The sequence below is a fragment of the Pseudovibrio japonicus genome, assembly GCF_014651595.1.
Taxonomy (GTDB): Bacteria; Pseudomonadota; Alphaproteobacteria; order Rhizobiales; family Stappiaceae; genus Pseudovibrio; species Pseudovibrio japonicus.
Genome location: NZ_BMXE01000011.1, coordinates 1 through 110,618, shown reverse-complemented (window position 1 = coordinate 110,618; position 110,618 = coordinate 1). Strand labels below are relative to the sequence as shown.

General features: G+C 52.9%; 120 protein-coding genes, 1 tRNA gene, 1 pseudogene and 1 riboswitch (1 of these 123 running past the window's edge). Of the genes and pseudogenes, 80 read left to right on the top strand and 42 right to left on the bottom strand.

What is annotated here, in order from left to right; translation table 11 throughout:
* From rpsC to IE076_RS21370, 31 genes are all read left to right on the top strand, one after another.
* Positions 1 to 163, top strand: the 3' portion of a protein-coding gene (rpsC, locus tag IE076_RS21520) for a 30S ribosomal protein S3 (RefSeq protein ID WP_189438854.1). Its footprint begins 554 nt before the window's first position; 163 of the gene's 717 nt are visible here — the last part of the coding sequence; its start codon lies beyond the left edge, outside the window; the stop codon is at positions 161 to 163.
* Positions 164 to 207: 44 nt separating this feature from the next.
* Positions 208 to 621: a 50S ribosomal protein L16 gene (gene rplP, locus IE076_RS21515; RefSeq protein ID WP_008547866.1), complete on the top strand. Its 414-nt coding sequence runs from the start codon at positions 208 to 210 to the stop codon at positions 619 to 621.
* 23 nt (positions 622 to 644) lie between these two features.
* Positions 645 to 845 (top strand): 50S ribosomal protein L29, encoded by a 201-nt coding sequence (gene rpmC / locus IE076_RS21510; RefSeq protein ID WP_063289479.1) that lies wholly within the window; start codon positions 645 to 647, stop codon positions 843 to 845.
* 10 nt (positions 846 to 855) lie between these two features.
* Complete coding sequence (gene rpsQ / locus IE076_RS21505; RefSeq protein WP_054665001.1) at positions 856 to 1,098, top strand: 30S ribosomal protein S17; 243 nt, start codon at positions 856 to 858, stop codon at positions 1,096 to 1,098.
* A gap of 57 nt (positions 1,099 to 1,155) precedes the next feature.
* Positions 1,156 to 1,524: a 50S ribosomal protein L14 gene (gene rplN / locus IE076_RS21500; protein ID WP_008547447.1), complete on the top strand. Its 369-nt coding sequence runs from the start codon at positions 1,156 to 1,158 to the stop codon at positions 1,522 to 1,524.
* Positions 1,524 to 1,841, top strand: a complete 318-nt coding sequence (gene rplX, locus IE076_RS21495; RefSeq protein WP_189438853.1) for a 50S ribosomal protein L24 — start codon at positions 1,524 to 1,526, stop codon at positions 1,839 to 1,841. The genes rplN and rplX overlap by 1 nt, the downstream gene beginning before the upstream one ends.
* Positions 1,834 to 2,391, top strand: coding sequence for a 50S ribosomal protein L5 (rplE, locus tag IE076_RS21490; RefSeq protein ID WP_054664974.1), 558 nt, complete (start codon positions 1,834 to 1,836; stop codon positions 2,389 to 2,391). The genes rplX and rplE overlap by 8 nt, the downstream gene beginning before the upstream one ends.
* A gap of 33 nt (positions 2,392 to 2,424) precedes the next feature.
* Positions 2,425 to 2,730: a 30S ribosomal protein S14 gene (rpsN, locus tag IE076_RS21485; RefSeq protein ID WP_054664969.1), complete on the top strand. Its 306-nt coding sequence runs from the start codon at positions 2,425 to 2,427 to the stop codon at positions 2,728 to 2,730.
* 12 nt (positions 2,731 to 2,742) lie between these two features.
* Positions 2,743 to 3,141 (top strand): 30S ribosomal protein S8, encoded by a 399-nt coding sequence (rpsH, locus tag IE076_RS21480; protein ID WP_189438852.1) that lies wholly within the window; start codon positions 2,743 to 2,745, stop codon positions 3,139 to 3,141.
* A 44-nt stretch (positions 3,142 to 3,185) separates the two neighbouring features.
* Positions 3,186 to 3,719, top strand: coding sequence for a 50S ribosomal protein L6 (gene rplF / locus IE076_RS21475; protein ID WP_189438851.1), 534 nt, complete (start codon positions 3,186 to 3,188; stop codon positions 3,717 to 3,719).
* Between the two features lie 11 nt (positions 3,720 to 3,730).
* Positions 3,731 to 4,084 (top strand): 50S ribosomal protein L18, encoded by a 354-nt coding sequence (rplR, locus tag IE076_RS21470; protein ID WP_189438850.1) that lies wholly within the window; start codon positions 3,731 to 3,733, stop codon positions 4,082 to 4,084.
* A 41-nt stretch (positions 4,085 to 4,125) separates the two neighbouring features.
* On the top strand, positions 4,126 to 4,689 hold the full coding sequence (gene rpsE, locus IE076_RS21465; RefSeq protein WP_063292674.1) for a 30S ribosomal protein S5: 564 nt from the start codon (positions 4,126 to 4,128) through the stop codon (positions 4,687 to 4,689).
* Between the two features lie 38 nt (positions 4,690 to 4,727).
* The gene (rpmD, locus tag IE076_RS21460) at positions 4,728 to 4,922 is read left to right on the top strand and encodes a 50S ribosomal protein L30 (RefSeq protein WP_008548093.1); all 195 of its coding nucleotides are present in this window, start codon (positions 4,728 to 4,730) and stop codon (positions 4,920 to 4,922) included.
* A 19-nt stretch (positions 4,923 to 4,941) separates the two neighbouring features.
* Positions 4,942 to 5,409: a 50S ribosomal protein L15 gene (gene rplO / locus IE076_RS21455; RefSeq protein ID WP_189438849.1), complete on the top strand. Its 468-nt coding sequence runs from the start codon at positions 4,942 to 4,944 to the stop codon at positions 5,407 to 5,409.
* 49 nt (positions 5,410 to 5,458) lie between these two features.
* A complete protein-coding gene (gene secY / locus IE076_RS21450; protein ID WP_189438848.1) occupies positions 5,459 to 6,799 on the top strand; it encodes a preprotein translocase subunit SecY in 1,341 nt (446 codons plus the stop codon).
* A complete protein-coding gene (locus IE076_RS21445) occupies positions 6,796 to 7,368 on the top strand; it encodes an adenylate kinase (protein WP_189438847.1) in 573 nt (190 codons plus the stop codon). Before secY ends, IE076_RS21445 begins: the two co-directional genes overlap by 4 nt.
* A gap of 224 nt (positions 7,369 to 7,592) precedes the next feature.
* On the top strand, positions 7,593 to 7,961 hold the full coding sequence (gene rpsM, locus IE076_RS21440; protein ID WP_189438846.1) for a 30S ribosomal protein S13: 369 nt from the start codon (positions 7,593 to 7,595) through the stop codon (positions 7,959 to 7,961).
* A gap of 69 nt (positions 7,962 to 8,030) precedes the next feature.
* Positions 8,031 to 8,420, top strand: coding sequence for a 30S ribosomal protein S11 (gene rpsK, locus IE076_RS21435; protein ID WP_054664941.1), 390 nt, complete (start codon positions 8,031 to 8,033; stop codon positions 8,418 to 8,420).
* A 74-nt stretch (positions 8,421 to 8,494) separates the two neighbouring features.
* The gene (locus tag IE076_RS21430; protein WP_189438845.1) at positions 8,495 to 9,523 is read left to right on the top strand and encodes a DNA-directed RNA polymerase subunit alpha; all 1,029 of its coding nucleotides are present in this window, start codon (positions 8,495 to 8,497) and stop codon (positions 9,521 to 9,523) included.
* 79 nt (positions 9,524 to 9,602) lie between these two features.
* Positions 9,603 to 10,034, top strand: a complete 432-nt coding sequence (rplQ, locus tag IE076_RS21425) for a 50S ribosomal protein L17 (RefSeq protein ID WP_189438844.1) — start codon at positions 9,603 to 9,605, stop codon at positions 10,032 to 10,034.
* Positions 10,035 to 10,380: 346 nt separating this feature from the next.
* Complete coding sequence (locus IE076_RS21420) at positions 10,381 to 12,579, top strand: methyl-accepting chemotaxis protein (protein WP_189438843.1); 2,199 nt, start codon at positions 10,381 to 10,383, stop codon at positions 12,577 to 12,579.
* A gap of 264 nt (positions 12,580 to 12,843) precedes the next feature.
* Complete coding sequence (locus IE076_RS21415) at positions 12,844 to 14,289, top strand: DegQ family serine endoprotease (protein ID WP_189438842.1); 1,446 nt, start codon at positions 12,844 to 12,846, stop codon at positions 14,287 to 14,289.
* A gap of 54 nt (positions 14,290 to 14,343) precedes the next feature.
* A complete protein-coding gene (locus tag IE076_RS21410; protein ID WP_189438841.1) occupies positions 14,344 to 15,654 on the top strand; it encodes a replication-associated recombination protein A in 1,311 nt (436 codons plus the stop codon).
* A 179-nt stretch (positions 15,655 to 15,833) separates the two neighbouring features.
* Complete coding sequence (locus tag IE076_RS21405; RefSeq protein ID WP_189438840.1) at positions 15,834 to 18,215, top strand: patatin-like protein; 2,382 nt, start codon at positions 15,834 to 15,836, stop codon at positions 18,213 to 18,215.
* A gap of 53 nt (positions 18,216 to 18,268) precedes the next feature.
* On the top strand, positions 18,269 to 18,649 hold the full coding sequence (gene crcB / locus IE076_RS21400) for a fluoride efflux transporter CrcB (protein ID WP_189438839.1): 381 nt from the start codon (positions 18,269 to 18,271) through the stop codon (positions 18,647 to 18,649).
* 181 nt (positions 18,650 to 18,830) lie between these two features.
* Positions 18,831 to 19,880 carry an RluA family pseudouridine synthase gene (locus tag IE076_RS21395; RefSeq protein WP_189438838.1) on the top strand — a complete coding sequence of 350 codons (1,050 nt, stop codon included), beginning with the start codon at positions 18,831 to 18,833 and terminating at the stop codon, positions 19,878 to 19,880.
* A 25-nt stretch (positions 19,881 to 19,905) separates the two neighbouring features.
* Complete coding sequence (locus tag IE076_RS21390) at positions 19,906 to 20,586, top strand: HAD-IA family hydrolase (protein ID WP_189438837.1); 681 nt, start codon at positions 19,906 to 19,908, stop codon at positions 20,584 to 20,586.
* Positions 20,586 to 21,380: an ATP12 family chaperone protein gene (locus tag IE076_RS21385; protein ID WP_189438836.1), complete on the top strand. Its 795-nt coding sequence runs from the start codon at positions 20,586 to 20,588 to the stop codon at positions 21,378 to 21,380. The genes IE076_RS21390 and IE076_RS21385 overlap by 1 nt, the downstream gene beginning before the upstream one ends.
* 253 nt (positions 21,381 to 21,633) lie before the next feature.
* A complete protein-coding gene (gene bfr, locus IE076_RS21380; protein ID WP_189438835.1) occupies positions 21,634 to 22,119 on the top strand; it encodes a bacterioferritin in 486 nt (161 codons plus the stop codon).
* Between the two features lie 233 nt (positions 22,120 to 22,352).
* Entirely contained in the window at positions 22,353 to 22,838 is a 486-nt protein-coding gene (gene bfr, locus IE076_RS21375) for a bacterioferritin (protein WP_189438834.1), read from the top strand.
* A 172-nt stretch (positions 22,839 to 23,010) separates the two neighbouring features.
* Complete coding sequence (locus IE076_RS21370; RefSeq protein WP_189438833.1) at positions 23,011 to 24,543, top strand: acyl-CoA carboxylase subunit beta; 1,533 nt, start codon at positions 23,011 to 23,013, stop codon at positions 24,541 to 24,543.
* A gap of 201 nt (positions 24,544 to 24,744) precedes the next feature.
* Here IE076_RS21370 and IE076_RS21365 read toward each other — a convergent pair whose 3' ends face one another.
* The 3 genes from IE076_RS21365 to IE076_RS21355 form a co-directional block, all read right to left on the bottom strand.
* Positions 24,745 to 25,044 carry a hypothetical protein gene (locus IE076_RS21365; RefSeq protein ID WP_189438832.1) on the bottom strand — a complete coding sequence of 100 codons (300 nt, stop codon included), beginning with the start codon at positions 25,042 to 25,044 and terminating at the stop codon, positions 24,745 to 24,747.
* Positions 25,045 to 25,162: 118 nt separating this feature from the next.
* Positions 25,163 to 25,453, bottom strand: a complete 291-nt coding sequence (locus IE076_RS21360) for a hypothetical protein (RefSeq protein ID WP_189438831.1) — start codon at positions 25,451 to 25,453, stop codon at positions 25,163 to 25,165.
* Between the two features lie 122 nt (positions 25,454 to 25,575).
* The gene (locus IE076_RS21355; RefSeq protein WP_189438830.1) at positions 25,576 to 25,866 is read right to left on the bottom strand and encodes a hypothetical protein; all 291 of its coding nucleotides are present in this window, start codon (positions 25,864 to 25,866) and stop codon (positions 25,576 to 25,578) included.
* A 362-nt stretch (positions 25,867 to 26,228) separates the two neighbouring features.
* Between IE076_RS21355 and IE076_RS22560 the strand changes: the two genes are divergently transcribed.
* Positions 26,229 to 26,381: a hypothetical protein gene (locus tag IE076_RS22560; RefSeq protein ID WP_194539869.1), complete on the top strand. Its 153-nt coding sequence runs from the start codon at positions 26,229 to 26,231 to the stop codon at positions 26,379 to 26,381.
* Here IE076_RS22560 and IE076_RS21350 read toward each other — a convergent pair.
* The 3 genes from IE076_RS21350 to folB all read right to left on the bottom strand — a co-directional run bounded on the left by IE076_RS21350 (position 26,378) and on the right by folB (position 27,521).
* Complete coding sequence (locus IE076_RS21350; RefSeq protein WP_189438829.1) at positions 26,378 to 26,686, bottom strand: hypothetical protein; 309 nt, start codon at positions 26,684 to 26,686, stop codon at positions 26,378 to 26,380. The two genes, IE076_RS22560 and IE076_RS21350, sit on opposite strands and share 4 nt — an antisense overlap.
* Before the next feature lie 17 nt (positions 26,687 to 26,703).
* A complete protein-coding gene (locus tag IE076_RS21345; RefSeq protein ID WP_189438828.1) occupies positions 26,704 to 27,003 on the bottom strand; it encodes a hypothetical protein in 300 nt (99 codons plus the stop codon).
* 137 nt (positions 27,004 to 27,140) lie between these two features.
* Entirely contained in the window at positions 27,141 to 27,521 is a 381-nt protein-coding gene (gene folB, locus IE076_RS21340) for a dihydroneopterin aldolase (RefSeq protein ID WP_189438827.1), read from the bottom strand.
* A 249-nt stretch (positions 27,522 to 27,770) separates the two neighbouring features.
* On the opposite strand from folB, the gene accC reads away from it, so the two are divergent.
* The 4 genes from accC to IE076_RS21320 all read left to right on the top strand — a co-directional run bounded on the left by accC (position 27,771) and on the right by IE076_RS21320 (position 32,266).
* Positions 27,771 to 29,783 (top strand): acetyl-CoA carboxylase biotin carboxylase subunit, encoded by a 2,013-nt coding sequence (gene accC / locus IE076_RS21335; RefSeq protein ID WP_189438826.1) that lies wholly within the window; start codon positions 27,771 to 27,773, stop codon positions 29,781 to 29,783.
* 41 nt (positions 29,784 to 29,824) lie between these two features.
* Positions 29,825 to 30,481, top strand: a complete 657-nt coding sequence (locus IE076_RS21330) for an HAD hydrolase-like protein (protein WP_189438825.1) — start codon at positions 29,825 to 29,827, stop codon at positions 30,479 to 30,481.
* A gap of 24 nt (positions 30,482 to 30,505) precedes the next feature.
* The gene (locus tag IE076_RS21325; RefSeq protein WP_189438824.1) at positions 30,506 to 30,928 is read left to right on the top strand and encodes a gamma-glutamylcyclotransferase family protein; all 423 of its coding nucleotides are present in this window, start codon (positions 30,506 to 30,508) and stop codon (positions 30,926 to 30,928) included.
* Positions 30,929 to 31,084: 156 nt separating this feature from the next.
* Positions 31,085 to 31,234: riboswitch (FMN riboswitch) on the top strand.
* A 132-nt stretch (positions 31,235 to 31,366) separates the two neighbouring features.
* Positions 31,367 to 32,266: a DMT family transporter gene (locus tag IE076_RS21320; protein ID WP_189438823.1), complete on the top strand. Its 900-nt coding sequence runs from the start codon at positions 31,367 to 31,369 to the stop codon at positions 32,264 to 32,266.
* Here IE076_RS21320 and IE076_RS21315 read toward each other — a convergent pair whose 3' ends face one another.
* Positions 32,267 to 32,464, bottom strand: a complete 198-nt coding sequence (locus IE076_RS21315) for a hypothetical protein (RefSeq protein ID WP_189438822.1) — start codon at positions 32,462 to 32,464, stop codon at positions 32,267 to 32,269. It abuts the gene before it with no gap.
* Positions 32,465 to 32,620: 156 nt separating this feature from the next.
* Between IE076_RS21315 and IE076_RS21310 the strand changes: the two genes are divergently transcribed.
* Positions 32,621 to 32,890 carry an acylphosphatase gene (locus tag IE076_RS21310; protein ID WP_189438821.1) on the top strand — a complete coding sequence of 90 codons (270 nt, stop codon included), beginning with the start codon at positions 32,621 to 32,623 and terminating at the stop codon, positions 32,888 to 32,890.
* On the opposite strand, the gene lipB is transcribed toward IE076_RS21310, so the two are convergent.
* On the bottom strand, positions 32,891 to 33,628 hold the full coding sequence (lipB, locus tag IE076_RS21305) for a lipoyl(octanoyl) transferase LipB (RefSeq protein WP_189438820.1): 738 nt from the start codon (positions 33,626 to 33,628) through the stop codon (positions 32,891 to 32,893).
* A 143-nt stretch (positions 33,629 to 33,771) separates the two neighbouring features.
* On the opposite strand from lipB, the gene IE076_RS21300 reads away from it, so the two are divergent.
* The 7 genes from IE076_RS21300 to IE076_RS21270 all read left to right on the top strand — a co-directional run bounded on the left by IE076_RS21300 (position 33,772) and on the right by IE076_RS21270 (position 38,941).
* Positions 33,772 to 34,038, top strand: a complete 267-nt coding sequence (locus IE076_RS21300; RefSeq protein ID WP_189438819.1) for a FliM/FliN family flagellar motor switch protein — start codon at positions 33,772 to 33,774, stop codon at positions 34,036 to 34,038.
* A 179-nt stretch (positions 34,039 to 34,217) separates the two neighbouring features.
* Positions 34,218 to 34,304: transfer RNA gene (locus IE076_RS21295), tRNA-Leu, on the top strand.
* A 329-nt stretch (positions 34,305 to 34,633) separates the two neighbouring features.
* A complete protein-coding gene (gene mgtE, locus IE076_RS21290) occupies positions 34,634 to 36,049 on the top strand; it encodes a magnesium transporter (protein WP_189438818.1) in 1,416 nt (471 codons plus the stop codon).
* An 18-nt stretch (positions 36,050 to 36,067) separates the two neighbouring features.
* The gene (locus IE076_RS21285; protein WP_189438817.1) at positions 36,068 to 36,493 is read left to right on the top strand and encodes a VOC family protein; all 426 of its coding nucleotides are present in this window, start codon (positions 36,068 to 36,070) and stop codon (positions 36,491 to 36,493) included.
* Between the two features lie 120 nt (positions 36,494 to 36,613).
* Positions 36,614 to 37,249, top strand: a complete 636-nt coding sequence (locus IE076_RS21280) for a LysE family translocator (protein WP_189438816.1) — start codon at positions 36,614 to 36,616, stop codon at positions 37,247 to 37,249.
* A gap of 303 nt (positions 37,250 to 37,552) precedes the next feature.
* Positions 37,553 to 38,164 (top strand): lysophospholipid acyltransferase family protein, encoded by a 612-nt coding sequence (locus tag IE076_RS21275; protein ID WP_189438815.1) that lies wholly within the window; start codon positions 37,553 to 37,555, stop codon positions 38,162 to 38,164.
* Between the two features lie 351 nt (positions 38,165 to 38,515).
* The gene (locus IE076_RS21270; RefSeq protein WP_189438814.1) at positions 38,516 to 38,941 is read left to right on the top strand and encodes an ACT domain-containing protein; all 426 of its coding nucleotides are present in this window, start codon (positions 38,516 to 38,518) and stop codon (positions 38,939 to 38,941) included.
* Here IE076_RS21270 and IE076_RS21265 read toward each other — a convergent pair.
* On the bottom strand, positions 38,933 to 41,029 hold the full coding sequence (locus IE076_RS21265; protein WP_209009373.1) for a putative bifunctional diguanylate cyclase/phosphodiesterase: 2,097 nt from the start codon (positions 41,027 to 41,029) through the stop codon (positions 38,933 to 38,935). The two genes, IE076_RS21270 and IE076_RS21265, sit on opposite strands and share 9 nt — an antisense overlap.
* A 363-nt stretch (positions 41,030 to 41,392) precedes the next feature.
* Here IE076_RS21265 and IE076_RS21260 point away from each other — a divergent pair, with 363 nt between their 5' ends.
* Positions 41,393 to 42,007 (top strand): ATP-dependent Clp protease proteolytic subunit, encoded by a 615-nt coding sequence (locus IE076_RS21260; RefSeq protein WP_189438813.1) that lies wholly within the window; start codon positions 41,393 to 41,395, stop codon positions 42,005 to 42,007.
* 69 nt (positions 42,008 to 42,076) lie between these two features.
* Here the strand turns inward: IE076_RS21260 and IE076_RS21255 are convergent, their stop codons facing one another.
* Entirely contained in the window at positions 42,077 to 42,673 is a 597-nt protein-coding gene (locus IE076_RS21255; RefSeq protein ID WP_189438812.1) for a thiamine phosphate synthase, read from the bottom strand.
* Positions 42,674 to 42,987: 314 nt separating this feature from the next.
* Here IE076_RS21255 and IE076_RS21250 point away from each other — a divergent pair, with 314 nt between their 5' ends.
* Entirely contained in the window at positions 42,988 to 44,229 is a 1,242-nt protein-coding gene (locus IE076_RS21250; protein ID WP_189438811.1) for an adenylate/guanylate cyclase domain-containing protein, read from the top strand.
* 102 nt (positions 44,230 to 44,331) lie between these two features.
* Here IE076_RS21250 and IE076_RS21245 read toward each other — a convergent pair.
* Positions 44,332 to 44,502 (bottom strand): annotated as a pseudogene (locus tag IE076_RS21245) (thiamine phosphate synthase); the annotation flags it as partial.
* 220 nt (positions 44,503 to 44,722) lie between these two features.
* Between IE076_RS21245 and IE076_RS21240 the strand changes: the two are divergent.
* On the top strand, positions 44,723 to 45,964 hold the full coding sequence (locus IE076_RS21240) for an adenylate/guanylate cyclase domain-containing protein (RefSeq protein ID WP_189438810.1): 1,242 nt from the start codon (positions 44,723 to 44,725) through the stop codon (positions 45,962 to 45,964).
* Here the strand turns inward: IE076_RS21240 and IE076_RS21235 are convergent.
* Positions 45,889 to 46,605 (bottom strand): DUF599 domain-containing protein, encoded by a 717-nt coding sequence (locus IE076_RS21235; RefSeq protein WP_189438809.1) that lies wholly within the window; start codon positions 46,603 to 46,605, stop codon positions 45,889 to 45,891. The genes IE076_RS21240 and IE076_RS21235 overlap by 76 nt on opposite strands.
* Positions 46,606 to 47,582: 977 nt before the next feature.
* Between IE076_RS21235 and IE076_RS21230 the strand changes: the two genes are divergently transcribed.
* A complete protein-coding gene (locus tag IE076_RS21230) occupies positions 47,583 to 48,029 on the top strand; it encodes a DUF1489 family protein (protein WP_189438808.1) in 447 nt (148 codons plus the stop codon).
* A gap of 111 nt (positions 48,030 to 48,140) precedes the next feature.
* Here the strand turns inward: IE076_RS21230 and panC are convergent, their stop codons facing one another.
* Positions 48,141 to 48,983 (bottom strand): pantoate--beta-alanine ligase, encoded by an 843-nt coding sequence (panC, locus tag IE076_RS21225; protein WP_189438807.1) that lies wholly within the window; start codon positions 48,981 to 48,983, stop codon positions 48,141 to 48,143.
* A 273-nt stretch (positions 48,984 to 49,256) separates the two neighbouring features.
* Here panC and IE076_RS21220 point away from each other — a divergent pair, with 273 nt between their 5' ends.
* Together IE076_RS21220 and IE076_RS23015 are read left to right on the top strand one after the other, a co-directional pair.
* Complete coding sequence (locus IE076_RS21220) at positions 49,257 to 49,979, top strand: vWA domain-containing protein (protein WP_189438806.1); 723 nt, start codon at positions 49,257 to 49,259, stop codon at positions 49,977 to 49,979.
* Between the two features lie 17 nt (positions 49,980 to 49,996).
* Positions 49,997 to 50,728, top strand: coding sequence for a J domain-containing protein (locus IE076_RS23015; protein WP_189438805.1), 732 nt, complete (start codon positions 49,997 to 49,999; stop codon positions 50,726 to 50,728).
* Positions 50,729 to 50,749: 21 nt separating this feature from the next.
* Here IE076_RS23015 and IE076_RS21210 read toward each other — a convergent pair whose 3' ends face one another.
* A complete protein-coding gene (locus IE076_RS21210; RefSeq protein WP_189438804.1) occupies positions 50,750 to 52,180 on the bottom strand; it encodes a D-alanyl-D-alanine carboxypeptidase in 1,431 nt (476 codons plus the stop codon).
* Positions 52,181 to 52,569: 389 nt separating this feature from the next.
* Between IE076_RS21210 and IE076_RS21205 the strand changes: the two genes are divergently transcribed.
* The 6 genes from IE076_RS21205 (at position 52,570) to IE076_RS21180 (ending at position 58,540) form a co-directional block, all read left to right on the top strand.
* Positions 52,570 to 52,902, top strand: a complete 333-nt coding sequence (locus IE076_RS21205) for a phasin family protein (RefSeq protein ID WP_189438803.1) — start codon at positions 52,570 to 52,572, stop codon at positions 52,900 to 52,902.
* Positions 52,903 to 53,606: 704 nt separating this feature from the next.
* The gene (gene clpS, locus IE076_RS21200) at positions 53,607 to 53,936 is read left to right on the top strand and encodes an ATP-dependent Clp protease adapter ClpS (RefSeq protein WP_054666257.1); all 330 of its coding nucleotides are present in this window, start codon (positions 53,607 to 53,609) and stop codon (positions 53,934 to 53,936) included.
* A 12-nt stretch (positions 53,937 to 53,948) separates the two neighbouring features.
* On the top strand, positions 53,949 to 56,399 hold the full coding sequence (clpA, locus tag IE076_RS21195) for an ATP-dependent Clp protease ATP-binding subunit ClpA (RefSeq protein WP_189438802.1): 2,451 nt from the start codon (positions 53,949 to 53,951) through the stop codon (positions 56,397 to 56,399).
* A 155-nt stretch (positions 56,400 to 56,554) separates the two neighbouring features.
* Positions 56,555 to 57,319 (top strand): AzlC family ABC transporter permease, encoded by a 765-nt coding sequence (locus IE076_RS21190; protein ID WP_189438801.1) that lies wholly within the window; start codon positions 56,555 to 56,557, stop codon positions 57,317 to 57,319.
* A complete protein-coding gene (locus tag IE076_RS21185) occupies positions 57,316 to 57,663 on the top strand; it encodes an AzlD domain-containing protein (RefSeq protein ID WP_189438800.1) in 348 nt (115 codons plus the stop codon). Before IE076_RS21190 ends, IE076_RS21185 begins: the two co-directional genes overlap by 4 nt.
* A gap of 82 nt (positions 57,664 to 57,745) precedes the next feature.
* Positions 57,746 to 58,540: an N-acetyltransferase gene (locus tag IE076_RS21180; protein ID WP_209009371.1), complete on the top strand. Its 795-nt coding sequence runs from the start codon at positions 57,746 to 57,748 to the stop codon at positions 58,538 to 58,540.
* A gap of 180 nt (positions 58,541 to 58,720) precedes the next feature.
* Here IE076_RS21180 and IE076_RS21175 read toward each other — a convergent pair whose 3' ends face one another.
* From IE076_RS21175 to IE076_RS21160, 4 genes are all read right to left on the bottom strand, one after another.
* Complete coding sequence (locus IE076_RS21175; protein ID WP_189438798.1) at positions 58,721 to 59,152, bottom strand: HIT family protein; 432 nt, start codon at positions 59,150 to 59,152, stop codon at positions 58,721 to 58,723.
* A 228-nt stretch (positions 59,153 to 59,380) separates the two neighbouring features.
* Positions 59,381 to 60,643: a GNAT family N-acetyltransferase gene (locus tag IE076_RS21170; RefSeq protein WP_371871524.1), complete on the bottom strand. Its 1,263-nt coding sequence runs from the start codon at positions 60,641 to 60,643 to the stop codon at positions 59,381 to 59,383.
* An 11-nt stretch (positions 60,644 to 60,654) separates the two neighbouring features.
* Entirely contained in the window at positions 60,655 to 61,422 is a 768-nt protein-coding gene (locus tag IE076_RS21165; RefSeq protein WP_189438797.1) for a glycerophosphodiester phosphodiesterase family protein, read from the bottom strand.
* Between the two features lie 59 nt (positions 61,423 to 61,481).
* Positions 61,482 to 61,949, bottom strand: coding sequence for a RidA family protein (locus IE076_RS21160; RefSeq protein ID WP_189438796.1), 468 nt, complete (start codon positions 61,947 to 61,949; stop codon positions 61,482 to 61,484).
* Between the two features lie 304 nt (positions 61,950 to 62,253).
* Between IE076_RS21160 and IE076_RS21155 the strand changes: the two genes are divergently transcribed.
* The gene (locus IE076_RS21155) at positions 62,254 to 63,201 is read left to right on the top strand and encodes an EipB family protein (RefSeq protein ID WP_189438795.1); all 948 of its coding nucleotides are present in this window, start codon (positions 62,254 to 62,256) and stop codon (positions 63,199 to 63,201) included.
* Positions 63,202 to 63,204: 3 nt separating this feature from the next.
* Here IE076_RS21155 and IE076_RS21150 read toward each other — a convergent pair whose 3' ends face one another.
* From IE076_RS21150 to IE076_RS21140, 3 genes are all read right to left on the bottom strand, one after another.
* The gene (locus IE076_RS21150; RefSeq protein WP_189438794.1) at positions 63,205 to 64,503 is read right to left on the bottom strand and encodes a DNA polymerase IV; all 1,299 of its coding nucleotides are present in this window, start codon (positions 64,501 to 64,503) and stop codon (positions 63,205 to 63,207) included.
* Between the two features lie 186 nt (positions 64,504 to 64,689).
* On the bottom strand, positions 64,690 to 65,370 hold the full coding sequence (locus IE076_RS21145; protein ID WP_189438793.1) for a hypothetical protein: 681 nt from the start codon (positions 65,368 to 65,370) through the stop codon (positions 64,690 to 64,692).
* Positions 65,357 to 65,662 (bottom strand): DUF3572 domain-containing protein, encoded by a 306-nt coding sequence (locus IE076_RS21140; protein ID WP_189438792.1) that lies wholly within the window; start codon positions 65,660 to 65,662, stop codon positions 65,357 to 65,359. The genes IE076_RS21145 and IE076_RS21140 overlap by 14 nt, the downstream gene beginning before the upstream one ends.
* 153 nt (positions 65,663 to 65,815) lie before the next feature.
* Here IE076_RS21140 and IE076_RS21135 point away from each other — a divergent pair, with 153 nt between their 5' ends.
* The gene (locus IE076_RS21135) at positions 65,816 to 66,187 is read left to right on the top strand and encodes a response regulator (protein WP_189438791.1); all 372 of its coding nucleotides are present in this window, start codon (positions 65,816 to 65,818) and stop codon (positions 66,185 to 66,187) included.
* Positions 66,188 to 67,127: 940 nt separating this feature from the next.
* Here IE076_RS21135 and rpmG read toward each other — a convergent pair.
* The 6 genes from rpmG to topA all read right to left on the bottom strand — a co-directional run bounded on the left by rpmG (position 67,128) and on the right by topA (position 75,198).
* Positions 67,128 to 67,295 (bottom strand): 50S ribosomal protein L33, encoded by a 168-nt coding sequence (gene rpmG / locus IE076_RS21130; protein ID WP_189438790.1) that lies wholly within the window; start codon positions 67,293 to 67,295, stop codon positions 67,128 to 67,130.
* Positions 67,296 to 67,456: 161 nt separating this feature from the next.
* Entirely contained in the window at positions 67,457 to 68,638 is a 1,182-nt protein-coding gene (locus IE076_RS21125; RefSeq protein WP_189438789.1) for an MFS transporter, read from the bottom strand.
* Positions 68,639 to 68,763: 125 nt separating this feature from the next.
* Complete coding sequence (locus tag IE076_RS21120; protein ID WP_189438788.1) at positions 68,764 to 69,525, bottom strand: NUDIX hydrolase; 762 nt, start codon at positions 69,523 to 69,525, stop codon at positions 68,764 to 68,766.
* 3 nt (positions 69,526 to 69,528) lie between these two features.
* The gene (locus IE076_RS21115) at positions 69,529 to 69,945 is read right to left on the bottom strand and encodes a DUF983 domain-containing protein (RefSeq protein WP_189438787.1); all 417 of its coding nucleotides are present in this window, start codon (positions 69,943 to 69,945) and stop codon (positions 69,529 to 69,531) included.
* Positions 69,946 to 69,992: 47 nt separating this feature from the next.
* Positions 69,993 to 72,260, bottom strand: a complete 2,268-nt coding sequence (rnr, locus tag IE076_RS21110; RefSeq protein ID WP_189438859.1) for a ribonuclease R — start codon at positions 72,258 to 72,260, stop codon at positions 69,993 to 69,995.
* 142 nt (positions 72,261 to 72,402) lie between these two features.
* A complete protein-coding gene (gene topA, locus IE076_RS21105; RefSeq protein WP_189438786.1) occupies positions 72,403 to 75,198 on the bottom strand; it encodes a type I DNA topoisomerase in 2,796 nt (931 codons plus the stop codon).
* A gap of 384 nt (positions 75,199 to 75,582) precedes the next feature.
* Between topA and IE076_RS21100 the strand changes: the two genes are divergently transcribed.
* Entirely contained in the window at positions 75,583 to 75,720 is a 138-nt protein-coding gene (locus IE076_RS21100) for a hypothetical protein (RefSeq protein WP_189438785.1), read from the top strand.
* A gap of 12 nt (positions 75,721 to 75,732) precedes the next feature.
* On the opposite strand, the gene dprA is transcribed toward IE076_RS21100, so the two are convergent.
* From dprA to IE076_RS21080, 4 genes are all read right to left on the bottom strand, one after another.
* The gene (gene dprA / locus IE076_RS21095) at positions 75,733 to 76,926 is read right to left on the bottom strand and encodes a DNA-processing protein DprA (RefSeq protein WP_189438784.1); all 1,194 of its coding nucleotides are present in this window, start codon (positions 76,924 to 76,926) and stop codon (positions 75,733 to 75,735) included.
* Between the two features lie 4 nt (positions 76,927 to 76,930).
* Positions 76,931 to 77,548 (bottom strand): glycerol-3-phosphate 1-O-acyltransferase PlsY, encoded by a 618-nt coding sequence (plsY, locus tag IE076_RS21090; protein WP_189438783.1) that lies wholly within the window; start codon positions 77,546 to 77,548, stop codon positions 76,931 to 76,933.
* Between the two features lie 126 nt (positions 77,549 to 77,674).
* The gene (locus IE076_RS21085) at positions 77,675 to 78,979 is read right to left on the bottom strand and encodes a dihydroorotase (RefSeq protein WP_189438782.1); all 1,305 of its coding nucleotides are present in this window, start codon (positions 78,977 to 78,979) and stop codon (positions 77,675 to 77,677) included.
* Positions 78,980 to 78,990: 11 nt separating this feature from the next.
* A complete protein-coding gene (locus IE076_RS21080; protein WP_189438781.1) occupies positions 78,991 to 79,950 on the bottom strand; it encodes an aspartate carbamoyltransferase catalytic subunit in 960 nt (319 codons plus the stop codon).
* 133 nt (positions 79,951 to 80,083) lie between these two features.
* On the opposite strand from IE076_RS21080, the gene IE076_RS21075 reads away from it, so the two are divergent.
* On the top strand, positions 80,084 to 81,739 hold the full coding sequence (locus tag IE076_RS21075) for an acyl-CoA dehydrogenase family protein (RefSeq protein ID WP_189438780.1): 1,656 nt from the start codon (positions 80,084 to 80,086) through the stop codon (positions 81,737 to 81,739).
* On the opposite strand, the gene IE076_RS21070 is transcribed toward IE076_RS21075, so the two are convergent.
* Both IE076_RS21070 and ruvX read right to left on the bottom strand, forming a co-directional pair.
* Complete coding sequence (locus tag IE076_RS21070) at positions 81,724 to 82,662, bottom strand: AEC family transporter (RefSeq protein ID WP_189438779.1); 939 nt, start codon at positions 82,660 to 82,662, stop codon at positions 81,724 to 81,726. The two genes, IE076_RS21075 and IE076_RS21070, sit on opposite strands and share 16 nt — an antisense overlap.
* A gap of 219 nt (positions 82,663 to 82,881) precedes the next feature.
* Entirely contained in the window at positions 82,882 to 83,379 is a 498-nt protein-coding gene (gene ruvX, locus IE076_RS21065; RefSeq protein ID WP_189438778.1) for a Holliday junction resolvase RuvX, read from the bottom strand.
* A gap of 142 nt (positions 83,380 to 83,521) precedes the next feature.
* Here ruvX and ung point away from each other — a divergent pair, with 142 nt between their 5' ends.
* Entirely contained in the window at positions 83,522 to 84,199 is a 678-nt protein-coding gene (ung, locus tag IE076_RS21060) for a uracil-DNA glycosylase (RefSeq protein ID WP_189438777.1), read from the top strand.
* Positions 84,200 to 84,333: 134 nt separating this feature from the next.
* Positions 84,334 to 85,062, top strand: coding sequence for a metal-dependent hydrolase (locus IE076_RS21055; RefSeq protein ID WP_189438776.1), 729 nt, complete (start codon positions 84,334 to 84,336; stop codon positions 85,060 to 85,062).
* A 169-nt stretch (positions 85,063 to 85,231) separates the two neighbouring features.
* Here IE076_RS21055 and IE076_RS21050 read toward each other — a convergent pair whose 3' ends face one another.
* From IE076_RS21050 to IE076_RS21035, 4 genes are all read right to left on the bottom strand, one after another.
* Positions 85,232 to 85,705 carry a YHS domain-containing (seleno)protein gene (locus tag IE076_RS21050; protein ID WP_189438775.1) on the bottom strand — a complete coding sequence of 158 codons (474 nt, stop codon included), beginning with the start codon at positions 85,703 to 85,705 and terminating at the stop codon, positions 85,232 to 85,234.
* Between the two features lie 356 nt (positions 85,706 to 86,061).
* On the bottom strand, positions 86,062 to 86,535 hold the full coding sequence (locus tag IE076_RS21045; protein ID WP_189438774.1) for a YHS domain-containing (seleno)protein: 474 nt from the start codon (positions 86,533 to 86,535) through the stop codon (positions 86,062 to 86,064).
* Between the two features lie 190 nt (positions 86,536 to 86,725).
* Positions 86,726 to 87,277, bottom strand: a complete 552-nt coding sequence (locus IE076_RS21040; RefSeq protein ID WP_189438773.1) for a TetR/AcrR family transcriptional regulator — start codon at positions 87,275 to 87,277, stop codon at positions 86,726 to 86,728.
* Complete coding sequence (locus IE076_RS21035; protein WP_189438772.1) at positions 87,277 to 88,242, bottom strand: GlxA family transcriptional regulator; 966 nt, start codon at positions 88,240 to 88,242, stop codon at positions 87,277 to 87,279. Before IE076_RS21035 ends, IE076_RS21040 begins: the two co-directional genes overlap by 1 nt.
* A gap of 81 nt (positions 88,243 to 88,323) precedes the next feature.
* On the opposite strand from IE076_RS21035, the gene IE076_RS21030 reads away from it, so the two are divergent.
* From IE076_RS21030 to gatA, 4 genes are all read left to right on the top strand, one after another.
* Positions 88,324 to 89,538, top strand: a complete 1,215-nt coding sequence (locus tag IE076_RS21030) for an MFS transporter (RefSeq protein ID WP_189438771.1) — start codon at positions 88,324 to 88,326, stop codon at positions 89,536 to 89,538.
* A gap of 150 nt (positions 89,539 to 89,688) precedes the next feature.
* Positions 89,689 to 89,976 (top strand): Asp-tRNA(Asn)/Glu-tRNA(Gln) amidotransferase subunit GatC, encoded by a 288-nt coding sequence (gatC, locus tag IE076_RS21025; RefSeq protein WP_189438770.1) that lies wholly within the window; start codon positions 89,689 to 89,691, stop codon positions 89,974 to 89,976.
* Between the two features lie 11 nt (positions 89,977 to 89,987).
* The gene (locus tag IE076_RS21020; RefSeq protein WP_189438769.1) at positions 89,988 to 90,461 is read left to right on the top strand and encodes a GNAT family N-acetyltransferase; all 474 of its coding nucleotides are present in this window, start codon (positions 89,988 to 89,990) and stop codon (positions 90,459 to 90,461) included.
* Between the two features lie 5 nt (positions 90,462 to 90,466).
* On the top strand, positions 90,467 to 91,948 hold the full coding sequence (gene gatA / locus IE076_RS21015) for an Asp-tRNA(Asn)/Glu-tRNA(Gln) amidotransferase subunit GatA (RefSeq protein WP_189438768.1): 1,482 nt from the start codon (positions 90,467 to 90,469) through the stop codon (positions 91,946 to 91,948).
* 69 nt (positions 91,949 to 92,017) lie between these two features.
* Here the strand turns inward: gatA and IE076_RS21010 are convergent, their stop codons facing one another.
* Both IE076_RS21010 and IE076_RS21005 read right to left on the bottom strand, forming a co-directional pair.
* The gene (locus IE076_RS21010; protein ID WP_189438767.1) at positions 92,018 to 92,494 is read right to left on the bottom strand and encodes a DUF2269 family protein; all 477 of its coding nucleotides are present in this window, start codon (positions 92,492 to 92,494) and stop codon (positions 92,018 to 92,020) included.
* Positions 92,491 to 93,795, bottom strand: coding sequence for an SDR family oxidoreductase (locus IE076_RS21005; RefSeq protein ID WP_189438766.1), 1,305 nt, complete (start codon positions 93,793 to 93,795; stop codon positions 92,491 to 92,493). The genes IE076_RS21010 and IE076_RS21005 overlap by 4 nt, the downstream gene beginning before the upstream one ends.
* A 132-nt stretch (positions 93,796 to 93,927) precedes the next feature.
* Between IE076_RS21005 and IE076_RS21000 the strand changes: the two genes are divergently transcribed.
* From IE076_RS21000 to IE076_RS20985, 4 genes are all read left to right on the top strand, one after another.
* Positions 93,928 to 94,401 carry a MarR family winged helix-turn-helix transcriptional regulator gene (locus IE076_RS21000; RefSeq protein WP_189438765.1) on the top strand — a complete coding sequence of 158 codons (474 nt, stop codon included), beginning with the start codon at positions 93,928 to 93,930 and terminating at the stop codon, positions 94,399 to 94,401.
* Positions 94,402 to 94,414: 13 nt separating this feature from the next.
* Positions 94,415 to 95,092, top strand: a complete 678-nt coding sequence (locus IE076_RS20995; RefSeq protein WP_189438764.1) for a cysteine hydrolase family protein — start codon at positions 94,415 to 94,417, stop codon at positions 95,090 to 95,092.
* Between the two features lie 324 nt (positions 95,093 to 95,416).
* On the top strand, positions 95,417 to 96,631 hold the full coding sequence (locus IE076_RS20990; RefSeq protein WP_189438763.1) for an NAD(P)/FAD-dependent oxidoreductase: 1,215 nt from the start codon (positions 95,417 to 95,419) through the stop codon (positions 96,629 to 96,631).
* 92 nt (positions 96,632 to 96,723) lie between these two features.
* Positions 96,724 to 98,253 carry a multicopper oxidase domain-containing protein gene (locus IE076_RS20985; protein ID WP_189438762.1) on the top strand — a complete coding sequence of 510 codons (1,530 nt, stop codon included), beginning with the start codon at positions 96,724 to 96,726 and terminating at the stop codon, positions 98,251 to 98,253.
* 91 nt (positions 98,254 to 98,344) lie between these two features.
* Here IE076_RS20985 and IE076_RS20980 read toward each other — a convergent pair whose 3' ends face one another.
* Complete coding sequence (locus tag IE076_RS20980; RefSeq protein ID WP_189438761.1) at positions 98,345 to 98,602, bottom strand: YjhX family toxin; 258 nt, start codon at positions 98,600 to 98,602, stop codon at positions 98,345 to 98,347.
* Between the two features lie 385 nt (positions 98,603 to 98,987).
* On the opposite strand from IE076_RS20980, the gene IE076_RS20975 reads away from it, so the two are divergent.
* From IE076_RS20975 to IE076_RS20940, 8 genes are all read left to right on the top strand, one after another.
* A complete protein-coding gene (locus IE076_RS20975) occupies positions 98,988 to 99,284 on the top strand; it encodes a phosphatidylglycerophosphatase (RefSeq protein WP_189438760.1) in 297 nt (98 codons plus the stop codon).
* A gap of 234 nt (positions 99,285 to 99,518) precedes the next feature.
* Positions 99,519 to 101,006 carry an Asp-tRNA(Asn)/Glu-tRNA(Gln) amidotransferase subunit GatB gene (gatB, locus tag IE076_RS20970; RefSeq protein WP_189438759.1) on the top strand — a complete coding sequence of 496 codons (1,488 nt, stop codon included), beginning with the start codon at positions 99,519 to 99,521 and terminating at the stop codon, positions 101,004 to 101,006.
* A gap of 588 nt (positions 101,007 to 101,594) precedes the next feature.
* A complete protein-coding gene (locus IE076_RS20965; protein WP_189438758.1) occupies positions 101,595 to 103,205 on the top strand; it encodes an OpgD/OpgG family glucan biosynthesis protein in 1,611 nt (536 codons plus the stop codon).
* On the top strand, positions 103,202 to 103,417 hold the full coding sequence (locus tag IE076_RS20960; protein ID WP_209009367.1) for a hypothetical protein: 216 nt from the start codon (positions 103,202 to 103,204) through the stop codon (positions 103,415 to 103,417). Before IE076_RS20965 ends, IE076_RS20960 begins: the two co-directional genes overlap by 4 nt.
* A gap of 3 nt (positions 103,418 to 103,420) precedes the next feature.
* Entirely contained in the window at positions 103,421 to 105,172 is a 1,752-nt protein-coding gene (mdoH, locus tag IE076_RS20955) for a glucans biosynthesis glucosyltransferase MdoH (protein WP_189438757.1), read from the top strand.
* Between the two features lie 124 nt (positions 105,173 to 105,296).
* A complete protein-coding gene (locus IE076_RS20950; protein WP_189438756.1) occupies positions 105,297 to 106,856 on the top strand; it encodes a glycosyltransferase family 39 protein in 1,560 nt (519 codons plus the stop codon).
* Positions 106,857 to 106,874: 18 nt separating this feature from the next.
* Entirely contained in the window at positions 106,875 to 107,327 is a 453-nt protein-coding gene (locus tag IE076_RS20945; protein ID WP_189438755.1) for a GNAT family N-acetyltransferase, read from the top strand.
* A 116-nt stretch (positions 107,328 to 107,443) separates the two neighbouring features.
* On the top strand, positions 107,444 to 108,154 hold the full coding sequence (locus IE076_RS20940) for a glutathione S-transferase family protein (RefSeq protein WP_189438754.1): 711 nt from the start codon (positions 107,444 to 107,446) through the stop codon (positions 108,152 to 108,154).
* A 190-nt stretch (positions 108,155 to 108,344) separates the two neighbouring features.
* Here IE076_RS20940 and IE076_RS20935 read toward each other — a convergent pair whose 3' ends face one another.
* Both IE076_RS20935 and IE076_RS20930 read right to left on the bottom strand, forming a co-directional pair.
* Positions 108,345 to 108,776: a DUF2147 domain-containing protein gene (locus tag IE076_RS20935; protein WP_189438753.1), complete on the bottom strand. Its 432-nt coding sequence runs from the start codon at positions 108,774 to 108,776 to the stop codon at positions 108,345 to 108,347.
* Positions 108,777 to 108,878: 102 nt separating this feature from the next.
* On the bottom strand, positions 108,879 to 109,289 hold the full coding sequence (locus tag IE076_RS20930; RefSeq protein WP_189438752.1) for a DUF2147 domain-containing protein: 411 nt from the start codon (positions 109,287 to 109,289) through the stop codon (positions 108,879 to 108,881).
* Positions 109,290 to 109,645: 356 nt separating this feature from the next.
* On the opposite strand from IE076_RS20930, the gene IE076_RS20925 reads away from it, so the two are divergent.
* The gene (locus tag IE076_RS20925) at positions 109,646 to 109,915 is read left to right on the top strand and encodes a hypothetical protein (RefSeq protein WP_189438751.1); all 270 of its coding nucleotides are present in this window, start codon (positions 109,646 to 109,648) and stop codon (positions 109,913 to 109,915) included.
* Positions 109,916 to 110,396: 481 nt separating this feature from the next.
* Entirely contained in the window at positions 110,397 to 110,540 is a 144-nt protein-coding gene (locus tag IE076_RS20920) for a hypothetical protein (protein ID WP_189438750.1), read from the top strand.
* The last annotated feature ends 78 nt before the right edge of the window (positions 110,541 to 110,618 follow it).

Below are 110,618 nucleotides of genomic sequence, written 5' to 3'. Positions count from 1 at the left end.
TACTGCGACAGCACACACCGCTTACGGCGCGTGTGGCGTTAAAGTCTGGATCTTCAAGGGCGAAATCCTTGAGCATGATCCAATGGCTTCTGAACGTCGTGCGACCGAAGGTGGTGGCAAGAGCGAACGCCAAGGTGGCGGTCGGCGTGAGCGCGCTGCGTAAGCAGCGCCTTCACACGGCTTAACTATTAAAGCGAGAGAAAAGCGATGCTGCAACCAAAGCGTACTAAGTTCCGCAAGCAGCACAAGGGCCGCATCCATGGCAACGCCAAGGGTGGTACGGACCTCAATTTCGGTGCCTATGGCCTTAAGGCTATGGAACCAGAGCGGATCACCGCTCGTCAGATTGAGGCTGCCCGTCGTGCAATGACCCGTTACATGAAGCGTGCGGGTCGCGTGTGGATCAGAATCTTCCCGGACGTTCCTGTGTCCTCCAAGCCGGCTGAAGTCCGCATGGGTAAGGGTAAGGGTTCTCCTGAGTACTGGGCGTGCCGGGTAAAACCTGGTCGCATTATGTTCGAAATGGACGGTGTGTCTGAAGAAATTGCTCGTGAAGCAATGCGTCTGGCCGCTGCTAAACTCCCAATCAAGTGCCGGTTCGTCCAGCGCATTGGTGAGTAATCGGACATCGAAAGGAAAAGGCCATGAAGGCTAGCGACGTAAGAGCTAAGACCTCTGATGAGCTCAAGGCAAACCTGGAAGAACTGAAGAAAGAACAGTTCAACCTGCGTTTCCAGCGAGCTACAGGTCAGCTCGAAAACACCGCTCGTGTCCGTCAGGTTCGCCGGGACATTGCGCGGATCCAGACAGTACTGCGCGACAAGCGCGTGTCTGACAACGCATAAGGAGCTAATGATGCCAAAGCGTATTTTGCAGGGTGTCGTTGTTAGCGATGCGAACGAAAAGACAGTAACGGTGAAGGTAGAGCGTCGCTTTACCCACCCTTTGCTGAAAAAAGTTGTGCGCCGTACGAAGAAGTATCGTGCACATGACGAAAATAATTCTTACAAGGTTGGCGACACAGTTCAAATCGAAGAGTGTGCTCCAATCTCTAAGAATAAGAAGTGGACCGTTGTTTCTGCTGAAGCAGCGAGCTAGTGAACGCATCCAGCATTTCTGATTTTAGAATGCTGAGAAAGAACAAGGCGACGAGTCATGATTCAGATGCAAACAAACCTCGACGTAGCCGATAATTCCGGCGCACGTCGTGTCATGTGCATCAAAGTGCTCGGCGGCTCCAAACGGAAGTATGCTGGCGTTGGCGACATCATTGTTGTCTCCGTCAAAGAAGCAATTCCGCGGGGCCGTGTTAAAAAGGGCGACGTGATGAAAGCGGTCGTCGTTCGCACGGCTAAGGACATCCGTCGTGCAGACGGCAGTGTGATCCGTTTCGACCGCAATGCGGCCGTACTGATCAACAACAACAAAGAACCGATCGGAACACGTATTTTTGGCCCAGTTCCTCGTGAACTGCGTGGCAAGAATCACATGAAGATCATTTCGCTTGCGCCGGAGGTGCTCTGATGCCCGCGAAGATCAAAAAGGGCGACAAGGTCGTCGTAATTGCCGGTCGTGACAAAGGAAAGACTGGGGAAGTTCTCCAGATGATCCCATCCGACAACCGCGCTGTCGTGCGTGGCGTAAACATGGTGAAACGTCACCAGCGCCAGACCCAGCAGAGCGAGGGTGGAATCATCGCAAAGGAAGCTCCAATCCAGCTTTCCAATATTGCCATTGCTGATCCTAAGGATGGCAAGCCGACCCGCGTCGGTTTCACGACTAATGATGCAGGCAACACTGTTCGTGTTGCTAAGCGTTCAGGAGACGTGATTGATGGCTGACGCTACCTACACTCCACGGCTCAAAGCGCACTACAAAGATGTAGTGCGTGGTGAGCTTCAGGAGAAGTTTAACTACACCAACCCAATGATGATTCCATCGGTCGAAAAGATCGTATTGAACATGGGTGTTGGTGAAGCTGTTGGTGACAGCAAGAAGGCTCGTATCGCTGCTGAAGATCTGAGCTTGATTGCTGGTCAAAAGGCGGTTATTACCCGTGCTAGAAAATCTATCGCGACCTTTAAGGTTCGTGAAGATATGCCGCTGGGTACTAAAGTTACACTTCGTCGTAACCAGATGTTCGAATTCATGGATCGTTTGATCACAATCGCGCTTCCGCGTGTACGTGACTTTCGTGGCTTGAATCCGAAGAGCTTCGATGGACGTGGCAACTACGCTATGGGCCTTAAAGAACACATTGTTTTCCCTGAAATTGACTACGATAAAGTAGATCAAATGTGGGGTATGGACATTGTTGTTTGTACCACAGCGAAATCCGATGACGAAGCGCGTGAACTTCTGCGCGCGTTCAACTTCCCGTTCCGCAAATAAAAGCGGTATACGGGAAAGGAACGAGGACAGACGATGGCGAAGAAAAGCGCGGTCGAGAAAAATAAGCGGCGCGTAGCTCTTGTCAGCAAGTTTGCTGACAAGCGTGCTGCCCTGAAGGCGATGGCCAAGGACGAGAGCCTGTCCCTGGAGGAGCGATTTACTGCACGGCTTAAGCTTGCAAAGCTGCCGCGCAATTCCGCGCCTACACGGGTACGTAACCGGTGTGAAGTCACAGGTCGCCCACGCGGTTATTACCGCAAGCTCAAGATGTCTCGTATTGCACTTCGTGAGCTGGGTTCCCTGGGCAAGATCCCGGGTCTCGTGAAGTCGAGCTGGTAAGGAGTTACTGCTATGTCGATTTCCGATCCAGTCGGGGATATGATTACGCGCATTCGTAATGCGCAGATGCGTCGCAAATCCAAAGTAAGCACACCTGCTTCTAAGTTGCGCGCTCGCATTTTGGACGTTCTTATTTCTGAAGGCTACATCCGCGGTTATACCGCTGTAGACTTCGGTGGCGGAAAGTCCGAACTTGAAATTGAACTGAAGTACTTTGACGGTGCACCAGTGATTCGCACGATTGAGCGCGTATCTAAGCCTGGTCGTCGTGTGTATTCTTCAGTCAAGAACATCCCACACGTTGCAAACGGCTTGGGTGTATCTATTTTGTCCACACCTCAGGGTGTGATGGCAGACCACGATGCACGTGAGAAAAATGTGGGTGGTGAAGTGCTCTGCCGCGTCTTCTGACGCGGCTTAGCCCGATTAACTGAAATAACAGACAGGTTGATCTTATGTCTCGAATTGGCAAGAAGCCAGTCCCCGTGCCAAGCGGGGTAACGGCAACGATCAACGGCCAAGAAGTTATCGTAAAAGGCCCGAAGGGGGAACTCTCCTTCGTGGTCAACGATCTCGTCTCGGTCGAGATGGCGGATGATGGTATCCGTCTTGATCCGCGCAACCAGTCCAAGACTGCGCGTTCTTTGTGGGGTATGTCCCGCACCATGGTCGCTAACCTCATCCAGGGTGTGACCACCGGCTTCGAAAAGCAGCTGGCGATTACCGGTGTTGGTTACCGTGCGCAGGTTCAAGGCAAAACACTTAATCTTGCTCTTGGTTTCTCTCATGATGTCAAATTCGACATTCCTGAGGGTGTAGAAATCAAATGCCCGAAGCCGACAGAAATTGTCATCAACGGCATTAACAAGCAGCAGATTGGGCAAGTAGCCGCGAACATTCGTGAATATCGCCCGCCTGAGCCATATAAAGGCAAGGGTATTCGTTATGCGGACGAGTTCATCGTTCGTAAAGAAGGCAAGAAGAAGTAACGGTACGGACCATGGCGAATGGAAATTCTTTCGAACGTCGTCGCGCCCGTGTGCGCCGTTCGATCAAAAAGGTAGCGAATGGTCGTCCTCGGCTGTCCGTTTTCCGCTCATCCAAGCAGATTTACGCTCAGATCATCGACGATACCAAGGGTGTGACCCTTGCTTCTGCGTCTACCATTGAGAAAGACGTAAAAGTAAACTACGGCGGCAATAAAGATGCTGCTGCAGTTGTTGGCAAGTTGATTGCTGAACGCGCTATTGCTGCTGGCATTAAAGAAGTCGTGTTTGATCGTGGTGGTTACATCTATCATGGCCGTGTTCAGGCCCTGGCAGATGCAGCACGTGAGAGCGGTCTGAGCTTCTGATCAGCGCCTTTTGGTGCTCCTAGAGAACGGGAAACATTATTATGGCGAGACAGGATAACCGGGATCGTGATGAGCGCGACAGCGAATTTGTCGATAAGCTCGTTCACATCAACCGCGTCGCTAAAGTTGTTAAGGGTGGTCGTCGTTTCGGCTTCGCCGCTCTTGTAGTAGTTGGTGACCAGAAGGGCCGTGTAGGCTTTGGTCACGGTAAGGCTCGTGAAGTGCCAGAGGCCATCCGCAAAGCAACTGAAGCTGCTAAGCGTACTATGGTTCGTGTGCCACTTCGTGAAGGTCGTACTCTCCACCACGATGTTGAAGGCCGTCACGGCGCAGGTAAAGTTGTACTTCGTGCAGCACCTGCCGGTACCGGTATCATCGCTGGTGGTCCAATGCGTGCTGTGTTTGAAACACTTGGTGTTCAGGACGTTGTTGCGAAGTCCCTTGGTACTTCCAACCCGTACAACATGGTTCGTGCGACTTTCGATGCACTGAAAAAAGAAGACAGCCCGCGTTCTGTTGCAGCACGTCGTGGTCTCAAGGTATCTTCCTTGCAGGCTCGTCGTCGTGACAACGATGATGCGGCGCCAGTAAAGGCTGAGGCATAAGCCTCGCTTTTGCTGACTGAGGAACAAGGGTTAGTGTCATGGCTAATACTGAAAAGACCGTAACGGTCGAACAGATCGGTAGCCCGCTTCGCCGTCCTGCTGATCAGCGTGCTACGCTGGTTGGTCTGGGTCTGAACAAGATGCACCGTCGTCGTACTCTGAAGGATACTCCAGAAGTACGCGGCATGATCCGTAAGGTTCAGCATCTGGTTCGCGTTGTAGACGAAGCATAAGCGGACCGGGAGAACTATCATGAAGCTCAACGAACTCCGGGATAACCCGGGTGCAGTTACGGATCGTACCCGCGTAGGACGCGGTATCGGTTCCGGCAAGGGCAAGACCGGTGGCCGTGGTGTCAAAGGTCAGAAGTCCCGTTCGGGTGTTGCTATTAAGGGCTTTGAAGGCGGCCAGATGCCATTGCATCGTCGTCTTCCAAAGCGCGGCTTCACCAACATCTTTGCTAAGGACCTGAATATTGTGTCCTTGGGTCGTGTTCAGACTGCAATCGATGCAGGCAAGCTTGATGCTTCCGCACCGGTTACTGTTGAAGCACTTGTTGCAGCTGGCGTTGTTCGCCGCGTTCTGGACGGCGTTCGTTTGCTGTCTGACGGTGAACTTAAGACTGCTGTAACTTTCGAAATTGCTGGTGCTTCCAAAACTGCTGTTGCAGCAGTTGAGAAAGCTGGCGGCAAGGTCGTAATCAAGGAAGGCAAGGCTTAACAGCCTTGTCTTTTTTTCGGGGTGTATCCAAAACAGACCGGAGCGCGGAATGGCTTCTGCAGCCGAGCAACTTGCTTCAAACCTTAACTTTTCTGCCTTTGCTAAAGCCGAGGAACTGAAGAAGCGAATCTGGTTCACGCTAGGCGCGCTTCTGGTTTATCGATTCGGAACCTATATCCCTCTGCCTGGAATTAATCCTGACGCGCTCGCACAGGCCTTCGGAAACGTACAAACTGGCATTGTTGGCCTGTTTAATATGTTCTCCGGTGGTGCTGTCGAGCGTATGGCTATTTTTGCCCTCGGCATCATGCCTTACATTTCTGCGTCGATTATTATCCAGCTTATGACTTCTGTTGTTCCTACACTGGAACAGTTGAAGAAAGAGGGTGAGCAAGGCCGGAAAAAAATAAACCAGTACACACGTTTCGGGACAGTGATTCTGGCAACCTTCCAAGCCTACGGTATTTCCGTTGGTCTTGAGGCTGGCGCGAATATTGTGATCGATCCGGGCTGGTTCTTCCGTATTGCAACAGTTATTACTCTTGTTGGTGGTACAATGTTCCTGATGTGGCTGGGTGAGCAAATCACCTCTCGCGGCATCGGTAACGGCATTTCCTTGATTATTTTCGCCGGTATTGTTGCCGGGCTTCCTTCTGCGATTGCTTCCACTTTGGAACTTGGTCGTCAGGGCGCCCTTGCAACTCCGATCATCCTGCTGGTCATTGTACTGTCTGTGGTGGTTATCGGTATTATTGTCTTTATGGAACGTGCGCAGCGGCGGTTACTTATTCAGTACCCACGTCGCCAGCAGGGCAATAAGATGTTTGAGGGGAACACTTCGTTCCTGCCGCTCAAACTCAATACGGCGGGTGTTATTCCACCGATTTTTGCGAGCTCCTTGTTGCTGGTTCCAGCGACTGTTGCCAGTTTCCAGGCCGGTGATACTACCGGTTCGTCGGGGTGGTTGACTACAATCACAACGCTTCTGGGGCATGGACAGCCAGCATATATGGCTCTTTATGCAGCATTAATCATCTTTTTCTGCTTCTTCTACACCGCGATTGTTTTCAATCCGAGTGAGACAGCAGACAACCTCAAGAAGCATGGTGGCTTCATTCCAGGCATTCGTCCCGGCGAACGTACTGCGCAGTACATTGACCATGTGCTAACTCGCATTACTGTCGTAGGTGCAATATACATAACTCTCATTTGTTTGTTGCCAGAGTTCCTGATCTCAGCAACGGGTGTGCCGTTCTACTTCGGTGGTACGTCTCTTCTCATTGTTGTTAGCGTCACCATGGATACCGTTTCACAGATCCAGGGGCACCTTCTTGCTCATCAGTACGAGGGCTTGGTGAAGAAAACGAAGTTGAGGGGGAAACGTAGATGAGATTGATTCTTCTTGGCCCTCCTGGTGCTGGAAAAGGCACTCAGGCAGGTCGACTTGTTGCGGCGCATGGTATTGTCCAGCTTTCGACTGGTGACATGCTTCGTGCAGCTGTTGCAGCTGAAACAGAAGTCGGCCTGAAGGTTAAAGACGTTCTGGCACGTGGCGACCTTGTTTCTGATGACCTGATTTGCTCCATCATTTCTGATCGTATTGATCAGGCTGATTGTGCAAAGGGTTTCATTCTTGACGGTTTCCCACGCACCATTGCTCAGGCTGATGCTCTTGATGAGCTGCTTGAGAAGAAGGACCAGAGACTTGATGCTGTTGTTCAGCTGAAAGTTGACGAAGGTATCCTTCTTGAGCGGATCGAAACCCGTGCTCGCGAGAGTTCGGAAGTGCGCTCCGATGACAATGCAGAGTCTTTGAAGAAGCGTCTGGCAGTTTACAACGAGCAGACAGCGCCGCTCATCAAATACTACGGTGAGCGCAATATGCTGATGACTGTTGACGGCATGAAGTCTGTTGACGAGGTTGCTGCAGAGATCGATACGATTTTGAGCACGGTTTAATCCGTGCTTTTTGAAGGCAGGCGCTTGCGCTTGCCTTTATAATAAAGTATAGCCGGCGCACATCGACACCATAATCGATTGGCGCCGGTTTTCCTTGGGAAACCGAGGCTGATCTTTTTGCTGTGTGATGGTGCGCCTTCAACCTGCCTGGTTGTTGGCGTGTTATCGGCAAAAGAATGTGGGAGAGGGTGCAAATTGCTCCCTCGCAATTGGAGAAACTTAACGTGGCACGTATTGCTGGCGTCAACCTTCCGACGAATAAGCGCGTAGTTATCGCGCTGCAGTACATTCATGGCATTGGTGCGAAGTTCGCGCAGGAAATCACCGACAAAACCGGTATTGCTGCAGAACGTCGTATCAACGAACTTTCTGACGCAGAAGTTCTGAAGATCCGTGAAGCAATCGACGCTGATTACATCGTAGAAGGTGATCTTCGTCGTGAAACTGCAATGAACATCAAGCGCCTCATGGACCTGGGTTGCTACCGTGGCCTGCGCCACCGTCGTGGTCTTCCTGTTCGTGGTCAGCGCACTCATACCAACGCTCGCACCCGTAAGGGTCCTGCAAAAGCGATCGCTGGTAAGAAGAAATAACTAGCTAGCCGGTTATCCGGTGGAGCCGCCGGCCATACGGCGGTGTAGATATCGAAGTTAGGAAATACAATGGCTAAAGAATCGACGCGCGTGCGTCGTCGCGAACGGAAGAACATTTCTTCTGGTGTCGCGCATGTGAACTCTACGTTCAACAACACCATGATCACCATCACCGATGCTCAGGGCAATGCGATCTCTTGGTCGTCTGCCGGCGCGCTCGGCTTTAAGGGTTCTCGTAAGTCTACCCCTTATGCTGCACAGGTCGCTGCCGAAGACGCTGGTCGTAAGGCTGCTGAACACGGCATGCGTACTCTCGAAGTAGAAGTACGTGGTCCAGGTTCTGGACGTGAATCCGCTCTGCGTGCGCTTCAGGCTGCAGGTTTCGTTATTACATCTATCCGTGATGTAACTCCGATCCCGCACAATGGTTGTCGCCCACGTAAGCGTCGCCGCGTCTAACAGTTCGTTAGGCTAGTTTTCCACCCAGGCAAGGAATAGTTGGTCTTCAGACCAACGGGATAGCCAGAGGGTTTATGAACGTGACTATTCAGAAAAATTGGCAAGAGCTTATCAAGCCAACCAAACTCGACATTCGTGCAGGTGAAGATGCGCGCTTTAAGGCTTCTGTTGTTGCAGAGCCGCTTGAGCGTGGCTACGGCCTGACTCTTGGTAACGCACTGCGCCGTGTGCTGCTCAGTTCCCTTCAGGGTTCTGCAGTGACAGCGGTTCAGATTGATGGCGTTCTCCATGAGTTCTCATCTATTCCTGGCGTTCGCGAAGATGTGACTGACATCATCCTGAACATCAAGGAAATCGCACTTCGCATGGAAGGCGAGGGACCAAAGCGTATGGTTCTGCGTAAGCAGGGTCCAGGTGCGGTCTACGCTGGCGATATTGAAACTGTAGGCGACATTGAGGTGCTTAACCCAGGTCTGCTGTTGTGTAACCTTGATGAAGGTGCGGAAGTTCGCATCGAATTCACTGTTAACACCGGCAAGGGTTATGTTGCTGCCGCTGCTAACCGTCCTGAAGACGCTCCAATCGGCTTGATTCCGGTTGACAGCCTGTATTCTCCGGTTAAGAAGGTTTCTTATAAGGTTGAGAACACCCGTGAGGGACAGGTTCTTGACTACGATAAGCTGACTATGACTGTAGAAACTGACGGATCTTTGATCCCTGAAGATGCGATCGCATTTGCGGCTCGTATCCTGCAGGATCAGCTGTCAATCTTCGTGAACTTCGAAGAGCCACAGCGTGAAGTTCCTGAAGACTCAGTTGCAGAGCTTGCGTTCAACCCAGCGCTGCTGAAGAAGGTTGATGAGCTTGAGTTGTCTGTACGTTCGGCAAACTGCCTGAAGAACGACAATATCGTCTATATTGGCGATCTCATTCAGAAGACAGAAGCAGAAATGCTTCGTACACCGAACTTCGGTCGTAAGTCTCTCAATGAGATCAAAGAAGTTCTGGCGCAGATGGGCCTGCATCTCGGTATGGAAGTGGCAAACTGGCCGCCTGAAAATATCGACGATCTCGCCAAGCGCTACGAAGACCACCAATATTAAAGGAACAGGAACCGAGCGTACTGCGTGAGGTTCCGGCGGTCTTAAGCAGATCGCAATTGACTTAACAAAGGAGAGGGCCATGCGCCACGGTAAATCCGGCCGCAAGCTCAATCGGACGTCAAGCCACCGTAAAGCGATGTTCGCTAACATGGCAGCTTCGCTCATCCAGCATGAGCAGATTGTAACGACGCTTCCGAAAGCAAAAGAGATGCGTCCAATCATCGAGAAGCTCATCACTTTGGGTAAACGCGGCGACCTGCATGCACGTCGTCAGGCGATTTCCCAGATCCGTGACACTGCAATGGTATCCAAACTGTTTGATACCCTCGCAGAGCGTTATGCGGACCGTCAGGGTGGTTACGCTCGTGTGCTGAAAGCTGGTTTCCGTCATGGTGACAATGCACCAATGGCTGTTATCGAGCTGGTTGATCGCGACGTTGAAGCAAAAGGCGCTGCAGACCGTGCACGCGCTGAAGCTGAAGAAGCTGCAGAAGCGGAAGTTGCTGCATAAGCTTATCGCGTAAGCGAATTGAAAAAGGGTGCCTTCGGGCGCCCTTTTTTGTTTTCTGGGACACTTCGGCTGAACCGTCACCTACTTTGTCGGGAGGAGTAGGGTTGATCGTCTTACTTTGCGTTAGTTTTGGTGGGTGGAACTACTCTTTTGCACGGTGTTGCTTGGGTTCCGCTGGCGTCACCATGAGACGGTCACTGGAATATCAGGTTTTCAGAATAACCGAGCAAAATCATACTAGTATTTCGATATTTATTGGAATTGTTCGGTGTTTTAAATCTTTGTTTTAAGCTGTGATTAACACTATGGTCTGACTATGCTCCCAACGTATTACTCGGGGGCTAATATGCGTTCTAAAATTGATAAGAGCGGCTCTGCATCCTCGCCAAGAGTCAAAAATTATTTTAACCGTATTGCTGTTCGTCTTCCATTCATCATGGTTGGGCTTGCAATTATTGCGAGTGCCGTTGTTGCATTCCTTGGTTACACACGTGCTGAAAGTGCGTTGACCGAGGCGAGCAAGACGCAGCTCGTGCTCGTGGCTCAGGCGCGTCGGGATACTCTCGATGAGAAGCTGGAGCGCGTTGACACTGATATCAAACGTTTGGTCCAGAGCAACGCCATGCGCGTTACCATGACGGACCTGCTGGCCTCCATGGATTCTCTGAGTGCGGACAAGGACGACATCCTTGCCTACTTCCAGAAGAGCGGGTCTACGGCCGCTGAGCGGTTGCAGCTGACCGGTGATGGCAACAAGACGCTTTACTCCTGGCGCCATGCGGTGGTTCATCCTGACTTTCTTGCCAGCGTAACCGGCGGCGGATATGCGGACATCCTGATTATGGATGAAAACGGGATGGTCGTTTACACTGCGAGCAAATCCTCAGAATTTCTGGAAAATGTTCGTAACGGTAAGCTCTCCGGTAGTTTGCTGAGCAAAGAATTTGAGAAAGCTGCCCAGGCCAGTGAAGGCGATGTGATTTATTCCGATATTGCCGAATATGCGCCTGACGGAAATTCTCCGTCCCTTCTGATTTCCGCGCCAGTGTTCATCGAGGACTTCAATACGGTGGATTTCAAGGGCGTGATCACCATTCGTCTGGGTTCCTCCTTCTTCGATAATGTTCTGCAAAATCGTGAGAATATGGGCGAGACCGGTCAGACGTATCTGGGGCGTCTGGATGGTACGATCCTTTCCAACCAGGTGTTGTCTGATGTTCCAACAGCTCTGGTAAAGAAAGATGATCCTGAGGTTGTTGAGAAGGTTGTTGCAGACCTGAATGCCAACCCGGAGACCAATGTGGGCTTTGCTGAGGTTAAGGGTCAGTTTGTTTTGGCCTTGCCGCTTGGGTTTGAGAAGCTTCCGGCAGTGATCGTTGCTAAAACGGATGTGAATGAGGCGCTTGGGGTCGTTCATACGCTTGCAAAAGAGATCATCATTAGCGGTCTGATCGTTCTGGCGATTGTTGCTGCGATTGGTATCTTCATGGCGCGTAGCCTTTCTACGCCGCTCAATCGTCTTTCCGCGAACCTTGGGCAGATTGCGAGTGGTAATTTGGATGTGGAGATTATTTCGGCACGGCGCAGAGACGAGATCGGTGATATTGGCCGTGCGGTGCAGTCGTTCCAGGCTGGCCTGATTCGTGCCAAAGAGCTGGATGCGAAGCAGGAGCGTGAGCAGAAAGCACAGGAAGAGCGCGTGAAGCGTGTGGATGCGCTGAACGAGAACTTCGACGTTGGCGTTCGCGATATTCTGACCACTGTAACGGATGCGGGCGGCAATCTGGAAACCACTGCAAAAAGCATGGCGAGCATTTCCGAGCAGACCAACTCTGAAGCTCAGACTGTATCTTCTGCCTCTGAGCAGTCCCTGATGAACCTTCAGGCTGTTGCTGGTGCTGCTGAGGAGCTTTCTGCGACCGTTGGCGAGATTGACCGTGAGGTTCGCCGTTCTGCTGACGTTTCCAAGCAGGCGGCTGAGAAGGCTGCGGCGGCGGAAGTGTCCGTAAACGGGCTTATGGAAGCGGCGCAACGCATTGGAGAGGTTGTTTCTCTGATTAATGACATTGCTGACCAGACCAACCTGCTGGCTCTGAACGCAACCATTGAGGCGGCTCGTGCCGGTGAGGCTGGTAAGGGCTTTGCAGTTGTTGCTTCCGAGGTCAAAGGGCTGGCGAACCAAACTGGTCAGGCTACTGGCGAGATCAGCGTTCAGATCCAGTCTGTTCAGGCTGAGACTGAAAAGGCTGTTGCAGCCATCAAAGAAATCAGCACGGTTATTGCGGATGTGAATGAGGCGGCGACTGCAATTGCAGGGGCCGTTCAGGAACAGGCGGTGACGGCGACGGACATCTCCAGCAATATTCAGCAGGTGACTTCAGGAAGTTCCGAGGTCGCTCAGGCAATTACACGTGTGAGCATGATTGCGAGTGATGCCGGTCATGAAGCTGAAAATGTTCTTGGTGCTGCTAATCAGCTGACCCATCAGTCTGAAGAGCTGAAAAGTATGGTTGAAGAATACCTTGAAAACATTCGGGCAGCCTGATTTCTGCCAGATTGCAACGGGATGAGTAAGGCGCCGGGGAGACCCGGCGTTTTGCGTTTACACACGATGTGATCTGCTCAGGCCACTCAAACTGTTGCCAGTTCTTAATCCACATAGAATTTTGTGGGATGCGTGCGCGCTTCTCAAATCCTGCTGATTGGCCTTTTCATTTCCATATTGCAGACTTATCTGTAATCTGCTGCTCCCAAATTTTCAGAAAAATGATCATATTGAGGTGGGGGCTCTTGCCGAAGGGATTTAAGAATGGGTCAAATCAGGAAGTCTACTGCTCGCTTGCTTTTTTGTGCGGTTCTTGGTGCTACCGGTTTGGTAGTGGTGCTGGGGGCCAATGTGGTTGCCAGCGAGAAGAGCGTTCCGACGTCTAAAGCCGAAATTGCACTCTCTTTTGCACCTGTGGTGAAGAAGGTGGCTCCTGCGGTGGTCAATGTGTATGCCAGCCGCACAGTACAAGAGCGCCGCAGAGTTTCGCCGTTTTTCAATGACCCGTTCTTTCGTCGGTTCTTTGGTGATCAGGCCGACCAGTTTGCGCCGCGCTCACGCAGCCGCGTGCAAAGCTCTCTGGGATCCGGTGTGATTGTTTCTGCTGATGGTACGATCATCACCAACCACCATGTGATCGCGGGCGCAGATGAGGTGCGTGTCGCCCTTGCTGACCGGCGAGAATATGATGCTGACATTATTTTGAAGGACGAGCGGACTGACCTTGCGGTGCTCAAGGTGCGTGATCCTGACGGTGATTTTCCTGTTGTGCCGTTTGCCAATTCTGATGAATTGGAGGTCGGAGATCTGGTGCTTGCGATCGGCAACCCGTTTGGCGTTGGCCAGACTGTGACACAGGGTATTGTTTCTGCTGTGGCCCGAAATCAGGTTGGTGTCTCGGACTATCAGTTCTTCATTCAGACCGATGCAGCCATTAATCCGGGGAACTCGGGCGGTGCGCTGGTTGATTTGAATGGGCGTCTTGTTGGTGTGAATACTGCCATCTTCTCCCGCTCTGGCGGCTCTAACGGTATCGGCTTTGCGATCCCTGCCAATATGGTGGAAGTGGTTGCCTCCGCAGCTGATGATGGCGGTATCGTACGGCGGCCATGGATTGGCACCAGTGTGCAGCCTGTCAGCTCGGATATCGCGGCGAGTTTGGGTCTGGAACGTCCGAACGGCGTGCTTGTGACACGCATTCAGGATGGCAGCCCGGCGGAGCGTGCAGGTATTCGTGTCGGTGATTTGATTCTGTCAGTTGGCGGTTCTGAAGTGGATGATCCGGATGCCTATGGATATCGCCTTGCGACCAAAAAGGTTGGCGGTGAGACCAGTTTTGAGGTGCTGCGGGATGGTGAAGCCTTCACGGTGGACATCAGCCTTGAACGTGCGCCGGAAACTGTGGCAAGAGATACAAGAGAGATCAAAGGGAACTCGCCATTTACCGGTGTACAGGTTATGAACCTGTCTCCTGCGGTTGCAGAAGAGCTGCGTATGTACAACGAGTTCTCCGGAGTCGTGATTGCTGATATTCAGGCGCGCAGTACAGCGGCCTATGTTGGCTTTAAACCCGGTGATATTGTCGTTGAGGTCAATGGTGTGGAAGTCGAAGACACCAAAGACCTTGCCAAGCTGACGCGAAAAAGGCAGCGTGTCTGGAACATCACCTTTAAGCGTGATGGCCAGCTGCGGCAGGTGAGTTTGCGGTAATGCGCTTGTGAAGCCTCTGATGCTTCACAGGTGCCAGAGGAATGATGAGAGACCATGAGTGATCTGTTTTCCGTCAATGGGATGGATCAACTGGAAGACAGGCCGCTTGCTGATCGCATGCGGCCTCGTGTTCTGGAGGATGTTGTCGGACAAGGCCACCTTTTAGGTGAGAGTGGCATTTTAAGTCGTATGCTGCGATCCGGCTCTCTGGGGTCTCTCATTTTCTGGGGCCCTCCGGGGACCGGCAAGACGACTGTTGCGCGGTTGCTTGCAGATGCAACGGATCTGGAGTTTGAGCAGATCTCTGCGATCTTCTCCGGGGTTGCCGATTTGAAGAAATGTTTTGAACGTGCGAAGGGACGAAAGATTTCGGGTAAGCGAACCTTGCTGTTCGTTGACGAGATCCATCGCTTCAACCGGGCACAGCTGGATAGTTTTTTGCCGGTGATGGAAGATGGCACCATCACACTGGTCGGGGCAACCACGGAGAACCCGAGTTTTGAGCTGAATGCAGCGTTGCTGTCCCGCTCCCATGTCCTGACCTTCCATTCCCTTGATGAAGATGCGCTGATTGATTTGCTCAAGCGTGCGGAAGAGGTGATGGGCCGTGCTTTGCCTCTGGATGAGGACGCGCGGCTTTCGCTCGTGCGCATGGCAGATGGGGATGGTCGTTCTGCGCTGACCCTTGCAGAAGATGTGTGGCGGACTGCGGGGGACGATGAGGTTTTTGACACTGAGCGGCTTGCAGAGGTGGTGCAGCGCCGTGCGCCGATCTATGACAAGACCAAGGATGGTCACTACAACCTGATCTCCGCGCTGCATAAGTCCATTCGTGGCTCAGATCCGGATGCAGCGCTTTATTGGATGTGCCGTATGCTGGAGGGCGGAGAAGATCCGCTTTACATCCTGCGCCGACTTACGGTGATGGCCTCTGAAGATATCGGCATGGCTGACCCCAATGCTTTGGTGCTGGTGAATGCGGCGCGTCATGCCTTTCAGCTGGTTGGTTCTCCGGAAGGGGAGTATGCGCTTGCACAGGCTGCGGTTTATCTGGCGACAGCTCCGAAATCCAACGCGTCTTATCTTGCTTATAAGGCGGCGCGCATGGATGCGCGGGAGCATGGATCTCTTGTGCCGCCCAAGCACATCCTGAATGCACCTACCACGCTGATGAAGAAGATGGGCTATGGTGAGAGCTACCGGTATGATCATGATGAACCGGATGCATTCTCTGGTCAGGATTACTTCCCTGAAAAGATGGGGCGGCAGAGCTATTATGAGCCAAACGCGCGGGGGTTTGAGCGGGATATTCAAAAGCGTCTGAGCTATTGGGACCGTTTGAGAAAAGAGCGCGGTGGTCACTAAAGCGGCTTGGCTGACGTTTTGCTCGCACACTGTGCTTAGGTTTCTTGTGACACTGTTTTGAGAGCCTGCCTCCATTTTCGCGTCCAGATACAAACTCTGTGTAACTTTGTTTGGGTTTGCTGGTTGCAATCAGGCAGCCTTGTTCGCACACTGGCAACAGATAAAGCTAGGTGTGTGAAATGAGGCAGCTAGAACTGAGATTGGGACTGGTGCTGTATGGCGGCGTTTCGCTTGCTATTTACATGCACGGCGTTACTCGCGAACTGCTCAATCTTCAGCGTGCCTCCCATGTTCTCTATCAAATTCGCCAAAATGGTGAGAGTGATATTACGCTTGAAGGCTCTGCCAAATCCTACTTTGAACTTCTTGAAAGCTTTGGTCCGGAACTGGACCTGCGTGTTGTGATCGATGCGATCTCCGGTGCCTCTGCCGGAGGCGTGAATGCGATTATGCTGGCGCGGGCGCTGGCCCATGATTTGCCGCTCAAGCATCATAGTGATTTGTGGTTGTCGCTTGCCGATGTTGAAGAGCTGGCCAACGAAAACTCAGGCGTCAGCAAACAGGCCAAGCGGGTGCTTGCGCCTGTTTTGGATAAAATGCTTGGGTACCTGGGGGCGGAAGTTCCTCATAATCAGGAGACGCGCACCAAGCTGCGAGATTTCATCAGCTCACGGTGGTTTACGCCGCCTTTTTCTGGAGAGCGGTATTCAGGCTGGCTGATTGATGCTTGCCGGGCGATGGATGAATATGATCGCGGTGAAACGTTGCTCCCCGTTGGACAGGAGCTGGAGCTCTTCGTGACGCTTACGGACTTTCACGGTGTGCTACGCCGTATTGCTCTGCATGATCCGGAGTTCATCGAAGAGCTGGATCACCGGCGTATTGTGAAGTTTGATGCAGTCAATGATCTATCCAGCGGTCTGCAAAGTCAGATGAGTGCTGAATTCATTCCGGATCTTGTGTTTGCTGCCAGAGCTACGTCGAGCTTTCCTGGCGCCTTTCCGCCTATGAGTGCGGCGGAGATGGATGGGGTTCTTGAGCAGCAAGGGCTGGCGTGGAATGGGCGCGAGGCGTTCTTGACCAATGTTTTGCATACAAACTGTGAGGCGGAAGGGGAACGCATCTTTATTGATGGCTCGTTGGTGATGAATAAGCCTTTTCAGCCACTCATAGGTTCCATCTCACAGCGGCCTGCCTCTCAGGAGGTGGTGAGGCGCTTATTGTATCTGGATCCACTTCCGTTTTCGCATGGGGATGTGCCCGCAGAGCGGGAACCGCCGGGCTTCTTCAAGAGCATTTTTGCCTCCCTTGCCCATATTCCGCGCAATGAGCCCATCGGGGATGAATTGCAGGAGATCGAGCGGATTAATATGAAGGTGCGGCGCATTCAGGAGGTTGCGGAGGCAGCTCTGCCCATGGTGCAGCGGGAGGTGCAGGTGCTCCTGAAAAAGCATCGCAAACTGCCGCAAACCGAGGGTGACTTCTTCAGTGTCCGTCAGGGTGCAGAGCTTTCTGCGATGGAGCAATGTGGGTTTGCTAATGCAGGCTATCTGCAGCTGCGTTTAGGGCATCTTGCACATCGCGTGGTTTCATTGACTTCTCGTCTTTATGAAAAGCAGAATGTGGGCTGCGTGGAAAAGGGAGAGGAGATTGCACTTTCGTCTTGGGCGAACGTGGAAGAGTTGGTGGTGAAGGCATTGACCTTCGCGAGAGAAGAGGAGGGGGGAGCTCAGAGGGATCAAACGCAGATTCTTCATGAGCTGAAGGCATTGGACGTAGACTATCGCATTCGCCAGTTGCGTTTCCTGATTGAGCAGATCAACAAGTTCTATCATCACGATGAAATTGCAGACGCAGTTGAGTTTGCCCGGCATCTGGATGTGTTTAAACGTGAGCTTTATGCGCAGATCACCAATCTACAGAACCGATGGGCGCAAGAGTTTTATGGTAGCGAAACCATGCAGTTTGCCTCACTCTTAAGAGAGGCGCCGCCACATCGGGAAGCAGTATGCAATATCCTTGGTCTGCTCCGCTATCGGATGGGGCTTTCTGACCTTGATAAACTGACAGATTCGCTTGTGCTTGACGGCGTTGGGAAACTGGGGGATCTGGAGGCCGCTCAAGGTATCTTGGAAGCGTATATAGGGTTTCCGTTTTTTGATACGAGCATGTTCCCGGTTCAGCAGGCGCTTGACGCATTTGAGCTTCGCAAGATTGAGGTAGGCCGGATCAGTCCGAAAGATGCCCAACTGCTTTGTCCGGGCGGGGTCGACCTGAAAGGTGCCCAACTGCAGATGTTCGGTGCGTTCTTTAACCGTGGGTGGCGCGAGCATGATTATTTGTGGGGGCGCCTGAACGCAGCGGAGCGGCTGGTGCGGTTGCTTCGGGATGTATATCAGGAATGTTACGATGCAGAACGACCTGTTTTACCTGAGAAGGATCGGAAGCTTCGGGATATCTTCCTTGATATTTTGGATGAAGAGGAGGCACATCTTGAAGATCAGGAGTTGGTGCGGGCCTGCCGTGAGTCAGTCCATAAAGTGTTCTCTAAGGGATCTTAGCTAGAGCGCACTTTCTACGAGACATGCTATTTAAAATCCGATAGGGAGAGAGCATGAAACATCTCATCCTAATTGCACTTGGCGGTGGGGCCGGAGCAATTTGCCGGCATCTGGTTTCACTGGCCGGACTTCGTCTTCTGGGCCCTTCTTTTCCGTGGGGCACTGTCACCGTAAATGTTCTGGGTTCCTTGCTGATGGGGGTCTTTGTTGAAGTCCTCTCGCAGCGCCTGAATGCCTCTTCTGAACTGCGATACCTGATTGCGACTGGTTTCCTTGGCGGCTTTACCACGTTCTCGACGTTCTCGCTGGATGTTGCCGTTTTGTGGGAGCGCGGTGAGCCGATTGCGACCGCAGCTTATGTGCTGGTGTCGCTCGTACTTTCAGTCTCGGCGCTCTTTGCAGGCCTTTACATCACACGACAGGTGCTCGCCTGATCTTGCGGGATGCTCGCAAAAACGCGAGGAAACTTGGTGCTTTTGCGTTTTTACCTGCGGAATCTGTGTGAAAGGCTTGCATGTTGTGGCTCCAGCTGCCAAATGAGCGCCAACGGATTTAATAGGAACGGCTGGCGCACCCTTCGTGCTGCCGCCGCGTTAAAAGTCAGGACCTTCACCCATGAGTGGCTCCCAGAAAAAAGCAGCCCCGCAAAACAATGGTGGCAGCCCCGTCAAGATCGAGATGCGCCGCGTTGATGCAGATGATGCAGGCATGCGTCTTGACCGCTGGTTTAAAGAAAACTTCCCTGAACTTGGCTTTGGCCGCTTGCAGAAATTGCTGCGTACAAAACAGGTTCGTGTGAACGGAAAACGTGCTGAAAGCTCGACCCGGCTGGAAGCAGGGCAAGAGATCCGCATTCCTCCTCTTGGCGTCGAACTTGCAGCTGATGACCGCAAGAACGCCAAGCCTCGTCCGCGCAAGCTTGTTGACAGCGACCGGGAAGCCATCGAGCAGATGATGCTGTTTGAAGATGCGCATGTGATGGTGCTGAACAAGCCAGCCGGCCTTGCCGTGCAGGGCGGTTCTGGCTTGAAGCGTCACGTGGATGGCATGCTCGATGCCTTCACCAACCAGAAGGGTGACAAGCCGCGTCTGGTGCACCGTCTGGACCGCGAGACCTCCGGTATTTTGCTGGTTGCGAAAACCCGCCGGGCAGCTCAGGAGCTGACCAAGGCGTTTCGTCATCGCAACACGCGCAAGATCTATTGGGCGATGGTTGCAGGTGTGCCGAAGCCGCGTCAGGGTCGCATCTCCACCTATCTGGCACGGGACGAAGGCGAAGAGCGTATGCGCGTTGCCCGTCACGGGGATGATGAGGCGCAGCACGCAGTCAGCCTTTACAATGTGGTTGAGCAATCCGGCCAGAAGCTGGCATGGGTATCGCTGAAGCCGGTGACAGGTCGTACGCATCAGCTTCGTGCGCATTCCGCACACATTGGGCATCCGATTATTGGTGATCCAAAATATTTCAATATCCAGAACTGGGAATTGCCAGGCGGTATCCAGAACAAGCTGCACTTGCTGGCGCGCCGGATTGTTATTCCGCACCCATCAGGCAACGGTGTGATTGACGTTTCCGCGCCATTGCCACCGCACATGCAGCAGACATGGAACCTGCTCGGAATGGATGTTAAGGAATATGATCCGGACATAAATGAACCCGAATAAAAACTAGAAAAATGGGCTGACTTCTATGTATCTCATTGTGTTTGACTGCGACGGTACGCTCGCGGATAGCCAAGACAATATTATGATCGGTTTTACGGCGGCTTATCGCTCTGTCGGTCTGCCTGTGCCATCGCGCGATGAGGTTCTTTCTACAGTTGGCCTGACCTTGCATGTGGCCTTTGAGCATTTGTTGGGTCGCAACGACCCTGAGCTGATCGGGAATATGATCAAGGGGTACCAGCAGGTTATCTGGGAAATGCGTGCAAAGGGGCGTGAGTACGATCCGCTCTATGAAGGGGCTTTGGAGGCTCTGCGGGAGCTGTCTGCCCGTGATGATGTGCTGCTTGGTATTGCGACGGGCAAGCATTCCCGTGGTATGAAGCATCTGATTGGTTTGCACGAGCTGGAAGGTGTTTTTACCACCATGCAGACTGCGGATGTGGCGCCTTCCAAGCCCAACCCTGGCATGATTTTCCAGGCGATGAGCGAGACCGGCGCGCACTTAGAAAATACAATTATGATTGGTGATACGACCTTCGATATGCAGATGGCTGCGAATGCAGGCGTAAAATCTGTCGGGGTCACATGGGGTTATCACAGCGCCGAGGACGTGAAGACCGCTGGGGCTACCTATGTTATCGATCAGTTTCATGAACTCATTCCAGTGCTGAGCGAGCACTTCAATTGGAATAAGGAAGTCGCATAATGCGTGACATTTTTGAGCAGATTGCAGATGACATTGCAAAGGGGCCTGTTGATGCTGTTCAGGCTGCACGTGAACATACCAAAGTGAACCTGCCGAAACGCTTCTATGAACGTGTCAGTGTTGAATTGAAGGATGGTGCTTACGCTGTTCTGTTGGATGGTCGCTCTATCAAAACGCCTGCGCGAAACTCATTGGTGTTTAAGGGTGAAGTGATTGCGGAAGCTGTGGCTGCCGAGTGGGAGCTGCAGGAAGAAGAGATTAATCCGGGCACCATGCCACTGACGCGTATTGCCCATTCTGCAATTGATGCAGTTGAAGAGAAGTTCGCGGATGTTGCGGACGAGATCACCCGATATGCAGGGAATGATCACCTTTGTTACCGTGCCGATTCTCCCGCAGAGCTGGTGATGCGACAGAAACAGCAGTGGGATCCGGTTCTGGACTGGGCGGAAGAACTGCTTGGCGGTCGCTTCAAGCTGGTTGAGGGCATCATGCATGTTGCTCAGGATGAGGCAGTGACGTCGGCCTACAGGGCACAGCTGGACAAGTATGATGCGCTGGAGCTTGCTGCGATCCATACGGTGACCTCTGTCTGCGGTTCTGCAGTGCTTGCGTTGGCGTTGGCTGAAAAGGCCTTTGATGCAGAGACGGTCTGGTCTGCGGCTCATGTTGATGAAGACTGGAACATTGAGCAGTGGGGACAGGATGAAGAAGCTGCCCGTATTCGTCGTTTCAAGAATGACGAGTTCAACGCAGCAGCTCTTATTCTGATAGGAGCGCCAGAAGAAACCTAAGAGCACTCACTCTTTTGGGATTATCTGAGAAGCGTGGCCGATGGCTGCGCTTTTTCTTTTTGAGAGCTTCTGAGGATATCATAGAAAGAAATCAAAGGTTTGTAGTATGTGTGCAAGTTGAATTTATTTGCCGTGGTACTATCGAATCTGTTCAACTGTGGATGCTGCAGCGCGGTTGATATCAATCATTCCGTTTAAAACGAATATATCGCCAGATGCGGCCACAATCATAAAAACTAGGGAATTTCCGCTGATGAAACACAATGAAAAAGTAATTGAGCGGCTTAATGAGGCTCTGAAACTGGAGCTTGGAGCTGTCAACCAGTACTGGCTGCACTACCGCCTGCTGGATGACTGGGGTTTTGGCAAACTGGCGCAAAAAGAGCGTGAGGAATCCATTGAAGAGATGGGACATGCTGACAAGCTGATCGAGCGTATTCTCTTCCTCGGCGGCCACCCGAACCTGCAGACGGTTGCACCCCTGAAGATTGGCACCAACCTGCAAGAGGTTCTGGAAGCGGATCTGGCTGGTGAGCGTGAAGCACGTGCGGCTTATGCAAAAAGCCGTGAGATCTGTAATGATGAAGGTGACTACGTCACGATGAAGCTTTTTGATGATCTGCTGGCGGATGAAGAGGGTCACATTGACTTCCTTGAAACCCAGCTTGAGCTTCTTGCTAAAATTGGCGAGCAGAACTATGGCGCGCTCAATGCCAACCCGGCCAACACCGGCGAATAAAGCTGCCAATTTTCTATTTTTGATTTGAGAGAGCCGCCCTTCAGAGGCGGCTCTTTTTTTGCGCTAAAGTTGTTTGTTTCAGGCTAGCAATTCATTAGGAACAATCAAGGAATTGGGTTGGCGGCGAGGGCGGGTGAACTATGTATATATGGTAGCCCCTCGTATGCGTTTTGGTCGTAACGAGTTGTATTTTAACATCGTTCCCAAAGGAGCAGTGCTCGCACTGAAGTCTTATGAAAGCAAAAGATGGTATCATTGAGCGTTTGAACAAAGCCATTTCTATGGAACTCGGAGCAGTCAATCAGTACTGGGTGCATTTCCGGCTTCTTGAGGATTGGGGGTATACCAAACTTGCTAAGAAGGAGCGGGCTGAATCCATTGAGGAAATGCACCATGCGGACCGGTTGGTCGAGAGGGTTGTGTTTCTTGAAGGGCATCCCAATCTGCAACAGATCGCGCCGCTACGTGTTGGCTCCACAGTGAAGGAAGTACTGGAGGCGGATCTGGCTGGAGAGCGTGAAGCCATTGAGTATTACAGCGAATCTCGTGTGTTCTGTGAGCAGAAAGGGGATTTCGTAACAATGGCTCTGTTTGATGCCCTGCTGGCTGATGAAGAGGGGCACTGTGATTACCTCGAGACTCAACTGGAGCTTCTTGAGAGCATTGGTGAAGAAAAGTATGGATTGCTGAATGCCGGCAGTGCGGATGAGGCAGACTGAGTTTGATAGCAGCTGCACCCCGGAATGCTTGATTTTCAAGGGTTATGGGGTGCCGGGGGGATGTGGATTTTCGTTGCACTGCAAGAAACTTCTCAATCCAACGGCTTACTAGTTTTTTTGCGTAGGGGCGTGCTAGGAGATAACTCAGATAGATTGGGAGCTGAGATATCTTATGAAGGAAGTTCTAGCTGAATTAGAAAAAAGACGTGATGAAGCGCAGCTTGGTGGGGGACAGCGCCGCATTGATGCGCAGCACAAACGTGGGAAACTCACAGCACGAGAGCGCATCGAAATTCTGCTAGACGAAGGATCCTTCGAAGAATTCGATATGTTTAAGCAGCATCGCTGTACTGAGTTCGGCATGGAGAAGACCCACTTTCCAGGAGACGGCGTGGTCGCTGGCTGGGGTACGATCAACGGTCGTACGGTTTATCTGTTCTCAAAAGACTTTACCGTGTTTGGTGGCTCGCTGTCTGAGACCCACGCAGAGAAGATTATGAAGATCCAGGATATGGCGCTGCAGAACCGTGCGCCGATCATTGGTATTTTCGATGCGGGTGGTGCCCGTATTCAAGAGGGTGTGGCAGCGCTTGGTGGGTATGGCGAGGTTTTCTGGCGCAATATTCAGGCGTCCGGCGTTATCCCGCAGATCTCCGTGATTATGGGGCCATGTGCTGGTGGTGACGTTTATTCGCCAGCCATGACAGATTTCATCTTCATGGTGCGTGATACCTCCTACATGTTCGTGACTGGTCCTGATGTTGTGAAGACCGTGACCAACGAGACCGTGACGGCTGAAGAGCTGGGCGGCGCGAGCATTCACACCACGAAATCATCTATCGCAGACGGTGCGTTTGACAACGATGTGGAAGCACTGTTGCAGATCCGCCGTTTGGTGGATTATTTGCCGATGAACAATCAGGCGCCTTTGCCAGAGTTGTCGGTCTATGATGATCCGTCCCGTTTGGATGAAAGTCTGGATAGCCTTATCCCGGATAATCCCAATAAGCCTTACGACATGCGTGAACTCATTTTAAAGACCGTTGATGAGCGGGACTTCTTTGAGATTCAGGAGAGCTTTGCCGGAAACATTATTACCGGCTTTGGCCGCATTGAAGGACGTACGGTTGGTATTGTTGGGAACCAGCCAATGGTGCTGGCTGGTGTGCTGGACAGTGATGCGAGCCGCAAAGCAGCGAGGTTCGTTCGTTTCTGTGACTGCTTCAACATTCCGCTGGTTACTTTCGTGGATGTTCCGGGCTTCTTGCCGGGGACTGCGCAGGAATATGGCGGGTTGATCAAACATGGTGCCAAGCTGCTGTTCGCTTATGGGGAGGCGACTGTTCCCAAAATCACTGTGATCACCCGCAAAGCCTATGGCGGTGCATATGACGTGATGAGCTCCAAGCACATTCGTGGTGATGTGAACTATGCATGGCCATCGGCTGAGATTGCTGTGATGGGTGCAAAAGGGGCGGTTGAAATCCTCTATCGCAATGAACTGGACGACCCTGAAAAGATCGCGGAGCGGACCACTGATTATGAAGATCGGTTTGCAAACCCGTTCGTGGCTGCGGAGCGGGGCTATATTGATGAGGTGATCATGCCTCAGTCCACGCGTATGCGTATTTCGCGGGCTCTTGCCATGCTGCGGACTAAGAACCAGCAGATGCCTTGGCGCAAGCACGATAACATTCCGCTCTAATAACAGACGCTTATCTACGCTAAACAAAAAGAAACCCCGGCCTTGCACACAAGGTCGGGGTTTTGTCTATGGGAGTGTTTTCGAGTTTGCTGCGTTCAAATGCTGTCACGCAGCATACTCGCACTTCTTGTTTTTGTAGGTGTGCTGGTCCGGAAGCTGGGCAGCTTGTCTGGGCTACGCAGCTGTTTCGCGCGTTAGATCTTAGTTTTCGTCATCATGCACCACGCAGGTGTAGCCGATGAGGGAGTGGTTGGAGTCCTTGGTTACGACGTAGGCGCGCTGGGTTCTTTCCTGCGGGCCACAGAAAGATGCGTTTGCAACGTAGCGGTCATACAGACCTGAACCTGTTTGCAGAACAACAGCACCTTTGTTCTGTACCAGCGTTTTGACCTGAGAGCCGGAGAGGTCTGCAGTGCTGATGAGAGGAACGTTTGCGGCCTGAGCAACAGAAGCTGCGGATACTAGGCCGAGAACGGATAGGGTCAGAGCGATCTTTTTCATTGTTTTAGCTTTCGATTTTGTATTCTTTATGAGTTTTTGCGGGAAAGGCTGGGGGTAACAGCCTTTCTCTTTTTAAGTGTAGTGATGGGGTTGGTTCTAACCTGGGGTGCCTTAGATATTAGCGTTCGTCGTTGTCTACTACGCAGGTGTAACCGATGAGGGAGCTGTTGGAATCCTTGGTCACGACGTAGGCGCGCTGTGTGTCTTCATGCGGGGCACAGAAAGATGCGTTTGCAACATAGCGATCATAAATGCCTGGGGCGGTGGACAGTACGATTGCGCCTTTGTCCTGCACGAGCGCCTTTGCCTGGGAGGTGGTCAGGTCGCCAGTGTTCACCAGAGCGGCCTGAGCCATGGAAGCAGCGGATACGAGGCCGAGGACGGATAGGGTCAGAGCGATCTTCTTCATTGGTCTTGCTTTCAAATTTTGTAGAGTATGTGTCAGTTTTTTCGGGAAGGGACTGGAGTAAGCCAGTCCCTCCAATACTGTTGATGATGGGGGAGTGCTTCTAACTTGGGGCGGGTTAGGTATTAGCGCTCGTTGTTGTCTACGACACAGGTGTAGCCGATGAGGGAATGGTTGGAGTCCTTGGTCACCACATAAGCGCGTTGTGTATCTTCGTCCGGGGCACAGAAGGAGGCGTTTGCTACATAGCGATCATAGAGGCCTGGGGCGGTAGACAGTACGATTGCACCTTTGTCCTGCACGAGTGCTTTGGCTTGGGAGGAGGTCAGGTCAGCGGTGTTTACCAGTGCGGCCTGAGCCATGGAAGCAGCGGATACGAGGCCGAGGACGGATAGGGTCAGAGCGATCTTTTTCATTGGTTTTACTTTCAGTGTTCGTCGTTTTTCAGAGCGGAAGACCAGATGGAGTAGTCTTCCTGATGGGGTATTGCCGGTCATCGTTATTTTTTACGGCATGTCTTTGCAATTTAGACTGATACAAGGCAGCTCCCTGCCGTCTTATATCTTTTGTTCTCGTAGTTATTGTTTTGTTATAGCAAGTTAATCTGTGTCTTATTATTTTGTTTCTACGATTTATGTGTGTTGTTGTTCGTTGATGATTGTATGTTTACTGGAAAAAATTGAGTAAGATGTGTTTTGGAGCACAAAATTATCTTTTCACAACCTGAAAGTTTAGGTGGTAACGGTTTCGTGTCTTGTTGCTCTTGGGGATTACTTGCATGTCTGTGACAGAGCGCACAATTTTGCATGATGGTGGTGCAAAATGGTGTGTGCAACCATGCTCTGGTAGAGCTGGTGTGAACGAGCTTGTTCTGGAGGCGCGCAGGATGGCCTGCACAAACATGCCCATGCAGGCCCAACAAGGTCCCTAGTCGAAGAAGAACCTATCCCCGCTGTTGCGAGGGGCCGCGCAGGAGTAGCCTATGAAACACTGCGGCACATCGCTGGTCGGAACCCACCGGCTCCTCAGGCGCTCAAAGGAAGCGCAGTACCGGAGCCCGCTCACAAAGCGATCGTAGGTGCGTGGGCCGGTGCTTAAGACAATGCCGCCAGCACGCTGAACGGTTAAGCGGGCTTGGTCGCATGTCATTTGTCGGGTGTCTGGACGGCCCTGCGCGGCAGCTGGTGTTGCAAAGGCCAGCGTGCTGGCAATAATGAGTAAGGTTGAAATCCGCATGGTCGCCTCTGTGTCTGCTAGTTCCGCTGTGTGTGAGGTGCGCAGCGGTATCCGACTTGGCAGGCACGGTCGTCCAGGGTTTGTGTCCACTCGCGGCGGAGAACCTCGCTGCGCTCGCAATACCTTCTATCTTTAACAAAACGCTGATAGGTGCGCTGACCAGTGGTAATCACAACACCACCAAGGTCGGCGACGAGCTGTTTGGCCTGTTCGCAGGTCATGGTTCTGGCATCGGGGCGCCCCTGCGCGTTGGCCGAGGCTACCCACAGGAGTGAAATGAGGCTGCCAACAATTATCGTGGTAGGAGCATTCCGCATCGGGTCCGTTGCCTTACAAAGCAGATGAAAGTTTTGGCCTTAAAGCCGCTGTTTCATAAGTTTAGAAGGCGATCGCGGATCAGGGCGAGTAACATGAAAAGCTTTGGTTAGCTGGTTCTAAATTATATTCGGGTGAATTAACGGGTGTTGGTAGGTCTTGCACGTGTCACTTCCACACCAAAACCACCAGTATGTACCGGCACTGGCGCAGATGGCTTATTAACTTTCACGTTGATTTTGGAGATTCGCTGGTCCATGGCAAAGACCGCCTCGCAGATGGCACCGGCCAGACGCTCCAAAAGGTTGAAACGCGAGTTTGTCACAACATCCTCTACAGTTTTTGCCAGTGTGCCGTAGCAGATGGTGTCTTCGTAGTTGTCAGAGGTGGTTGCCTTTTCAAAATCTGCCCAGCAGGTCAGGTCGATGATAAAGCGTTGACCCAATTTGGCTTCTTCTTCATGCAGGCCGTGGAATGCAAAGAATGATAAGCCTTCCAAAAATATCTTGTTTTCATTCATTGTTTCGCTCCTGAGGAATTCTTTGATGGTTTAAACTGTGTTGCCAGAGGTCGCGGCGAAACACAATGCACTTGATTGGAAAATGCCCTGCGTGCGCGTGATAAAGAGACCTTATTCCAGAATTGGATGATATCTGTTACGTTGAGGAAAGTGCATGTTTCTTCGCCCTATTGTGAGGTTGCGGAAGCGCGGCCAGGTGCCTACAACCCTGCACTGTAAATAAAGAAGGTGTGTATGTGGGATGGGCGCATGTTTTCAAAGATTCTGATCGCAAACCGTGGTGAAATCGCTTGCCGTGTAATAAAAACGGCGAGATCGATGGGGATCAAAACGGTTGCTGTTTACTCCGATGCGGACCTCGATGCGCTTCATGTGGAGATGGCTGATGAGGCCGTTCACATTGGGGAGCCGGCTGCAGCAAAATCATACCTTGTGATCGACAAGATTATCGAAGCGTGCAAGCAGACTGGTGCAGAAGCTGTGCATCCGGGCTATGGGTTCCTTTCCGAGCGCGCAGAGTTCTGTGAGCGCCTGAAGCAGGAAGGCATTGTCTTTATCGGCCCTAATCCAAAAGCGATCGAGGTGATGGGAGACAAGATCACCTCCAAACGCTTTGCATCTGAAGCCGAAGTTTCTACGGTTCCAGGCTATATGGGGCTGATTGAGAGCCCTGAGGATGCCAAGCGCATCGCTTCCCAGATTGGTTATCCGGTGATGATCAAGGCCTCCGCTGGCGGTGGCGGTAAAGGTATGCGCATCGCTTGGAACGACGAAGAAGCCATGGATGGCTTTGAACGTGCAAAATCCGAAGCAATCAGCTCTTTCGGTGATGACCGCATCTTCATCGAGAAGTTTATTGAGAACCCGCGCCATATCGAAATTCAGGTGATGGGTGATAAACACGGTAATGCAATCTATCTGGGCGAGCGCGAGTGTTCTATTCAGCGCCGTAACCAGAAGGTGATTGAAGAAGCTCCATCCCCATTGCTGGATGAGGAAACGCGGCGCAAGATGGGAGAGCAGGCTGTAGCTCTTGCCAAGGCAGTGGATTACGACAGTGCTGGTACAGTTGAGTTTGTGGCGGGGCAGGACAAGAGTTTCTACTTCCTTGAAATGAACACCCGCCTGCAGGTGGAGCATCCGGTTACAGAGCTGATCACCGGTGTTGATCTTGTTGAGCAGATGATCCGTGTTGCTGCGGGGGAAGAGCTTTCCATCAAGCAGGATGAGGTCAAGCTGAATGGATGGTCTGTTGAGAGCCGCATTTACGCAGAAGATCCATACCGCAACTTCCTGCCATCCATTGGTCGTCTGACACGCTACCGCCCGCCTGTTGAAGGTGATCACGGTGGTTTCGTTGTGCGTAACGACACTGGCGTGGTGGAAGGTTCCGAGATCTCCATGTTCTACGACCCGATGATCGCCAAGCTGGTGACTTATGCGCCGACCCGTGCAGAAGCGATTGAAGGCATGAGCACAGCACTGGATGAATTTCAGGTGGATGGCATCCAGCACAACGTGCCGTTCCTTGCCTCGCTGATGAAGCACCCGCGCTGGCGGTCCGGCCAATTGTCGACCAGCTTTATTGACGACGAATATCCTGACGGTTTTGAGCCAGCTACTCCAGATGAAGAAGCGCGTAATGTGCTGGCGTCGGTTGCGCTTTCCATGCATCTGATTGAGCGTGAGCGTCTTGACCATTTGCCGGGTCGTCTGCGTCCGCATCATGGTGGTGTGCGCCGTGAATGGGGTGTTCTGATCAATGGTGAGAAACTGGATGCGGAACTAATTGAGGGCATGGCAGTTACTCCGCTTGATATTGATGTTTGCGTTGACGGTGGCCTGCACGCTCGGATTGCCTCTGACTGGGTTCCCGGTGACATGCTGTGGAAAGGTCATGTGGCAGAGAGGCCTGTGAGTGTGCAGGTGCGTCCTATCGAGAATGGCTACCAACTGGACTGGCAGGGGTATTCGGTCGTTGCCAAGGTGATGACGCCGCGCAATGCTGAACTTGCTGCGTTGATGCCTGAGAAGGTTGCTCCAGATACATCCAGCTTGTTGCTTTGCCCGATGCCGGGTCTTGTTGTTTCTCTTAATGTGGAAGAGGGGCAGGAAGTGAAGGCTGGGGAGCAGCTGGCGGTTGTTGAAGCCATGAAAATGGAAAATGTGCTTCGGGCCGAGCGCGATTGTGTGATAAGCGCTATCAAGGCTGCTCCGGGTGACAGTCTGGCCGTTGATGCCATTATCATGGAATTTGAATAAGGAGTTGGCGCGAAGCCAATTCCTGAGGTGAGGATTTGGCTTTGCGCACTCTGCTTTTTGATCTTGATGGAACGCTGACTGACCCTTTTGTCGGCATTGTAACAAGTGTTCAGCATGCACTTGAAAAGCTTGGCCGCGATGTTCCTCCGGCTGAAGAACTCGCCTTTGTTATCGGGCCTCCACTCACAGAAACGTATCGCCAGCTTCTGAACACAGAAGATGAAGCGCTGATTTATGAGGGAATCCGCCTTTATCGTGAGCGCTTTACCACTGTAGGACTTTATGAGAACGAGCGCTATGACGGGATCATTGAGGTCTTGCAGGCGGCAAAGGATCGTGGGGACCGCTTGTTTGTGTGCACCTCGAAGGCATGGGTGTATGCGGAGAAGATCGTTGCCCATTTTGAGATGGATGACTTCTTCGAGAAAACCTATGGCTGCGAGCTCGATATGACCCGTAGCAATAAAGTGGACCTACTGGCTTATCTGCTTGAACAGGAAAAGCTGGATGCCTCGCAGTGCATCATGATCGGGGATCGCAAGCACGACATTATTGCTGCGAAGAAAAACGGTGTCCGGTCGATCGGTGTGCTTTGGGGCTATGGCTCTGAAGAAGAGTTTGCCGAATGTGGCACTGATACCGTGGTTGGCTCGCGTGAAGAGCTTGGTGAACACCTTGCTGACAGTCTGGTTGCCTGATTTTCCTTGTAGTGAGTTGAACTGATGCCAATTTACTTTTCTTATGGCCGCTTGATGAACCCAACAATCATGACAAGCCGGTGTCCAAGCGCCAAAGCGCTTGGGCCGGCCTCTATGGATGGATACCGATTTATCGTGACCTCTGAGGGTGTGCCTTCCATGGTGAAAGCGCCAGGGAAGCGTGTGCATGGTGTGCTGTGGGATTGTCGGATCGGCGAGGTTGCTGTGGTTGACGGGGCTGAGGCGCTGTTTCGCAAAGGGGTGGATAAGGTCTTTCTTCCGGTTCGCAGTGGCAGGCAGAATAAGTCTGCCATTATCTATGTGAGCCGGACTGCCCGCATAGGCAAACCCCATGCAAAAGCGTGGGAGGGTGTGCTGGCGGCGGCGGAGCACTGGGACTTTCCTGAGACCTACCGCGACGAATTACGTCAATGGGACTTGCGGTAGGGCTATAAGATCTGAAGCGCTGGGCGGTGATCTACTCCATAGTTTCGTGGCAACGCCCAGCTGGCACCCTGTTGATAAGTGGGTTTTCAGTTAGACTGAAAGACAGCTCGCAATTTTCTGAGAATCTGTTAGAAAACAAGTCTCCCGATTGTGGGAGCTAATTCTCAGGGCGGGGTGAAATTCCCTACCGGTGGTGATGGGCCTTAGAGCCACAAGTCCGCGAGCGCCTTCTTTGCAAGGGAAGGGTCAGCAGATCCGGTGTGATCCCGGAACCGACGGTTATAGTCCGGATGAAAGAGAATGTGGGTGGGGAGTGTTCTGCGGAGCCTTTTTTGCCTGCGCGTCCTGATTCAATGAAACTTGGCGGTTTTCCGTCCTTTGGATCAGAAAGAATTTTATGAATAATCTGTTTTTGAATAATGACTTAGAGGTGCGTGCATGAGTGTATCACGTAGCTCTACCCGCGCGTCTGCAGCCGTAATTGGTGCAAGCTGGATGGTGTTTGCCGGTGCAGCGTTTGCTGTGACCAACTCTGCCATGCAGTATCTGACAATGGTGCAGGGGCTTAGCTCCACGAGCGCGACCTTCTGGCAATATCTCATCTCGTTGATTGCCATGCTGCCGGTAATCTGGCGGATTGGCGTTGGCGGTTTACGTACAGAGCAGCTGGCACTGCATGTGTTCCGCGTCTTTTTGGCTGCGCTGGGCGTTCAGTTCTGGGTGGCGGGTCTCGCGAATGGTGTGCCGATCTGGCAGGCGATTGCGCTGTTGATGACTTCGCCGTTCTTCGTAACCATTGGTGCGGCGTTCTTTCTGGGTGAAAAGGCGAGTAGCCAGCGCTGGATGGCGACAGCTGTCGGCTTTGTTGGTGGCATGATTATCCTGAGCCCATGGGACGATGCTTTCCAGCTGGTTGCCTTCCTGCCAATTATCGCGGCCCTGTTGTGGGGTAGCTCCATTTTGTGCATGAAGAAGCTGGAAGAAACGGAGAGTCCACAGTCGGTTACGCTTTATCTGCTTCTGCTACTGACGCCTGTTAATCTGGTGCTCGCTTTGTTGGCACCGGGTGGCCTTGTTATGCCTGTGGGCATGAACATGTGGTGGCTGCTTATTCTTGCGGGGCTTTTGGGCGCCATTGCGCAGGGCTCGCTGGCGATGGCCTATGAGAAGGTCGATGCGGCTTACCTTCAGCCGTTTGATCACCTCAAGCTGCCGCTCAATGTGTTGTGCGGGTTTCTTGTCTTTGCCTGGGTGCCTCCGGGCAACTTGTGGCTTGGGGCTGCGCTGATTATAGGCGCCTCACTTTACAGTGTGCATGTAGAGCGCAAGCAGAGCTAATTACAAAGCCCGGCCAAAGATGCCGGGCTTTTTCATTGCGTTGTGCCAGAAATAAGTGGTGCCTTTTTCATAGTTAGCTGTTTCGGTTACCTCCTTGAACTGGCTTCCAAATTTGCATTTTGAAATGGCCCGAGCTGGTGGAGATGCGGTGATTGCCGAGAAAGAAAGAGCAGTCAGGCGGGATTTGAGAAAATTCATAAAGTCTCTTCTAAAGGTCTACCTATTAGATATGGGAATTGATGTTTCTTAGTAGGCTTGCAATCTAAGGCTGCAGCTGGACCTGGGCGTATGCAAAGGTCATCGGCTGAGATAAAGAGCTTTGTTTGCGGGGCCAAAATGCACCGGGAGAGACCGATGAAAACCACACACTTTTCCATCACCGGATTGGTGCAGGGTGTTGGCTATCGTGCGTGGCTTTATAAGAAGGCCGGAATGCTGGGTGTTTCCGGTTGGTGTAAGAACAATGCCGACGGGTCTGTGGAAGCGGTTGTTACCGGTGAACCGGAAAAGGTCGATGCATTGTTGATGGCGGCCCAACAAGGGCCAGCCTGTGCAGAAGTTGACTCGATCAGACTGTTGGAAGACGTCCCCGAGGAGAAGGGGGCGTTCCGCATCGAGTACTAGTTATTCGCTGTGGCCTGTTTGCGCCAACGTGGACGAGTCCACGGAAACTGTGGCGCCGAAGATCTCTTCGAACTGCTGACGCAAAATGATATCAACCTCAGGCATGGTCAGTGGCAGGCCCAGATCAACGAAGCTGGTGACGCCATGCTTTTGCACGCCGCAGGGGACAATTCCAGTGAAGTGCTCAAGGTCCGGGTCCACGTTCAATGAGATGCCGTGGAAGGTTACCCACTTGCGCAGGCGGATTCCGATGGCTGCGATCTTGTCTTCTACACCTTCGCCTTTTTCCGGACGCTGAACCCAAACACCGACACGATCTTCCCGTCGTTCACCGCGTACGTGGTGTTGCCATAGGGTGTCGATGAGCCACTGTTCAAGGGCTGCTACAAACGCACGGACGTCTTGCTGGCGCCGCTTCAAATCGAGCATAACATAAGCAACACGTTGTCCCGGACCGTGATATGTATACTGCCCTCCGCGGCCTGTTTCATACACGGGGAACCGATCTTTCGCGATCAGGTCAGCGGGATCTGCACTTGTGCCTGCTGTATAAAGTGGGGGATGCTCTAAAAGCCAGACGCGTTCGGCAGCTTCGCCAGTAGCGATGGCGGCGACGCGCTCTTCCATTTCCTTTTGCGCAACCTCATAGGGGATGGGTTCGTCGTCTATGACCCACTCAACAGGCGGAGAACCTTCCAAGGGTAAGAAGTCTGTTTTGAGGGTTTGACGATCTGCCATGTTGTTATCCCAAAATGATCTGCGGATTTCGGTTAGTTGGTTTGCCCTAATGAGATGTAAGCGTCTACACTAAAAATAACAGGGCACCAACTCACAGAGTAGGGGGAGGTGCAATTTATTCCCGCGAAGAGAGGAGGGCAGAGATGAACAGGTTTGATGATATCTCCGTCGATATTTCGGTGGTGCTGGGAAAATCTGAAATGCCGGTGCATCAATTGTTGCGCATGGGGCGTGGGGCGGTGATTGAGCTGGACACCCACGAAGCTGATGATGTGAAGATTATGGCAAACAATACACCGGTGGCTGAAGGGCAGGTGACGGTGGTTGGCGATAAAGTTGGTATTGTCATCACAAAGGTTTTGCAGCGTGCTGTGGATATGCGGCCTGTAAACATGGAAGATCGCATCTGAAATATCGCGTGCAGTGGATAAGTGCCCGTTCAAAAGAGGTTTTTTCGATTTTTTTGTTCTGCGCTGTGAATTTTCGAAAAAGGCACTTGCGCAGGTTCGAGGGGTTGGCTATATCACCGCTCACCGGCCGACGGGGCGAGGCAAACAAGCCAGACACTCCGGAGGCAAGCCAAGGTTTTGCGGCCGTGGCGGAATTGGTAGACGCGCAGCGTTGAGGTCGCTGTGGGGTAACACCCGTGGAAGTTCGAGTCTTCTCGGCCGCACCAAAAGCCCCGAGCTCTTTATTGAGCCGGGGTTTTTTGCTTTCTAACCCTCTGTTTTTCTTCGAGTAAAAAACCCACAGCCTTGCTGCTCGCATGAGAATTGTTGGTTTTGCGTTGAAATGTAATTCTTTGCGCTGAATTGCGTTTTTTCCGGGTTTTATGCGTTCAAATGGAAATCGTGAATTCTCCGTAAAAGGATTGCACGGTCTGCGAAGCTCGCTATAAACACAAACCTGTGTACAGGGACCCTGGTACCTTGGGCCTGTCAATTTTCAGCAATCTCGAAGGACGATGCTCACGTCAAGCATTTGACTCAGCCTAGTGGAGGTCTCGTGACCCAATCGGAAAATCCCGGTGCGCTTCACACTGCGCCCCCTCCACCGAATGTTCGAGATGCAAGCGGACACCTTGATGCCGATTTTGTTGCGCGTGTTGAAACTGCGGTTGAAGTGCGCGACGGGGCTGCTGCGTGTGGGCTGGCGGGCAATCTGCATGAAGCGGACATGGGTGACCTGTTGGAGATGCTGCGCGAGGATGATCGTGTCGTTCTGATCCAGCTTCTTGGTGAAGAGTTTGATTTTGCCGCTTTGACCGAAACCGAAGAAACTGTGCGTGCGCAGGTTCTGGATGCATTGCCGGATGGGGATGTTGCGGAGGGGATTGGCGAGCTTGAATCCGATGATGCGGTTTATCTGCTTGAGGACATGGAGCAGGAAGAGCAGGAGAAGATCCTTGCTCAGCTGCCCAATGTGGATCAGGTCAATATTAAGCGCGCACTTGAGTTCCCCGAAGATTCTGCCGGGCGTCTTGTTCAGACCGATTTCATTGCTGTGCCGCCGTTCTGGACGGTAGGGCAGGTGATTGACCATTTGCGCAGCTCCGAGGATCTTCCCGACAGCTTCTACGAGATTTACGTGGTCGATCCGAGCTTTCGTTTGCAGGGTGCTGTGGCGCTGGATCGGTTGCTGCGAGCGAAGCGTTCCCAAAAAATCTCCAAGATCATGGAGGAGAGCCGGCATTCTGTTGTTGTGACGGATGACAAGGAAGACGTGGCGCGCCTGTTTGAACGTTACAATCTGGTTTCGGTTGCTGTGACTGACGCGTCTGAGCGCTTGGTCGGTATTGTGACCGTTGATGATATTGTTGACGTCATTCAGGAAGAGGCTGAAGAAGACATGCTGGCAATGGCTGGTGTGGGTGATGAGGAAATCTCTGACAGTGTGCTGGAGATTGCCAAGTCGCGTATGTCCTGGCTATCGGTGAATGTGTTTACCGCCATTTTTTCTGCCTTCGTGATTTCGCTATTTTCCAGCACCATTGAGCGCATGGTGGCTCTGGCTGTGTTGATGCCGATTGTGGCGTCCATGGGCGGGAACTCCGGGACGCAGACGATGGCTGTCACGGTGCGCGCGATTGCTACTCAGGAACTGAACAGACGTAATATTTTGCGGGTTCTGCGACGTGAGTTGCTGGTGGGAATGATCAATGGTGTGGGGCTTGGAATTCTGATTGGCGCGATCGCAGGGGGATGGTTCCTTAACCCAGAACTTGGGGTGGTTATCGGCAGCGCAGTTCTGATTAACTCGATCTGCGCCGGTCTGTTTGGTTTGCTGGTTCCCATGGGCTTAGAGAAAATTGGAGCGGATCCCGCTATCGCTTCTTCAGTCTTTGTAACCACCATTACGGACGTTGTTGGCTTCTTTACATTTTTGTTCCTGGCTGCGTGGTGGTTCGGTTTGCCATACTAGCCTGAAGGGAGGTTAGGAATGGGTGCTCCGCTTATCAATGGAATTGTGGAAACGGCTGTTTACGTTGATGATTTTGATGTGGCACATCACTTTTACGGCGATATCTTAGGGCTGGAAAGGGTTGTGGAAGGCGAGCGCATGCATGGGTACATTGCAGGCCCGCGCCAGATGTTGCTTGTGTTTAAACGGGGGGCGTGCCGGGATGATGTGCACAGCCCGTATGGATTGGTGCCGGGGCACAGTACAGAAGGACCTTCTCACTTTGCGTTCGCTATTTCCAGAAGTGCACTCATTGATTGGCGGGAGTACTTTGAGGACAAAAATGTGCCGGTAACTAGTGAGGTGTGCTGGCCGCAAGGGGGCGTGAGCCTGTTCTTCAATGACCCGTTTGGCAATGTGCTTGAACTGGCGACGCCCGGTTTGTGGCCGAACTATCAGGACTAGACATATCTTGGTCCCTATTTTTTAGAAACCGAGCTCCCTGGATTGGTCCTTTCAATTAAGTAGTTCCTACTAAATAATGCCACTTTACGGGGGTGATTCCGAAGATATTGGGGGCGAGACATGACATTTGAAACTTGGGCACTATTTGCTTTGACCATAACCGTGGCGTCAATATCTCCAGGTCCAAATGTCCTAATTGTCATAGTGAACACATTAAAGTTCGGAGCTAAAGGCGCTCTTTTTACGATCGTCGGTAATCTGGTATGCCTTTTTTGTGTGGCGCTTCTCGCTGCTATCGGGGTAGGCACAATGATACAAATGACCCCGATCGCTTTCACGATTATGAAGCTGGTTGGAGGCAGTTATCTCGCTTGGATGGGGTTTAAAATAATACGCTCATCCTTTTCACAGCAGACTGCTTTATCCATTGAACACTTTACCTGTGAGAACTCTGTTCCAGCTTCATATGTGCTGGCTTTTCAGGCATTTCTGGTTTCCGCTAGTAATCCAAAATCTATTCTATTTTTGACAGCGGTATTTCCGCAATTTTTGGATCTAAATGCGCCAATTACATCCCAATTTTCCATTATGTTTGCGACGATAATTGGCCTAGTTTTAATCATTCATGGAGCTTATGCCGTTTTGGCTACCAATTTGCGCAACCGCCCGATGAGCAAAAAACTAAGAAACTGGATGGCCCGTTTCACAGGGACCACGTTTATTGGGTTGGGCGCAAGTGTCGCACTTTCGAAGTAACCATCTTAAGTAGCAGATATCTTAAATTGTTACTTATAGTTGAGTATAGCCCGTTCTCCTTAGAATTTTTGTATTGATGATTTGCGACAGTCCAACAAAGGGGGATTGAGAATGAGTACCTGCAAGGCCGAAATACCGAATGCGGCAACAGTGCCCCCCAAAAGCCTTGTAATTTTTTTTCTTAAACGCGTTGCTCTTGTTTTATATGGCCCACTGCTCTTCCTATTCGTTGCACTTGCCCCTCAGATCTGTGGCCACAGAAAGGGATTTCGAGGTTGGTATTGGCGGATGATGTGTCGATTGATGAGACTTGCTCTGTGGAGTTTGGACATTAGGGTCGATATCGATGAAACCAGCCTCGGGCGACTGGCCACGGACGAGGGGAGCCTTATCGTTATGAACCATAAGAGTCATCTTGATGTCCCTGCTCTCATGTCTGTTCTGCCACCTCAGAAGTGGATTACATTTGGTGCAAAAGTCGAGCTGTCGCGATTGCCATTCTTTAAACGGGCATTTCAGTGTGCGGGCATTCTTTTGATTGATCGATCAAAAGGAAGCCGCACGCTGTCCCATCTTATCGACGCCTATCGTTCCTCGGACCCACGACTGTCGCTCGCCCTCTTCGCCGAAGGCACCCGTGTGCCAGGTGCGAACCTCGGCCCTTTCAAGCCTGGAGCTGTGGCCATTGCCCGTCGCTTGGAGCGGTCTATTCTGCCGATCTGCATTTTCGGTAGCGGTGCGCTGTTGCCAAAACACAGTGGCGTTCCAAAGCCAGGTGTTATTCACATTCGAGTGCTGGAAAAATATGAATGCGTTCCAGACCTTCCGGTCGGAGCTCAACTGGAGAAGTTGCAGCATTATATGGCACATTACTATCTTGAAAGTACTTCTGAGGACGAACACAGAGCTCGTTGATGTCAACTGGACTGTGAAGCCTATTGCCCAAGCGAACCGCTAGCAGAACCAGCTACAAGAACCGCTGGCGCAATCGCAGTCATGCAGACGATAATGGAAGTTCATTAGAGCCTACACACCAAGTCCATAAATGGAGGGGTTGTGGATCTGCCCGATCAGGTTTGTCGCGCTAGCTGGCAGGTCGGGAGTTGCGCTTGAAACTTATTTCTTTTCCGGGCAAGGCCGCTTAGTTTATGAGTGAATGTTGCCTGCAGTTTTGTGGGTTATTCGCACGATATTTCAACAGGATATACCAACCCTTTCGACATCTGAGAAGTGCAGTAGGGGGTTATAAATGGGGAGCCTTTGGCTATGACATCGCACGGCGGAACGGATTTGCAAGTGCTGCGTGCCTCCATGGAGGCGTCTCTTTCCGAAGAGAGCTTTGTATTCTCCACCTTTCCAACTGGGGGAATGGATGAGGTGACCGAGTTCTCACCTCTTGGATTGTTTTGGGAGAATGAAGGGCTGACGGCCATTCTTTCCGTTGAAAATGCAGGGAAGGCGGGTGTTGAGACGCAGCCGTGTTTCCGGCGTATCTCGCTTGCGGTTCACAGCTCGCTTGAGGCGGTTGGGCTGACGGCTGCGCTCTCCAAGGCGCTGGCGGAGGCAGGAATCTCCGCCAATGTTGTGGCCGCGTACTATCACGACCACATTTTTGTGCCGGAGGACAAAGCCGAGGCTGCTCTGGATGCGTTGATCGAGCTTAGCCGCTCTGCGCAGGCTAGCCTAGACTAACGCGCCAAGCTGCGGGGCTGGTTTTGGTGGAGGGGCAGCCAATATGTGCTGGCCTTTGAGCAGACACTCGAATGCATCGGAGGAGACGGCAGGGGAATACAGGTACCCCTGATATTCGTGGCACTGTAGCTTCTGGATCTGTCGGAGCTGCTCTTTTGTCTCGATGCCTTCTGCCACCAGTGTCAGGTTCAGGAGGCGCCCCATCTGTACAATCATTTGCACGATTGGCCAGCGCTTGGTGTCTGCGATGAAGGAGCGGTCGATTTTGAGTGCGGTGACCGGATAGCGTTGCAGGTAGCCCAGATTTGAGTATCCGGTGCCGAAGTCATCAATCTCCAGCGTAAAGCCCAGATCGCGCAGGACGTTGAGTTCTTTCAGCGTTTCATTAGCGTCGCTGAGAAGTGCGCTTTCGGTAATCTCCAAGCGGATTGAGCTGGCGGAGGCACCGGTTTCCAGCAGGATGCGGTGTAAGCGCTGGGATATGCGTCCGTGGCGGAACTGGGCTGGGGACAGGTTGATGGAAATGGCGATGTCGTAGCCGGCATTTGCCCATTTCTTTTGTTGCAGCATGGCTTCGCGGGCGACCCAGTTACCAATCTCATCAATCATGCCGGCTTCTTCGGCAATTTCGATAAAGCTGCCAGCGGATACTAGGCCGCGGGTGGGGTGGTGCCAGCGCAACAGGCCTTCGGCGCCAATGATGCGATTGCTTGCTGCGGAAATGCGCGGCTGGTAGTGGACGGCCAGTTCCTTATTGCGCAGGGCCTGGCGCAATGCGTTTTCCAGACTGAGGCGCTCTTCTGCTTCTCGTGACATGGAAATATTGAAGAAGCAGATGCGGTTGCGGCCCAGTTCTTTGGCCTTATACATGGCAAGGTCAGCCTTGCGCATGAGCGTATCCATATCAACGCCGTGTTCGGGGTAAGTGCAAACGCCAATGGATGGGGTGACCTGCAGCATGTGTCCGCGCACTTTGCACGGTTGGGACAGGGCTGTTCTGATCTCGCGGCTGATATCGTCGAGCAGGTCGAAATCCGCGAAGTTGGTGATGAGCACAACGAATTCGTCACCGCCGAGACGGGCGACAAAGCCGAGACCGTCGACGACCTCTTTGAGGCGCTTGGCGATGATGACGAGAAGATCGTCGCCAACAAGATGGCCAAGGGTGTCGTTGATTGTTTTAAAGCGGTCAAGATCGATGAAAATGAGGGCGCCGGGATTGCCTGTGAGGCGGGTTTCGTCCAGATGGCGCTCTGCTTCGATCTCAAGGAATGTTCTGTTGGCAAGACCGGTCAGCGTGTCATGGTGTGCCAGATAGCGTACTTCGTGTTCAGCCTTGAGGCATTGTGTAACGTCTGAGGCGGAAAGTAGAATTGCCGGGTTGCCGGAAAAGGGATCATGCCCGCTGCGGGCGTTGAGGTTGAACCACCGTTCTCCTTGCGTCGTTTTCATGAGCGCGACGATATTCGCCTCTCCTGATACGCGCAGTTCCTCCATCAAGCTGTTAAAGTCGCGGGGATTGCACATGCGCTTGATCAGGTCATCGGTGCCATCAGGGCGGTTTGTGCGGCTTGCGGGGTTTTCGAAGATGAGTTTTCCGTTCTCATCAAACATGGCGATTATGGAGGTGGTGTAGAGTAAGACCTGTGCGCTGCGCACCTGTTCAGGCTTGCTGCGAACCTCCGGAATCATCTGGACCAGAAGCGCTGGATTACCTGTATTCAGGGACTGGGGGGAGACGGAGCAGAAGACTGTGACCGGTTGCTTATCTGCAATGACCGTGATGCATTTGGTGATTGGGCCTTCTTCTTTTGCCTGCTGCAGGTATGTCCGCAGTTTGTCACCAACGGCTGGATCATCAAAGGGGGCAGGGAGGGTGGTCTGGAAGCCTCCGGTGGGGTCAATGCACTGTTGCAGAGTGAGCCCCAGAAAGGAAAGACCTGCAGGATTTGCCCAGACAAGCTTGGTCTGGCTGATGTCAACAACGTACATGGGCGTGTCAACGCGCGCGAACGCACTCTGGTCCCCTTCCGGGACAGGCGAGTTGTAATGGACGTTGGCATCCAGCGTTTCAGTAAAACCAGTCAAACCCGAAAATCCCTTTGTGCTGTGTTCAGGACTAGACACCATCCCCTTCGTGTCTATATCAGCTATAAGTGGATCGTTATTTTTACGGAGTATGAGAGTTGCAAGGTTATTAAAACGTTATTCCTTTGCTTTTAGTTTGGAATAATGGTTCTGAGACCGGGCGAACGACTTAATTTCGCGTGGAGAAACGGCGGCATTTGAATTGCCTATCAAAAGTGTAGGGAGAACACCCTCTTTTTCCTAGGGAATTTCTGTTAGGCTATCACTTTGTGTGTTTGCGGTCTGCCGCAGTATCTTTTAGTTATGTTTGATCAGAGTCTGCCGCGTTGGGCGGTAGCTAATATAAGGGAGCATGTCATTCGCATGACGGACTATTGTGCTTCGACGTCAGGTCGCCTTGAAGGTGATGAAGACGCGCCAAAGAATCCTGAAAAGTCCATCCCGGTGGACAAGCATCTTTTTGATGCGCGTACAGTGCTGATTACAGGACCTGTGACACAAGAGATGGCTCAGGATGTCTGTTCCCGTCTGCTTGCACTTGCACAAGTCAGCAACGACCCGATTACCGTTATTGTTTCATCTCCGGGCGGACACGTTGAGTCCGGCGATATGATCCATGACATGATCAAGTTCATTAAGCCGGAAGTTCGTATTCTGGGTATGGGCTGGGTGGCAAGTGCCGGCGCGCTGATTTACGTGTCTGTGCCGCGTGAGCGTCGCTTCTGCACGAAAAACACCCGCTTCCTGCTACACCAACCATCCGGTGGTGCTGGCGGTATGGCAACTGATATCGAAATTCAGGCCAAAGAAATTCTCAAGATGCGTGATCGTCTGAACCAGCTCTTTGCAGATGCAACTGGTCAGCCGCTTGAGCGCATTGAAAAAGACACAGACCGTGATTACTGGATGAGCCCTGAAGAGGGTATCGAGTACGGTCTTGTTGGCTCAGTGGTCAACAACGCTTCCGAGCTTTCCTGATAGCTTCTTACTGGCAGGAATGGAAAAAAGGCAGCCCGGTGGCTGCCTTTTTTGCTGCCCGGTTCAGCGCTACCAGGATTTGGAGGTTTCAAGCCACTGGGTGATGCGTTGCTCAGGATCTTGTGCGGCGGTGACGTCTGAGATGATGGCAACGCTGTCTGCGCCGCTTGCGTATACATCGCTTGCGCGCTCAAGCGTGATGCCGCCGATGGCCACAAGATGCTTGTCGGTACGTGCTCTCCATCTCTTCAGAGTTTCGAGGCCCTGGGGCTGCCAGGTCAATTCTTTGCTGGTGCTCTTGTAAATCGGACCGAGCGCCACATATTCTGGATCGAGCGCCAGAGCTGTGTCTAGCTCGGCTTCATCATGGGTGGAAACACCGTAGTAGATCCCCGCTGAACGGAGTGCGTGGAAATCTGCGGTTTTCAAGTCCTCTTGTCCTAAGTGCACGTAGCCTACATTCGCGTCGTAGGCTGCTTGCCAGTGATCATTGACCACGAGAACGGCACCGGCCTTGTTGCAAAGCTGTTTTGCCTGACGGACCTGAGTGCGGATCTCGTCCTCTGACTTATCTTTAATGCGGAGCTGGATAAATTTGACGCCAAGGGGAAGAATGCGGGGCAGCCATTCCGCGCTGTCGATGATCAGGTAAAAGCGATGTAACATTGCTGGATTTCTCGATTAGGACGCAGTGATGTGCCGGGCAATCACGAAATGCGTGCAGCGTTCATATGTCGAGTGAAAATAGAAGTTGGGATAGTTTTTGGCTACAAATTTTTAGAAATTTGAAGCATTTACACGTTGGGCGTGTGTTGAATTGTGGAGAAAATATAGCAATAAATGCGATGGTTTCTTGAAGGTGTTCCTGTAAATGTCTGAGTTGGATAGTAAATAATGAAGAATATTGGAGTGCCTGCCACATTTGTTTGTGTGCATAGTAGTTTTACGTGGTCTTCTCTTCGTTCGTCTCTGGGGTGTAAATGTCTGTAATTGAGTCGTCGTCTCGCTACGATCTGCTGGAGTGGTTGTCCCAGGATGCAAAAATGCTGGGGCGTCCGTGCCGTATCTTTGCGGTTTTAGGGGAGCGACTGCATAAAATGGGTGTTGCGGTGGACCGGATCTCGACCGGTATCTCTATTCTGGACCCCAATTATCACGGTGAAGGGCTTATCTGGGAGCGAGGTGTGGGGCCGCGCATCCGATACTTCCAACAGACCCCGGAATCGAGCGAGTCTTATAATCAAAGCCTGTGGAAGCGCTCCATCGAAAGCGGCAAGATCATCCGTCATAGATTTGGGCAGCACGATGAGTATGACCAGCTCAAAGTCTCTCAGGAGCTCCAGGAGCAGGGGTATACGGACTATGTTTCTGTGCCTATCAAGTTCTCCGACGGCGAGCTGCATGGATTGGCGTTTGCGACCCGTTCCGGCGACGGGTTTCGCGACGAAGATGTCGATCTGTTTGAGCAGATCTCAGCGCCGTTGTCGTTGATTTGCGAGTTGTTCAACTCCAGGCAGGCCTCTGAAAGCATCCTGAATACCTATCTTGGTACACGCGCCGGACGGCGGGTGATGGAGGGGGAGATCCAGCGTGGGGATGGCGAGCATATCAACGCGATTGTGGCGTTTTCTGATATCCGCAACTTCACCGGATTTTCCAATTATCTGCCTGATAAAGCCCTCCTGCATCTGCTCAATGAGTATTTCGGCATTATCACCTCCCGTGTTGAACAGCATGGCGGTGAGATCCTGAAGTTCATTGGGGATGAGGTGCTGGCGGTGTTTCCTTACACCGATGCACAGAGTGCCAGAATAGCGGCATTCGAGGCGCTGGAAGCGCTACGGGAAAGCCTTGCGGATCTGGCGGTCGAGAATGCTCGCGGGTTCCCGGATCTGCCTGCCATCCATGTTGGCATGGGCGTGCATTCCGGGCGTGTGTTCTTTGGGAATGTGGGCGGTCAGCGGCGACTGGACTTTACGGTTGTTGGGCCGGTGGTGAACGAGGCTGCACGGATTGCTGATCTTTCCAAACGGCTTAATCAGGAAATGCTGATTTCGCAGGCTGTAGCGAACATCCTTGACTGCGGTGAAGGGACTTATGTGGGGACTTACCCGCTCAAGGGCTTCCCCTCACCGGTGAATGTCTATCAGGCACCGGAGCTGACCAGATCCTGCGCGTTTGGACCGGGTAATACTGCTTTTCTTGCTTTGGAGAAGAGCTAACCGATGTTAGCTCATTTCTTTTGATGGGCCTTGTATTTCGTGTCTGGGATTACATATTTGAAATCCAGTAGCAGTGCTTTGCCAGCTTACCTTCATCATGAGTTACAATGCGTAATAGATACCAGCGGAACGGAGTGCGCGGTATTCGGTGATTTTCAGGTCTTCTTGCCCTAAGTGCACGCATTTTGCGTTTGCCGCATAGGCAGCTTCCCGATGAATGATTACGACAAGCAAAGCTCCTGCTTTGTTGCAGGGTCGTATTGCGTGCCGGGCTGGAGCGTGTGTCTCGTCTGTGACTTATCTTTGCCGTCGAGTTGATGAACTGCGCCTTGTGATTGTTGCTGAGTGGGGAAGCCAGGTAGAAAGCTGCGAATTTCATGAGGGTATTGAGCTAAGCGTCTGGGGTGGAAGAAAATGACGAAACGTATTGGAGAAACTGCTGAATTTGCTCACGAAAGGCAGCTTCTATGTGGTTTCCTTTCCCGGGGTGTAAATGACTGTAATTGAAAGATCGTCACTCAGCGAATTATTGGAATGGCTGTCCAAGGATGCCAAGATGTTGGGGCATCCCAACGGTATCTTTGCGGTCTTAGGCGAGCGTTTGCTTAAGATGGGCATTGAAGTTGACCGGATCTCGGCTGGCATTTCTATTCTGGACCCGAATTATCATGGTGAAGGCCTTATCTGGGAGCGTGGTGTCGGACCTCGTATCCGGTACTGCCAGGGGGCGGCTGAAGGCAATGAGTCATACAATCAAAGTCTCTGGAAGCGCTCTGTCGAGAGTGGCAAGGTTATCAGGCACAAGTTTGGGCACCATGATGAGTATGACAAGCTTGGAATTTCTCAGGAGCTGAAGGCGCAGGGCTATACGGAGTATGTGTCTGTTCCCATGACATTTTCCGATGGTGATCTGCATGGGCTGGGATTTGCCTCGCGCACGGCAGATGGGTTCCGCGATGGCGATGTTGCTTTGTTTGAACGGATCGCAGTGCCGCTCTCGATGATTTGCGAATTGTTCAACTCCCGGCGAGTTTCTGAAAGCATCCTTGATACTTACCTTGGCGCGCGCGCCGGGCAGCGAGTGATGAATGGGGAGATTCAGCGGGGAGATGGCGAGCATATCAACGCGATTGTGGCGTTCTCTGATATTCGCAACTTCACCAGATTTTCCAATTACCTGCCTGATAAGGCGCTGTTGCGCCTGCTGAACGAGTATTTCGGCATCATCACATCGCGTGTTGAGCAGCATGGTGGCGAGATACTGAAGTTTATCGGAGATGAGGTTTTAGCGGTGTTTCCTTATACGGATGCACAAAGTGCCAGAATTGCTGCGTGTGAGGCGATGGCCGCGCTTCGGGAAAGCCTTGCGGAACTGGCTGCGACCAATGCGGATGGTTTTGCCGACTTGCCTGCTATACACGTGGGAATGGGCGTGCATGCCGGGCGTGTGTTCTTTGGCAATGTGGGTGGTCAGCGGCGACTGGACTTTACAGTTGTTGGGCCGGTGGTGAACGAGGCTGCCCGGATTGCTGAACTTTCCAAGCGTCTTAATCAGGAGATGCTGATTTCGCAGGCTGTAGCGAACATCCTTGACTGCGGTGAAGGGACTTATGTGGGGACTTACCCGCTCAAGGGTTTCCCCTCACCGGTGAATGTCTATCAGGCGCCGGAGCTGACCAGATCCTGCGCGTTTGGACCAGGTAATACGGCTTTTCTTGCTTTGGAGAAGAACTGACGGCGTAGCAGCACCAGCGTTACCATCAGGGTCGTACCCATGAAGATGTAGGGGCCTGCATACCATCCCAGATAACCGACAGCGAAGAACAATGCTTGTTGGCCGTTGCTAAAGTGACGGCCTGCGAGGGTTGCCAGCCGCGCTGCACGCAGTGAGGCTTCTACAGCTTCATCGTTCTCGTCGTGTGCATCATCGGGAATCGAGCCCATGACGATAGTGGTGTAATTGAATAGCCGGTAAGCCCAACCGAACTTGAAGAAAGCATAGGCCAGAATAACCATGAGGCCGAATGTCTTAGCTTCGTTCTGCAGCGGGTCATCGAGAAACGGCAGCTCGAGCAGCTTTGCCATGTTTGCGACTTCATCCATAGCGCTAAGCAGGGTGACCGTCCCACCAATGGCGATAAGAGAGGCCGAAGCAAAAAAGGCCGTTCCCTGTTGCAAGCCGGAGGCGATGTTCGTGTCTGCAATGCGTACTTCGCGCTTCAGCATGGCGCGCATCCATCGGTATCGGTGCGCGTCCATAGCGTAGGAAAGTGTGTGTTTTGACCATGGGCTGCGGTAGGCCAGCCAACTGTACAAGCCCCATGCGAAGATGAAAAAGAAGATGGCTATGATGTTGGAAAGCTGGATCTGTAGCATTGATCTTTCTGTTTTCTAAGCCGGTGTCGGGAATTCAGCCTGCGTTCATACAGTGCTTGATATCTGTTTGGCATGATTTAGAGGAAGGGGCTAGGGCCGGGGGCTATTTGAGACTCAGTGAACCCAGCTAATTTGCAGTTCAAGCGGCTCTGATATGTCAAAAAACGGGCTTCAGGTTGTCGTGATTTGAAGTTACAACCCCAAAAAAGTCGGGTTTCCGACGAATTTTCCTAAAAAAAATGCATGGTCATTTTTTAGTAATTGTCGAGATTTTTAGTAATTTCAATTTGACGTAAGCTGTTGGCAATACAAGATTTTATCGATCGTGTATATCTAAGCGTGAGAAATGTGGTTGCGAAGTTAGACAGGACTGCGGCGATCTGATGGGTCAAATCTGCCGTTTTGCTGTTGCGCTTTGGGCACGAGAGGGATATTTCCTGCGGCCTGTGCTGACGGGGTCTCCTCGGCGCACTCATATCAACCATTAAATGGTGTTTTATGGACCACGAAATTCAAAAGTCTTGCTGGGGGTTCACTGTTTGGACCGTAGCTACCCTTGGCGGCGTTTTGGCACTGCTTTACGTATTTGCAGGTGCCGGCAGCTAATCGCATAATTGCTGCCCAGACGTAGATTTTAAATGGGGATGCGGACGTTTTGTCTGCATCCCTTTTTCATTGGGTGGTTCTATCCGTAAATGAAAATCGATAATGTGCTGCTGATCACGCTCTGTGCGTTCACACAGCGCTTCTTCCCTTCCTCTTCGAGCTTGTGCTCGTTCCCTTCAAAATACTCTTCTGCAGCTCTTACAGCTTGATGGCCGGAAACGATTTGCGCATGTGTGGTGTAGCAGGTGGATTATCTGGCTGCGCTGGGCTTTGCGACGAGCCTGAGTGATCACCAATATGTTTGTGTAAGGCGTTAGCTATGGGGGTTGCTTTGGCTGGCAAAAAAACGTTCTTCCTGCTATTTCAGCCCTATGACGTTACATCTGGTGAAACTCTGTGTTGGCGTGGAAAGCGTTGACCAGCTGCGGAATTATATCGAACAGCGGCAGATTCATGCGCTGGCCCAAGGTTTGAGCGATGAACAGATCCATACCACGCGTATGGTGCCAACGCGCATTGACGAACTGCTTGATGGTGGCTCGCTCTATTGGGTGATCAAGGGCAATGTTCAGGTTCGACAGAAACTGATTGATATCCGCGTTCACAAAGATGATGCTGGCAAGAAGCGGTGTGAGCTTGTGATGGAGCCTTACCTTCATCAGACCCAGCTCCAGCCACGCAGAGCCTTTCAGGGCTGGCGCTACCTAAAACCATCAGATGCACCGCCGGATGTGACCGGACCTTTGCTGGATCAGGATCAACTTGCGGATATGCCGGAGGCTATGCGCCGGGAGCTGCAGGAGCTCTGTCTGATTTAGAACTGGCGCTATGGGGAGTGCTCCGGGCAATTGCGTTTAATTGCCCGAAGATTGCTTTTTGTTGTTACTTCTTTTCTCTGAAAATCAGTGCACCCTTGTTAGGGCAACGCCTTACACTTCGATGTTGTCGATCAGTCGGGTAGTGCCGACTTTCGCTGCGACGAGAATGCGGGCGCCGCTGGTTTCAATGGGCGTGCCCAGGTGCTTGGCATGGCGCAGCTCGAAGTAGTCAGTTGCAAAGCCGGAGAGTTTCAGAGCGGCCAGAGCTTTCTTACGAACATCAATCCAGCTTTCGCCGTTGCGCAGTGCGTTTCGCGCTGTGGTCAGCGTTTGCGAGATGGCGATTGCTGTCTGGCGTTCCTTGGCATCGAGATACTCATTGCGGGATGACATGGCGAGACCATCGTGTTCGCGCACGATCGGGGCGCCGACGATTTTGGTTGGCAGATGCAGGTCTTTGGCCATGCGCTCAATCACACGCAGCTGCTGGTAATCCTTTTCGCCAAACACAGCGATGTCTGGCAGTACGGCCAGAAGCAGCTTTGCTACCACTGTTGCAACGCCGTTGAAGAAATGCGGTCTGTGGTCGGTTTCCAATCCAAGCGCCGGACCCTCGATCTGGATGGAGGTGGCGAAACCATTGGGATACATTTCTTTCGCATTTGGAGCGAAGACGCCAAACACATTGTGGTCCGCCAGCTTTTGCAGGTCGGACTCTTCGGTTCTTGGATAGCTTTCGAAATCCTCGCCCGGAGCGAACTGTTTTGGGTTCACAAAGATCGAAGCAATCACGATGTCGGCGTGTTCGCGGGCCTTCTCGACCAGCGACAGGTGACCGGCGTGCAGAGCGCCCATGGTCGGAACAAGCGCGATTGTTTTGCCTTCTTGCCTCAGAGGTGCAAGTGCAGCCCGAAGTGCGTCTACGCCGCGGTATACGTCCGGGAGATTTCTCATTGATGTCTCCATGTGGGAACACATCCCTATATTTCTTTGCTGTGCAGCTTTTTTTATCTGTTGTTGGTAATGGGATCGTGCAGTCACTGTTGAGCCCATTTGCAAGCAGAAACTGATATACTCGGACATAGCAGATTTTGTAGGCATTCTCACTGCGCCAATAGTGGGTATTGGTCTTTAGGCAGCAAAATGAACAAACTGTCCCAAGAATTGTTCAAGCTCTTGAAATAAAACGCCTTCATAATCGGACATGACGTGAATACAGGTGTGCCAATGTCAGACAAGCTCTCCAAAAGAACCGGTTTCGTGAATAATCCTGCAGCGGGCAAGGGCGATCTTGCCAATTTTCTGGAGGCTGCGAAGGGGGCTGTTGCAGCGCCGGAGGGTGATGAACGTGGCCGTTTGATCTTTGCACTGGATGCGACGATGAGCCGTCAGCCCACGTGGGATCAGGCCTGTCATTTGCAGGAGGAGATGTTCATTGAGGCGGGCCGCGTTGGCTCGCTGGATGTGCAGCTGGTGTTCTTCCGTGGTTATGGTGAGTGTAAGTCCTCGCGCTGGGTCAGCAATTCCAAGGAACTGGGGCGCATGATGCGCAAGATCCGTGTGCAGGCCGGACGAACGCAGATTCGCAAAGTGCTGGACCATGCTTTGGCGGAGACCCGGAAGAAACGGGTGCAGGCGGTGGTTTATATCGGCGACTGCATGGAGGAGAATCCCGACCTTGTTTGTGACAAGGCAGGGGAGCTTGGCTTGCTGGGCGTTCCGGTTTTTGTCTTTCAGGAAGGCAAGGACATTGTGGCAGAGCGGGCATACCGGGAGATTGCGCGGTTGAGCAACGGGGTCTATCTGAATTTTGATCAGGGATCTGCTGCCAGCTTGCGCGGACTGCTTGCTGCGATTGCCACATATTCAGCGGGGGGCAGACAGGCCCTTGAGCAACTTGAGCAATCGGGGCATAAAGGTGCGCAATTCTTGATAGAACACCTTAAGTAATGCATGTCAGGTAATATATGGGCTATTTGGTCTTTGGAGGACTGGTTCTTGCCGTCCTCTATCTTTTCGCTAAGTGGATGACGCAGTCCAATCCGGCAAAACTTGCAGAAGTTTTGAAGATGCTGATCGGCGGATTATTGCTGGTCTTTTGCGCTTTTCTAGCGGTCACAGGCAGGTATGTCATTGCGCTGCCGCTCGCTGCGTTTGCGCTTTCCCTTCTGGGGTGGGGATCTGCGCAGAATTTCCGGTTTCCCGGCGGGTTCTCCCTTGGCGGACTGGGAGGGGCTTCAAAGAGCGCCGGTCAGACTTCCAACATCTCCTCTGCTTTTCTCCATATGGAACTGGAGCATGATAGCAAGAAGCTTGAGGGCAAGGTGCTTGCCGGTACATTTGCGGGCCGTGCCTTGAGTTCATTGCAGGTTGCAGAGCTCAAACAGCTTTGGCGCGAAGTGCAGCGGGATGGGGACAGTGTTGCCCTACTCGAAGCTTACCTCGATAGCAGGCTCTCCAACTGGCGTGTAAACTTCCAGGCGGATTCCACAGCGGGGCAGCGAGACACGGCGGGCTCTAGCGCTCTGACTGAGAAGGAGGCCTACGAGGTTCTTGGACTTGCGCCGGGAGCCTCTGTGGACGAGATCCGAGCTGCTCATCGCAGACTGATTAAGCGATTGCACCCCGATAGTGGGGGGTCGGCTTTCCTGGCTTCCAAACTCAACGAGGCGAAGGATCGGCTTCTCAACAGACATTAGACTCACCGTGATTGATACGAGTTACTGATAGACGGCATAGCAGGAGTACTTGGCTTTCTTGAGCTCGGCACAAGCATCCCAGGCGGCTGTTTTGGTTTCAAACCCGATGAACCGCGCGCGGTACAGAGTTTGTTTCTTGGATTTGACCGGTTCAGTGTAAATGCGTTTGTTGCGCAGGGTTGATGCTGCTGCAGCGCGCGCGTTTTTCAGGAGCTTGATGGCTTTATCCTGACTGTCGGTCGCAGAAATCTGAATATGCCAGCCAGATGTGTTGATGTCCTCTGGCTTCAGGCTCGCAATCTGTCTCTCGACGGGTGCGGCCGAAGGTGCCGGACTTGCTGCTGGCGCGGAGGCTTCAGGCGCTGCCAGTGAATTGGCAACCAGTTCCTTACGCGGTGCAGGAACAGCGGCTTGTTGCTCCAGCATTCTTGCGATTGGGTCGTTTGGCTTTGAGTTCGGAGTTGCTCCGTTCGCGTTGGCATAGGCCATGAGTGTTGGCTCATCCGCCTGCTGCGTGGTCGCTTTTGCTACCGGAATTGCCGGTGCGACTTTCGGGAACTTGTAGTCTTTCACGCCGGCATAAAGCATTGGTGCAGTACGGCTACCACGGGATGCTTTTGGCAGGTACTGATTGATCAGCTTGACCATCTGCGCATCACGGGTTCTGGCGGTTCTGCCACCCAATACCACAGCAACGATATGGCGCTTGTCGCGTTTCACGTTGGTGACAATGTTAAAACCGGAGGCATTAATGTAGCCGGTTTTGATGCCATCGACACCCTGCACACGGCCCAGCAAGTTGTTGTGGTTGCCCATGCGGCGACCATGAAACGTATAGGACCGGGTATTGAAGAACTCGTAGTATTTCGGAAAACGCTCCTGAACCGCGCGGCCCAGCAGCGCAAGGTCAGCGGCGGTGGTGACCTGCTTGGAATTTGGCAGGCCGTGCGGATTCTTGAATGTGGTGTTGCGCATGCCGATGGCGCGGGCAGTCCGCGTCATGCGGCGGGCAAAGGCTTGCTCGGAGCCAGAGATGTGTTCTGCAATCACAGTCGACGCATCGTTTGCGGACTTCGTGACGAGCCCATATATGGCATCTTTTACAAGTAAAGAGCTGCCAACTTTCAGGCCAAGCTTTGTTGGTGGGCGACCAGCCGCGTAGCGGGAGACCTTCATCTTGCTGTTGAGCGAAAGACGGCCAGCTTCAAGTTCCTCAAATAGAACATAAAGCGTCATTATCTTTGTGGTGGAGGCTGGGAAGCGCGGTTCATTGGCGCTATTGGAATACAAAACCTTTCCGGTTTTGGCATCAACCACAATTCCGGCATATTTGGAATTTGCTTCCGCTATGGAAGGAAGTGTAGCGAGTGCTACTGTCACGGCAATAATGCCAAGAACTTGTCCAAATGTCTTCTTCAGGCGCCAAATTGGCCCAAAATTACGCAGACCCATGTTTTTTTCGCCCCGTGAGCAAGGTTGGCGGCTTACGCGCTCTCTACAAAAATTCGGTGTGATGTTGTGAGGTGTGTTCTAAAAACCTCAGCCGCACTCAATACAGCATTTGGCGCTCCTCCCAACCACTTCATACCCAGAATGATGTGATTACGGTTACAATTCGGTAAATGCGTAGAGGCAGTTTGCAAAAATCTTATCTTTTCTTTTTACGGTCTCCTGCCAAGTCCCTGTCTTTTTGAGATGTTGCAGTGCAAAATAAATATTGACAAAATTTGTGCGTCGCATACTATCCCAGCGTAAGTTTAGAGATGTGGCGTTTGCTCCCCAAGAGAGAAACAACCTAATCATCGAAATACCGGCACCGCCCAATTGATGAGGGAATTTTTATGGTTACAGGATTTGAAAATATGCAGAAGCTTGGCAAAGATAACATGGATGTGGCTATGCAAAGCTTCGGTGCCTTTTCCAAGGGCATTCAGGCAATCTCTGCTGAAGTTGCGGACTATTCCAAGAAATCTATCGAGGAAAGCAGTGCAGCAATCGAGAAGGTTGTAGCAGCTAAGTCTCTCGACAAGGCTATGGAAGCTCAGGCCGATTTTGCAAAAGTGAGCTACGAGAACATGGTAGGTCAGGCCGCCAAGATTGGTGAAATGTATGCTGAAGTCGCAAAAGACGCATACAAGCCATATGAAAATATGCTGGCTAAAGCTACTAAGTGATCATCTGATCCAATTGAGATTGAAAGCCCGAAGCCGGTTACGGCTTCGGGCTTTTTGCGTTGTGGTGTTTAAAATCGTCCGCCCGTCGCTTGTTTCTGTTTTCTTTGATCCTATCTGTCCTCTTCTGGGACCTGTCAAAATATTGTGACTTGGTCGTTCGAATTTGGGCGTGTTTCTGAATTCTTATGGGTTTCTGACTTCTGGTGGGTGCGTTTGTGCTGCAGGGTGGCAGAATAAACGTAGTTCCGTTAGGGGCCGGGGTTACCCCCTTCGGATAGGCGGAGCGTTTTCTCTGCTTATTGGTTTGCATTTTCCGGTTTGCTCGGAGAATAATCAGTACTAACATCGGGGTGTGATCCGCGTGTTTCCTGAGTGCCTACAATTAATTGATAGGGTGAGTACATTTAGGAAACTGCCAGTGCTATGGGTGCCGGGGGTACCAGCAGGCCCGAGATCTGGAGCGAGTAGGCAGCTTAGAGGCTGCAATGAGAGTTTGAATGAAGGACCATCGACAGGCAATGAGTGTTCTCAGCAGAGATAAACTTATGCTTTCGGCACATGATAAAACAGAAGATGAAATGCTGTTTGATTTTTCTGGAGTTGTTGGTGTGCCCTATGAAAATACATATCCCTTGAATTCGCAGGGGGTACGTTTAAATACTATAAAGTCCTCTGCGTTATACATGGAGGGGCAAAGAGAACTAATGAGTAGCGATTTCGACCTGGATAATGACGATGATGGCGGGACGATTACCGTTACCAAACCTAAGCCGAAGACGAAGCGGCCAAGTTTGTATCGTGTATTGTTGCTCAACGATGATTATACGCCGATGGAGTTCGTAATCCACGTTGTGGAGCGGTTCTTTCATAAGGATCGTGAGGATGCGACACAGATTATGCTCCATGTCCATCATCATGGCGTAGGTGAATGTGGAGTCTTCACCTATGAAGTGGCTGAGACAAAGGTCACGCAAGTTATGGATTTCGCCCGAAAACACCAACATCCGTTGCAGTGTGTAATGGAGAAAAAGTAATAGGGGGCGCCTGTGCCGTCATTTTCTCGCAGTCTGGAGAAAGCTCTCCATCAAGCTTTGGCTTTTGCTAACGAGCGCCATCAGGAATACGCGACCCTGGAGCATCTGCTGCTTTCATTGATCGATGATCAGGATGCAGCTGCAGTCATGCGTGCCTGTAATGTGGATCTCGATCAACTGCGAAAAAGCATTGTTGAATATATTGATACTGAACTAGAGAACCTCGTTGTTGACGGGGATGATGATTCCAAACCAACCGCCGGGTTCCAGCGTGTGATTCAACGCGCTGTGATTCACGTCCAGTCTTCGGGACGTGAAGAGGTGACCGGTGCGAACGTTCTTGTTGCCATCTTTGCTGAACGGGAGAGTCATGCTGCGTACTTTTTGCAAGAGCAGGAAATGACTCGGTACGACGCTGTAAACTATATTTCTCATGGGATTGCCAAGCGGGCTGGCCTGTCTGAACCGCGCCGGGTGCGCGGTGTTGAAGAAGATGCAGAGGATGGTTCCGATTCGCCTGTGGGTATGCCTCAACCACCATCCGGTGGTACGTCTGAGCAGACCAAACGGAAGACAGAGGCTCTTGAAGCCTATTGTCAGAACCTGAATGAGAAGGCGTTTTCCGGCAAGATTGATCCGCTCATCGGTCGCGAGAAAGAGATTTCGCGCACCATTCAGATTTTGTGCCGCCGCGCTAAGAACAATCCGCTCTACGTGGGTGATCCGGGCGTTGGTAAAACGGCCATCGCTGAAGGGCTTGCTCGTCGTATCGTTGTAGGTGACGTACCTGAGGTGCTCACGACTGCAACGATCTTCTCGCTGGATATGGGCTCACTGCTGGCAGGTACCCGGTATCGTGGTGATTTTGAGGAACGTCTGAAGCAGGTCGTCAAGGAAATCGAAGATTATCCGGGTGCGATCATGTTCATCGACGAGATCCATACCGTGATTGGTGCTGGTGCGACCTCTGGTGGGGCGATGGATGCGTCCAACCTGTTGAAGCCTGCGCTGGCTTCCGGTTCGATCCGCTGTATCGGTTCCACCACTTATAAAGAGTATCGCCAGTTCTTTGAAAAGGACCGTGCGCTTGTACGCCGCTTCCAGAAAGTGGATGTGAACGAGCCAACCATTCCGGATGCAATTGAGATTCTTCAAGGTCTGAAGCCATACTTTGAGGACTTCCATAACATCAAATACACCAATGATGCGATCAAGGCGGCTGTGGAGCTGTCCTCCCGCTACCTTGCTGACAGGAAACTGCCGGATAAAGCCATTGATGTGATTGATGAGTCTGGTGCCTCACAGATGCTGCTGCCTGAGGGTAAGCGCCGGAAGACCATTGGTCTGAAGGAAATTGAAGCAACCATTGCGACCATGGCACGTATTCCGCCTAAGTCGGTTTCCAAGGATGATGCGACAGTTCTGTCCAATCTGCGGGATAGTCTGAAGCGCGTTGTTTACGGTCAGGACCCTGCGATCGAGGCGCTGTCTGCCTCCATCAAACTGGCCCGTGCTGGTCTGCGTGAGCCAGATAAGCCAATTGGCTCCTATCTGTTCTCCGGTCCAACCGGTGTTGGTAAGACGGAAGTTGCGCGTCAACTTGCTTCTACGCTGGGTGTTGAGCTGGTGCGCTTTGATATGTCCGAGTACATGGAGCGTCATACGGTCTCTCGTTTGATCGGTGCACCTCCGGGTTACGTGGGCTTTGATCAGGGCGGTCTGTTGACAGACGCTGTTGATCAACATCCACACTGCGTGTTGTTGCTGGATGAGATTGAGAAAGCTCACCCTGATCTGTTCAACATTCTGTTGCAGGTGATGGACCACGGTAAGCTTACGGACCACAACGGCAAGTCTGTGGACTTCCGCAATGTGATCCTGATCATGACCACCAACGCTGGTGCGGCAGATCTGGCAAAAGCTCCGATGGGCTTCAGCCGCATGACCCGTGAGGGTGATGATGCGGAAGCGATCAACAAGATGTTTACTCCGGAGTTCCGGAACCGTCTTGATGCGATCATTCCGTTCGCGAATCTGGATAACGACGTTATCCATCGTGTGGTTGAGAAGTTCGTTATGCAGCTGGAAGCTCAGCTTGCAGAGCGTAACGTGACCTTTGAGCTGACGCCTGAAGCTGTCGCATGGCTCTCCGAGAAGGGGTATGACCGGATGATGGGTGCCCGTCCGCTGGGCCGTGTCATTCAGGAGCACATCAAAAAGCCGCTGGCTGATGAGGTGTTGTTCGGCAAGCTTCAGAAGGGCGGTACTGTTAAAGTCTCCGTTTCTGAGGATCTTGAAGGTCTGCTTCTTGAAAGTGTTGAGGACCGTCCTGCCTCAAAGGCGAAGGGCAGCCGGAAGAAGCCAGCTGCTCGAGGAAAGGGTAAGTCTGGTGTTCCCAAAACGGGTCGGGGTGCGGATGCCACCAAGCGTGGTGATGTTCCGAGCATACCGATTGCGGACTAAAGCTAAAGAACTACTGAGAAAAAGCCGGAGCATTTGCTCTGGCTTTTTTGTATGGTGGGGTTACGTAGTCCTGTGTAGTCAGTTTTTATATAATTGCGGGTCGCGTTTTCTCTTCCCAAGGGTCGCAGTGTATCGGCCTTTTTCCGAGTTTTTAAATGACCAGTTCCGACATGAATGTTGAAGAAGGGGATGAACCTTCTGAATTTGAGGGAGGTGCCTATTGGTTCCGCCAAGGGGTCAAGGGTGCGGTATGTCTTCCGACACTTATTTTGATGATGGCCTTTGTGGGGTTCACCTCGCTGGCCAGTGAAGTTGGGTTGACGCTGATTGAAGTGCTGATGATGAGCTTCTTCATGTGGGCGCTGCCAAGCATTGTTGTGTTGACGGGTGCCATGAGCGTTGGGACAGGGTTGATCCCTGCTGCGATTGCTGTGGCGCTCTCAGCCGTGCGGTTGATGCCGATGACGGTTGCGCTGATTCCTGTCTTGCGGGATGGGAAGCGCACCAAGACCTGGCATATGTTGATCGTCTCTCATTTTGTGGCGGTGACAGCGTGGGTGTTTGCCATGCGGAACTTGCCATCGCTTCCACGGGCTGCACGCTTGCCGTACTTTGCGGGGTTTGGGGGAACGGTGCATTTGGTGGTGCTGTGTTCTACTGCCGTGTCTTATGTGTTGCTGCCAGTGGTTGATGGGCCGATTGCCGCTGGTCTGGTGATGTTGACGCCGGTCTACTTCATGTTTTCCATGTATCAGGCAGCGCGGACCGGTGGAGATCAGGCAGCGCTTTTGCTGGGGCTTATTCTCGGGCCGGTGTTTTACTACCTCTTTCCGGGAGCTGATTTGTTGCTCACTGGATTTGTTGGCGGCACGGTTGCCTTTACCGGGTGGCTGTTTGCAACGCGAAGGGGTGAGCTGTGAGTGAGATTTATGGCAGCGTGTGGTGGCCTTATGTGATGATCCTCGTTGCGGGCTTTCTGGCGACGGAATGCTGGCGATGGATTGGTGTGTTTGCTGCTGGCAGACTGCGTGATGACAGTCTGGTTTTTGCGTGGGTGCGGGCGGTGGCGACGGCGCTCGTGGCCGGGATTATCGCACGGTTGATCCTGTTTCCTGATGGGGTTCTGGGCGATGTGCCTATGTGGCTGCGTCTTGTGGCGGTGGCTGGCGGCGTGATTGGGTACAAGCTCTCCAAAGACCGGTTGATCCTTGGAATTCTTACTGCCGAGGTTGTGTTGATTGGTGGGTGGGCGGTTATGTCCTAGCCGATCTTTTCGGGGCTTGATTGCGCGCAATGTTGATGGTGATCTCCGGCCTTACCTTAGGGTAGTGAGTTGGGAGATGAGCATGACCTATATTGGGCTGAGCGAGCGCACCCTTTGTGATGAGCATATCTGCTGTGCGATCTCGGACAAGAAATGCGCGCAAGGCTACCAGTTGAAGAAAGACTGGCTACGGTCGCAGTTTGCAGCGGACTATCAGTTCGTCCGGTTGGATGAGCGGGCCAAGGTCTTTATGGAGTTTGGTCCGGCGGAAGCGGGCTGGGCGCCTGTGGTTGCGCCGGGACATCTACTGATCAATTGCTTTTGGGTCTCTGGAAAATACAAGGGGCAGGGCCATGGCAAGGCGCTGCTGGCCAAAGCTGTCGAAGCGGCTCGGCAGGCAGGGGCAGTGGGGCTGGTGACAATCGCCGGTGCAAAGAAGATGCACTTCCTCTCAGATGGAAAATGGTTCAAGCGGCAAGGTTTTGAGGTCTGCGATACATCGCCGGATGGCTTTGAGCTGCTTCGGCTTGGTGTGGGTGAGGCAGGTGGTTCGGCTTCGTTTGCGGAGGCGGTTCAAAATGGATTGAGGCCGACGGAGGAGGGGCTGGTTGCGTACTACTCCCATCGGTGTCCGTTTACCGACCATCATGTGACGCAGAACCTGAAAGAGACCGCGAGTAAGCGTGGGTTGCCGCTCAAGATTGTTCTTCTGGATACGCTGGAGAAAGCTCAGGCCGCGCCGACGCCGGCGACTATCTTTTCTTTGTATTGGAGCGGGAAGTTTGTGACCACGGACCTGAGCGTGTGTATGGACACCCGCTTTGACCGGATCATGCAGAAGGCGCTGAATGAGAGTGTAGTTGCAGAGTCAGTCTGATTGTTTCAGGTGAATCAAATTTCTGATGGTGCTGAGGGGTTGATTCAACTGCGCTGGCTAGTTGCTTGATATCAGGGACGAAACTGTAGATCGGCAGAGGCGGTCGTTTCGGGTGAATCGAATTTGTCTCGCGCACTCTGGTGTGGGTGCGCGAGGTTGTTTCTGTTGAAATGATCTGGATTAGGCTTCGAGTGCCGCGCGGATTTTATTTGCGTTTGCCTTGAGCTTGTCGCTGTCTTCCATCTCGCCGGTGTGTGGGCGCAGGGTGATGCCTTGTGTGCGTGGAATGACGTGGAAGTGGGTGTGGAACACCATTTGCCCGCCAGCTGTTTCGTTGAACTGGTGGATGGTGATGCCATCTGCGTTGAAGGCCTTTTTGAGCACTCGTGCCATTTTCTGGGTGGTCTTGATAGCAGCGGTCAGGTCAGCTTCTTCAATATCCATGATGTTGCGGGACCCGTTTTTGGGCAGGACGAGGACGTGACCGTCAGCGCGTGGCATGATGTCCATGATAACAATGGTGTTTTCGTCTTCGTAGACTTTCTCTGACGGCAGTTCGCCGCGCAGGATTTTAGCGAAGATGTTCTGGTCATCGTAGGACGGGCTGGTCATCTTGATTTCCTCTTGAAACTTTCAGTTTATCCGGGCATCGCCTGCGCGTGGTTTTGCTCGCAGGTCGTTATCGGTAGTTAATCCGATTCATTGACCAAGATCACTGGAGAATCAACGTGTGGTTTTGGCGGAGTTGTTGAGAACCTGATTGTACTTAAGAAACTGATTCAAGTCCGGCGGGATTTGTGAGTCCTTTCAGCGTTTTGAATCGATATTTTGAAGTGATTTCTAGGTGCCGTTTTGCCTAAACGGACCGTTCTCAGAGAGGAACTGCTGTTCCTGCAGAACGGCCTGACGTTCCTGTTCCAGATAATGTGCGACGGCATTCCTTAACGAAGGGTGTGCAATCCAGTGGGCGGAGTAGGTGAGATTGGGCATGTAGCCGCGTGCCAGTTTGTGACTGCCCTGTGCTCCCGCTTCCACCCGTTTCAGGCCACGGGACAGGGCGAACTCGATGGCCTGATAATAGCAGATTTCGAAGTGCAGGCAGGGGTGGTTTTCGATGCAGCCCCAGTTGCGGCCATAAAGGGTGTTGCTGCCGATCATATTAAGGGCGCCAGCGATGTAACGGCCATTTCGCTTTGCCATGATCAGCAGGGTGTGGTCCGCCAGCCGTTCGCCGAGCAGGGAGAAGAACTCACGGTTGAGATAGGGGTAGCCCCATTTGCGGCTGCCGGTGTCCATGTAGAACTCGTAGAACGCATCCCAGTGGCTTTCTGTCAGATCGGAGCCCGTGACCCACTCCACCTCTATATCGTTCTCCAGCGCGGTCTTACGCTCTTTGCGGATGCTTTTGCGTTTGCGGGAAGAGAGGTGCGCCAGAAAGTCAGCAAAAGTAGCGTAGCCGTTGTTCTCCCAGTGGAACTGCTGGTCCGTGCGCAGGAGGAAGCCCTGATCGCCCAGTTCCTTCCATTCCTGTTCGGTGAGGAAGGTCAGGTGGGCGGAGGAGCCTTCTATGCGGGTTGCCAGTTCCTTTAGGCCGGTAGTGAGGATCTTGATTGTCTCACGCCGGTTCGCCTGCGGAGAGATCAGGAGGCGTCGGCCCGGGGCTGGTGTGAAGGGAATGGAGCATTGCAGTTTAGGATAGTAGTTCCCGCCAGCGCGCTCGAAGGCATCAGCCCAGGCATGGTCGAAGACGTATTCGCCCTGACTGTGGCTTTTGGCGTAGGTGGGGATCGCCGCGATGGGCTTGCCGTCCTGTTCCCACCAGATGTGTTGGGGAATCCAGCCTGCTTCCCAGCCCACGCATCCGCTTTCTTCAAGTGCCTGCAAAAATGCGTGTGAAAGCAGTGGGTTAAATCCGGAAACTTGAGAGTTTGATTCAGTTTCCGGATTTGTTTTCTGTTGGATCGTTTCAGGTGAATCGAACCAGTCCTGTTGATCATAAAGGATCGGCGGTGTGCCGGGATTTGCCAGTGCATCCCAATCTGTACTGGGGATGTCATCCAGAGAGGAGAGGACTTTCAGAACGGGTGATGGAGGTACTGGCAAATCAATAGGTCCTAGAGTGGATCTTTATCCGGATTAAAGCCTTCAAAGACAATCTGGTCTGCATATTTGGCAGCGGTGAGACGGTCTTCTTTGGTTTTGACGGTCCATGTCATGATCGGCAGGCCGTAGAATTCACGCAGGAAACTTGGGCCATCTGCGGGCAGGTCCTTTACATAGAACGAGACGAAGTGTGGGTCGGTGCCAGCCATGTGCACCATCCATGAGATTTTCTCGATCTCGTGCGCTGTCAGGTGCTGGCGCATATTCTCATCCAGTGTGGTCATGGATATACAGCCACGCGGGATCTGAGGTGCCACTTGCTTCATGGTTCGAAGCATCTTCTGGTCGAAGGATTTTATTGCCGCAGGACCTTTATAATCGCTGAGAATTTTGGCGATGGTTTTAATGAAGTCATCCTGCCCGGCTTCAAGCCCCAAGGTTTTGATCTCGATGATCAGGGGAATCTTGCTGCCGACCAGCTCCAACAGTTCTTCCAGCGTCCAGATCGGGTCAGAAGAACCGCGCATCGACAGCTTGCGCAGCTCTGCCAGATCGTGGTTGACCACATTGCCCTCGCCGTATGTGAGGCGTTCTAGGTGGGCGTCATGGAAGACGAGGACCTGACCATCCCGGGTCTGCTGCACGTCAACTTCAATGGCGAAGTTGTTTTCTATGGCAGCTTCGACCGCAGAGGGCGTGTTCTCCAGGATGCCTGCGTCCTTGTTATGATAGCCGCGATGAGCGATCGGCCGGGCGGTGAGCCAAGAAAGGTCTTGCATGGATTATTCGAAGTCGCTTCTTCTCAACGGGGATTAGGTTCTGGATGACCGGACCGGGATCACTCGGCAATTTCAAAGATCGCTTCGATCTCGACTGCCGCGTTGAACGGCAGTGAGCCAGCGCTGACAGCTGAACGTGCGTGACGGCCTGCTTCGCCCATCGCTGCCACCATAAAGTCGGAGGCGCCGTTAATGACTTTTGGCTGGTCGCCAAAGTCGCCTGTTGAGTTTACGAAGCCAACAATCTTAACAAGACGCACCACTTTGGACAGATCGCCCGTTGCCGCTTTTGCCTGTGCCAGCAGGTTGATTGCGCATAGGCGGGCTGCTTCCACACCATCTTCGGTGCCCAAATCAGCGCCGATTTTACCGGTTTTTGCGATTTTTCCGTCCTGCATTGGCAGCTGACCGGAGATGAAGAGCTGATTTCCGGTTCTCACAAAAGGCACGTAATTGGCGGCAGGAGCTGCAGCTTCCGGCAGTGTGACACCAAGCTTTTCAAGATTTTTCTGGATTGTGTCGGACATTCTTCTTCCCTCTGATTTGGAATGTTCTGTTGCAATAAGTGATACAGTTCCACGAAAACTCAAGAGTTTTTTCTTCACTAAGCCGTGCACTGCAAAGTTGGGGCACACTCACACCAGAATCATCGGGGTTGCAAGGGTGTATAAAGCGTTGTCTACGTGGGATACGTGTATCTAATTTGAAAGATTTACCTTAGCAGTGATTTCCCTAGCGTAATGCGCGCGTTGGTGGCAACCTATATGCACTCTACAATGATGGAAGAGAGGTATGTTCCGTGCCTTTTGTTTCGGCAGGATCGGAGGTTTTATGGTGAAGCTGTGCTTGGGAAACGGGTTGGGAGGACATGGTCTTTCCAGCATTGCAGGATCGTCACTTGCTCTCTGCTTTCTTCTGCTTCCGTCCATGGGAACTGCTGCTACTCTTCAACCACACAAAGCGGTTTATGATATGAAGCTTGCCGGTTCGCAAAGCGGCGCTGATGTTGCGGATGTGAGCGGACGTATGGTCTATGAGCTCTCCGGTTCTGTCTGTGATGGCTTTGCGGTTGCATTACGCTTTGTGGTCAGGAGCACTGATGAGGAGGGGGAGCAGACGATCACCGACCTTCGCGGCTCCTATTCTGAAGCGCCGGATAATTCCGAGCTTGCCTTTGCCTATGAGACCTTCATCGGTGACATGCTGGCCGAGCAAACGCTTGGCACTGCGGAGCACCAGACGACCAAGCTGGATGTGGATCTGGATGGGCCGGATGGGAAGACGCTGAGCTTTGATGGGGCCATCATGTTCCCCTTACAGCATCTTCATAGTGTGATTGACGGGGCTGCCAGTGGGCAGCACTTCATGGTCTCCAAGCTTTATGATGGCAGTGTGACCGGGGAGCAGCTGTTTGAGGCAACCACTGTCGTGGGCCGCAAACTGGCTGATCCACTTGATCTGCGCTCCGACCGGCTTTCCTTGCCGCAATCAATGGCATCCATGGATGCATGGCCGGTTTCCATTGCGTACTTCAACCTGAGTGATGAGACACGCGGTGAGCGTACGCCGGATTATCAGTTGCGGTCGGTTCTGCACGAAAACGGTGTTTCCAGAAGCATGAACCTGAACTACGGGGTGTTTGAGCTGGAAGGCGCACTGGTCCAGCTGGATCTGAAGCCGGTAACGCCCGTCACTACATGCGGAACCTCTGTTAGTCTGGATGAAGATGTGAGCGTTCCGGCTGGTGATACCATCAAGAACGAGACGCTAGGTCGGTAAGCCCTAGGTTTTATCCGGTGTCTTGAGGGAGCGGCCAAGCGAGACGACTGAGCTGTCGTTGAATTTTCCGCGCAGGACGTCCATAGCCCGTTCGACTTTGGCGCGTTTTTCTGCCTGTTCATCCAAAAGGTCTTCCGGGTCTGCCTGATCTGCTGGCCCCAGATCGCCGAGGCCTACGCCAATCAGGCGGAAACGCATTTTTCCATCAGCAACGTTCTTGAGTAGTTCATCTGCAGTGCGGAAAATCTTGTCCGCCAACTGGGTGGGGTCGTGCAGCATGCGCGAGCGTGTGATGGTTTTGAAGTCTGCTGTTTTAAGCTTCAGCGTTACAGATCTGCCGGACTTTTCCGCCTTCTTGGTGCGGTAGGCGACTTTTTCGGTGAGCTTCCACAGGCTCTTTGAGAGCTGGGTGACATCGGAGATATCCGAGTTGAATGTGGTTTCGCCGCTGATGCTTTTTGCGCCGCGTTTTGAAGAGACGTGGCGGTCATCCTCTCCCTGACACAGTTTGGCAAGGCGCAGGCCCATGGCACCGTATTTGCGGGCAAGGTCGGTGGGGTCCTTGAGCTGGAGCTGTCCGATGGTCTTAATGCCATCGCGCTCGAGTTTGGCCTGAAAGACTTTGCCTACACCCCAGATGACGCTGGTTGGCTGTTTTGCCAGAAATTCCTTTTTCTCCGCATCACCAATCACAGAAAAGCCGCGGGGCTTATCAAGATCAGAGGCGATCTTTGCGAGGAATTTGTTGGGGGCGAGGCCAACGGAGACGGAGAGGCGGAGTTCCCTCTGGATCTTGAGGGTGAAATGAACAAGCTGCTCGGCTGGTGTGGCACCGTGCAGTTTTTGCGTGCCGGACAAGTCCAGAAAGGCCTCATCAATGGAGAGGGGCTCTACCAGCGGTGTGAGCTTTTCCATCTCTTCGCGGATCTGTTTGCCGACTTTTGAGTACAGCTCCAGCCGTGGTTTTATGACGACCGCGTCGGGGCAAAGATCAAGGGCCTTGAACATGGGCATTGCAGAGCGTACGCCATAGATGCGGGCGATGTAGCAGGCTGCGGAGACAACACCGCGCTGGCCGCCGCCAACAATGACAGGGCGATCTGCCAGTTCCGGGTTCTCGCGCTTTTCGACGGAGGCGAAAAAGGCGTCGCAGTCGATATGTGCGATTTCGAGTGTATCCAGTTCTGCATGGGCGAGAATGCGCGGGCTGCCGCATTTGGGGCAGCGCGTCAGATCTGCACGGAACCTGTGTGTGCAGTCCCGGCAGAGCGCTTTTAAAGGTGTGGTGGCCTCGGTCGCCATGGAAAACTTCGAACCCTGGATCGCTGGCGGAGATGGTGTGCTGGGTCTTATAGCATGAGCTACGACCTAAGTTCCCAGGAAATGCACGCTCCGGCCACATAAAACATTGAACTGCTCATCTGGTCTAGGTCACGCATCCTTAATGCTCAAGATGATCCGATGTCCTGCGCTGCTATTCACGCGCGCTTACCTTAGCGCTGTGATCAATAAATCTTCAATAAAGTCGCCGGTCTCAAGCCAACAGTTGCTTTTCAGGGCTACGTTGGGAAGGTCCTCGGCGGTCGCAAAGAAACGCGGGTCAGCCACGAAGTGTACGAGTTGGACGTGGGGTACGCTTTTGCCAACGGAGACAATGTTGGTCGGGCTGTCATCAACGAAGATGATTGGGTGGCCGTCGCGTTCGGCGCACAGAGCGGCCACTGCACCGCCTTTGGGGCCTTGATTGGTCACCAGCGGGTAGTCGATGCCAATACTTTTGAGCAGGTCCTCGCGGGCGGACTTGTTTTGGTCGCCGGTCAGATTGGTCAGGATAACGATGTCGCAGTGCTTTGACAGGCGTTTCAGCTGTGCGGCTGCGTGGGGTACGGCTTCCTGTTTGCTGACTTCACTCTCGAAAAACTCGTAGATGATTTTCAGGCATTCGTGGTCCGGAAGGTTTTTGCCGGTTTCCGTGTGGAACATGTTTTCTGTGAGGCGATAGACGGCTTCGCGGAAGTATATGCCGCGAGCATTCATGTAGCGCTCAAGATGGGGGATAAAGTGCAGAAGGACTTCGTCCACGTCGCAAATGAGAAGAGGATGCGCGCGTTTTTTGATGACGCTGATTTGCTTCAGTGTGCTTGCATTTGCAGTTTCAATGTTGTGCAAAATAGTCAACGCCTCCGGCGAGTTTAAGATGGGCAGCGGCAATCATGGTGGGGCGAATGCCAGCACCTTCAGTGTAGGACAGCAAGAGCTGCTCATCCTGCATTAAAAACTCAAGAACACCCGCCAAAAAGCCGGGCTCAGCTGCGGCACTGCGAATCTCCTCTGGCCCAATGCCAGCTAAAGATAGGAAACGGCCGAGCTGTTCTGGCTCGCTGCTTATAAATGTCAGGGCACCAATTGCAATTTCCTGTGCAGTATCTTCGGTTAAACTGCCGGTTTTGCTTAAATTCATTGGTGTTTGCCTTTCTGAAACGAATCCGAATTAACTATGTAGCAGGAAATTTAGTGTGGGACTTGTTCCAATGCCAGTCGCGGCGCGGCTGCATCACACATTTATTTATAGCTAAACCATTTTTGGGGCGGCACTCTGTGCAGGACTGAACTGATGCAAAAGACCGTGCTGATTGTTGAAGACAACGAACTCAACATGAAGCTGTTTAACGATCTTCTTGAGGCCCACGGCTACGCGACCTTGCAATCCCGAAACGGGATGGAGGCGCTTGAGCTTGCGCGAGCGCATAAACCGGACTTGATCCTGATGGACATCCAGCTGCCTGAAGTTTCAGGGCTTGAAGTAACCAAGTGGATCAAAGAGGATGATGATCTGAAGGTTATTCCTGTGATTGCGGTGACCGCCTTTGCCATGAAGGGGGATGAAGAACGCATCCGTCAGGGCGGGTGTGAGGCGTATATTTCCAAGCCGATTTCGGTCAGGAATTTTCTGGAAACAGTTTCTGGGTTCTTGCAGCAAACATAAAGTACTGGTGATTTTTTAGTTGGTTTATTGTGCTTAGCTAAAAATTGTGTTTTCGTAAAACATCGGGAAGCATTGCTTTAGTATTGTACGGGGCAGAGCCAGTTTTTACGGGTTGAAAGACTCACGTCATAAGTCGTAGGTCTTTGCGCTTAGATTAATTCAGCGTGTGAGTCTTGCGGGAATTGTGGGCTTTCTGCGCGTTTGCCTCTTGTAAATGAGCGGTTTCTTTCCTTTTGTTGTGTATAGGTCAAGAATCCCCTCCATTTTCAGGAGCGCAATTACCTTAAAGCTTTACTAAAGTCGTAAATGTTGCGATGGTGATGTGCGAAATCATCTGCCGCATGAAACAATTGACTACGAAATCGCAGTATTGGCCCTCGGTTGATTGAATAAGTCCCGGCAATACTGCTTCATAGTTTCCCTACGGAGCGCTCAGGTCCGCCGCATCTCCTGGGTCCGTGGGGTTGGCCGGCGAGTAAACGGGTTCTGAGTGGCCTCCTCGTGTCATCCGGTTCTCGCCGGCCACCAATTCTTCCAGATATAAGTTGAGCCTTGCTCGCAAGCCTGCGCGTGCGTGTCTCTTGCTGTGCGCGCAGTGTGCTGCATGTTTGCCAGCAGTGGATGCTGTGCGTCTATACTGGTGCCGTGAGGCGGAGAGTCTGGGAGAGGAGAAAACGTGGTGTGATTTATCATCTCGCGTGGGGTAGCTTTGTTTGTGTGCCAACGTGTTTTGGAGTAGCCCCGCCTCATTGATATTGAAGCGGAATTGACCGTCTAGGGGACTATAATAAGTCCTGATCCTCTTGTGTGAGGAAATGTTGTCCACCCCTCATAATTAAGTGGTCAGGTGCGGTCTGATGAAGTCGTCGTGATTGGCGCATGCAAAAAAGGCGCCTGCAAATGCAAACGCCTTTTTTGAAAATTCAGCTGAAGCCAAGACTTACTTGATCTTGGTTTCTTTGAACTCAACGTGCTTCTTTACGACTGGGTCGTATTTACGCTTCACCATTTTTTCGGTCATGGTGCGGGAGTTCTTTTTGGTTACGTAGAAGAAGCCGGTGTCCGCAGTAGACTGCAGCTTGATCTTAATGGTGGTCGCCTTGGCCATCGCTAAGGATCCTGTCTGTTTTCGGCTTTTTTAAAGTAGCCGGTTGTTTTGTTTGTCCCGGTGGCACCCTCACACCTTCGCTTCGGGCAGGGTGCGCTTCCGGTGAAACTTTGGGAATTCAGGGCGCACATTACTAATCACGGGACCAAAGTCAAGATGCATTAGGGGGCTGAGCCCAGTCTTGTCCCCCTTATCAGGCATATAATTACATAAGCGCCGAGGAATCCTGCGAAGAGCAGGGGAAGGCCCGTAGCGCCCCAGGTGGATAGGGCAAAGCCAGTGGAGGCAGGGCCAACCAATTGTCCAATGGAATACATCAGGACGAAGGCTGCATTTGCGGATGCCAGATTAGCGCCTTCAAAGCGGGCGCCAAGGTGGGTGAGGCCGATCGTGTAGAGCCCGGCCACCACACCGCCCCAGAGAAACAGCAGAAGGCAAATCCCATAAAAACTGCTCGAAAGCGGGATCATGAGCAGGCTGGCGAGGAGACCAAAGGCGCCACAATAGATGAGCAGGTGACGGCGGTTCATGCGGTCCGACAGCATGCCGAGCGGTATTTGCAGTACCATATTGCCTGCCGCCATGGCGGAGACGAGCAGCGTTGCCGCTTGTGGTGTCAGGCCGACTTTTAGCCCAAACAAAGGAAGCAGCGAGATCGCTGACTGTTCCACCGCTCCAAACGTGAAGCCAGCCATCGTCGCTGCTGGAGCTATCCACAAAAAGGTATAGAGCTTTGAAGTTGCTTCGTTTTCGATTCTGGGTGCTGCTTTGAAGCCAATCAGCACAGGCAGAGCTGCGATAATGATACCAGCGCCTGCCAAAAGGAAGGGCAACGCACCTGTTGTGCCAGCAACGGCAAGGACCAGAGGTCCAGAGGTGAAGCCCAGTGCGAGTACAGTGGCGTACACGCCCATGAGGAAGCCTCTGTGTTTTGAGGGCGCCAGTGCGTTGATCCAGAACTCGGAAATGATGAAGGCAGAGGTCGTTGCGCCATGGAACAACAGACGCAGCGGGAACCAGGCCCAGAAGTTTTCCAGCACAAAGAAGAAGGGCAGGGTGACGCCTGCAATCAGCAGGCTGATCAGGAGCGCCTGCGGTGTGCCCAGTTTGCGAGCTAGGTAGGGGCCAACAGGTGTGGCAACAATGGAGGCGACGCCAGCAAAGGCGGTGTTAATGCCGATCCATGTGTCACCGACACCGCGATACTCAAGCGTAAGCGCCAGCAGCGGCAAGCTTGCGGAGAGTGACAGGCCAACTGCGGTGATCGCAGCGATGGCGGCAATGATGCCGCGGATCTGTGTGGTGGAGAGGGAACTGGATGGTGCACCCGATATCTGAAGCATTCACATCACTGCGTTTCAAGCTCGTTTTGAGCGTGGTTTTTATTGCTTCTATCAGGAAATGAACAAGGCGCAACACATGACCCCACGGAGTGAGGTGAATATTGCGCCCTGCTGCATGACTGCAATTAGATTTCTTCGCGCGCGAAGCCGTCGTTCTTCCAGTAGTAGTATGGCACAGGTCCGTCCGGAGAAAGCTCCGGGTCCTGGCGCAGACGATTTTCAAGATCGGTCAGCACAGCAAGTGTGATGCGTGGCAGGTCGAGCTCTTTGCATTGCTCGATCGGCAGCCACTGGAGTTCTTCCAGCTCTTCTGTGGGGCCGATGCCCGTTTCCAGTTTATGTGCAATCTGGTCTGCCCAAACGGCGAAGAAACGAGCGTCAAAGCGCCGTGTTCTGCCCGGAGGGGTGATTGCGCGGGCGACAAAACGCAGTGGCGCCAGATCCAGTTGAATGCCTAGTTCGTCAAACGCTTCAAAGCCGGGGCCTACAGGACTGTCGGTTCCCTCGGTTCTGGTACCGATAAACAGACCTGCTTCCTCATAGGTTTCGCGAATGGCGGCGATGGCCAATGCACGCAGGCGGCTTTCGGTTTTGATCTGCTTTTTGTCGTAGTTGAGCTTGGTGAGCACGTCCGGGTGATAGTCGCGCGTGTATTTTACGCGGCTGTCCTCGGAATCAACGCGGCCACCGGGGAAGACAAACTTGCCGGGCATGAACTTGTGCGCCATATGGCGTTTGCCCATGAGCAGGTACAGGGACCCATCTTCCCTGCGGTCCAGAATAAGCAGTGTGGAGGCGTCTTTAGGCCTCAAGGGTTGAGCGTTCGGGTTGTTGTTTTCTTCCGCTCGCTCAACTTTGACTTCATTCGTCAGGTCGTCTGTGGACATTCATTACCTCTGATTGGCGCGTGTCGGGCCAAAACTAGGCGCTTTGCCAGCTGTTGCAAAGCCATCCATACGTAGTGCCCATTGCAAACCAACCATGGCGCCCTTGATAGGGCGCAGGAGGGCCAGAGACATGATGAGGGTCAAAGGCAGCCAGACGGCCATGTGAAGCCACATTGGCGGCACATAGGCCATCTCGACCCACATGGCCAGCGCAACAACGACGTGGCCAACGATAAAGATCGTGAAATAAGGTGGTGCGTCATCAGCCCGGTGGTGATGCAGTTCCTCACCACAGGTGTCGCAAGATTGTCTCACACTGAGGTAACCGTCAAAGGCAGTGCCTGTGCCGCAGGAAGGGCATTTACAGCGCATACCGCGCAACACTGCTTCTCCGGTATTCCGATCTTGATGGGTACTCATTTAGACCTGCCTTATCCGTCCAGTAAATGCAGGGGAGTGCGCGAGATTTACGCGCGCTTCCGCTTATTTCCGTTTTTTGACCGGCGTAACCCTTTTGGCCTGCTTTTGTTTCTTTCTTGCCAACCCTTGTGCTTTGCAACCCGTCCTGCTGCTTCGCCTTTGGATTTGCCGTTTGAGAGCATTTCAAACCGTAAAGACCCCGCAAATGGGGCGGCTTCCACCAGTTTTACCTGCACTGCATCGCCAAGTTGGTAGGTTTCTCCGGTCGCTCTGCCCACCAAGGCGTGGGCCGATTCTACATATTCGTAGTAATCCATACCAATGGTAGATGCAGGAATGAACCCGTCTGCGCCATTTTGTAGCAGTTTGACGAACATGCCGGATTTGGTCACTCCGGCTATTCGGCCAGAGAATTCAGCGCCAATTCGCTCGCACAAATATAGGGCTATAAGGCGGTCGATTGTCTCGCGTTCAGCCAGCATTGCCCGCCGTTCTGCGGCAGAAATCTCCGCTGCGATAGCTGGCAACTTCTCCTCAATCCCGTAGGGCAGGCCATCATCGCCAAGGCCGATTGCTCGAATGAGTGCGCGGTGTACGATCAGATCCGCGTAACGGCGAATTGGCGAGGTGAAGTGTGCATAACGCCTTAGGTTCAGACCAAAGTGGCCGATATTATCAGCATTATACTCCGCCTGTGCCTGCGAGCGCAGCACCACCTCGGAGACCATGGTTGCGCTGGCGCTGTCCTTGAACTTGTCGAGGATGTTGTTGAACACCGAGGCGCGGAGGCCGCCGATGTGAGGCAGCTTGACGTTCAGCGTCGAGAGGAAGTCGCGCAGGTTTTCAAGCTTTTCGGGTGTCGAGGCATCGTGCACGCGGTAGAGCAGGGCGGAGTTGCGTTTTTCCAGTTCTTCGGCGGCGGCCACGTTGGCCTGGATCATGCACTCTTCAATGAGCTTGTGTGCATCCAGACGTTCAGGAACGACGATCTGGTCAACGGTGCCGTCTTCCTTGAGCAGAATGCGGCGCTCTGGGAGATCCAGTTCAAGCGGCTGGCGCTTGTCGCGGCCACGCTTGAGGATCTCATAGGCCGCCCACAACGGTTGGAGCACCGGTTCCAGAAGCGGACCGGTTTTGTCGTCTGTGACTCCGTCAATGGCCTTTTGGGCTTGCTGGTAGGAGAGTTTGGCGGCGCTGCGCATTATCACACGGTGGAACGTGTGGGAAATCTTTCGGCCGTTCTTGTCGAAGATCATTCGCGTTGCCAGAGATGGGCGATCTTCGTTCTCGCGCAAGGAGCACAGGTTGTTGGAGATGCGCTCAGGCAGCATTGGAATTACGCGGTCGGGGAAGTACACCGAGTTGCCGCGTAGCAGTGCTTCCTTATCCATGGGAGAGCCGGGTGTCACATAGGCTGCGACATCAGCAATGGCGACGTAGACGATGCAGCCGCCCTGATTCTCCGGATTGTCGTCGAGCTGGGCGTAGACCGCGTCGTCGTGGTCTTTTGCGGTGGCAGGGTCGATGGTGATGAGCGGGATGTCTCGCCAGTCTTCTCGGCCCTTGCTGCCTGCGGGCTTGATGTTTTCCGATTCAGCAATCACGGCACCTGGGAACTCATTGCGAATTCCTTGCGTGTGCAGTGCGATTTCGGAAACAGCCATTTCAGAGGTGGTGGAGCCAAAGCGCTTGACGATGCGGCCACGGGCTGTGCCGTATCGGCCAACTTTGTGAACCTCGATTTTGACGAGGTCGCCGTCTTCTGCCTCCATCAGTTCGCGTGGGTCCACATCGACTGCGTTTTGTTTACGGTCGACTGGTTCCAGTCGCGCTTCTTTTGTGGCTTTGTTGATGCGCAAAATGCCGAGGACGTCGGTGTCGTGGTTTTCCAGACGCTTCATCACGCGTACAACGTGCTGGGCTTCGGGAGTGCCGTCCTGATCGTCCAGCAGCTTGACAAGGGCGCGGTCGCCGATGCCAGGGACCGGGTTGAACTTGTTTTTGTTCCTTTGCGGCAAAACAAGAGTATTCGGCGGCTCACCATGCTCTTCATCCCAGTTCATCGGGATGCCGAGCAGCTCACCGTCGGCTGTTCTGCTTGTGATTTTAACAACAAAGACAGGTGGAAGAGCGCCCGGACGCAGCATGCGTTTGCGGCGTTTTTCGATATGACCGCTATCGGCCAGATCTCTTAACATTCGTTTGAGGGGAATACGCGCTGCGCCGACGATACCAAAGTGGCGGGCGATTTCGCGTTTGCCAGCTTTGCCGGGATTGTCGGCAATAAACTTCAGAATGTCTTCACGGGAGGGCATTTCTGCCGGTCCCTTGTGTCGTTTTTCAGCGGCCTTTTTTCGGCTCAATTTATCTCATCCAGTGCAGCATGTTAGCTGCGAAAAAGGGGCTCCCGATGATCGGAAGCCCACGTGTTTCGTTATCCGGAGAGTAACGGGGCTATTACCCCTTCTTCGCGTTGATCAGCTCAATTGCCTGGTCGCGGGTTACTTTCTCCGGGTCTGTTCCTTTTGGCAGGGAGACAAACTCCTTGCCCCATTTGATCCGAATGCCGAGACGGCCACTGTCGCGCAGCTCCATCGCTCCGCCATCCGGATGGTCGCCAAGTTCCTTCAGCGCCCCTTTGGGCGCTGCTTTCTTGGCACTTGTCTTTTTTGCAGCTGCTTTTTTGGCAGGTGCTTTCTTTTTGCCCTTTGTCGCTGCCTTTGCGTTTACAAGCTCAATGGCTTGTTCCAGCGTGACAGCTTCAGGCGCAACGTCTTTCGGCAGAGTTGCGTTGATCTTTTCCCACTTCACGTAGGGGCCGTAGCGGCCACTGTATACGTTGATTGCGCCGCCATCGGGGTGGTCACCCAACTCTTTGAGTGGCTTTGCGGCCGCGCCGCGGCCACCGCCCTTGGCGCGTTTTTCAGCAAGCAGGGTTACGGCGCGGTTGATGCCGACGGTGAATACTTCTTCCGGGCTGTCCAGATTGGCGTAGGTGCCATCATGCAGGACAAACGGTCCAAACCGGCCAAGGCCTGCGGAGATGGTTTTGCCGTCTTCCGGGTGGGTGCCGACTTCGCGTGGCAGGGAAAGCAGCTCCAGCGCTTTTTCCAGATCCAGATCGGCTGCACTCCAGCCGCGTGGCAGGGAGGAACGCTTGGGCTTGGCTTCTTCACCTAGCTGTACATATGGGCCAAAACGGCCTGTGCGCAAGGAGACTTCCAAACCGGTTTCCGGATCAATGCCCAGAACCTGTGGTCCATCACCTGCGGCACCGGCATCCGCATCACCACCTGAGGTGAGCTGACGGGTGTAATCGCAGTGTGGTGGGTTTTCGTTTGGTTCTTTGCCGTCTTTTTTTTCTTTGTTGTAGTTGGAGCAGCCAACAAACGCGCCGAAGCGGGAGACTTTCAAAGACAGGCGACCGGTTTCACATTTTGGACATTTGCGCGGGTCGGAGCCGTCTTCCTTGTCTGGGAAGACGTGTGCCTTGAGGGTTTCGTTCAGGGCGTCCAGCACTTCGGTGTTGGAGCGCTTGATGACCTCGTCACAAATTTCGTGGAATGGGTTCCAGAAGTCACGCAAGACGGCTTTCCATTCCAGATCGCCAGCCGAGATTTTGTCGAGCTGGTCTTCAAGGCTTGCAGTGAAGTCATACTCCACATAGCGGTTGAAGAAGTCTTCCAGAAAGGCGATGACGAGACGGCCTTTGTCCTGCGGGATCAGGCGCTTCTTGTCCAACTCCACGTAACCGCGGTCACGTAGGGTTTGCAGTGTTGCGGCGTAGGTGGACGGGCGGCCAATGCCTAGCTCTTCCATCTTCTTCACCAGCGTTGCTTCGGTGAAGCGTGGTGGTGGTTCTGTAAAGTGCTGGTTGGCTTCAATGCCCTTGCGGCCAAGGCTGTCGCCCTGTTTCATTGGCGGCAGGCGTTTGCTTTCCTCATCTTCCTCATCATCTTTACCTTCCTGATAAAGGGTGAGGAAGCCGTCGAAACGAACAACGGAACCGGAGGCGCGCAGGGCAGCCTTTTTGGCGCCGTTTACGGCGTCAATGTCAACGGTGGTGCGTTCCAGAACGGCAGATTCCATCTGGGAGGCAATGGTGCGCTTCCAGATCAGCTCGTAAAGCCGTGCGCCGTCTTCATCGAGGAACTGTGCCATGTCACGTGGGTGACGGGACAGGTCTGTCGGGCGGATCGCTTCGTGAGCTTCCTGAGCGTTTTTCGCCTTAGAGGAATACACGCGTGGCTTATCGGGAACGTACTCATCCCCGTAGCGGGATGCGATGACACTGCGTGCACTTTGAATTGCTTCTGGCGCGATCTGCACGCCATCGGTACGCATATAGGTGATCAAACCAGTTGTTTCACCGCCGATATTGGCACCTTCATAGAGCTTCTGCGCTACCTGCATGGTACGGGCTGCGGCAAAGCCAAGCTTACGGGACGCTTCCTGTTGAAGGGTGGAGGTGGTGAACGGCGCATATGGGTTGCGCCTTTGTGGTTTGCTCTCAACAGTGCTGACTGAGAAGCTGGCGCCATCAAGCATCTGCTTGATTGTGGTGGCTTGCTGCTCATTCTTAATGTCGAGGCGTGTGATCTTCTGGCCGTCAAAGCCAGTGAGGCGTGCCTGAACTGCGGCGTTTTCCGGTGTGTTCAGGTTTGCCAGAATGGACCAGTATTCCTGCGAGAGGAAGGTTTCGATCTCATTCTCGCGCTGGCACACAAGACGCAGAGCAACGGATTGCACGCGGCCTGCGGAGCGGGCGCCCGGCAGCTTGCGCCACAGGACAGGAGAGAGGGTGAAACCGACGAGATAGTCAAGGGCGCGGCGGGCCAGGTAAGCATCAACGAGCGGCACATCCAGTTCGCGCGGGTTTTTCATCGCTTCGAGAATGGAGCTTTTGGTGATCGCGTTGAAGACCACGCGCTCAACCTTCATGTCCTTCAGGACGCGTTTCTTTTTCAGAACTTCCAAGACGTGCCAGGAAATGGCTTCCCCTTCGCGGTCGGGGTCAGTTGCGAGAATAAGGCGGTCAGCCCCCTTCACCGCGCTGGCAATATCCGACAGGCGCTTTTGAGATTTGGAATCCACGGACCACGACATGGCAAAGTCGTCGTCGGGCAGTACTGAGCCGTCCTTTGGAGGTAGATCGCGTACATGGCCGTAGGACGCCAGAACTGTGTAGTCCTTGCCTAGATACTTGTTGATGGTCTTGGCTTTCGCCGGTGATTCCACAATGACTACGTTCATTGATTTCCTGGCTTTCGCGTAAATCTCGTCTTGGAATTGATAAATCAAAAACCGTTTTATGAGTCGAACCGACACAATCGCGGCTGACTTCGCGGCTGTCAAATGGCCTTTTCAGATCGATTGGTCAAGAGCGGAAAAGCCTCTCCCTTAATTTCCTTGGGTCTGTTTTGGGTTGTTCTTGATAATTTGCACAACCTAGGGTAATTGAGGTATTTGCTGTAACCCTCAGATTGCAAAGCGTTTTTTGTTTTCGGAGGCTTGTGTCATGGTTGCATAAGAAGGTTAAAAAGCTTGTATAAATACCCGTTGCCGAAAAAAGACAGATTAATCGAAACGCATGACGTTGCAGACTACTGCGCCAAAATGTGTTGTGAATTGAGTGACATGGCGCGAACTCACAAGCTGGATCTGCTGGGGTATCTACTGATGCTCGCTCAAAAGGAAGCGGCGGCGCAGTTCGATGCGCGGTTGATAGACGATGGTGACGGCCGCACTCCGGCAGATACGGATGAAGTGGAGTAAGACACCGGAAACTCACGCGGTGCTTCCATGTATAAGGGATAGTTTGTTGGGTTTGTGGCGTTCCAGACGTCCAGCGAGTTCAATTTCCAGAAGGATCAGCTGCAGCGTCGGAAGTGGTATGCCGGTAAAACGGAGCAGTTCGTCCTGATCAATCGGTGTTTCACTTAAAGCATCGATGACTGATTGTCGTTCATGTTCGCCCGCAGTGAGTGTGGCTTGGGTGGTCTCTGGTGCGGCTTGATCTTGCATCGGCCAGCTTATGGCAGAGTCGTCAATTCCGGGATTGAGTGGTAGGGACACGGAGATCTTTGGTTCCATGATCTCCAGAATGTCCTCCGTGGACTGAATGAGCGCGGCGCCCTGTTGAATGAGTTTGTTTGCGCCCACAGAACGGGGATCAAGTGGTGATCCGGGGACTGCGAGGATTTCGCGGTTCTGCTCCAGTGCGTAGCGAGCTGTGTGCAGTGAGCCTGATTTTTCGGCGGCTTCAATAAGAACCACGCCCAATGACATTCCCGAGATCAGCCGGTTGCGGCGGGGGAAATCGCGCGCGCGCGGATTCCAGCCCATCGGCATTTCGCTGATTGCGGCACCGTTTGCTGCGATCATTGCTGAGAAGAGTTGCTGATTTTCTTTGGGGTAGACAGTGTCTATGCCACCTGCGAACGCTGCGATCGTTCCGGAGTTGAGGGCGGCCTGATGGGCTGCGCTGTCAATGCCGCGGGCTAATCCGGAGATGATGGTGAAGCCTTGCGAGGACAGATCACCTGCCAGCTGCTTTGCAAACTTTGCACCGGCCACGGAGCAATTGCGGGCGCCGATGATGGCCAGCGTTTTTTGTGTGCCGGTGAGTTCCTGCTGCAAGGGGTCTCTGGCGCGGATAGCGAGCAGGGGCGGCGGGGCGTCGATCTCTCTGAGAAGCGGAGGGTAGGCGGGTTCTCCCATGGCGACGAGGCGGGCACCCATCTTATAAAGCGAAGCTAATTCGGCTTCTGCCTTGTCCTTTGAAAAAAGGCGATAAGATTTCTTACCGCCTCTTCTGGAGAGCTCTGGCAGGGCATCGAGTGCCGCTTGTGCCGAGCCGAAATGATTAAAGAGCTCACGGAATGTTCTTGGTCCAACATTTTCGGAGCGGATAAGGCGAAGCCACGCAAGTCGCTGGGTATCACTTAGGTGTGGTGCCCGGCTTTTGGTGGCTGTCTCCATTAAATCATCCCTTGGAACCGATCTTGCTTTCCTTGCCTTTCAGCAGGCGGGCAATGTTCTCGTGATGTTTTGCCCATAGCAATACGCTGAGTAATCCCATCATTTGCGCAATTTGGCTCTGATCGAAAGCCAGCAGAATAAAGGGAGTGACAAGACTTGCTACCAGTGCTGACAGGGAGGAATACTTTGTGATGTAGGCGGTTGCGATCCAGATGGCGATGAAGATAATGCCCACCGGCCAGAAGATGCCAAGCAGGATGCCGATGTAGGTCGCAACGCCTTTGCCGCCTTTGAACTTGAGCCAGACTGGAAAGATGTGGCCGAGGAAGGCACCCAGACCTGCGATCAGTGCAGCGTCGCCGCCCATGTAAAGGTAGACGAGCACAACGGCGAATGTGCCTTTGAGGGCGTCACATAAAAGGGTGAGCGCTGCCAGCTTTTTGCTGCCGGTGCGCAGCACGTTGGTGGTGCCGATGTTGCCAGAGCCAATGTTCCGGATATCGCCGTGGCCTGCCATTTTGGTGAAGAGCAGGCCGAAGGGAATGGAGCCTAATAGATAGCCAAAGGCCAATGCAGCCAGATAGTAGGGTAAATCAAAGGACCAGCTGATTGGATCAGGCACGGGTGTTCTCCAGTTGTTGCAGATTAAAGCAGCAGGCTTTTCCATACTGTCAGGCCTGCTGCTTTAATATTTCATCGTCTCGCGACGTCTTCTGCCATACCCGCTGGGTCCGTTCAGAAGAGCGCGCTAAATTGCGTCATGATCTAGGATGCCGCCTGCAACGATGGTTGTCAAAACCCGTCCTGTCAAAGTTTCATCCTCGTAAGGCGTGTTCTTTGAGCGGGAGCGTATTCTGTCTTTCTCCACAATCCATGGCTTTTGCGGATCGAACACGATCAGATCTGCTGGTGCACCTTTTGAGAGGCGACCGGCAGGAAGGCCAAGACGGTCCGCTGGATTGCAAGTCATTGTTGCAAGTAGTTTAGAGAGTGAAATATCCTCGTTCAGGACGAGGCGCATTCCCGCTCCAAGCATCGTTTCCAGCCCTAAAGCACCATCCTCGGCTTCTGCAAAGGGGTGACGCTTAGTTTCCACATCTTGTGGGTTGTGATCGGACATTATTATGTCGATTGTGCCGTCTGCCAGTGCCGCAACCATGGCCTGACGATCATCTTCCGTGCGCAATGGCGGCGACATTTTATGGAAGGTCCGGTATGGACCGATGTCGTTTTCGTTGAGCGTGAGATGATTGATGGAGATACCGGCGGTGACGTTGAGGCCTTCGTTCTTCGCTTTCTGGATCGCCTCTGCACTTTGCGGACAGGAGATCAGACGGGCGTGATACTTGCCTTTCGCCATGGCGACGAGGCGCATATCTCGCTCGATTGCGACGAACTCGGCTTCTCTCGGGATGCCGCCCAGACCCAGCCATGAGGCACGTAGACCTGCGTTCATGACACCTGAACCTGCCAAGTCTTTGTCCTGTGCCTGATGAACCACGAGCGCGTCGAAGTCGCGGGCGTAGGTCAGGAGACGGACCAGAACGGAGGAGTTGGTGATTGGCAGTCGGTCGTTGGAAAAGGCGATGGCGCCTGCTTCCTTGAGCAGGCCCAACTCGCTCATATCCTTGCCAGCCAGCCCCTTGGTAAGGGCGGCCATGGGGTGGACATTGACGATGGCGGTGTCGCGGGCGCGGCGGAGCATGAAGTCCACCAGCGCCGGGTCATCGATCACCGGGTCCGTGTTGGGACTGGTGAGGATGGTGGTTACACCGCCAACGGCGGCTGCGCGGCTCGCGCTTTCCAGCGTTTCGCGGTGTTCTGCGCCCGGCTCGCCAACACTGACGCCAATGTCGATAAGGCCGGGGGCAACGACAGCGCCGTCGCAGTCGATGGTTTTTGCGCCGTCCGGAGCGCCCTGATTGAGGGCATCTGCACCGGCGGCAAGGATTATCCCATCCTGAACGATAACCGCACCTGCTTCATCCATGTTGTTAGCAGGATCAATGACGCGGGCGTTTTTCAGGACCAGCGGGTTCACACTTTTGTTCATGCGCGTGTCCTCTAAAGAGTGTCAGGAAGGTTTTGAGCAAGAGCTTCAAGCACTGCCATGCGTATGGCAACGCCCATCTCTACCTGCTCGCGAATGAGGCTTTGTGGGCCGTCAGCAACTTCTGCCGAGATCTCGACACCGCGGTTCATTGGACCAGGGTGCATGACCAAAGCGTCCGGCTTGGCGTAGGAGAGTTTTTCCGAATCCAGACCGTGGTAGCGGAAATACTCACGTACGGATGGCACAAAGGCACCACTCATACGCTCGCGCTGCAAACGCAACATCATGACGATGTCGCATCCTTTCAAACCTTCGCGCATGTCTGTGAATACTTCAACGCCCATACTATGAATACCGGAGGGCATTAGTGTAGAGGGAGCTATGACACGCACGCGAGCTCCCATATTGGAAAGAAGAATAATGTTGGAGCGCGCCACGCGGGAGTGGCGGATGTCACCGCAAATGGCTACTGTGAGACCGCCAAGGGTTCCTTTGTGGCGGCGGATGGTCAAGGCATCCAGCAGAGCCTGTGTTGGGTGTTCGTGAGGACCGTCGCCGGCGTTGACGACTGCGCAGCCGACTTTGCGTGCCAGCAGGTGAACTGCACCTGCAGCATGGTGGCGAACTACCAGCAAGTCAGGACGCATTGCGTTCAAGGTGGCTGCAGTATCGATCAGGGTTTCCCCTTTTTTCACCGAGGAGGTGGAGACCGACATGTTCATCACATCCGCGCCCAGGCGCTTGCCTGCAAGCTCAAAGGAAGATTGGGTGCGGGTGGAAGCCTCAAAGAAGAGGTTGATTTGCGTTCGCCCACGCAGAACAGCTTTCTGCTTTTCGACCTGTCTGGAGACTTCGACGGCTTCGTCGGCAAGGTCCAAAAGGTAATTAATGTGGGGAGGCTGCAATCCCTCGATACCGAGGAGATGGCGATGCGGGAACGCTGTGGATCGATGTGTGGTTTTCTGGGTCATCGAAGACCCATCTATAGGCAGAAACACCGAGTTCGTAAAGGGCTCAACGGATGTATACTTTTATTGTGCAGATCAAAGTTGCACCATGGGCGATAAACTACAAAAATCGCTGGGGCAACGCGCAGGAGGAAAAATGGAAAAAGTTTCGCAAGCCGCTATGACGACAGCTGTGATCAATCAGGCGCCTCCGTATTGTGGGTACAATCTTGCCGAAAGTGATCCGATTCTTCTTGCTGATCTGGGTGGCACCGGTTCCAACGATTCAGCGCGCGATGAGCTGATCAAGTTTGGAGAGCAGTGCGGCGCTGCCGATGCGCTTGATCTGGGCCGCCTGGCGAATGTGAATGAGCCGGTGCTCAAAACACATGATCCGTATGGCCGCCGTCTGGATGTTGTGGAGTTTCATCCCTCCTACCATGCCTTGATGCGCCGCTCGTTCGAGGCTGGGCTGCACAGTGCTTCGGTTGATTCGATGCAGCCGGGTGGTGAGCGGGCGTTTTATAACCGGGCGCGCAAGTATTTCGTAATGTGTCAGGTTGAAGGTGGGCACCTTTGTCCTGTGACCATGACCAACGCCTCAGCGATGGCTTTGACGCAATCTCCCGAGCTCGCCAAAGTCTGGAACGAACGAATTCAGAGCCGCAAGTATGATCAGCGATTCCGTCCGGCCAGCCAGAAAATGGGCGTGAGCCTTGGTATGGGCATGACAGAAAAGCAGGGCGGTTCTGATCTGCGCCAGATTATCACCCGTGCGGAACGGGTTTCTGACGACACTTATGTGATCAACGGCCATAAATGGTTCTTCTCCGCGCCTATGTGCGATGCGTTTCTTGTGCTGGCTAAGCTGGAAGAGGGGCCAACCTGTTTCCTCGTTCCACGCATTCTGGAAACCGGTGAGGTGAACGGGCTGGATTTCCAGCGTTTGAAGAACAAAATGGGCAACAAGTCCAATGCCTCTTCCGAGGTAGAGTTCAACAATGCGGTTGGTTTCCTTGTTGGTGAAGCGGGTAAGGGCATTAAAACCATCTTGAGGATGGTGACCCCAACCCGCGTCGATTGCTGTATTGGGTCTGCTGCGCTGATGCGGGCAGCGATTTCAAGAGCGGTTCATCACACCTCAAGCCGTAGTGCCTTCGGGGCGCGTTTGATTGAAAAGCCACTGATGCAGCGGGTTCTGGCGGATATGTCTTTGGATATGGCGGCCAGTGAAGCGTTGGCCCTGAAGCTGGCTCATTGCATGGATCTGGAGAAGGAAGACAGTCAGGCTGCGGACTTCCTGCGGATTATTACACCAGCGGCGAAATACTGGATCTGCAAGAGCGCGGAGAATGTTGCGGCTGAGGCGATGGAGTGTCTGGGCGGCAACGGATATGTGGAAGACCACGATATGGCCCGCCTTTACCGTGAAGCGCCAGTGAACAGTATCTGGGAAGGCTCAGGCAACATCATGGCGCTTGATCTTCTGCGAGCTATGCATCGCACTCCAGATAGCTTCATGAACGTGTTGGGTACGCTGGAAACGGACCTTGGGCCTGCGGGTAAGGTTTCTGTTGAAGTGTTGCAGGCTGCGGCGCGTACGTGTCTGGAAGATGAAGGTGGCGCACGCTTGCTCACTGAGCAGTTGGCGATTACAGCGGCTGCGGCGGCGCTGAAGGAGGTTGCTCCTCCAGCGATTGCCAATGCGTTTATCGAGACCCGGATGGCGGGTCAGTGGCGCTCAAGCTACGGCATGCTGGACGCGCGTTATGACGCCACTGGTATTTTGGAGTGGCTTTACCCAGTCAAGTAAGCCACGGCCACGAGCCAAGCGGGAATGGTGATTGCGGCGGCGACTGTTTGAAGGGTCAGAATTTCGGCCATCAACTTGGCGTCGCCGCCCATTTTTTTCGCCAGCACAAAGCTTGCGCCTGCGGATGGGACCGAAAACACCAGTACAACGATGGTTGCCGAAATCTCGTCCAGTCCAAGGGCGAGTGCAAAGCTGATGGCGATGGCTGGAGCAAGTATGTTGCGGATCAACAAGGCTGAAGTGAGCGCTGGGCCGGGGCGGCGCAGGGCTCGCAGATCCAAAGCGGCACCTACGCATAAAACAGCAATTGGCAGTGCTGCGCTTCCCAAAAATGTCAGGTAGTTGGTGATAACCTGCGGAATCTGGCCACCTGATACGTTGATCAGCAGACCCGCTGCAACGGTGATGATGAATGGGTTTTTGGCCAGTTCTCTCGCAAGTGTCTGTACAGTAGGGGATGATCCGCCTGCGTATACGGCCAGAACGATGACACAGAGCAGGTTTGCTGCCGGGATCATGATTGCCATGATGACCGCTACCAGCGCCACACCTTCCTCGCCAAAACTGTTGGCTGCAATTGCCATGGCGACAAAGCCATTCCAACGCACGACGCCTTGAAAGATCGAGGTGAAGCGCGGGCCCGACATGGAGAACTTTGCTTTGAGCACGGGTTGCAGCACGAGGCAAAGAACAGCAAGAAAGGAGAAGGTTCCCAGTACAGCGATGGCGATGTCTTTAACTGGCATCACTGAGAAATCGGAGGTGCCGACATTGATGAGGATGAGCGCCGGGAACAGGATCCAATAGGACAGATCTTCCATACCGCCCCAGCGCTCTCTTGGAATGAAGTTGCGACGGCGGAGGAACCATCCTGTAGCCGTTAGGAGCAGGACAGAGGTAATGGCTGACAGAGCAGAAAACATATTATTGCTTTTCAGAGTATTGCTCAGACGGAAAACGGTCTTGGCAAATGAGATGGATAAACGAGGCGTGCAGCATGCCTCCGTTTAAGCACGTAGCCTGAAATGCGCAGATCGGTAAAGCTCTGTGAGCCAAAAAAATCTCAAGTGTTGATGCTTGGGATTGTCATCTTGAAGACCTACGTGCTCAGCACAGGCTAAGATGCCGGTATGCCAGAAGCATCACTCTGCCTCGAAGAGGGATGTGCCGCCGTAGTTGATGCGATCAAGGAAGCCCTGCAGGATATAGGTGGCGGCCATTTTGTCGACGAGTTCGGCGCGGCGGGCGCGGGAGCGGTCGGCCTCAATGAGTGTGCGGGTGACGGCTGCGGTGGAGAGGCGTTCGTCCCAGTAGGTGATGGGGATTTCCGTTTTCTGGGCCAGATTGCGCACAAAAGCGCGGGTAGCCTGGCAGCGGGGGCCTTCGGTGCCGTCCATGTTGAGGGGCAGGCCAATCACGAGACCAAAGACACCGTGTTCCTGGCAAAGATCGAGCAGGCGCTCCACATCCTGTGTAAACTTCTTGCGCTTGATGGTTTCCAGTGGAGAGGCAATCTGCCGTCCGGAATCGGTGAGGGCCAGACCAATGGTCTTGGTGCCGAGGTCGATACCGATCAGGCGATCATCGTTATAAAGCGCGTCGCAGAAATCTTGTAAAGAAAGAGAAGGATCATTTGCCATGGCGGCGAGTTAGCACGGCTTGGGAGGAAGGCCAAGCGGGTAAGACGTTTTTTCTCGGGGACATGCTGTTTCCGGCGGAACTGTGCGGCAGCTGTTCTGGTAAAGGTAGGAACACAAGAAGATTGAGCAGGCGGAGACAGGCGTGAGACAGGTGCAGTTTGAAGAAGGGTGGCAGGGTATTTTAGCTCCCGAGATGGACAAGGCCTACTTTCAGAAGCTTCAGGCGTTTTTAGATGCTGAAGCTGCTGCGGGGAAGACAATCTATCCGCCTGTTGCTGAATGCTATGCGGCTTTTGAAGCTGCGGCTCTAAGCGATGTGCGCGTTGTTATTTTGGGGCAGGACCCTTACCACGGCGAAGGGCAGGCCCACGGGCTTTCCTTTTCTGTTCGCAAAGGGGTGAAGCTGCCGCCCTCGCTGCGCAATATCTACAAGGAGCTGGAAAGTGACCTTGGCTACGCGCCAGCTGATCATGGTTGTTTAAACCACTGGGCGGAGCAGGGGGTGTTGTTGCTGAATACCTCATTGAGTGTGGAGGAGGCGAAGGCCGGGTCGCACGCGAAGAAGGGCTGGGCGCCGTTTACGGATGCGGCAATTAGGGGGCTTTCCGAGGCGCGTGAACATTTGGTGTTCATCCTCTGGGGGGCTCATGCGCAAAAGAAGCTGGATCTGATTGATGAGAGCAAACATCTGGTTTTGATGAGCGCGCACCCTTCACCGCTGTCGGCACGGCGTGGGTTTTTCGGGTCGGCTCCGTTTTCAAAAACCAACGCCTACCTGAAGCAAAACGGCCTGCCGGAGATTGATTGGGAGATCTGGTAGGTGGTTGACGGGGCCGTGAACTTTGAACGGTTTCATTTAAGGGTTGTGTAACGAAGTCCCACCTAGTCTAGGTGCCGTATGGTTACTTTGAGGGCGCCCAATACAGGCGTGCCGCATTGGGAGGGATTGGTGATATGGATATTCAGTTTCTGGGTCATTCTGCGTTTAAAGTTCGTGTTCCGGGTGCGACAATTTTGATTGACCCCTTCCTTACTGGTAATCCGAGCTTTCCGGAGGATATGAGTGTGGAGCAGGTGAGCGAAGGTGTTGACCATGTTCTGCTGACACACGGCCACTATGATCATGTGGGTGATACCTTTGATATCCTGAAAGCAACGGATGCGACACTCACGGCGAACTTCGAGATTTCCATGTGGGCCAAGGATCACGGTATCGAGAAAATCAATCCGGTTGAACAAGGTGGCTGCGTTAATATGGGCGCGTTTGAAGTCGCGATGACCAACGCGGTGCACAGTTCGTCTTACGCCTCCAGCATGGAGCGCAACGTTATGGACATCTATCTGGGGAACCCGGCAGGCGTTATTGTAAAAGCAGAGAATGAGCCAACATTGTTGCACATGGGTGATACGGATATCTTCTCTGACATGGCGTTGATCAATGAGATTTACCGGCCGGAAATCGGCATTGTGCCAATTGGAGACCGCTTCACCATGGGTGCCCGTACTGCTTCGATGGCATGCGAGCGTTACTTTGATTTCCAGACCATCATTCCCTGCCATTACGGCACGATGCCGATCATTGACCAGAGTGCTGATAAATTTATCAAGTATATGGGAGATGACGCGTTTCGAGTGGCTGCGCTAAAGGCCGGGGAGACGGCTAAGATCAACAAGAGCACGTAGCCTGATCAGGTTTCCTATGTCGCATAAAGAAAGGCCCCGGCATGGACCGGGGCCTTTTTGAGTTTGATGAGGACACTTTCCGCGTTTTGTTATTTCACCGCAGGGTCACGCTCTGTTGGGGAGCAAGCGCGATTGGTATGGCCTTTAGCCCAGCTTGGGTGGGACTGGCTTAAAGGTCCCCTTCCGGCGTGTTCTCGATTGTTGGCCAATTCTCATTTGCTTTGGCGATGGTGGCTTGCGGGTCTTTGAGGAAGTGGCGCTGGGCACCTGCATGGGCATTCAGGTACAGCTTGCCGTCAACGATTTTCCATTGCTCCGGCTGGATCGGGATTTTGAGGCCAAAGCTTACGCCGGTTGCGCACCAGCCGCCGTATTGTGGGGCGTACTTGGTTGGGTCTTTTTCGAATTCCGCGAGGTTTTCAGCGGAAGAAAACAGCCAGGTAACATCCTGATATTGGGTGGAATACTCTTCCTGACCCGGAACTGGCTTACCTTCTTTGAAGTAGGCAACCGGGTCGGTTCCCCTGATTGCATAGCCTTCTTCGACGAAGTTGGTCACCTCATCGGCCACTGCCGTTATCGGAACAGTTACAAGTGCGGACAGGACAAGTCCAACTGCAAGAACTGAGGATCGGATCGGCATGGGCAACTCCTTCGGGCTATTGTGTAGAAACGAGTTTGGCCTGTTCTGTTTACCAGGTGATTAGATGTTGGGGCCGGTTTTTAATGTATGCTGTAAGCACACTATGCGTGAGGAGCTTCCCTTACGCCAATAACGCTTGATCACCAATTCGAGAAATGGTTGTGATATTGTACATTGCCCGTTTTGATAGGTGTGGGTGGGTGGTAGAGATGCTTTCGGAAAATGGGGTTGTGAAACGGAAAAAAACCGCAGAGGTCTGCGGCTTTCTCCAGGTGCAGTGCATAGGCTACGATGAGATTTGGGGAATATCGAAATAGGCCAGGCAATGCCTATTGCAGCCTATGCACTGAAGGGAATTAGAGCTTTTCTGGAGGTACGTCGCGGATATCTTCCCAGTTCGCATTTGCGTTGATGATTGTTTCGCTTGTGCGGGTTTGCATGCGCTTGACTGCGCCGTCATGGGCGTTGAGGTAGAGCTTTCCGTCAACGATGTCCCAGAGTTCCGGCTGGGTTTCCAGCTTGGTGCCGAAGGATGTGCCAACGGCGCACCAGCCGCCGTATTGCGGGGCAAACTTTGTAGGCTCTGCGATGAACTTGTCGCGGTTTTCAGCGCTGGAGAATTTCCAGGTTACGCCGTCGTACTGCGCGGTGAATTCCGCTTTGCCCTGCACGGGCTTGTTTTGCGTAAAGTAGGCAACAGGATCGGTGCCCCCGATTGCGTAGCCGCCTGAGGTGTAGGTGGAGATTTCATCCGCGAATGCTCCCAATGAGCTTGCGGAAAGGACAGCACCTGCAATGGCGGCTGCAGCAGCAATGGATTTGATTTTCATTCTTTTACCCTCAATAAAACGATGAAGTGCTCCGAACAAACGCAGCACCGGTCAGGAATGGTGCTGAATTTGTCTGGCGACCTCGGCCCGCGGATTTGCCCGTTCTTTTCGAGGTGCATTCTTCTTGCCCCAGGAGGGTGGGTGAGCGCCAATCAAGTGTCATCACCAAGCAGCGAGAAGCTTTGATCTGTTATGATCGGGTCGTAATGCTTTGGATTACCTCGGAAATTTCTGAGTTGGATGGCTTTCGGCGGCGTATGAGGCTGGTGAAAAACACAAAGCCGAGAAGTTGGTCAATACTGGTTTCCATGTTGGCTGTGGTGTTCCAGTAGACGAAGATCTGCCTGAAGTGGGTGCGTTGCTCCCCTTCAAGGAGGGATAGCTCTTCGGCTAATGAGGGTTCTGCGTGCAATGCAAGCCACGCGGAGCCCAATGGGGTCTCACAGAGTGCCTGTAACATACCTGAGGTGGCGTCCAGCATATCGTTTTGAAAGGTGGACATGCCGGGGTAGGTTGGTGGGACCTGCCTGAACCCATAGCGCAGGGCTTCCAGTGCCAGAGCTGCTTTGTTTTGCCAGCGGCGATAGAGCGCTTGCTTGGAGGTGCCAATGTCCTGTGCAATCTGCTGTGTTGAGGTGCCGTGGTAGCCGTTGGTTGCAAGAGCTTGGAGCATTGTTTTCATGATCTTGCGGGTGAGGTCCGTGTTGCGCGGGCGGCCTCTTGGGGTGACTTGATCGGGCATCAGGAGAACCTCTCGACATACTCTGATGGGGTGATACCGAAGCGTCGTTGAAAGGCGCGGCGCAGGTTCTGGATATGCCCAAAGCCCGAGAGGCTGGCGGCCTGTTTGATGGAGCTGCGTTTCAGGAGTGCGGTTCTGGCAAGGTCCAGCCGTAGTTGTTCTACGAACTGGGCAGGGGTGGCGCCAATGTCTTCCTTCAGGCGACGGTGTAGCGTGCGAGTTGAGACGCCTGCGGATTTTGCCATGTTCTCGATGGTCCAGTCTGCTTCTGGCTCTGACAGGATGATCTCCGAGAGTTTGGCGATGTTGGATTGTCCGGCGGCTTGCAGCGAGAGGGCGGATGAAAACTGGGCTTGCCCGCCGTTGCGACGCAGGTAGACGACCAGTTCTTGTGCGGTTTTCAAGGAGATCGCAGAGCCGAGATCTTGCTCAATAAGGTGCAGGGCGAGATCGATGCCTGCCGTGACGCCTGCCGAGGTGTAAATATCGCCTGATTTCACGAAGAGCTGATTGAGCTGCCAGTCCACGTCCGGAAACTGAGTTTGCGCGGAGGAGGCGCGGCTCCAATGGGTGCTGGCTTGCTTGCCATTGAGGATGCCAGCGTCGGCCAACAGAAGTGCGCCAGAGCAAATGGAGACGATGCGCGTGTTGTTTGTTCTTGCCGCAGCTTCGTGGAGCAGGGTGTGCACGGTTGTGTTGCCCAGCTGGTTATCAATGCGTCCGCCGGGAATGAGCAGGTCAGCTGAGCGGTTCCAGTCGGCAAAGGTGCCGTCAACGGCGACCTTCATGCCGGGTTGGGTTTCTACAGGCTGGCCATCGATGGACAGGGTCCGGAGAGTATAACCGGGTTGATAGCTATCTGCGGTCCAGAACGCCTGCATGGGGCCGGCCAGATCGAGAAGATTGATCCCGTGATACACGAGCGCATCAATTTGACGGGGCTGTTCAATTTGTATGTTTGGCATGATTTGAAGCTTGAATGTCCTAACTGCCAACTGGTGTACGCGGTAATTTAAGGACAGTCAAAGTTTCTTCGAGGAATAATTATGGGATTTTCTGAGGTGGCGGGGCAGGGACCGGCCTACAGGGCGCGCAACTTTCCGCTCATTTTGATTGCAACCGCAATTCTTTCCATGCAGATGCCAATTCTGATTGCGATCAGTGCGTTGGCAGGATCGTACCTTGCACCGCATCCGACCATGGCGACCGTGCCGCTTGCGTTGCAGATGTTCGGCAACTTTCTCTTTGCCACGCCGATCTCTCTGTTTATGGGGCGCTTTGGAAGGCAGAAGGGGATCTTGCTGGGGGTGGTGCTGAGCATCATTGGGTCGCTGCTGTGCGTTTATGCGCTTTATGCCAATCAGTTTGTTGTGTTGCTGGCCGGGCATGTTTTGCTGGGCATTGCGACCGCAGCTTATACCTTTATGCGTTTTGCTGCTTCTGACAGTGCCAGCGAGCGATGGAAGCCGATGGCGATCTCGCTGAGTATGTCCATGGGGCTGCTTTCGGCTTTCCTTGGCCCGAGCCTTGTTGGGGTGGTGAAGGATTTTGGCGGCGTCATTCCGTTTATCGGCAGCTATCTGGCGCTGGCTGGTGTTGCTGTTGTGGGGGCGTTGCCTGTGCTTGGGTTGCGCCTGCCGCCTGCGTCGAAAAAGGGGCAGCAGGCCACAGGGTTTGCTGAGAGCCTGAAGGTTTTGCGCAGGCCTGCTGTCTGGAGTGCAACAGCGTGTGCCGGGCTTTCTTTCGGGTTCATGACCATGCAGATGTCGCCAACGCCGCTTGCCATGGAATATTGTGGTTTTTCCGTTGGGCAATCCAGTGATGTGATCCGCTGGCATCTGGTGGCGATGTTTGGCCCCAGCTTCGTCACCGGCTATATCATTCGCCGGATTGGAACCAACACTGTGATGGTGCTGGGTCTGTTGATGCTTTCTGGCGCAGGTGTGGTTGGAGCGTTTAGTTCTGAGCTTTGGGCGTTTTATGTGGCCTTGATCCTGCTTGGCATTGGCTGGAACTTTGGTTTCATCGGCGCCTCATCGCGGCTTGTTGAAGTGGTTGCGCCACAGGACGCGCCGCTCGCGCAAGGTGCCAATGATGCTGTTGTTGCGCTGGTTTCTGCGGTCTGTGCGCTTTCAACCGGTATCTTGTTTGGTACGGTTGGCTGGGCGTGGCTGTCTCTGTCTGCGCTTCCGTTGCTGTTGGTCTTGGCATTGTGGCTGGTGGTTTCAGGTGTTCGTGGCAGACAGTTTGGGTATGCTTAACTATAATCGGTCCTAATTGGTTCCGTAAGTATGAGAATATGAGGGATGAACAGCAGGGCAGAGATTGTTCTGCTGTTTTTTTGTGTTTATAGCTCTTCTCCATGAATTCGAGGCGGGCAGTTCTTTGCCCCCGCAATTTCGGAGTGAAACATGTCGGTTGATCTGAACACGGTAAAACGTGTTGCCGGGCTGGCTCGCATCAAGGTTGATGACGCGCAGGCTGAGAAAATGACTGGTGAGCTGAACGTGATCCTTGGTTTTGTTGAGCAGCTGAACGAGGTGAATGTTGACGGCGTTGAGCCGATGACCTCTGTGGTTGAAACCACCATGAAGAAGCGCGTAGACGGCCAGACAGACGGCGGTTACGCGGACAAGGTTGTTTCCAACGCACCTGTGCATGAAGACAACTTCTTCACTGTGCCTAAGGTTGTTGAATAGGGAATTTCTGCATGAGCGTTTCTGTTGGAATTGAAGATCCGCGCCAGGACGATGTTGTTGCTTTGGTAGAGCAGCTCACCCAAACGCTTTTGGAACTTACGCCTGCTGAGGCTTGCCACCACATGTCCGTTAAGGAAATGGCGGGAGCAGATACGACCGTGTTTGTCGCGCGAGAGGCTGGTAAGGCGATTGCCTGCGGTGCACTGAGACTGCACTCAAGCGATACGGGTGAGGTTAAGCGCATGTTCAGCTTGCCTGAAACGCAGGGCAAAGGTGTTGGTCGGAGAATCCTTCAGAAAATTATCGCTCATGCAGAAGAGGCGGGATTGACCAGTCTAGTTCTTGAAACTGGTTGGAACTACGAGGCTGCTATTCGTCTTTACGAAAGCTCAGGTTTTGAGCGCTGTGGCCCTGTTCTGGATTATCCCGAGCACCCTGAATCTGTTTTCTATAAAAAGCCGCTTGCGGCTGTCCTAGAGATGTAGAGACTATGACTGATCTTACAAAACTGACGATCGCTGAGGCGCGCGATAAGCTGGCTGCCCGCGACTTTACTGCAACCGAGCTGACTGAAAGCTATCTGGGTGCGATTGAAACCGGCAACGAAGCGCTCAACGCTTACATTGCTGTGACCGGTGATATTGCCCGGGAGCAGGCGAAAGCCTCTGACGCAAAAATCGCTGCTGGCGAAGCGCGTCCGCTGGAAGGTATTCCTCTCGGCATTAAAGACCTTTACGCGACCAAGGGTGTTCACACTCAGGCATGTTCTCATATTCTCGATGGCTTCAAGCCTGAGTATGAGTCCACTGTGACGCAGAACCTGTTTGACGACGGTGCTGTGATGCTGGGTAAGCTGAACATGGATGAGTTCGCGATGGGCTCTTCCAACGAGACATCTTACTACGGCAATGTTGTTAACCCATGGCGCCGCAACGGTTCTGACACTGCGTTGGTTCCTGGTGGGTCTTCCGGTGGTTCTGCTTCTGCGGTAGCTGCGCATCTTTGTGCGGCGGCAACAGCTTCTGATACGGGTGGTTCTATCCGCCAGCCAGCTGCGCTGACCGGTACTGTGGGCATTAAGCCAACTTATGGCCGCTGCTCTCGTTGGGGTATGGTTGCGTTTGCCTCTTCTCTGGATCAGGCTGGTCCGATTGGCCGCACCGTGCGCGATAACGCGATCCTGCTGAAGTCTATGGCCTCTGTTGATGCAAAAGACACCACATCCGTTGATGCGCCTGTGCCGAACTATGAAGACTTCATCGGCAAGTCCGTTAAGGGCATGAAGATTGGTATTCCTAAAGAGTACCGCATGGACGGTATGCCAGAGGAAATCGAAAAGCTTTGGCAGCAGGGTATTGCATGGCTGAAGGAAGCTGGCGCCGAGATCGTCGAGATTTCTTTGCCGCACACCAAGTACGCTCTGCCTGCTTACTACATCGTGGCTCCAGCGGAAGCGTCTTCCAACCTGGCGCGTTACGATGGTGTTCGCTACGGTCTGCGTGTACCGGGCAATGACATTGTAGAAATGTATGAGAACACACGTGCAGCTGGCTTTGGCGACGAAGTGAAGCGCCGTGTGATGATCGGCACCTATGTTCTGTCCGCTGGTTACTACGATGCGTATTACCTGAAAGCGCAGAAGGTTCGTACCCTGATCAAGCAGGACTTTGACACTGTATGGGCGGATGGTGTGGATGCAATCCTGACCCCGACCACGCCAGATGCCGCGTTTGCGCCGGGCGAGATCACTGATCCGGTGACCATGTACATGAACGACGTGTTCACCGTGACGGCCAACATGGCTGGTGTTCCGGGCATCTCCATTCCAGCTGGTTTGAACAAAGACGGCCTGCCACTGGGCCTTCAGCTGATCGGCAAGCCATTTGACGAAGGCACCCTGTTCCAGGTTGGCGAAGTCATCGAACAAGCCGCTGGCCGCTTCGAGCCTTCCACCAACTGGTGGAGCAAGTAAGCTTCAGCACTGCTTTTGAAATGAAGAAGGCCTCGGAGAAATCCGGGGCCTTTTTTGTTGGTGCGGATCTTATGAGAACTGAACAGCTGGCCTCACAATCATTAGCCAGACTATCCCTAAAATAGCTAGGAAGGCTGGGAAGCCGCAGGCGAACCAGATGCGGTAGAGTTTATGGTAGCGCAATGGTAGGGGCGTACTCATTGCGACTGCTGCTGTGGCGAGGTTTCTGAGTTGAATTTGTATCCAGACCACTGGCAGCCAGAATGCACCGATGACAAAGTAAAGTGCTAATGAGAGAGCAATCCAGCCTTCAGTCAGTGACCAGCCAACTTCTTTTGCGAGTAGGAATCCGGTGATGGGCTGAATGATCACCGCGCTTGCTGTGAAGAGCGTATCTGCAATAACAACAGTGCCTGCAGTGTGAGCGATTGCGGCTGCATCCAGTGTTCTGGCTGCGATGACCATGAAGAAAGCTATGCCAGCTCCAGTTCCGATAAGAACGCATGCACCGATGATGTGCAGGAACTTGAGGAGTTCGTAGGTCATCTTTCCTCCAGCAGCAGGATCGGGAAGAGTGCAAGGATCATCGCCGGGATTGTTTTTACATATGGACCGAGAGGGTCTAGCCAGAGATCGCTTGCCCATAATGTTCCGGCCCCAAGATAACTCAATGTCACTGCTGTCATGCCCAGGCAGGCGAGGCGAGTATGCCTACGAAAGAGGATGAGTGTGCCCAGGAAGATATCAGTCACGCTACCACCTAAGACGAAAAGTAGACTGACAGTCTGGCTAAAGCCTCGGTTAAGCAGGACTGTTTGTGCCTCTTTGAATTGAGATGCACCGATGATACCGGAGGCAAGCCAAAAGAGGGCAAGGCAAGCGATTGTGATTGGGAGTAACAAGTAGAGCCTTGCAAACCAGCGTTCTTGGGTAGAACTGGGAAGCTGCGCCAGTGTTTCCTGTAGCGTCTGACAGGTGAAGCCACCGGCTTGCTTCCAAGTCGAAGTATCGGCGACAATGCCGTCTTTGAGTGTTTCAATCGCGGTGGAGCGTAATGGCGAACGCCAGCCAAACTTGCCTAGGGCATCTGCCAGCTTGCTAGTTGTTGTCAGGACCCAATCTGGTGTTTTGAGTGTAACGCGCCATTTTGGAAATCCTTGCCACATCCTTATCGTCTTAGTGAGTTGCCAAAAGCTTTGCGAGGTTTCTTCTGCAATATCAGCTGTGGTGCCTTCACGAATATGCCCGAGTGCGCACCAGGTCACAGACTTAGCAAGATCGTCAACTGAGATGCATTGGATCTGACTCTCTGGGAACACTTTGAACCCAATGAGTGGCATTGCGCTGGCGGCACGCAAAAGTGCGGTGCCGCCGTAGGCTTGCGGGCCAACGACAAGCGCCGGGCGTAGGATGATTGCATGTGGGAGATGCTGCCGGACAAGTGCATCACCTTCTGATTTGGTTCGGAAAAATTGTGTGGTGGCATTCGTGCTTACACCAGCCGCAGAGATCTGGATGAAGCGTTTGTCTGTTTCTTTCAGAACATCACACAGTCGCTTGATGGTCCTAACATGGATTTCCTCGAGATTATCTTTGGAGGAATCCTGGAGGGCGCCGGATGCGTTGACGATAATATCTGCACCCTCAAGGATCTCCCGCCATTGGCTGGTCGAGGCCTTCGCGATGTCACGGATATGCCACAGGATATCTGGGAAAGCTTGCATGGCCGCAGTTTGCGAGCGTCCTACGCCGGTGACATGAAATCCTGCTTTTTGGAAGTGTTTGACACATGCTGCGCCAATGAAGCCGTAAGCGCCGAGTACGACTGCTGATTTTTCGGTGGTCATGAAGGGCTTTGCACAAAACGAGAAAGAGACTCACAAATTATCCATAGAGTCTAGCACGGGTTCTATTCGAGTGTTGTATTTAAATTGTCAACTCGGTTGACAGAATCAATTGATGCTGGTTTCCTCAGGGTTATGGAAGAGAGAGTTTTTCAGGCAGGCCCTGATTTGGCGGATGTGCTTTATGAGGGGATTCAGATTACGCGGCCTTTGCTGCGGCATATCACCAATGCGGTCGATGTTGGGGCGCAGAGATACGGTGTGAGTGTGGGGGAGCGGGCTATCTTGGAAGCCTTGCTGAACAGTGAGGAGCCGTTGACCGCGCCCGCGATTACCGAGCGGCTGGACCTGAAGCGCCAGTTTGTGGCGCGGATCTTGTCGGCTTGCAAAAATGCGGGGTTTGTAGAGGCGCAGGCCAATCCGGCGCATATCCGTTCTCACTTTTATGCGCTGACAGACAAAGGGCGCGATGCCATCACTGCGATCCGGCAAGCGGAGATCTTGAGAGTTGAAGAGCTTTTGCAGTCTCTGAGCGCAGATGAGGTACGGGCGCATCTGAAAGTGCAAAGGGCTTTGCTGGCGTGTTTTTCTTCTTTGGCTCAGTCATGATTGGGAGGGGTTGATGGGTTCGTGGAATTTAATTGGATTTGTTGTTCTGGTGCTTGTGATTGGTGTTGGGTACACCGCGTTTCAAATAATGCGCAAACAGCGCGCTAGGCGGGGCGAGATGATTGATAGGAGCAAGCAGGATCAGATTGCATTGGTTGTAGTGGATGTGCAGGAGGATTTTACCAAGGATACCAAAGCAAGGAAGTGGCCGTCGTCCTACGTTGAAGAGCGGATTGCGCGGATAAACGTGTTGGCAGCAGAAGCTCAGGCGCGTGGTCAGCCGGTAATAGCGGTGCGACATATTTTCGATGGAACCGTTACTAACTTTTTGATTGGTTTGTTTGGCGAGGGATTGGGAACGAAGGGGTCAGATGGACTTGCGCTGGACGCGCGGCTTCGGTTTCAACCGAGCGTGGATGTGGTGAAACATGTTGGAGATGCGTTTACCAGCAATGAGTTGGAGGCTTTCCTCAAGGCGCACAAAATCGGTCGGCTCAGGATTGTGGGGCTTGATGGCTGCTATTGTGTGAAAAGCACAGCACTTGGTGCGCTGAGCCGTGGGTATGATGTCGAGTTGGTTGAGGATGCAGTGCTTTCCATTAAACAGAAAGCTTGGGAGGGCTGTCGGACTGAATTGGCAAAACGGGGTGTGCGGTTTGCTAAGTCTGCTCAGCTTGCTGAAGCTCAATAGGTTCTGATTTATCTACAGGTTGCCAGTTGCACATTATTAACATGCGCACTACATGTGATTTGGAAAGTCCGCGTCTCGCGCGGGCTTTTTTGTTTGCTGTCGATGGTCAGGTCTGGATGCAGAGCGGAGCGGATCGGCAGATTACTGATGTATTAAGCGACCTACTAGATATTGGGTATTTTATCGATTCAAGGCATAGAACGGCGGAATCTACTCATTTGCCTTGGGGATTAATTAGGGAAAGGCTGTGGGTATATTGTTTAGATTGCCGCGTAATGTGCTATGGGTCTTTCTCTTAACAATAAAAGAGCAAACAGGAATAGCATGGCAGACGTTGAGTGCATCGTAATCGGTGCAGGAGTTGTGGGCTTAAGCGCGGCTTATGAACTGGCGCGCAGGGGACGTGAAGTGATTGTGCTTGAACAGCATGAGATCATCGGCTCCGAAATCAGCGCCCGTAATTCCGAAGTTGTCCATGCAGGGATTTATTACCCGAAAGACTCTTTGAAATCAAAAGCTTGTGTGCAGGGCAAGGAGATGCTCTATTCCTTTTGTGAGGAATATGGTGTGCCTTACAAGCGGATTGGCAAGCTGATTGTGGCGACAGATGACAGTCAGGTTTCCATGCTTGATGATATTCGCGCGCGCGCCGCAGCCAATGGTGTTCATGACCTGTTGAAGCTCAATGAAGCGCAGGCGCAGGGCTTTGAGCCCAATCTTGCATGCAAGGGCGCCCTGTTTTCGCCCTCCACAGGCATTGTGGATAGTCATGCGTATATGATGGCGCTGCAAGGCGGGTTGGAAGCGCATGGCGGACTGGTTGTTGTTGGGACCGAAGTTACCCAAATTGAAACCGGAATGCGCCCAAGCGAGCTGATGGGTGCTGACATTCTGGTGGAAGAAGATCTGCACGCGGCAGGCTATCCGTCCGATGAGGACGAGGAAGAGGAAATCGTAGCCAAGAACTTCAAAGGCGACGGGTTTACCGTTGTCATGAAAGATGGCTATGCGATTACCTGCCGGGAGCTGGTGATTGCAGCTGGTCTTCACTCCAACAAGATGCTCTCCAAACTGGCAGGGCACATGTCCCGTCAGGTGCCAAAGCTTTACTACGCAAAAGGCAACTATTTCAGCCTTGCTGGTGATGCTCCGTTTTCACACCTCATTTACCCGGTGCCAGTGCCGGGCGGGCTTGGTGTTCATCTGACGATCGACATGGGCAATCAGGCGCGTTTTGGTCCGGATGTGGAATGGGTTGACGAGATCAACTATGATGTGAACGAAGCGCGCCGCGCGCAGTTTGGTGCCGAGATCCGCAAGTATTACCCGGATCTTGCGGAGGAGAGCCTGCAGGCGGATTACTCCGGTATTCGGCCCAAACTGGTGCCAGCAGGCGCTGCGGCAGCTGACTTTGCTGTCTGGGGTGAAGAAACCCACGGAATTCCGGGATTGCTGGCTTATATGGGCATTGAAAGCCCCGGTCTGACGAGCTCTTTGGCGCTGGGTTCCATGGGTGCTGATCGCCTGATTGGTGCATGAGCTCTTTCATCTAATCTTCCCCAAAATACTAGGAAAATATAGGCTTTCGCTACCTAAACTGCGCTCTTAAAAGCTGAGAGAGCAGGTGCGCTATGAAGCTGAGCCGTCGAGATTTCGTGAGAACCAGCGCAAGCGGTGGGCTTGCCGTGGGTGCTGCTTCACTTATTGCGGGAAATGCCGGTGCGCAAGTCACGCAGCTTACGCGGCCCATTCTGCCTCCCGGTACTGTTCCTCCCCAAGCGGCCTGTGCGCAGTCTCTGCTTGGAGCCGAGACAATCGAGCCGGATTTTACGCTGACGGTTGCTGAAAAGCCCTATTCTCAATACGGCGTTGACCTGGAAGGCCTGTTTGCAGGTGGTTCGTGGCCGGGAACCCCTATCCGTTATACGGAAGGGGATATGTTTCGGGTGCTCATCAACAACCATATGACGGATCCCACATGCCTTCACTGGCACGGATTGCTGTTGCCGTCTTTGCAAGACGGGGTGCCCGGGATTGCGCAGCTTCCCATTGAGTCGGGAACCTCGCAATACTATGAGTTTCCGCTGGTTCAGCAGGGAAGTTACTACTACCACTCCCATCTTGGTGTGCAGGAGCAGTACGGACTTTTGGGCTCTCTTATTATTGATCCGCGGACCAATCCCTATTCCTATGATCATGATGAAGTGCTGATGTTTAGTGACATCCCGCCGGAGGAGGGGGATGCTGTCATGACCAAGCTGAAGAGCGGTCAGCGTCCGCCAGATGTGCAAGATGCCTATGCGCTGCCCAATGGGGAAGATTTTGAGATCGATGTTGTGTATGCAGGCTATATCTTGAATGGACACGCCAACGCCGCGCCATGGACATACACTGTCAAAAAGGGGGATCGCTTGCGCTTGCGCCTGATCAACTCCTCGGGCAGCACCTTCTTCAGAATATCCATAGATGACCTGCCGTTCTCCGTGATTGAGGTGGATGGCAACCGGGTGCAGCCTGTTGATGCGCAGAATGTGATTGTGCCCACATCGGCGCGCTATGACATCCTCGTGGATGTGCCTGACAGTGGCAGTTATACGATCCATGCGGTGGCTCTTGGTGACAACAAGCAGTGCCTTGGCGTCATTCATACAGATGATGTGGAGGCAAGTGTAAATGACAACCGGCCCTCGTTTGATGGTCCGACCATTGACTTCAGAAGCTTGAGATCGCTTGATCCGTCCAACTTCGGTCGCAGAGTGGACCGGATTCACGATGTTGTGCTTTCAGGGAACATGGCCTCCTACGAGTGGATGATGAATGATCACTCTTGGCCTGAGCCTTATGCGGGTGATGATGCACAAAAGACCTATCTGGATGTGATGTTGGGGGAGGTGGTTCAGATGCGGATGATCAACCTTACGTCTATGGCACATCCCATGCATCTTCACGGGCATACTTTCCGTGTGCTTGGCGGTCCGGATGATGATTTTGCGCCAGTGATGGATACGGTCTGGGTGCCGCAAAATGAGACGGTGACCATCGAGTTTCTGGCAAATAACCCGGGCATGTGGGCCTATCACTGCCACAACATCTGGCACCTGGTCGCGGGTATGTTGCAGCCTGTACGCTACGTGGTCGATGTGCGCGAGATGCTGCGGTAGGTTGGTGATCTTCCTCTTTTATGACCTGAGATGAGTAGTGTGGTCTGTTGGGTGAACGACCCCGCAGCTCGGTGCTGCGGGGTGGGGGTGCCTAGCGGTTGTCGAGCTGGCTGCGGACGCGGGTCAGGCCTAGTTTGGTGATGCGGTAGGGGCGGCCTCCTTTGGAGGAGATCAGGCGCCGGTACTTGAGTTTTCTGAAGATGTGTTCAGAAAGACCAGCGTAGTACCATCCATCCCGTGTGACGCAGTTCATTTCTTCCAGAATGCCATCGTCGTCGCGGCGCAATTCAATGCAGCCGCCTTGTGCCAGCACATGCAAGATGCGCTGTTCAGCTTTCGAAATATCCATTGATGTCTTTGAGTTTTCTAGAATGCACTTATCCCGTCTGCCCGCTCATGCGGTCAGTGGGGTTGGTTCTTATGTGCATGCCCTGTCTGTGTTCGACAGGGCTTTACCGGGACTCTTGTTGAGCTGGCATGAAAACTCCATTCGTTGGTGGAGGACTTATATGTAACTGCGCTGCCGGTCGCAAGCGGGTGGGGCTGTACGGGTGTGCGAAGGTGAGGGAGTGTTGCAGATTTGCCGGAGCAGTTGCCGGGCTCTTGATTGCCGAAGCGGAGATGGACTTTCCGGCGATGTGGTCTAAGTCTATTGGGCATCGGCTTCAATAATGTGCTAGGGGAACTACTTAGCGCGGTACATTTGCCGTCCTATTAATCTGAGTGAGACTTTAATGACTGATGATATCTCCGTAATTCTGCTTTGGCCGGGGCTTTTGAATCCGTTTGCCATCTTGATTGCCGCTTATATGGGCTACTACGCCAACCAGAGGGCGAAGATCTTTATTGCGGGGTTTGCGGCGGCTGCGCTGAGCTTGTTCATTGAAGGCGTAATCAGACTCATCGGAGTTCCGATGCCATGGAACCCTGAGGTTGGGCCGTTGGCGCTGTTTCCGTTCCGCTTTGCGACGGGGCTGATTGTCAGTGCGATTGCCATGAAAATCGGGGCCAGTCGTCGCCGCGCAAAGTAAGTGCTGCTGGTTGGTTTTGCGGCGTAGGCCGGGCTGCAAATGCTTCAAGGCGCCGTTCTAAAGGCTTCTCCCCGAAATTTAGGCGTTCTGCTCAAAAAACGGGCGAAGATTCACTTGCCATTGCGAGGTTGATGGCCTACCCAACACCCTTGAGAAATTAGGTGGTCTTCGTGGGCTCGCGTTTGCGTGGGCGGATTTTGGCGAGGACTTAAACGAACACAGGATATTGATCGCATGACGCTGCTTGTCGATACGCGTACGCCGGATCCGAAGAAATTCATCAAGGGCGCAACGGGCGACTGGGAAATCGTAATCGGCATGGAGGTTCACGCTCAGGTGACCTCTGAGGCCAAGCTTTTCTCGGGCGCTTCTACCAGCTTTGGCAGCGATCCGAATAATAATGTGAGCTTGGTTGATGCGGCAATGCCAGGCATGCTGCCAGTGATCAACGAAGAGTGTGTGCGTCAGGCGATCCGGACCGGCCTTGGCCTTGAAGCTGAGATTAATCTGAAGTCCGTTTTTGACCGCAAAAACTACTTCTACCCTGATCTGCCTCAGGGCTATCAGATCTCCCAGTTCAAGCAGCCGATCGTTGGTGAAGGCATCATCCATCTGGACATGAAGAGCGGTGAGCGGGTTGAAGTGGGTGTTGAACGCCTGCACCTTGAGCAGGATGCGGGTAAGTCCCTGCATGACCAGCACCCTACCATGTCTTTTGTGGACCTGAACCGTTCTGGCGTGGCGCTGATGGAAATCGTTTCCAAGCCAGATATCCGCTCTGCTGATGAGGCAAAAGCATATCTGACCAAGCTGCGCACCATTCTGCGTTACCTTGGCACCTGTGACGGCAACATGGATCAGGGCTCCATGCGCGCTGACGTGAACGTTTCTGTTCGCAAACCGGGCGGTGAGTTTGGTACACGTTGTGAGATCAAGAACGTGAACTCCATCCGTTTTGTTGGTCAGGCGATTGAGTACGAAGCACGTCGTCAGATTGGCATCTTGGAAGATGGTGGCGAGATCGATCAGGAAACCCGCCTGTTTGACAGCGTAAAGGGCGAGACCCGCTCTATGCGTTCTAAGGAAGAAGCGCATGATTACCGCTACTTCCCGGATCCAGATCTGCTGCCGCTTGAGTTTACTCAGGAGCTGGTTGATGAGCTGGCTGCAAACCTGCCGGAACTGCCGGATGAGAAAAAGGCCCGTTACATTAAAGATTTCGGCCTGACGCCATATGATGCAGACATTCTGGTTGCTGAGCGCGTTTCCTGTGACTTCTTTGAGGCAGTTGCAAAGGGCCGTGATGCCAAGCTGGCTGCGAACTGGGTGATCAATGACACCTTTGGCCGCTTGAACAAAGAAGGTCTGGACGTGACTACCAGCCCTATCTCTGCTGAGCAGTTGGGTAAGATCATCGACCTGATCAAAGCAGGCACCATCTCCGGCAAGATCGCAAAAGATCTCTTTGAGATTGTTTGGACTGAGGGTGGTGATCCAGCACAGATCGTTGAAGATCGTGGCATGAAGCAGGTGACCGACCTTGGTGCAATTGAAGGTATCGTGGATGAGATCCTCGCCGGCAATACCGACAAAGCAGAGCAGGCTAAAGAGAAGCCAGGTATGCTTGGCTGGTTCGTTGGTCAGGTTATGAAGGCTTCCAAGGGTAAAGCAAACCCGCAGGCCGTTTCTGACATGTTGAAAGCAAAGATCGGTCTAGAATAAACCGTCCTTACAGCTTCGAAGATTGCAAAGGCTCGCCAGTTTGGCGGGCCTTTTTTGATGATTGAAGTGGCTGAGATCTCGTAGTTGAGGCTTTTTTGCCTAGTGCGAGGCTCCTGAACAGCAGGTGGTCAGGGATTGTGCGCTCGAACGTGCACATATGCTGCTCAGTCTCACCTTGCTTAATGAGCATTGGCCCGGATGCTTAACCGGAGCAATGTTCGTTTTAAGTGCCCGCTGTTCATCCCGTTCAGCGTGTTGTGCAAGTTCTGATGGAAGATCTTGACGAGGAGAGATCTCTGTTTGGGGTGAGAGCGTGGTAGAAACGTGTCCCGCAATTAAGTCATCCCTAATATCTCAGTGATTATAACAGGTTAGAAATAATCAACAGGGTTAACTTTCGCTGTGAATCATCAGCTCTCTGCCTGTTCTCGACCATATCTCTGCCTCATTGAGCCACGATAAACTTCAGGTGATCAGGCGTTATGTAGACTTGTCTGGTCTAAGTTCTGGTCTCTGCTAGAACTTATAGTTGTGTAGTGCGTAGAAACACTGCGATTTGTTGTATATGAAATCTTTGGGGGCGTCTCGTTGCTTAATCAACGAAGTAATTTTCTTTCCAATATGGCTGTATTGGGCGTGATTTGCTCCGGCGTCGGGTTTGGGGCAGTCTCTTCTTCTTTTGCGGCTGATGTTGCAAGCGAAAGCTCTCAGTCTCAGGTTCCGTTTACCTTTGGTACACTTGTGGCAAAGATGAAGGCTCAGGCACAAGAAGCCTATACGGAACCAACTGTAGAATTACCGGGCGCGCTGGCGGAGTTAGAGTACGATGGATATCGGAAAATCGGCTATAATCGCGACCGCAGCAAGTGGAATGACACTGAGAACTTCAGAGTTCATGCGTTCCATCCGGGTTGGCTGTTTAAACATCCTCTGAAAATCTATGAGGTGAGCGAGGGCGCAGCTCAACCATTTGTGTTTGAAGCTGCTGACTTTGACTATCATGATACGGAGTTGAGCGCATCTCTGAGTGATGTTTCATTTCCCGGGGTGGCCGGGTTCCGTTTGCTGAACCCACTGAATGTGGAAGAGCAGATGGATGAACTGGTTGCCTTTTTAGGTGCCAGCTATTTCCGCGCTCTGGGGGCTGGCAATACCTATGGCCTGTCTGCCCGTGCATTGGCTATTGATACGGCCAGTAGCCGACCAGAAGAATTTCCCCACTTCACAGCGTTTTACCTTGGTAAGCCGGTGGATGGTGCAAACCTGGTGACGGTGTGGGCGGAGCTTGATAGCCCAAGTGTGACTGGGGCGTATCAATTTACGTTCAAACCGGGACAGCAGACAGAAGTTGATGTGACGGCGCATCTGTTCTTCCGAAGTGATGTGGAACGGCTTGGTATTGCGCCTTTGACCTCCATGTACCTTTACGGCGAGAATGACCGGACCGGGTTTGATGACTTCAGGCCTGAAGTGCATGACAGTGACGGGCTGAAGCTGCGCTTTGCCAACGGAAACACCTCGTGGCGGCCTCTTACCAACCCAAATAATCTGCAGCTTTCCTTTCTCGATGCAAAAAGCCCGGTTGGTTTTGGGTTGATGCAGCGCGACAGAGATTTTGAGCACTATCAGGATCTTGAAGCTCGTTATGACAAACGTCCAAGCCTATGGATCGAGCCTCTTGGTGATTGGGGTGAGGGTTCCGTGATGCTTGCGGAAATTCCAACGGACCAGGAAATCAACGATAACATCGTGGCGTTCTGGACACCGGATCAAGAGGTGAAGGCGGGTGATGAACTGTCATTCCACTACAAGATGTACTGGGGCGATGAAGTTGGTCACTCTGAGCAGGTGTTGATGCCTGTTACACAAACGCGCTCAGGCAAGGCGGGGCACTCAGCCTCAACCGAGAACTCGTTGACCCGTAAGTTCGTCGTGGACTTTGATGCCTCCCAGTTTACGGAGAGCGGACTGAATGGTGAGCAGCTTGTGCGTGCGAAACCTGCAATCGACAACGCTGCTTTGAACGGAACGGTCGATTTTGTGGACATCCATTACATTGAAGAGCTGGGTATCTATCGTGTGTTCATGGATGTTTCCCGCGAAGATCTGAGCGTGCCGGTTGAATTGCGCCTTCAACTGACTGATGGCGAAAAAGCAGTTTCTGAAGAATGGCTTTACCAGTGGGGGTGGAGTTCATGAAGCCTATGAAATCTGATGTGTCTTCTACAAATGATGAGCTGAGCAGCGGTCCGGTTGCACCGCTTGCCATGCCAGTGCAGGATCTTTCTGCAGATGATGAGAGCTGGTTTGCTCTGGCCTGGCGTCGTGTGTGGTTCGGGCGCGGTGCTTCCGCGCGGCCTGCTAAGCGGGCGCGACTGCAAAAAGCCATTTCTATCTTTTCGGGGCGGTAATTTATGGAAATGCCGTTTCGCGACGGGGTAGGGCACCGACGGGCTGCGGCTTTTGTCTTCTGTCTGGCGTTGTCCCTTAGCTTTACAGGGCTGTTTTATGCAGCCTTGAGTGCTGATGGCCTCAATATCTATGAATTTGTGCGGATTGTTCTGCTGTTTGTCAGCACCCTCTGGCTTTCATGGGGTGGGGCGACCGTTCTGCTGGGCTTGCTGTATGCCCGCTCGGTTTCTGCTCTTGATGCTGATCCGCAGTCTTTGCCTGCAGAAAGCACGGCGATCCTGATGCCGATCTATAATGAAGATGCGCCGGAAGTTGCGGCGCGTCTTGCGGCCATGATGGATGATTTGAGGGCTCAAAACGCGACACACTTGTTTCACTGGCATGTGCTTTCTGACAGCCGCAATGAAGAGATTGCGGAGCTGGAAGAGCAGGTGGTGCGCCAGCTGGTTGTGCGGTATCCAGAGCAGAAGATCTTTTACCGGCGCCGGACGGACAACCATGGCCGGAAGGCGGGCAACGTAGCGGAGTTTGTGCAACGCTGCGGCGGGGCTTACCGCTACATGATTGTACTGGACGCTGACAGTCTAATGCGCGCTGATACGCTGGTGCACATGGTTGGCCGCATGGAAGCGGAGCCGACCCTTGGTCTGCTGCAAACGGTTCCCATGTTGGTTGGTCTGAGGAGCTACTTTGGCCGCAACCTGATGTTTGCCTCAGGCATGTTTGGCCGTGCCTTTGCGTTTGGTCTGGCTGCCATGCAGGGCGAGTGCGGGCCATTTTGGGGTCATAACGCGATTATCCGCACCCGGGCCTTTGCCTCCAGTTGTGGTTTGCCGGAACTGGATGATACGGCGGCGTTTGGCGGGCATATTCTCAGCCACGACAGCGTGGAAGCAGTGCTTATGGCGCGTGCGGGCTGGCGGGTGGAGTGTGATCCGCGGATCACTGGGTCCTATGAGGCGGCGCCCGAGAATATATTGGGCTATGCGGCACGTGACCGACGCTGGTGCCAGGGAAACCTGCAGCATTCCCGCGTGGTGGCTGCGCGTTCCCTCAAGCCGTGGGGGCGCTTTTCCTTGCTGCTTGGCATCATGTCCTATCTGAGCTCGCCGGTCTGGGCTGTTTTTCTACTGGCAAGTTTGTTCGCGCCTTTGGATTTGCCGGTGCTGGAGGCCTATGCTTTCCAGAACCACCTCCCGGTTCTCGGCCATATACCGATCAGTGCTGCCTATGAAGGTGCGGCTTTGCTGTTTGGCGTGATTGCGCTGCTGGTTCTGCCGAAAGCACTCGTTGTTTTGAAAGAGGTCTTTCTGGGGACTGAGAATACATCCCGCAAGGGTGTGCTTGGTGGTCTCATTGAGCTGATCAGTTCTGCGGTGTTCGCGCCGATCCTGATGGCCTTCCAGTGCCGCTCTGTCTTTGAGGTTCTCATGGGCCGCGACAGCGGATGGACCAACGCCCACCGCGATGCCGCTCGCTTGCCGTTGCTGGAATGTCTCCGGTCTGTCTGGTGGGTGAGCGCTGTTGGTGCGCTGGCCATGGGCCTAAGCTGGATTGGCGAAGGCGCGCTGTGGCTCTGGGTGATGCCGGTTGCTCTACCGATGCTGCTGGCGCCTTTCATCATCTGGGCAAGCTCATGGAATGTGGGCAGTCGCACAGCCGAGCGCCTGGGGTTTGTTCTTTCCCGTGACCAACAGGGCGCGATGCAGCTGCTCGGGCATGTGGAAAAATACTCCGCAGAACTTAGGGTGTAATCTCCTTATCTGTGCTTTCGGGGCCACATCCTCCAGCCGAGCAGGCGGGATGTGGCCCTCTTTGTATCTGGCCGTTTCTTGCGGGTCTAAGCTTGCTGTCTAAGCCTCTGATGGAGATGTCTAGATGCTGGAAGCGACAGTTTTAACCCGATTTTGGTGGCGACCTGTGGGCGTCATTCTTCTGATCGCAGGATACCTGCTGCTGCATCTGCTTTTGCGTGGTTACTTCTCGCCTACGCTAAGTACTGATGAGATGTTTGAGAATGTGTTTGTGCAGGAGCTGAGGCTTGGATATCAAGTGCGCCAGCCGCCGCTTTACGAGTGGATGCTATATGGCACTCAGAAGATCTTCGGGCCAAATATCTGGAGCTTTGTAACTCTTAAGTACCTGCTGGTGCTGTGTTTCTCCTTGTTTCTCTACGGTGTTGCCCGGCAAGCTATTGCAGATGAGAAGCTGGCTGCGCTTTCGGTGTTTTCCTATGTGGCGCTTTACCAGATCGGCTTTAATCTGCATGAGGGTATGACCCACACTTCCGTTTTGATGGCAGCTTCAGGTGCAACGCTCTACTGCTTTTTATGGTTTTTGAAAGAGAAAACGATTGGCGCCACTGCTTGTTTCGGCTTGGCTTTGGGGCTTGGCATGCTTTCCAAGCACTCGTACATTCTGGTCCCGGCCTCAATCTTTCTTGCGGCGCTCACCGATGGCTATTGGCGTAAGCAGTTACGACTCTCGCTTCTGATTGTCGCTGGCGTGATCGCCGTTATAGTATATTCACCCTATCTTTATTGGATTATCATCTACGATCAGGTGTTTGTTGGCTCTGCGATAGACTTGATGCGCGAGGGGGAGCAGGCGAATAGTTTGGCGCGGGTATTTTCTGGTGAGCTGCGTTTATTGATCAGCCTTGTGGGTTTTTCTGTTCCGTTCCTGCCTCTGGTCATACTGATCTTCTTTCCCAGCTTGTTCCGTGGGGAGCGAAGGGAGATAACCGATCCACACACAATGGCCACCGGCCGACTTTTACAGCGGGCACTGCTTTTTGCTCTTGCCCTGGCGTTTGTTGGAGTTCTTTTGAGTGGTGCGCAATACATAAAAGAACGGCACATGCATCCAGTGCTGCTTTTGCTTCCAATTGTGGTGTTCTTCCAAATTTCGCTGCGCAGGTGTTCCAACAGATCGGTAAAGATTTACTCCGGTGTTCTGGTCCTGTTTGTTCTTGCCGTGATTGGTGTTCGCGTTGCGGGTTTTCTAGCTCCAGACCCACTGTTTTGTGGTGGGTATTGCCGCCAGATGAAACCTTTTTACAAGTTGGGGGAGCAGCTCAAGGTTCAGTTTCCTGAGATTGGGCAGGCCACGTTTGTTTCGCTGGATCAATATACGGGAGGAAACCTGCGTGTGAGTTTGCCCAATGCTCGCCACATCATTCGTGGTTTCCACCCCAACAGTGCGCAGCGGCAAAACTGCTTCATCGTTTGGGATATGGGAGATGACGGTGTGCAGCGCAGTATGCAGGATGCTCTTGTCAGCGGCGGTTTTGCAGTGAACCAAGCACCAACACCTGACGAAGTGCAGGCCTCACGTCAAATCAGTGCAAGCTGGCCTCATTTGTGGAAAGCCGATAACTTCCGAACAACAATATTTGGAGTTGAGAAGGTTGATGGCGACTCGGAAATTTGTCGCTAGCTGATGTTTGGAGTTTTTATGTTGAAGATACGTGTTGCCCGCTATGAGGATCTTGATGCTGTTGTGCGGATGATGAACGCAGGTGCTTCTTCCCAACGGGTGCATTTCGAAAAGGATACGATGGACACCTACGAGCCTGCATTTTCGGCTATCCAACAGTGCCCGAATACCAACATTTATGTGGGGGAGCAGGCGGAGGGAGACCCTGTTGCAACTTTTCAGCTAACCTATGTGAAGGGCCTTGCTTTTAACGGGAGGCCCCGCGCACAGATCGAAAGCATGCACACCCGTGCCGATATGCGTGGCAAAGGGCTTGGCAAAGAGATGCTCGCGCACGCGGTGAGGCTGGCTCGTGAAAGCGGGTGTTGTATGGTGCAACTGACGTCAAATAAAGAACGCAAAGCCGCGCATCGCTTTTATACCAGCAATGGGTTTGTGCCGACGCATGAAGGCTTCAAGCTGATTTTCTAGGTGTTAACTTGCATCTGAGCTGGCTATTTCCAGCCGTGGTGTTTTGGAATAGTCTGGAGAGCGACTGGCTAAATCCTCATCAGAAACCTCGCCGAACGGTTTTCGCAGGTGTCCTTATGGCTTTTTCGCAGACAAAACCCATCGAGCTGTACTACTGGCCAACACCGAATGGCTGGAAGGTTTCTATTATGATGGAGGAGCTTGGCGTTCCCTATGATGTGAAACTGGTGAACATTAGACGTGGTGAGCAGTTTGAGCCAGACTTCCTCAAAATCTCGCCGAACAATAAGATGCCAGCGATCATTGATCCTGAAGGACCAAGCGGTGATCCAATCTCCATTTTTGAATCCGGTGCGATAATGCAGTATTTGGGCCGTAAGTTCGAGCGTTTCTATCCAGTAGAAGAGCGGGCGCGGGTGGAAACAGAAGAATGGTTGATGTGGCAAATAGGCGGATTTGGTCCCATGCTCGGCCAGAACCATCACTTTCGCCATTATGCTACTGAGAAAATCGAGTATGCCATGACCCGCTATTTCAATGAGACGCATCGGCTTTACCGGGTGCTAAATAAGCGACTTGCTGATCGCAATTATGTGGCTGCGGGAGAATACACCATTGCGGACATATCCATATTTACTTGGTCGCAGCGATGGGAACGCCAAGGGATTGATCTGGATGAATTTCCGGATGTAAAGGCATGGCGTGAGCGACTACTGGCGCGCGCTGCTGTGGTGCAAGGCTTGGAGGTTGGTAAGGAAGTGGGATCTGCCTCCCCGAGCATATCAGGGGATAAAGAGGCGCAATCCATCCTGTTCAATCAGCGTTGAGATTTGAAAACGGATTTATATTGTGTGCTGGTAGCCTGTTTGAGACTTTTCGTGACTGATCCAAGACAAGCGTCTTGCACACTGGTTCCCTGCTGTAGCCTATGTTTCTCAGTCTGAGCTTTATGAGTGCCACAGGGACTTTTTTTGTCCTGTGTTGGAAAAAGCCAATATGTTTGCAGATGCTTCAACGTTACAGGCGTTGCCAATTAATGTCATCACACACGTTCACGACGACCCTCTTGCATCCCTTTATGTTCAACACACCGCCGGGCAGGAGCTTCATATCGACGTTGGCTTCAACCCCGCGGCGTGGATCATAGCCGTCCGCTCGCCATGTGTTTTCTCCTGCTGGAGTTATGTTCCAAAGAACATTCAGGCCTAGAATCTTGCGGGATCTTTTAGTTGCGTCAGTATTGTTCTCATCCAGAACGTCTTCCTGTCGCTGTCCGTTAGGAGGGGTGAAGGCCTGCACTTTTGCGCAAAGGGTCGCTCCACATTGCTCAATATTAATCGTTTCACCTAGGGGAGTTCGCCAAAGACCGCGCAGATCCTGACTGTAGGCAGAGGTTGCCGGAAGGATTGTAAGAAGAAGAAAGCCAATGATGAAACCGGGATAGGTCATTTTATTATCTGCTTGCCTTATCACCTGCTCGCTCTTAGGAGCAGGTGATTAGCTAGCATAGCAGACGGGTTTTGGCTTGTTGTCTCTTGATTTAAGGTAAATTTACTTAGAACGAGTCCAGGTATCACCTTTACAGAAGATCAAGACGCAGCCTTCTAGTTTCAGCTTGTTTGCAGAAACCAGTTCCATCTTTCCTGAGTAGGTTTTGCCGTCCTCGGCATTATATACTTTACCCTTCCAGCTGTTATTGCCGCTGCTTTTCATGCCAAGAATGGTTTTTGTGCCGATCAGCGAACGGTCGCGAAGCTTAGGGTCGGGGTTTTCTGTGTCCTTGCGTGGCTCTTTTAGCCAAACAATGTTGCCGCATAGATTGCCGCCGCACTTGGAAATTTTAATTTTGGCAGATCCGTTTGCTCTCATCCATGTGCCAGTGGCGTCTGCTGCAAGGGCTGAAGTTGTCAGGCCGACTGAGAGCAGTGCAGCCAAAGATGTCTTCAAAAAGGGTGCTTTCATGGTTCCTCCCAAAACACTGAAGCTTGGTAATAATGGCTTTACCTTATCGTAATGTCAGGAATGTGCAAGGCAATCAATCAGTGAACTAGACAGGTTTGTTTCAGTTTCGATTCGTGCAACCCATCAATTCATTCAGTGGGATATTCCTTGGTTTACAGCGTGTCAGAACTACGTAAATCTTCATTTTGAAGCGACTTTTTTCGTTTCAATCATGGTTTTTAACGGCCTTTTTAGAGTGTCAAAATCTAATAGTCCGCGACGTCAGTTAGATTTCGGGGAGGCCGTCGCTTCCTCTTATCTCATGAAAAATTACGAGCAATACAAACGAGTTCACTGTGTTTTAGGAGAGAGATTTAATGACTGTGTTGCAGTTTGATGGCGTAATTCATCGGCATGTCAAGCAAAATGCGTGCGAAGTGAAATCTTTAGTACAGCGCGGTCTGGATGCGGCGTCGGGTAAATCCGGGGCCTGTGATCTGATCGAAGCGCATAAGTGGTTTAATCTTGCTGCGATGCGCGGCAGTACTCAGGCAGTGCGTTATCGCCGGGAGATATCCCAAGAGATGTCGCATATGGAGATTGCCGAGGCACAACGTGCAGCACGAGACTGGCTGTCAGTCCACTAAGTTCGCCCATACAGCGTGGATTTGACCTATATCGCTTGTCGCGCTCCCGATGCGACAAGCTTGCTGCACTCAAGTGTTGTCGCGATCGTCTCAAAGCACGAGTTGGGCAATCATTACTGTCGACTTGAGATAGTTTGAGAAGCTAGACACCTATATCGCACATATTATTCTCCAATATCCCCCTTCCTTTAGCTCCATGCCTGCGTCTGTAAGCAGCTTTCGCATCTGGACTTACGTTCTCAGTATTCGATTATCAAAGATCGCGGTTTTGAACCGATGTTTTGGTGTTTGGTCGTTGTTTCATAGTGAAGCGTGTTTTGATCGTGGTCTATTCCCGTAATGTTCTCCTTGAATTTTTGCTGGTGGTGAGTTGGCTTTGGTTTTTTGTCGGAGAATTGGGTTTGGTCTGATTTGAGGGCTTGAGATCGATTTTGCTTGGGCGTTTGCTTCTGGTCCGGTGGTCCGGTGGTCCGGTGGTCCGGTGGTCCGGTGGTCCGGTGGTCCGGCTGGTGTCTATTGGGCTTGGATGAATGGGCGCAACGGCGCATGCGGGGAGGTTCACGGTAGAGACCTTGTTCATGGATTTGGCGGTGAGGGTGTGACTGTGGCGTTGCCGGGGCGCTAGGTGGCGTTGTGCTGTGTCGTGCGGTGTTGATGCGGGGATAGATTTGCGTTGGGTGATGATAAGTTTTGATAGTCGGCT

Coding starts and splice junctions, on each gene's coding strand:
- rplP (WP_008547866.1), top strand. CDS start 208: ATGCTGCAACCAAAGCGTACTAAGTTCCGCAAGCAGCACAAGGGCCGC.
- rpmC (WP_063289479.1), top strand. CDS start 645: ATGAAGGCTAGCGACGTAAGAGCTAAGACCTCTGATGAGCTCAAGGCA.
- rpsQ (WP_054665001.1), top strand. CDS start 856: ATGCCAAAGCGTATTTTGCAGGGTGTCGTTGTTAGCGATGCGAACGAA.
- rplN (WP_008547447.1), top strand. CDS start 1,156: ATGATTCAGATGCAAACAAACCTCGACGTAGCCGATAATTCCGGCGCA.
- rplX (WP_189438853.1), top strand. CDS start 1,524: ATGCCCGCGAAGATCAAAAAGGGCGACAAGGTCGTCGTAATTGCCGGT.
- rplE (WP_054664974.1), top strand. CDS start 1,834: ATGGCTGACGCTACCTACACTCCACGGCTCAAAGCGCACTACAAAGAT.
- rpsN (WP_054664969.1), top strand. CDS start 2,425: ATGGCGAAGAAAAGCGCGGTCGAGAAAAATAAGCGGCGCGTAGCTCTT.
- rpsH (WP_189438852.1), top strand. CDS start 2,743: ATGTCGATTTCCGATCCAGTCGGGGATATGATTACGCGCATTCGTAAT.
- rplF (WP_189438851.1), top strand. CDS start 3,186: ATGTCTCGAATTGGCAAGAAGCCAGTCCCCGTGCCAAGCGGGGTAACG.
- rplR (WP_189438850.1), top strand. CDS start 3,731: ATGGCGAATGGAAATTCTTTCGAACGTCGTCGCGCCCGTGTGCGCCGT.
- rpsE (WP_063292674.1), top strand. CDS start 4,126: ATGGCGAGACAGGATAACCGGGATCGTGATGAGCGCGACAGCGAATTT.
- rpmD (WP_008548093.1), top strand. CDS start 4,728: ATGGCTAATACTGAAAAGACCGTAACGGTCGAACAGATCGGTAGCCCG.
- rplO (WP_189438849.1), top strand. CDS start 4,942: ATGAAGCTCAACGAACTCCGGGATAACCCGGGTGCAGTTACGGATCGT.
- secY (WP_189438848.1), top strand. CDS start 5,459: ATGGCTTCTGCAGCCGAGCAACTTGCTTCAAACCTTAACTTTTCTGCC.
- IE076_RS21445 (WP_189438847.1), top strand. CDS start 6,796: ATGAGATTGATTCTTCTTGGCCCTCCTGGTGCTGGAAAAGGCACTCAG.
- rpsK (WP_054664941.1), top strand. CDS start 8,031: ATGGCTAAAGAATCGACGCGCGTGCGTCGTCGCGAACGGAAGAACATT.
- IE076_RS21430 (WP_189438845.1), top strand. CDS start 8,495: ATGAACGTGACTATTCAGAAAAATTGGCAAGAGCTTATCAAGCCAACC.
- rplQ (WP_189438844.1), top strand. CDS start 9,603: ATGCGCCACGGTAAATCCGGCCGCAAGCTCAATCGGACGTCAAGCCAC.
- IE076_RS21420 (WP_189438843.1), top strand. CDS start 10,381: ATGCGTTCTAAAATTGATAAGAGCGGCTCTGCATCCTCGCCAAGAGTC.
- IE076_RS21415 (WP_189438842.1), top strand. CDS start 12,844: ATGGGTCAAATCAGGAAGTCTACTGCTCGCTTGCTTTTTTGTGCGGTT.
- IE076_RS21410 (WP_189438841.1), top strand. CDS start 14,344: ATGAGTGATCTGTTTTCCGTCAATGGGATGGATCAACTGGAAGACAGG.
- IE076_RS21405 (WP_189438840.1), top strand. CDS start 15,834: ATGAGGCAGCTAGAACTGAGATTGGGACTGGTGCTGTATGGCGGCGTT.
- crcB (WP_189438839.1), top strand. CDS start 18,269: ATGAAACATCTCATCCTAATTGCACTTGGCGGTGGGGCCGGAGCAATT.
- IE076_RS21395 (WP_189438838.1), top strand. CDS start 18,831: ATGAGTGGCTCCCAGAAAAAAGCAGCCCCGCAAAACAATGGTGGCAGC.
- IE076_RS21390 (WP_189438837.1), top strand. CDS start 19,906: ATGTATCTCATTGTGTTTGACTGCGACGGTACGCTCGCGGATAGCCAA.
- IE076_RS21385 (WP_189438836.1), top strand. CDS start 20,586: ATGCGTGACATTTTTGAGCAGATTGCAGATGACATTGCAAAGGGGCCT.
- bfr (WP_189438835.1), top strand. CDS start 21,634: ATGAAACACAATGAAAAAGTAATTGAGCGGCTTAATGAGGCTCTGAAA.
- bfr (WP_189438834.1), top strand. CDS start 22,353: ATGAAAGCAAAAGATGGTATCATTGAGCGTTTGAACAAAGCCATTTCT.
- IE076_RS21370 (WP_189438833.1), top strand. CDS start 23,011: ATGAAGGAAGTTCTAGCTGAATTAGAAAAAAGACGTGATGAAGCGCAG.
- IE076_RS21365 (WP_189438832.1), bottom strand. CDS start 25,044: ATGAAAAAGATCGCTCTGACCCTATCCGTTCTCGGCCTAGTATCCGCA.
- IE076_RS21360 (WP_189438831.1), bottom strand. CDS start 25,453: ATGAAGAAGATCGCTCTGACCCTATCCGTCCTCGGCCTCGTATCCGCT.
- IE076_RS21355 (WP_189438830.1), bottom strand. CDS start 25,866: ATGAAAAAGATCGCTCTGACCCTATCCGTCCTCGGCCTCGTATCCGCT.
- IE076_RS22560 (WP_194539869.1), top strand. CDS start 26,229: ATGTCTGTGACAGAGCGCACAATTTTGCATGATGGTGGTGCAAAATGG.
- IE076_RS21350 (WP_189438829.1), bottom strand. CDS start 26,686: ATGCGGATTTCAACCTTACTCATTATTGCCAGCACGCTGGCCTTTGCA.
- IE076_RS21345 (WP_189438828.1), bottom strand. CDS start 27,003: ATGCGGAATGCTCCTACCACGATAATTGTTGGCAGCCTCATTTCACTC.
- folB (WP_189438827.1), bottom strand. CDS start 27,521: ATGAATGAAAACAAGATATTTTTGGAAGGCTTATCATTCTTTGCATTC.
- accC (WP_189438826.1), top strand. CDS start 27,771: ATGTTTTCAAAGATTCTGATCGCAAACCGTGGTGAAATCGCTTGCCGT.
- IE076_RS21325 (WP_189438824.1), top strand. CDS start 30,506: ATGCCAATTTACTTTTCTTATGGCCGCTTGATGAACCCAACAATCATG.
- IE076_RS21320 (WP_189438823.1), top strand. CDS start 31,367: ATGAGTGTATCACGTAGCTCTACCCGCGCGTCTGCAGCCGTAATTGGT.
- IE076_RS21315 (WP_189438822.1), bottom strand. CDS start 32,464: ATGAATTTTCTCAAATCCCGCCTGACTGCTCTTTCTTTCTCGGCAATC.
- IE076_RS21310 (WP_189438821.1), top strand. CDS start 32,621: ATGAAAACCACACACTTTTCCATCACCGGATTGGTGCAGGGTGTTGGC.
- lipB (WP_189438820.1), bottom strand. CDS start 33,628: ATGGCAGATCGTCAAACCCTCAAAACAGACTTCTTACCCTTGGAAGGT.
- IE076_RS21300 (WP_189438819.1), top strand. CDS start 33,772: ATGAACAGGTTTGATGATATCTCCGTCGATATTTCGGTGGTGCTGGGA.
- IE076_RS21285 (WP_189438817.1), top strand. CDS start 36,068: ATGGGTGCTCCGCTTATCAATGGAATTGTGGAAACGGCTGTTTACGTT.
- IE076_RS21280 (WP_189438816.1), top strand. CDS start 36,614: ATGACATTTGAAACTTGGGCACTATTTGCTTTGACCATAACCGTGGCG.
- IE076_RS21275 (WP_189438815.1), top strand. CDS start 37,553: ATGAGACTTGCTCTGTGGAGTTTGGACATTAGGGTCGATATCGATGAA.
- IE076_RS21270 (WP_189438814.1), top strand. CDS start 38,516: ATGACATCGCACGGCGGAACGGATTTGCAAGTGCTGCGTGCCTCCATG.
- IE076_RS21260 (WP_189438813.1), top strand. CDS start 41,393: ATGACGGACTATTGTGCTTCGACGTCAGGTCGCCTTGAAGGTGATGAA.
- IE076_RS21255 (WP_189438812.1), bottom strand. CDS start 42,673: ATGTTACATCGCTTTTACCTGATCATCGACAGCGCGGAATGGCTGCCC.
- IE076_RS21250 (WP_189438811.1), top strand. CDS start 42,988: ATGTCTGTAATTGAGTCGTCGTCTCGCTACGATCTGCTGGAGTGGTTG.
- IE076_RS21240 (WP_189438810.1), top strand. CDS start 44,723: ATGACTGTAATTGAAAGATCGTCACTCAGCGAATTATTGGAATGGCTG.
- IE076_RS21235 (WP_189438809.1), bottom strand. CDS start 46,605: ATGCTACAGATCCAGCTTTCCAACATCATAGCCATCTTCTTTTTCATC.
- IE076_RS21230 (WP_189438808.1), top strand. CDS start 47,583: ATGACGTTACATCTGGTGAAACTCTGTGTTGGCGTGGAAAGCGTTGAC.
- panC (WP_189438807.1), bottom strand. CDS start 48,983: ATGAGAAATCTCCCGGACGTATACCGCGGCGTAGACGCACTTCGGGCT.
- IE076_RS21220 (WP_189438806.1), top strand. CDS start 49,257: ATGTCAGACAAGCTCTCCAAAAGAACCGGTTTCGTGAATAATCCTGCA.
- IE076_RS23015 (WP_189438805.1), top strand. CDS start 49,997: ATGGGCTATTTGGTCTTTGGAGGACTGGTTCTTGCCGTCCTCTATCTT.
- IE076_RS21210 (WP_189438804.1), bottom strand. CDS start 52,180: ATGGGTCTGCGTAATTTTGGGCCAATTTGGCGCCTGAAGAAGACATTT.
- IE076_RS21205 (WP_189438803.1), top strand. CDS start 52,570: ATGGTTACAGGATTTGAAAATATGCAGAAGCTTGGCAAAGATAACATG.
- clpS (WP_054666257.1), top strand. CDS start 53,607: ATGAGTAGCGATTTCGACCTGGATAATGACGATGATGGCGGGACGATT.
- IE076_RS21190 (WP_189438801.1), top strand. CDS start 56,555: ATGACCAGTTCCGACATGAATGTTGAAGAAGGGGATGAACCTTCTGAA.
- IE076_RS21180 (WP_209009371.1), top strand. CDS start 57,746: ATGACCTATATTGGGCTGAGCGAGCGCACCCTTTGTGATGAGCATATC.
- IE076_RS21175 (WP_189438798.1), bottom strand. CDS start 59,152: ATGACCAGCCCGTCCTACGATGACCAGAACATCTTCGCTAAAATCCTG.
- IE076_RS21165 (WP_189438797.1), bottom strand. CDS start 61,422: ATGCAAGACCTTTCTTGGCTCACCGCCCGGCCGATCGCTCATCGCGGC.
- IE076_RS21160 (WP_189438796.1), bottom strand. CDS start 61,949: ATGTCCGACACAATCCAGAAAAATCTTGAAAAGCTTGGTGTCACACTG.
- IE076_RS21155 (WP_189438795.1), top strand. CDS start 62,254: ATGGTGAAGCTGTGCTTGGGAAACGGGTTGGGAGGACATGGTCTTTCC.
- IE076_RS21150 (WP_189438794.1), bottom strand. CDS start 64,503: ATGGCGACCGAGGCCACCACACCTTTAAAAGCGCTCTGCCGGGACTGC.
- IE076_RS21140 (WP_189438792.1), bottom strand. CDS start 65,662: ATGAATTTAAGCAAAACCGGCAGTTTAACCGAAGATACTGCACAGGAA.
- IE076_RS21135 (WP_189438791.1), top strand. CDS start 65,816: ATGCAAAAGACCGTGCTGATTGTTGAAGACAACGAACTCAACATGAAG.
- rpmG (WP_189438790.1), bottom strand. CDS start 67,295: ATGGCCAAGGCGACCACCATTAAGATCAAGCTGCAGTCTACTGCGGAC.
- IE076_RS21125 (WP_189438789.1), bottom strand. CDS start 68,638: ATGCTTCAGATATCGGGTGCACCATCCAGTTCCCTCTCCACCACACAG.
- IE076_RS21120 (WP_189438788.1), bottom strand. CDS start 69,525: ATGTCCACAGACGACCTGACGAATGAAGTCAAAGTTGAGCGAGCGGAA.
- IE076_RS21115 (WP_189438787.1), bottom strand. CDS start 69,945: ATGAGTACCCATCAAGATCGGAATACCGGAGAAGCAGTGTTGCGCGGT.
- rnr (WP_189438859.1), bottom strand. CDS start 72,260: ATGCCCTCCCGTGAAGACATTCTGAAGTTTATTGCCGACAATCCCGGC.
- topA (WP_189438786.1), bottom strand. CDS start 75,198: ATGAACGTAGTCATTGTGGAATCACCGGCGAAAGCCAAGACCATCAAC.
- IE076_RS21100 (WP_189438785.1), top strand. CDS start 75,583: ATGGCGCGAACTCACAAGCTGGATCTGCTGGGGTATCTACTGATGCTC.
- dprA (WP_189438784.1), bottom strand. CDS start 76,926: ATGGAGACAGCCACCAAAAGCCGGGCACCACACCTAAGTGATACCCAG.
- IE076_RS21085 (WP_189438782.1), bottom strand. CDS start 78,979: ATGAACAAAAGTGTGAACCCGCTGGTCCTGAAAAACGCCCGCGTCATT.
- IE076_RS21080 (WP_189438781.1), bottom strand. CDS start 79,950: ATGACCCAGAAAACCACACATCGATCCACAGCGTTCCCGCATCGCCAT.
- IE076_RS21075 (WP_189438780.1), top strand. CDS start 80,084: ATGGAAAAAGTTTCGCAAGCCGCTATGACGACAGCTGTGATCAATCAG.
- IE076_RS21070 (WP_189438779.1), bottom strand. CDS start 82,662: ATGTTTTCTGCTCTGTCAGCCATTACCTCTGTCCTGCTCCTAACGGCT.
- ruvX (WP_189438778.1), bottom strand. CDS start 83,379: ATGGCAAATGATCCTTCTCTTTCTTTACAAGATTTCTGCGACGCGCTT.
- IE076_RS21055 (WP_189438776.1), top strand. CDS start 84,334: ATGGATATTCAGTTTCTGGGTCATTCTGCGTTTAAAGTTCGTGTTCCG.
- IE076_RS21050 (WP_189438775.1), bottom strand. CDS start 85,705: ATGCCGATCCGATCCTCAGTTCTTGCAGTTGGACTTGTCCTGTCCGCA.
- IE076_RS21045 (WP_189438774.1), bottom strand. CDS start 86,535: ATGAAAATCAAATCCATTGCTGCTGCAGCCGCCATTGCAGGTGCTGTC.
- IE076_RS21040 (WP_189438773.1), bottom strand. CDS start 87,277: ATGCCCGATCAAGTCACCCCAAGAGGCCGCCCGCGCAACACGGACCTC.
- IE076_RS21035 (WP_189438772.1), bottom strand. CDS start 88,242: ATGCCAAACATACAAATTGAACAGCCCCGTCAAATTGATGCGCTCGTG.
- IE076_RS21030 (WP_189438771.1), top strand. CDS start 88,324: ATGGGATTTTCTGAGGTGGCGGGGCAGGGACCGGCCTACAGGGCGCGC.
- gatC (WP_189438770.1), top strand. CDS start 89,689: ATGTCGGTTGATCTGAACACGGTAAAACGTGTTGCCGGGCTGGCTCGC.
- IE076_RS21020 (WP_189438769.1), top strand. CDS start 89,988: ATGAGCGTTTCTGTTGGAATTGAAGATCCGCGCCAGGACGATGTTGTT.
- gatA (WP_189438768.1), top strand. CDS start 90,467: ATGACTGATCTTACAAAACTGACGATCGCTGAGGCGCGCGATAAGCTG.
- IE076_RS21010 (WP_189438767.1), bottom strand. CDS start 92,494: ATGACCTACGAACTCCTCAAGTTCCTGCACATCATCGGTGCATGCGTT.
- IE076_RS21005 (WP_189438766.1), bottom strand. CDS start 93,795: ATGACCACCGAAAAATCAGCAGTCGTACTCGGCGCTTACGGCTTCATT.
- IE076_RS21000 (WP_189438765.1), top strand. CDS start 93,928: ATGGAAGAGAGAGTTTTTCAGGCAGGCCCTGATTTGGCGGATGTGCTT.
- IE076_RS20995 (WP_189438764.1), top strand. CDS start 94,415: ATGGGTTCGTGGAATTTAATTGGATTTGTTGTTCTGGTGCTTGTGATT.
- IE076_RS20990 (WP_189438763.1), top strand. CDS start 95,417: ATGGCAGACGTTGAGTGCATCGTAATCGGTGCAGGAGTTGTGGGCTTA.
- IE076_RS20985 (WP_189438762.1), top strand. CDS start 96,724: ATGAAGCTGAGCCGTCGAGATTTCGTGAGAACCAGCGCAAGCGGTGGG.
- IE076_RS20980 (WP_189438761.1), bottom strand. CDS start 98,602: ATGGATATTTCGAAAGCTGAACAGCGCATCTTGCATGTGCTGGCACAA.
- IE076_RS20975 (WP_189438760.1), top strand. CDS start 98,988: ATGACTGATGATATCTCCGTAATTCTGCTTTGGCCGGGGCTTTTGAAT.
- gatB (WP_189438759.1), top strand. CDS start 99,519: ATGACGCTGCTTGTCGATACGCGTACGCCGGATCCGAAGAAATTCATC.
- IE076_RS20960 (WP_209009367.1), top strand. CDS start 103,202: ATGAAGCCTATGAAATCTGATGTGTCTTCTACAAATGATGAGCTGAGC.
- mdoH (WP_189438757.1), top strand. CDS start 103,421: ATGGAAATGCCGTTTCGCGACGGGGTAGGGCACCGACGGGCTGCGGCT.
- IE076_RS20950 (WP_189438756.1), top strand. CDS start 105,297: ATGCTGGAAGCGACAGTTTTAACCCGATTTTGGTGGCGACCTGTGGGC.
- IE076_RS20945 (WP_189438755.1), top strand. CDS start 106,875: ATGTTGAAGATACGTGTTGCCCGCTATGAGGATCTTGATGCTGTTGTG.
- IE076_RS20940 (WP_189438754.1), top strand. CDS start 107,444: ATGGCTTTTTCGCAGACAAAACCCATCGAGCTGTACTACTGGCCAACA.
- IE076_RS20935 (WP_189438753.1), bottom strand. CDS start 108,776: ATGACCTATCCCGGTTTCATCATTGGCTTTCTTCTTCTTACAATCCTT.
- IE076_RS20930 (WP_189438752.1), bottom strand. CDS start 109,289: ATGAAAGCACCCTTTTTGAAGACATCTTTGGCTGCACTGCTCTCAGTC.
- IE076_RS20925 (WP_189438751.1), top strand. CDS start 109,646: ATGACTGTGTTGCAGTTTGATGGCGTAATTCATCGGCATGTCAAGCAA.